108 protein-coding genes (2 of these 108 cut by a window edge) are annotated in these 113,985 nt (G+C 61.4%); 75 read left to right on the top strand and 33 right to left on the bottom strand.

Going from position 1 to position 113,985, the window contains the following annotated elements:
- Positions 1–133, bottom strand: the start of a protein-coding gene (locus JF539_RS15705; protein WP_207141650.1) for a hypothetical protein. 305 nt of this gene lie to the left of the window's left edge; 133 of the gene's 438 nt are visible here — the first part of the coding sequence; the start codon lies at positions 131–133; its stop codon lies off the left edge, out of view.
- Between the two features lie 124 nt (positions 134–257).
- Positions 258–1,760, bottom strand: coding sequence for an alkaline phosphatase (locus tag JF539_RS15710; RefSeq protein WP_207141651.1), 1,503 nt, complete (start codon positions 1,758–1,760; stop codon positions 258–260).
- Between the two features lie 473 nt (positions 1,761–2,233).
- Here JF539_RS15710 and JF539_RS15715 point away from each other — a divergent pair, with 473 nt between their 5' ends.
- The 8 genes from JF539_RS15715 (at position 2,234) to JF539_RS15750 (ending at position 12,007) form a co-directional block, all read left to right on the top strand.
- Positions 2,234–3,013 (top strand): DeoR/GlpR family DNA-binding transcription regulator, encoded by a 780-nt coding sequence (locus JF539_RS15715; protein WP_207141652.1) that lies wholly within the window; start codon positions 2,234–2,236, stop codon positions 3,011–3,013.
- Entirely contained in the window at positions 3,013–4,083 is a 1,071-nt protein-coding gene (locus tag JF539_RS15720) for an ABC transporter ATP-binding protein (protein ID WP_207141653.1), read from the top strand. The genes JF539_RS15715 and JF539_RS15720 overlap by 1 nt, the downstream gene beginning before the upstream one ends.
- Positions 4,084–4,149: 66 nt before the next feature.
- A complete protein-coding gene (locus JF539_RS15725) occupies positions 4,150–5,433 on the top strand; it encodes an ABC transporter substrate-binding protein (protein WP_207141654.1) in 1,284 nt (427 codons plus the stop codon).
- 97 nt (positions 5,434–5,530) lie between these two features.
- A complete protein-coding gene (locus tag JF539_RS15730) occupies positions 5,531–6,409 on the top strand; it encodes a carbohydrate ABC transporter permease (protein WP_207141655.1) in 879 nt (292 codons plus the stop codon).
- Complete coding sequence (locus JF539_RS15735) at positions 6,406–7,227, top strand: carbohydrate ABC transporter permease (protein WP_207141656.1); 822 nt, start codon at positions 6,406–6,408, stop codon at positions 7,225–7,227. The genes JF539_RS15730 and JF539_RS15735 overlap by 4 nt, the downstream gene beginning before the upstream one ends.
- A gap of 178 nt (positions 7,228–7,405) precedes the next feature.
- A complete protein-coding gene (locus JF539_RS15740) occupies positions 7,406–8,329 on the top strand; it encodes a sugar kinase (RefSeq protein ID WP_207142031.1) in 924 nt (307 codons plus the stop codon).
- Positions 8,330–8,715: 386 nt separating this feature from the next.
- Positions 8,716–11,151: a methyl-accepting chemotaxis protein gene (locus JF539_RS15745; RefSeq protein ID WP_207141657.1), complete on the top strand. Its 2,436-nt coding sequence runs from the start codon at positions 8,716–8,718 to the stop codon at positions 11,149–11,151.
- A gap of 184 nt (positions 11,152–11,335) precedes the next feature.
- On the top strand, positions 11,336–12,007 hold the full coding sequence (locus tag JF539_RS15750) for a DsbA family oxidoreductase (protein ID WP_207141658.1): 672 nt from the start codon (positions 11,336–11,338) through the stop codon (positions 12,005–12,007).
- Between the two features lie 74 nt (positions 12,008–12,081).
- Here JF539_RS15750 and JF539_RS15755 read toward each other — a convergent pair whose 3' ends face one another.
- From JF539_RS15755 to JF539_RS15770, 4 genes are read right to left on the bottom strand one after another with little or no spacing between them, the layout of a single operon-like run.
- On the bottom strand, positions 12,082–12,921 hold the full coding sequence (locus JF539_RS15755; protein ID WP_207141659.1) for an SMP-30/gluconolactonase/LRE family protein: 840 nt from the start codon (positions 12,919–12,921) through the stop codon (positions 12,082–12,084).
- Positions 12,918–13,541 carry a 2-dehydro-3-deoxy-6-phosphogalactonate aldolase gene (locus tag JF539_RS15760; protein ID WP_207141660.1) on the bottom strand — a complete coding sequence of 208 codons (624 nt, stop codon included), beginning with the start codon at positions 13,539–13,541 and terminating at the stop codon, positions 12,918–12,920. Before JF539_RS15760 ends, JF539_RS15755 begins: the two co-directional genes overlap by 4 nt.
- Positions 13,538–14,458: a 2-dehydro-3-deoxygalactonokinase gene (locus JF539_RS15765; protein ID WP_207141661.1), complete on the bottom strand. Its 921-nt coding sequence runs from the start codon at positions 14,456–14,458 to the stop codon at positions 13,538–13,540. Before JF539_RS15765 ends, JF539_RS15760 begins: the two co-directional genes overlap by 4 nt.
- Positions 14,455–15,219: an SDR family NAD(P)-dependent oxidoreductase gene (locus tag JF539_RS15770; protein WP_236042527.1), complete on the bottom strand. Its 765-nt coding sequence runs from the start codon at positions 15,217–15,219 to the stop codon at positions 14,455–14,457. The genes JF539_RS15765 and JF539_RS15770 overlap by 4 nt, the downstream gene beginning before the upstream one ends.
- Before the next feature lie 268 nt (positions 15,220–15,487).
- Here JF539_RS15770 and JF539_RS15775 point away from each other — a divergent pair, with 268 nt between their 5' ends.
- From JF539_RS15775 to JF539_RS15805, 7 genes are all read left to right on the top strand, one after another.
- Positions 15,488–16,651 (top strand): substrate-binding domain-containing protein, encoded by a 1,164-nt coding sequence (locus JF539_RS15775; protein ID WP_207142032.1) that lies wholly within the window; start codon positions 15,488–15,490, stop codon positions 16,649–16,651.
- Between the two features lie 131 nt (positions 16,652–16,782).
- The gene (locus JF539_RS15780; protein ID WP_207141663.1) at positions 16,783–17,556 is read left to right on the top strand and encodes an ABC transporter ATP-binding protein; all 774 of its coding nucleotides are present in this window, start codon (positions 16,783–16,785) and stop codon (positions 17,554–17,556) included.
- A 2-nt stretch (positions 17,557–17,558) separates the two neighbouring features.
- Positions 17,559–18,281, top strand: a complete 723-nt coding sequence (locus JF539_RS15785; protein ID WP_419247684.1) for an ABC transporter ATP-binding protein — start codon at positions 17,559–17,561, stop codon at positions 18,279–18,281.
- Positions 18,278–19,306: a branched-chain amino acid ABC transporter permease gene (locus JF539_RS15790; protein WP_207141665.1), complete on the top strand. Its 1,029-nt coding sequence runs from the start codon at positions 18,278–18,280 to the stop codon at positions 19,304–19,306. The genes JF539_RS15785 and JF539_RS15790 overlap by 4 nt, the downstream gene beginning before the upstream one ends.
- Before the next feature lie 12 nt (positions 19,307–19,318).
- Entirely contained in the window at positions 19,319–20,386 is a 1,068-nt protein-coding gene (locus tag JF539_RS15795; RefSeq protein ID WP_207141666.1) for a branched-chain amino acid ABC transporter permease, read from the top strand.
- Positions 20,376–21,191, top strand: coding sequence for an alpha/beta fold hydrolase (locus JF539_RS15800; protein ID WP_207141667.1), 816 nt, complete (start codon positions 20,376–20,378; stop codon positions 21,189–21,191). Before JF539_RS15795 ends, JF539_RS15800 begins: the two co-directional genes overlap by 11 nt.
- 142 nt (positions 21,192–21,333) lie before the next feature.
- Positions 21,334–22,479 (top strand): acyltransferase family protein, encoded by a 1,146-nt coding sequence (locus JF539_RS15805; RefSeq protein ID WP_207141668.1) that lies wholly within the window; start codon positions 21,334–21,336, stop codon positions 22,477–22,479.
- Positions 22,480–22,502: 23 nt separating this feature from the next.
- Here JF539_RS15805 and JF539_RS15810 read toward each other — a convergent pair whose 3' ends face one another.
- Complete coding sequence (locus tag JF539_RS15810; RefSeq protein ID WP_207141669.1) at positions 22,503–23,288, bottom strand: DUF1194 domain-containing protein; 786 nt, start codon at positions 23,286–23,288, stop codon at positions 22,503–22,505.
- Between the two features lie 136 nt (positions 23,289–23,424).
- Positions 23,425–24,642, bottom strand: a complete 1,218-nt coding sequence (hemA, locus tag JF539_RS15815) for a 5-aminolevulinate synthase (protein WP_207141670.1) — start codon at positions 24,640–24,642, stop codon at positions 23,425–23,427.
- Positions 24,643–25,080: 438 nt separating this feature from the next.
- On the opposite strand from hemA, the gene JF539_RS15820 reads away from it, so the two are divergent.
- Genes JF539_RS15820 through JF539_RS15840 form a run of 5 tightly spaced genes read left to right on the top strand, consistent with a single transcriptional unit; the run spans position 25,081 to position 28,836 of the window.
- The gene (locus tag JF539_RS15820) at positions 25,081–25,707 is read left to right on the top strand and encodes a TetR/AcrR family transcriptional regulator (RefSeq protein ID WP_207141671.1); all 627 of its coding nucleotides are present in this window, start codon (positions 25,081–25,083) and stop codon (positions 25,705–25,707) included.
- A 10-nt stretch (positions 25,708–25,717) separates the two neighbouring features.
- A complete protein-coding gene (locus tag JF539_RS15825; RefSeq protein ID WP_207141672.1) occupies positions 25,718–26,491 on the top strand; it encodes an enoyl-CoA hydratase/isomerase family protein in 774 nt (257 codons plus the stop codon).
- A gap of 43 nt (positions 26,492–26,534) precedes the next feature.
- The gene (locus tag JF539_RS15830) at positions 26,535–28,082 is read left to right on the top strand and encodes an acyl-CoA synthetase (RefSeq protein WP_207141673.1); all 1,548 of its coding nucleotides are present in this window, start codon (positions 26,535–26,537) and stop codon (positions 28,080–28,082) included.
- Positions 28,079–28,468 (top strand): MaoC/PaaZ C-terminal domain-containing protein, encoded by a 390-nt coding sequence (locus JF539_RS15835; protein WP_207141674.1) that lies wholly within the window; start codon positions 28,079–28,081, stop codon positions 28,466–28,468. Before JF539_RS15830 ends, JF539_RS15835 begins: the two co-directional genes overlap by 4 nt.
- Positions 28,465–28,836 carry a phosphate acetyltransferase gene (locus tag JF539_RS15840; protein WP_207141675.1) on the top strand — a complete coding sequence of 124 codons (372 nt, stop codon included), beginning with the start codon at positions 28,465–28,467 and terminating at the stop codon, positions 28,834–28,836. Before JF539_RS15835 ends, JF539_RS15840 begins: the two co-directional genes overlap by 4 nt.
- A 61-nt stretch (positions 28,837–28,897) precedes the next feature.
- On the opposite strand, the gene JF539_RS15845 is transcribed toward JF539_RS15840, so the two are convergent.
- Positions 28,898–29,287 (bottom strand): DUF427 domain-containing protein, encoded by a 390-nt coding sequence (locus tag JF539_RS15845; protein ID WP_236042529.1) that lies wholly within the window; start codon positions 29,285–29,287, stop codon positions 28,898–28,900.
- Between the two features lie 190 nt (positions 29,288–29,477).
- Here JF539_RS15845 and JF539_RS15850 point away from each other — a divergent pair, with 190 nt between their 5' ends.
- The 8 genes from JF539_RS15850 (at position 29,478) to JF539_RS15885 (ending at position 39,829) form a co-directional block, all read left to right on the top strand.
- Positions 29,478–30,743: a glycerate kinase type-2 family protein gene (locus JF539_RS15850; protein WP_207141677.1), complete on the top strand. Its 1,266-nt coding sequence runs from the start codon at positions 29,478–29,480 to the stop codon at positions 30,741–30,743.
- A 42-nt stretch (positions 30,744–30,785) separates the two neighbouring features.
- Positions 30,786–32,027 carry a GAK system CofD-like protein gene (locus tag JF539_RS15855; RefSeq protein ID WP_209017349.1) on the top strand — a complete coding sequence of 414 codons (1,242 nt, stop codon included), beginning with the start codon at positions 30,786–30,788 and terminating at the stop codon, positions 32,025–32,027.
- A gap of 213 nt (positions 32,028–32,240) precedes the next feature.
- Positions 32,241–33,347 carry a LacI family DNA-binding transcriptional regulator gene (locus tag JF539_RS15860; RefSeq protein ID WP_207141678.1) on the top strand — a complete coding sequence of 369 codons (1,107 nt, stop codon included), beginning with the start codon at positions 32,241–32,243 and terminating at the stop codon, positions 33,345–33,347.
- Between the two features lies 1 nt (position 33,348).
- Positions 33,349–34,698, top strand: coding sequence for an ABC transporter substrate-binding protein (locus tag JF539_RS15865; protein WP_207141679.1), 1,350 nt, complete (start codon positions 33,349–33,351; stop codon positions 34,696–34,698).
- A gap of 186 nt (positions 34,699–34,884) precedes the next feature.
- The gene (locus JF539_RS15870) at positions 34,885–36,189 is read left to right on the top strand and encodes a carbohydrate ABC transporter permease (RefSeq protein ID WP_209017350.1); all 1,305 of its coding nucleotides are present in this window, start codon (positions 34,885–34,887) and stop codon (positions 36,187–36,189) included.
- The gene (locus JF539_RS15875) at positions 36,186–37,421 is read left to right on the top strand and encodes a carbohydrate ABC transporter permease (protein ID WP_207141680.1); all 1,236 of its coding nucleotides are present in this window, start codon (positions 36,186–36,188) and stop codon (positions 37,419–37,421) included. Before JF539_RS15870 ends, JF539_RS15875 begins: the two co-directional genes overlap by 4 nt.
- Before the next feature lie 41 nt (positions 37,422–37,462).
- A complete protein-coding gene (locus JF539_RS15880) occupies positions 37,463–38,752 on the top strand; it encodes an MGH1-like glycoside hydrolase domain-containing protein (protein WP_207141681.1) in 1,290 nt (429 codons plus the stop codon).
- Positions 38,753–38,770: 18 nt separating this feature from the next.
- Complete coding sequence (locus JF539_RS15885; protein ID WP_207141682.1) at positions 38,771–39,829, top strand: ABC transporter ATP-binding protein; 1,059 nt, start codon at positions 38,771–38,773, stop codon at positions 39,827–39,829.
- A gap of 214 nt (positions 39,830–40,043) precedes the next feature.
- Here the strand turns inward: JF539_RS15885 and JF539_RS15890 are convergent, their stop codons facing one another.
- The 4 genes from JF539_RS15890 to JF539_RS15905 all read right to left on the bottom strand — a co-directional run bounded on the left by JF539_RS15890 (position 40,044) and on the right by JF539_RS15905 (position 47,927).
- The gene (locus JF539_RS15890; RefSeq protein WP_207141683.1) at positions 40,044–40,919 is read right to left on the bottom strand and encodes a transglutaminase family protein; all 876 of its coding nucleotides are present in this window, start codon (positions 40,917–40,919) and stop codon (positions 40,044–40,046) included.
- Between the two features lie 46 nt (positions 40,920–40,965).
- Positions 40,966–43,371, bottom strand: a complete 2,406-nt coding sequence (locus JF539_RS15895) for a circularly permuted type 2 ATP-grasp protein (protein WP_207141684.1) — start codon at positions 43,369–43,371, stop codon at positions 40,966–40,968.
- Between the two features lie 180 nt (positions 43,372–43,551).
- Entirely contained in the window at positions 43,552–46,884 is a 3,333-nt protein-coding gene (locus JF539_RS15900) for a DUF2126 domain-containing protein (protein WP_207141685.1), read from the bottom strand.
- 113 nt (positions 46,885–46,997) lie between these two features.
- Entirely contained in the window at positions 46,998–47,927 is a 930-nt protein-coding gene (locus JF539_RS15905; protein WP_207141686.1) for a hypothetical protein, read from the bottom strand.
- A gap of 300 nt (positions 47,928–48,227) precedes the next feature.
- Here JF539_RS15905 and JF539_RS15910 point away from each other — a divergent pair, with 300 nt between their 5' ends.
- The 6 genes from JF539_RS15910 to JF539_RS15935 all read left to right on the top strand — a co-directional run bounded on the left by JF539_RS15910 (position 48,228) and on the right by JF539_RS15935 (position 53,983).
- Positions 48,228–49,316 carry an ABC transporter substrate-binding protein gene (locus JF539_RS15910; RefSeq protein WP_207141687.1) on the top strand — a complete coding sequence of 363 codons (1,089 nt, stop codon included), beginning with the start codon at positions 48,228–48,230 and terminating at the stop codon, positions 49,314–49,316.
- A gap of 143 nt (positions 49,317–49,459) precedes the next feature.
- Positions 49,460–50,596, top strand: coding sequence for an ABC transporter substrate-binding protein (locus JF539_RS15915; RefSeq protein ID WP_207141688.1), 1,137 nt, complete (start codon positions 49,460–49,462; stop codon positions 50,594–50,596).
- Positions 50,597–50,654: 58 nt separating this feature from the next.
- Entirely contained in the window at positions 50,655–51,575 is a 921-nt protein-coding gene (locus tag JF539_RS15920) for a branched-chain amino acid ABC transporter permease (protein ID WP_207141689.1), read from the top strand.
- Positions 51,572–52,555, top strand: coding sequence for a branched-chain amino acid ABC transporter permease (locus JF539_RS15925; protein ID WP_207141690.1), 984 nt, complete (start codon positions 51,572–51,574; stop codon positions 52,553–52,555). Before JF539_RS15920 ends, JF539_RS15925 begins: the two co-directional genes overlap by 4 nt.
- Positions 52,548–53,297, top strand: a complete 750-nt coding sequence (locus JF539_RS15930) for an ABC transporter ATP-binding protein (RefSeq protein ID WP_207141691.1) — start codon at positions 52,548–52,550, stop codon at positions 53,295–53,297. Before JF539_RS15925 ends, JF539_RS15930 begins: the two co-directional genes overlap by 8 nt.
- Entirely contained in the window at positions 53,294–53,983 is a 690-nt protein-coding gene (locus JF539_RS15935) for an ABC transporter ATP-binding protein (RefSeq protein ID WP_207141692.1), read from the top strand. Before JF539_RS15930 ends, JF539_RS15935 begins: the two co-directional genes overlap by 4 nt.
- A 340-nt stretch (positions 53,984–54,323) precedes the next feature.
- On the opposite strand, the gene JF539_RS15940 is transcribed toward JF539_RS15935, so the two are convergent.
- Complete coding sequence (locus JF539_RS15940) at positions 54,324–54,962, bottom strand: TetR/AcrR family transcriptional regulator (protein WP_207141693.1); 639 nt, start codon at positions 54,960–54,962, stop codon at positions 54,324–54,326.
- A gap of 107 nt (positions 54,963–55,069) precedes the next feature.
- On the opposite strand from JF539_RS15940, the gene JF539_RS15945 reads away from it, so the two are divergent.
- The 10 genes from JF539_RS15945 to JF539_RS15990 all read left to right on the top strand — a co-directional run bounded on the left by JF539_RS15945 (position 55,070) and on the right by JF539_RS15990 (position 64,651).
- Positions 55,070–55,525: a hypothetical protein gene (locus JF539_RS15945; RefSeq protein WP_207141694.1), complete on the top strand. Its 456-nt coding sequence runs from the start codon at positions 55,070–55,072 to the stop codon at positions 55,523–55,525.
- Positions 55,526–56,066: 541 nt separating this feature from the next.
- Positions 56,067–57,806 carry an ABC transporter substrate-binding protein gene (locus JF539_RS15950; RefSeq protein ID WP_207141695.1) on the top strand — a complete coding sequence of 580 codons (1,740 nt, stop codon included), beginning with the start codon at positions 56,067–56,069 and terminating at the stop codon, positions 57,804–57,806.
- 124 nt (positions 57,807–57,930) lie between these two features.
- The gene (locus tag JF539_RS15955; protein WP_207141696.1) at positions 57,931–58,995 is read left to right on the top strand and encodes an ABC transporter ATP-binding protein; all 1,065 of its coding nucleotides are present in this window, start codon (positions 57,931–57,933) and stop codon (positions 58,993–58,995) included.
- A 12-nt stretch (positions 58,996–59,007) separates the two neighbouring features.
- Positions 59,008–60,093 (top strand): ABC transporter ATP-binding protein, encoded by a 1,086-nt coding sequence (locus JF539_RS15960; protein ID WP_207141697.1) that lies wholly within the window; start codon positions 59,008–59,010, stop codon positions 60,091–60,093.
- Entirely contained in the window at positions 60,090–60,956 is an 867-nt protein-coding gene (locus tag JF539_RS15965) for a carbohydrate ABC transporter permease (protein ID WP_207141698.1), read from the top strand. Before JF539_RS15960 ends, JF539_RS15965 begins: the two co-directional genes overlap by 4 nt.
- A gap of 11 nt (positions 60,957–60,967) precedes the next feature.
- Entirely contained in the window at positions 60,968–61,765 is a 798-nt protein-coding gene (locus JF539_RS15970) for a carbohydrate ABC transporter permease (protein ID WP_207141699.1), read from the top strand.
- Complete coding sequence (locus tag JF539_RS15975; RefSeq protein WP_207141700.1) at positions 61,765–62,043, top strand: DUF2160 domain-containing protein; 279 nt, start codon at positions 61,765–61,767, stop codon at positions 62,041–62,043. The genes JF539_RS15970 and JF539_RS15975 overlap by 1 nt, the downstream gene beginning before the upstream one ends.
- Before the next feature lie 343 nt (positions 62,044–62,386).
- The gene (locus tag JF539_RS15980) at positions 62,387–62,887 is read left to right on the top strand and encodes a type II toxin-antitoxin system death-on-curing family toxin (RefSeq protein ID WP_207141701.1); all 501 of its coding nucleotides are present in this window, start codon (positions 62,387–62,389) and stop codon (positions 62,885–62,887) included.
- A 224-nt stretch (positions 62,888–63,111) separates the two neighbouring features.
- Positions 63,112–63,507, top strand: a complete 396-nt coding sequence (locus JF539_RS15985) for a BlaI/MecI/CopY family transcriptional regulator (RefSeq protein ID WP_207141702.1) — start codon at positions 63,112–63,114, stop codon at positions 63,505–63,507.
- A complete protein-coding gene (locus tag JF539_RS15990) occupies positions 63,494–64,651 on the top strand; it encodes a M56 family metallopeptidase (protein WP_207141703.1) in 1,158 nt (385 codons plus the stop codon). The genes JF539_RS15985 and JF539_RS15990 overlap by 14 nt, the downstream gene beginning before the upstream one ends.
- A 32-nt stretch (positions 64,652–64,683) precedes the next feature.
- Here JF539_RS15990 and JF539_RS15995 read toward each other — a convergent pair whose 3' ends face one another.
- Positions 64,684–65,763 carry a trypsin-like serine peptidase gene (locus JF539_RS15995; protein WP_207141704.1) on the bottom strand — a complete coding sequence of 360 codons (1,080 nt, stop codon included), beginning with the start codon at positions 65,761–65,763 and terminating at the stop codon, positions 64,684–64,686.
- A gap of 143 nt (positions 65,764–65,906) precedes the next feature.
- On the opposite strand from JF539_RS15995, the gene JF539_RS16000 reads away from it, so the two are divergent.
- The 18 genes from JF539_RS16000 (at position 65,907) to hypE (ending at position 84,149) form a co-directional block, all read left to right on the top strand.
- Positions 65,907–66,995, top strand: a complete 1,089-nt coding sequence (locus tag JF539_RS16000; protein WP_207141705.1) for a hypothetical protein — start codon at positions 65,907–65,909, stop codon at positions 66,993–66,995.
- Positions 66,996–67,226: 231 nt separating this feature from the next.
- Positions 67,227–67,697 (top strand): hypothetical protein, encoded by a 471-nt coding sequence (locus JF539_RS16005; protein ID WP_207141706.1) that lies wholly within the window; start codon positions 67,227–67,229, stop codon positions 67,695–67,697.
- Between the two features lie 29 nt (positions 67,698–67,726).
- Complete coding sequence (locus JF539_RS16010; RefSeq protein WP_207141707.1) at positions 67,727–69,169, top strand: hypothetical protein; 1,443 nt, start codon at positions 67,727–67,729, stop codon at positions 69,167–69,169.
- 247 nt (positions 69,170–69,416) lie between these two features.
- Positions 69,417–70,775, top strand: a complete 1,359-nt coding sequence (locus JF539_RS16015) for a sugar ABC transporter substrate-binding protein (RefSeq protein WP_207141708.1) — start codon at positions 69,417–69,419, stop codon at positions 70,773–70,775.
- A gap of 73 nt (positions 70,776–70,848) precedes the next feature.
- Entirely contained in the window at positions 70,849–71,796 is a 948-nt protein-coding gene (locus JF539_RS16020; protein ID WP_207141709.1) for a carbohydrate ABC transporter permease, read from the top strand.
- On the top strand, positions 71,796–72,875 hold the full coding sequence (locus tag JF539_RS16025; RefSeq protein WP_207141710.1) for a carbohydrate ABC transporter permease: 1,080 nt from the start codon (positions 71,796–71,798) through the stop codon (positions 72,873–72,875). Before JF539_RS16020 ends, JF539_RS16025 begins: the two co-directional genes overlap by 1 nt.
- A complete protein-coding gene (locus JF539_RS16030; protein WP_207141711.1) occupies positions 72,875–73,939 on the top strand; it encodes an ABC transporter ATP-binding protein in 1,065 nt (354 codons plus the stop codon). Before JF539_RS16025 ends, JF539_RS16030 begins: the two co-directional genes overlap by 1 nt.
- Entirely contained in the window at positions 73,932–74,969 is a 1,038-nt protein-coding gene (locus tag JF539_RS16035; RefSeq protein WP_207141712.1) for an endonuclease/exonuclease/phosphatase family protein, read from the top strand. Before JF539_RS16030 ends, JF539_RS16035 begins: the two co-directional genes overlap by 8 nt.
- A 358-nt stretch (positions 74,970–75,327) precedes the next feature.
- A complete protein-coding gene (locus tag JF539_RS16040) occupies positions 75,328–77,208 on the top strand; it encodes an NAD(P)H-dependent oxidoreductase subunit E (RefSeq protein WP_207141713.1) in 1,881 nt (626 codons plus the stop codon).
- Entirely contained in the window at positions 77,205–77,933 is a 729-nt protein-coding gene (locus tag JF539_RS16045; RefSeq protein ID WP_207141714.1) for a 2Fe-2S iron-sulfur cluster-binding protein, read from the top strand. The genes JF539_RS16040 and JF539_RS16045 overlap by 4 nt, the downstream gene beginning before the upstream one ends.
- The gene (locus JF539_RS16050; protein WP_207141715.1) at positions 77,930–78,499 is read left to right on the top strand and encodes an NADP oxidoreductase; all 570 of its coding nucleotides are present in this window, start codon (positions 77,930–77,932) and stop codon (positions 78,497–78,499) included. Before JF539_RS16045 ends, JF539_RS16050 begins: the two co-directional genes overlap by 4 nt.
- Positions 78,500–78,514: 15 nt before the next feature.
- Positions 78,515–79,957, top strand: coding sequence for a Ni/Fe hydrogenase subunit alpha (locus JF539_RS16055; RefSeq protein ID WP_207141716.1), 1,443 nt, complete (start codon positions 78,515–78,517; stop codon positions 79,955–79,957).
- Positions 79,958–80,092: 135 nt separating this feature from the next.
- Positions 80,093–80,551: a hydrogenase maturation protease gene (locus tag JF539_RS16060; protein ID WP_207141717.1), complete on the top strand. Its 459-nt coding sequence runs from the start codon at positions 80,093–80,095 to the stop codon at positions 80,549–80,551.
- Complete coding sequence (hypA, locus tag JF539_RS16065) at positions 80,544–80,885, top strand: hydrogenase maturation nickel metallochaperone HypA (protein WP_207141718.1); 342 nt, start codon at positions 80,544–80,546, stop codon at positions 80,883–80,885. Before JF539_RS16060 ends, hypA begins: the two co-directional genes overlap by 8 nt.
- Positions 80,885–81,691, top strand: coding sequence for a hydrogenase nickel incorporation protein HypB (gene hypB, locus JF539_RS16070; protein ID WP_207141719.1), 807 nt, complete (start codon positions 80,885–80,887; stop codon positions 81,689–81,691). Before hypA ends, hypB begins: the two co-directional genes overlap by 1 nt.
- A 12-nt stretch (positions 81,692–81,703) precedes the next feature.
- On the top strand, positions 81,704–81,973 hold the full coding sequence (locus JF539_RS16075; RefSeq protein WP_207141720.1) for a HypC/HybG/HupF family hydrogenase formation chaperone: 270 nt from the start codon (positions 81,704–81,706) through the stop codon (positions 81,971–81,973).
- Positions 81,970–83,115 (top strand): hydrogenase formation protein HypD, encoded by a 1,146-nt coding sequence (hypD, locus tag JF539_RS16080; RefSeq protein ID WP_207141721.1) that lies wholly within the window; start codon positions 81,970–81,972, stop codon positions 83,113–83,115. Before JF539_RS16075 ends, hypD begins: the two co-directional genes overlap by 4 nt.
- A gap of 44 nt (positions 83,116–83,159) precedes the next feature.
- Positions 83,160–84,149 (top strand): hydrogenase expression/formation protein HypE, encoded by a 990-nt coding sequence (gene hypE / locus JF539_RS16085; RefSeq protein ID WP_207142035.1) that lies wholly within the window; start codon positions 83,160–83,162, stop codon positions 84,147–84,149.
- Positions 84,150–84,177: 28 nt separating this feature from the next.
- Here hypE and JF539_RS16090 read toward each other — a convergent pair whose 3' ends face one another.
- The 8 genes from JF539_RS16090 to JF539_RS16125 form a co-directional block, all read right to left on the bottom strand.
- Entirely contained in the window at positions 84,178–84,453 is a 276-nt protein-coding gene (locus JF539_RS16090) for an amphi-Trp domain-containing protein (protein ID WP_207141722.1), read from the bottom strand.
- Positions 84,450–85,802, bottom strand: coding sequence for a metallophosphoesterase family protein (locus JF539_RS16095; protein WP_207141723.1), 1,353 nt, complete (start codon positions 85,800–85,802; stop codon positions 84,450–84,452). The genes JF539_RS16090 and JF539_RS16095 overlap by 4 nt, the downstream gene beginning before the upstream one ends.
- A 16-nt stretch (positions 85,803–85,818) precedes the next feature.
- A complete protein-coding gene (locus tag JF539_RS16100; RefSeq protein ID WP_207141724.1) occupies positions 85,819–86,520 on the bottom strand; it encodes a histidine phosphatase family protein in 702 nt (233 codons plus the stop codon).
- A gap of 4 nt (positions 86,521–86,524) precedes the next feature.
- Positions 86,525–87,616, bottom strand: coding sequence for an HprK-related kinase B (locus JF539_RS16105; protein ID WP_207141725.1), 1,092 nt, complete (start codon positions 87,614–87,616; stop codon positions 86,525–86,527).
- Positions 87,613–88,503 carry a GAK system ATP-grasp enzyme gene (locus JF539_RS16110; protein ID WP_207141726.1) on the bottom strand — a complete coding sequence of 297 codons (891 nt, stop codon included), beginning with the start codon at positions 88,501–88,503 and terminating at the stop codon, positions 87,613–87,615. The genes JF539_RS16105 and JF539_RS16110 overlap by 4 nt, the downstream gene beginning before the upstream one ends.
- Complete coding sequence (locus JF539_RS16115) at positions 88,496–90,130, bottom strand: phosphotransferase (protein ID WP_207141727.1); 1,635 nt, start codon at positions 90,128–90,130, stop codon at positions 88,496–88,498. Before JF539_RS16115 ends, JF539_RS16110 begins: the two co-directional genes overlap by 8 nt.
- Positions 90,123–90,626: an NUDIX domain-containing protein gene (locus JF539_RS16120; protein ID WP_268957568.1), complete on the bottom strand. Its 504-nt coding sequence runs from the start codon at positions 90,624–90,626 to the stop codon at positions 90,123–90,125. The genes JF539_RS16115 and JF539_RS16120 overlap by 8 nt, the downstream gene beginning before the upstream one ends.
- Before the next feature lie 219 nt (positions 90,627–90,845).
- Positions 90,846–91,715 (bottom strand): MurR/RpiR family transcriptional regulator, encoded by an 870-nt coding sequence (locus JF539_RS16125; protein WP_207141728.1) that lies wholly within the window; start codon positions 91,713–91,715, stop codon positions 90,846–90,848.
- Between the two features lie 185 nt (positions 91,716–91,900).
- Between JF539_RS16125 and JF539_RS16130 the strand changes: the two genes are divergently transcribed.
- The 7 genes from JF539_RS16130 (at position 91,901) to JF539_RS16160 (ending at position 100,299) form a co-directional block, all read left to right on the top strand.
- A complete protein-coding gene (locus tag JF539_RS16130) occupies positions 91,901–92,671 on the top strand; it encodes an N-formylglutamate amidohydrolase (RefSeq protein ID WP_207141729.1) in 771 nt (256 codons plus the stop codon).
- Positions 92,664–93,260, top strand: coding sequence for a TRAP transporter small permease subunit (locus JF539_RS16135; RefSeq protein WP_207141730.1), 597 nt, complete (start codon positions 92,664–92,666; stop codon positions 93,258–93,260). The genes JF539_RS16130 and JF539_RS16135 overlap by 8 nt, the downstream gene beginning before the upstream one ends.
- Complete coding sequence (locus JF539_RS16140) at positions 93,260–94,600, top strand: TRAP transporter large permease (RefSeq protein WP_207141731.1); 1,341 nt, start codon at positions 93,260–93,262, stop codon at positions 94,598–94,600. Before JF539_RS16135 ends, JF539_RS16140 begins: the two co-directional genes overlap by 1 nt.
- A 112-nt stretch (positions 94,601–94,712) precedes the next feature.
- A complete protein-coding gene (locus tag JF539_RS16145; protein ID WP_207141732.1) occupies positions 94,713–95,762 on the top strand; it encodes a TRAP transporter substrate-binding protein in 1,050 nt (349 codons plus the stop codon).
- An 80-nt stretch (positions 95,763–95,842) separates the two neighbouring features.
- The gene (locus tag JF539_RS16150; RefSeq protein WP_207141733.1) at positions 95,843–97,210 is read left to right on the top strand and encodes a glutamine synthetase family protein; all 1,368 of its coding nucleotides are present in this window, start codon (positions 95,843–95,845) and stop codon (positions 97,208–97,210) included.
- 229 nt (positions 97,211–97,439) lie between these two features.
- On the top strand, positions 97,440–98,828 hold the full coding sequence (locus tag JF539_RS16155) for an aldehyde dehydrogenase family protein (protein ID WP_207141734.1): 1,389 nt from the start codon (positions 97,440–97,442) through the stop codon (positions 98,826–98,828).
- Positions 98,829–99,135: 307 nt separating this feature from the next.
- Positions 99,136–100,299 carry an iron-containing alcohol dehydrogenase gene (locus JF539_RS16160; RefSeq protein ID WP_207141735.1) on the top strand — a complete coding sequence of 388 codons (1,164 nt, stop codon included), beginning with the start codon at positions 99,136–99,138 and terminating at the stop codon, positions 100,297–100,299.
- Between the two features lie 43 nt (positions 100,300–100,342).
- Here the strand turns inward: JF539_RS16160 and JF539_RS16165 are convergent, their stop codons facing one another.
- The 9 genes from JF539_RS16165 to JF539_RS16205 form a co-directional block, all read right to left on the bottom strand.
- Positions 100,343–100,786, bottom strand: coding sequence for a GNAT family N-acetyltransferase (locus JF539_RS16165; protein WP_209017354.1), 444 nt, complete (start codon positions 100,784–100,786; stop codon positions 100,343–100,345).
- Positions 100,787–100,968: 182 nt separating this feature from the next.
- Positions 100,969–102,549 (bottom strand): serine hydrolase, encoded by a 1,581-nt coding sequence (locus tag JF539_RS16170; RefSeq protein WP_207141737.1) that lies wholly within the window; start codon positions 102,547–102,549, stop codon positions 100,969–100,971.
- Positions 102,550–102,709: 160 nt separating this feature from the next.
- A complete protein-coding gene (locus JF539_RS16175; protein WP_207141738.1) occupies positions 102,710–103,228 on the bottom strand; it encodes a hypothetical protein in 519 nt (172 codons plus the stop codon).
- Positions 103,229–103,378: 150 nt separating this feature from the next.
- A complete protein-coding gene (locus tag JF539_RS16180; protein WP_207141739.1) occupies positions 103,379–104,155 on the bottom strand; it encodes an SDR family oxidoreductase in 777 nt (258 codons plus the stop codon).
- Entirely contained in the window at positions 104,152–105,138 is a 987-nt protein-coding gene (gene denD, locus JF539_RS16185; RefSeq protein ID WP_207141740.1) for a D-erythronate dehydrogenase, read from the bottom strand. The genes JF539_RS16180 and denD overlap by 4 nt, the downstream gene beginning before the upstream one ends.
- A 32-nt stretch (positions 105,139–105,170) precedes the next feature.
- Positions 105,171–105,647, bottom strand: a complete 477-nt coding sequence (locus JF539_RS16190; RefSeq protein ID WP_207141741.1) for a DUF6505 family protein — start codon at positions 105,645–105,647, stop codon at positions 105,171–105,173.
- Positions 105,648–105,651: 4 nt separating this feature from the next.
- Complete coding sequence (locus tag JF539_RS16195) at positions 105,652–106,353, bottom strand: biotin/lipoate--protein ligase family protein (RefSeq protein WP_207141742.1); 702 nt, start codon at positions 106,351–106,353, stop codon at positions 105,652–105,654.
- Entirely contained in the window at positions 106,350–107,453 is a 1,104-nt protein-coding gene (locus JF539_RS16200) for an Mrp/NBP35 family ATP-binding protein (protein WP_207141743.1), read from the bottom strand. Before JF539_RS16200 ends, JF539_RS16195 begins: the two co-directional genes overlap by 4 nt.
- A gap of 7 nt (positions 107,454–107,460) precedes the next feature.
- Entirely contained in the window at positions 107,461–107,649 is a 189-nt protein-coding gene (locus JF539_RS16205) for a DUF6494 family protein (RefSeq protein WP_207141744.1), read from the bottom strand.
- A gap of 93 nt (positions 107,650–107,742) precedes the next feature.
- Here JF539_RS16205 and JF539_RS16210 point away from each other — a divergent pair, with 93 nt between their 5' ends.
- Positions 107,743–108,507, top strand: coding sequence for a hypothetical protein (locus JF539_RS16210; protein ID WP_209017355.1), 765 nt, complete (start codon positions 107,743–107,745; stop codon positions 108,505–108,507).
- Positions 108,508–108,523: 16 nt separating this feature from the next.
- Here the strand turns inward: JF539_RS16210 and JF539_RS16215 are convergent, their stop codons facing one another.
- Positions 108,524–110,485 carry a 4Fe-4S binding protein gene (locus JF539_RS16215; protein WP_207141745.1) on the bottom strand — a complete coding sequence of 654 codons (1,962 nt, stop codon included), beginning with the start codon at positions 110,483–110,485 and terminating at the stop codon, positions 108,524–108,526.
- 203 nt (positions 110,486–110,688) lie between these two features.
- Between JF539_RS16215 and JF539_RS16220 the strand changes: the two genes are divergently transcribed.
- The 5 genes from JF539_RS16220 to JF539_RS16240 form a co-directional block, all read left to right on the top strand.
- On the top strand, positions 110,689–111,258 hold the full coding sequence (locus JF539_RS16220; RefSeq protein WP_209017356.1) for a DUF3305 domain-containing protein: 570 nt from the start codon (positions 110,689–110,691) through the stop codon (positions 111,256–111,258).
- 13 nt (positions 111,259–111,271) lie between these two features.
- Positions 111,272–111,952, top strand: coding sequence for a DUF3306 domain-containing protein (locus JF539_RS16225; protein ID WP_207141746.1), 681 nt, complete (start codon positions 111,272–111,274; stop codon positions 111,950–111,952).
- Positions 111,953–112,015: 63 nt separating this feature from the next.
- Entirely contained in the window at positions 112,016–112,624 is a 609-nt protein-coding gene (locus tag JF539_RS16230; RefSeq protein WP_207141747.1) for a TorD/DmsD family molecular chaperone, read from the top strand.
- Positions 112,625–112,681: 57 nt separating this feature from the next.
- Complete coding sequence (locus JF539_RS16235) at positions 112,682–112,882, top strand: twin-arginine translocation pathway signal protein (RefSeq protein ID WP_207141748.1); 201 nt, start codon at positions 112,682–112,684, stop codon at positions 112,880–112,882.
- 102 nt (positions 112,883–112,984) lie between these two features.
- On the top strand, positions 112,985–113,985 hold the 5' end (the start) of the coding sequence (locus JF539_RS16240; RefSeq protein WP_207141749.1) for a formate dehydrogenase subunit alpha. It continues 1,891 nt past the right edge of the window; 1,001 of the gene's 2,892 nt are visible here — the first part of the coding sequence; the start codon lies at positions 112,985–112,987; the stop codon falls past the right edge of the window.

The raw sequence follows: 113,985 nt of genomic DNA on the forward strand, positions 1-113,985 counted from the left end.
CGGAAAAGCTGCGGTCCTTGTTGTACAGCGTCCGCAGCTTCAGGGGTTTGTCCGACGCGTTGGCGGAGCCTGGCAGAGCGAGTCCCGCAAGCGGGGCAAGGCCCAGTCCGAAAACAAGCTGTCTGCGGTCCATGGAATCCTCATTATGTTCGCATGTATTCAACTACTATGTATCCGGCAGATATGACATAAAAGAGAAAGGCCCGCACTTGTGCAGGCCTTCCCCGTTCACCTGTCAGTGAGTTCGCTGTAGACGCTTACTTCGCGTTTACGGCGTGGTTCATGACGTGGAAGATCACGTTCTGCTCGATGGTGCCATCAACCAGGTGTGCCCACGGGCCTTTGGCATAGATCGCGACGTCCTCACCGGAATGGGTTTCGGAGGATTTCGGGATCAGGGCCTGCTGGACGTAGTCCAGGTCGGTCGCGGTTTCCTGGTCCACGTCGGGACGGGAACCGGTGTAGTCGTTGGCGCCTTCTTCCTTCTTCAGAACCGAACCGGTGCCGTTCAGGTAGCCGATGATGGTGTAAGGCTTGCCGTCGTCGGCGGTCACCAGTTCGTCGGAGTGCTTGATGCCCTTCTTGGCAACGTCATAGCACAGGCCGAGAATGTTGGAGCCGCGGCCGCAGTAGCCGTTGAAGGCGATTGCGTGTTCGTGGTCGGCGGTGACGATGATGAGCGTGTCTTCGTCGTTGGTCAGCTCGTCGGCCATTTTAACGGCTTCGGCGAAAGCGACACCGTCCGTCAGGGTGCGGGCAGCGTTGCCGTCGTGGTTGGCGTGGTCGACGCGGCCGGCTTCGATTTCAAGGTAGTAGCCGTCTTCGTTCTTGGAGAGGAACTCGATGGCGGCCTTGGTCATGTCGGCCAGCGACGGCTCGTCGTCATCGGCGCGGTCGGCTTCGTATTCCATGTGGCTGTTGTTGAACAGCGCCAGAACCGGAGCGGAGCCGTCGAACTTGACTTCGTTGAAGCCCGCGGTGTCGGTTGCGAACTGGAAGCCCAGGCCGGTGGCGCGGTCAACCAGGTTGACATTGTCCTCGCGACGGCCCTTCAGGCCGCCCATTTCCATGTCCTTCGGCAGGAAGTAACGTCCGCCGCCACCCATGGCGAGGTCGATCGTGCCGGCTTCCATGGCGTCGATGAGCTGGGTCGCGATATCCTTCTGCGCCGTGCAGCCTTCCGGCACGGCGTCTTCCCAGTTGCGGTTGGCGGTCTTGGCATAGACAGCCGCCGGGGTCGCGTGGGTAATGCGGGCGGTGGAGACGACGCCGACGGACTTGCCGGCTTCGGTCATCAGTTCGGAGAACAGGGCCAGCTCGTTGCCTTCGACGGTGGAGCAGTCGCCATGGATTGCGTCTTCGCCAAGGTTGATCAGGTTGAAGCGCTGCTTCACACCGGTGTTCATGGAACCCGCCGTCGGAGCGGAATCCGGGGTCTGGGCGTTGATGTTATAAGTCTTGACCAGTGCGCTGTAGAAGTCCGGGGTCTCGTAAGGCAGAACGTTTTCCTCGCCCATCATGCCTTTCTGCTGACCGTCGAAAAGGCGCGTGGCATAGTTCGTGCCGACACCGTTGCCATCGGCGACGAGCAGGATCACGTTCTTGGCGCGGTTGGTGTTCGGCTGGCGGTCGAGAATTGCCTGAATGGCAGCTTCGCCATCCTTGAACCACTGGCTCGAGGCTTGCGGCAGTGTGTCCTGAGCGAAGGCGGCAGAGCCGGTGAGGGCCAGCGCCAGCGTAGAGCTAACGATCGTTTTCATAACATCTCCGAGTGGTAACGGGGAAAACCCGCCCGTTTCTTAGAAACGCCATGTGACAGTTGGTTGACAGTTTCCGAAATAACTTCAATATGTAATGTAATAACATGACAAAATGGAGAAGATTTTAGTATTCCCAAATAAAAGCCAAATAAAATATTTGCCTGTTATTTCTGGCTGCTTTGTATGTGGGAATTTCATTAGCTGGCATAATGATCCGTTCGTATTGTGAGTTTTGCATATGTAATCGTCGTCTCAATACTAAAGGCGGTTGCTCGCTCACAGGGCGGGCTCAAATTTTCAGCCGATGGTTCGGACTGTCATACGCCTTTCATATGAACGTCTGATAATTTTCATATGAAAATGATTGTGTGGCTTTCAAGTCAGGCTCGTCTGGTTGGCCTCTGACTTGAGCACGTTCTATTGGGAGGCCGGCGGAGGCCGGAACTGACCGCAAAATGTCAGGTCTTTTGCATATGTTTGGTCAGCTGGACATTTCGAAACGGCAGGCCGAAATCACGGATCTCGTGCAAAAAGCGGGCTTCGCCTCGGTCGAGGAACTCGCCGAGCGTTTCGACGTCACGACCCAGACCATTCGCCGCGACGTCAATGGCTTGTGCGAGCTGGGCATCCTCAGACGAACTCATGGCGGCGTGGAGCCCCCGGCGCCGGCGTCGAATATCCATTATTCCACGCGCCAGATCCTCAATCTGCCCGAAAAACAGGTGATTGCGAAGCTGGTCGCCGGCAAGGTCGCCAACAATCAGTCGCTGGCGTTTTCCATCGGCACCACACCGGAAATCGTCATGCAGGCCCTGACGGGCCACGAGAAGCTGGCTGTCTTCACCAACAACCTGAATGTTGCTTTCAGCGCCTCCGCGAACCCGACTTTTCAAGTCACAATCGCAGGCGGTCGCCTGCGTCACGGAGACCGGGATGTTCTGGGCTCGGCGGCACAGTCCTTTTTCTCCAACTACAAGGTCGATATCGGTATTTTTGGTGTTGCCGGCGTCGACGAAGACGGCACCTTGCTCGATTTTCACGAAGACGAGGTCGCGGCGCGCCAGTCGATCCTCGCCAATTGCCGCCAATCCTATCTTGTACTCGATCACAGCAAGTTCGGCCGCGGCGCGCATGTGCGCGGTGGCATGCTGAGAGATGTCGACGCCATTTTCACCGACCGTCCCGTGCCTGATGCCATTCTGGCCAATCTCGAAAACACCCGCACACGGGTCTATGTCGGGGGTGGGGGGTGATGGCGGATGCTTTGTTGGCAAGCGCAGGCAAGCCGATCGAACTGGACGGTGTTTCCCGGGTCTGGGGAGACACGATTGCCGTCGATGCCATGTCCGTCGGGATTGAGGCGGGATCCTTCACCGCCCTTCTGGGACCTTCGGGCTGCGGAAAGTCCACCACGCTGCGCATGATCGCCGGTCTGGAAAGCGTCAGTCAGGGCCGTATCCTGATCGGCGGAGAGGACATTACCGAAAGGACACCGTCCAAGCGGGACCTTTCGATGGTGTTTCAGTCCTATGCGCTGTTTCCTCATTTGAGTGTTGCCGAAAATATCGTCTTCGGTCTCAAGGTGCGCCGCGTCGCCCGCGCGGAGCGGGAGGAGAGGCTGAAAAGAGTGGCGGATCTTCTCGGTCTGTCCGGCATGCTGGAGCGCAAACCCGCGCAGCTGTCCGGTGGCCAGCAGCAGCGGGTCGCGCTTGGCCGGGCGATCATCGCGGAAAAACCGATCTGCCTGATGGACGAGCCGCTGTCCAACCTGGACGCGAAGCTGCGCCACGAAATGCGGGTTGAAATCCGGGCTCTGCAGCGGCAGCTCGGCTTCACCATGGTCTATGTGACGCACGATCAGGTGGAGGCCATCACCATGGCGGACAAGGTGGTGCTCCTGAACAACGGCCGTCTGGAACAGGCGGCGAGCCCGCGCGAACTCTACGAAAGACCGGCAAGCCCTTTCGCCGCGCGTTTTATCGGAACGCCGCCGATGAACCTCTTTCCCGTCAATGCCTTTCGCAAGGTCTGTTCGGCGCCGGACTTTCAGCTCGGCATCCGGCCGGAAGCCCTGCGTCTGGAGAGGGGTGGGCCCGTGTCCGCCTCGATCCGGTCCGTCGAGTATCTCGGCGCCGACATCCTGGCGGACTGCGAAGTCGCGGACACGCCGTTCCAGGTCCGGTTGCCGACAAGCGAGCGGATCATTCCCGGACAGTCGATCGAACTCGGTTTCGAGCTCGACGCGCTTCATGTCTTCGACGCCGATACCGGCCGGCGCCGGGACGATCTTGTCACCGAATTCGGAGCGCGACTGCGCTCCTGACGAACTGCGCGCGCCGCGCAGACCAACCGCAGTAATGCGGACGTTCAAACCTTAGGAAGTAAGCTCATGTTGAAGTCCACTTTCCTGAAAGCCGTTGCTGCGACGGCTCTTTCTTTCAGCACCTGGGCCTCCGCTCAGGCTGTCGATCTGCAATTCTATTTTCCGGTCGCTGTCGGCGGCAAGGCCGCTGAAACGATCCAGGCCCTGACCGACGAATATGTCGCCAACCATCCGGACGTCAAAATCGACGCCGTTTACGCCGGTTCCTATCAGGACACGGTCGCCAAGGCGATCACCGCGTCCCGCGGCGGCAACCCGCCGCAGCTGTCCGTGATCCTGTCGACCGACATGTTCACCCTGATCGATGAAGACCTGATCGAGCCTTTCGACAGCTACCTCTCCACCGAGGAAGACAAGAAATGGCTCGCCGGCTTCTACCCGGCCTTCATGGAAAACAGCCAGACCGGCGGCAAGACCTACGGCATTCCGTTCCAGCGTTCCACACCGGTTCTCTACTGGAACAAGGAAGCCTTCGAAAAAGCCGGCCTCGACCCGGATACCGCTCCGGCGACCTGGGACGAGATGGTTGAATTCGGCAAGAAACTGACCGTCAAGGATGACAGCGGCAACGTCACCCAGTGGGGCGTGCGCATCCCGTCTTCCGGCTTCCCCTACTGGCTGTTCCAGGGCCTGGCCATCGAAAACGGCGCCATCCTGGCCAATGCCGAGGGCAACAAGACCAACTTTGACGATCCGAAAGTTGTCGAAGCTCTGCAGTACCTCGTCGACCTGAGCGTCAAGGACAAGGTCATGGCTCCGGGCATCATCGAATGGGGCTCCACGCCGAAAGCCTTCTTCGAAGGTCAGACGGCCATGATGTGGACCTCCACCGGCAACCTGACCAACGTGCGCGACAACGCTCCGTTCAAGTTCGGCGTCGCCATGCTGCCGGAAAAAGCGCAGCGCGGCGCTCCGACCGGCGGCGGCAACTTCTACCTGTTCAAGGGCGCTTCCGCGGAACAGAACAAGGCGGCCGTCGAATTCGTCCAGTGGATCACCGCTCCGGAACAGTCCGCGAAATGGACCATGGCAACCGGTTACGTCGCACCGCGTCCGGAAACCTGGGACACTGAAACCATGAAGGCTTATGCCGCGGACTTCCCGGCGGTCCTTGTGGCCCGCGACCAGCTCGAATTCGCCAAGGCCGAGCTGTCCACCTATCAGAACCAGCGCGTCACCGGCATCTTCAACGATGCCCTGGCCGCCGCCATCACCGGCTCCAAGGATCCGGCAACGGCGCTGAAGGAAGCTCAGGCACAGGCCGACGGGATCCTGGCCGAGTACCGCTAAGGCACATCTTTTCCGGGGCGCGGGGTTTCTGCCCGCGCCCCGGTCTGTTTTGAAACGTCGAGACTCAGGACTTAAAATCGTGTCCGCAAAGCCGAGCATGACTTCAAGACGTGAATGGATCTATGGCTGGCTGCTTCTGCTGCCCGCGATGGTGCTTCTTTTTGCCTTCACGCATGTGCCCGCGATCACGACCTTACTGAACAGTTTCTTCTCGACACCGCGCGGGCGCCGGGCCGCGAAATTCGTCGGCGTCGAAAACTACGACCGCATGCTGAGCGACCCGGTATTCTGGAAGGTGTTCTGGAACAATGTCTGGTACGCGGTCGGAACGATTCCCGTTTCCATCGCGCTGGCGATCGCAATGGCGCTCTGGGTCAACGACAGGCTCGCCGGCCGGTCCTTCGTGCGCATGGCCTATTTCACGCCGACCGTTCTGCCGCTGATCGCGGTCGCCAACATCTGGCTGTTTTTCTACACGCCCGGCTTCGGCCTGTTCGACCAGATCACCGGGTATCTGTTCGGCTGGCCTTCGAGCAATTACCTCGGAAACACCGACACCGCCCTGGTCGCGGTGATGGTGGTGACAGTCTGGAAGGAGGCCGGGTTTTTCATGATCTTCTATCTGGCGGCCTTGCAGTCCATTCCGCTTTCGCTCAAGGAAGCTGCGCAGATCGAGGGAGCCGGCCGCTGGACCGTCTTCTGGCGGATCACGTTCCCGCTGCTGATGCCCACGACGCTTTTCGTCAGCGTCAACGCGGTGATCAATTCCTTCCGCCTCGTGGACCACATCTTCATCCTGACGGACGGTGGGCCGGACAACGCATCGAAGCTGCTCTTGTTCCTGATTTACGAGGTCGCTTTCCGGCACTGGGAGACCGCCTATGCGGCAAGCCTGACCGTCGCTCTTCTCGTCATATTGTCGTTGCTGGCGATCGGGCAGTTCTACTTCGTGGACCGCAAGGTGCATTACAAATGAACGCGACCTCCTTTTCCTACGACCGGCTCCTGAACACGCTCGGCGCCTGGGTTCTGGCCCTGATGTGGGCGCTGCCGCTGGTCTACGCCGTCTGGACCGCCTTTCATCCGGCTGCCTATGAAGCCAATTTCGATCTGTTCGCGCCCCTGACGCTGGAGAATTTCGCTAAGGCCTGGCAAGCGGCGCCCTTCGCCCGCTACTTTCTGAACACGGTCATCCTGGTGACGATGGTGCTTGCCGGCCAGTTCTTCCTGTGCACGCTGGCGGCCTATTCTTTCGCACGGTTCACGTTTCCCGGCCGCAACATCCTGTTCGCGCTGGTTCTGCTGCAGCTTCTGGTGATGCCGGACATCCTGATCGTGGAGAACTACAAGACGATGCGTCTCCTGGACCTCGTCGACACGATCCCGGCGATCGCGCTGCCCTATGTGGCTTCCGGGTTCGGCATCTTTCTGCTGCGCCAGACCTTCATGACCATCCCGCGCGAGCTGGACGAGGCTGCAAGGATAGAAGGGGCTTCGCCCCTCGGGGTTCTCTGGAAGGTCTATATTCCGCTCGCCAAGCCGACCTATCTCGCCTATGGCCTGATTTCCGTCAGCCACCATTGGAACAACTTCCTCTGGCCGCTGATCGTGACGAATTCGGTGGAAACCCGTCCGGTCACTGTCGGGCTGAACATCTTTTCGGCCATTGACAGCGGCGTCGAGTGGTCGGTGATCAACGCGGCGACCCTGATGACCTCAGGTCCGCTGCTGATCGCCTTTCTCCTGTTTCAGCGACAGTTCGTTCAAAGCTTCATGCGGGCGGGCATCAAGTGAAACCTGGCGTTCTCCACATCGACGCCCGGTATGAGTTTCTACCATCTTAACAGCATTGCCCTACCGATATTATAGACCGTATCCCAAGCCGGTTGGATACGGACGGTGGCCGTGTTAAACCGATTTAAAATTCCCTTGTCGGCGCTGGAGAGCTTACGAGGGTCGAGTGAACCGGAGGATGTTCGTGCCGAAAACGTTTCTTGCCGTTGGCGAATGTATGGTCGAGATGGCGCCGACCGGCGAGGGCACCTATAAAATGGGTTTTGCCGGCGATACGCTCAACACCGCGTGGTATGCCCGCAAATGCCTTCCGGACTCGTGGAGCGTCGGTTACCTGTCGGCGGTCGGACAGGATCAGGTGTCCGGCCGGATGATCGATTTCCTGAAGAGTTCGGGGATCGATACCGGCGAGATGCGCACCCTTGGAGACCGGACGGTCGGGCTTTACCTGATCCAGCTTGAGGGCGGCGAGCGCAGTTTCGCCTATTGGCGCTCCCAGTCGGCGGCCCGTCTTCTGGCGGCGGACCGGGCGCATCTTGAGCAGGCGATGCGCAAGGCCGCTCTGGTCTATTTCAGCGGTATCTCGCTGGCCATCCTGCCGGAAAGCGACCGCAAGGTCTTCCTGGAGTGCCTGAAGATAGCCCGCAGCGGCGGGACGCAGATCGCCTTCGATCCGAACCTGCGCCCGCGCCTTTGGGAAGACGCGGCCACGATGCGGGAGTGCGTTACCGCGGCTGCCGGCCTGTGCGATTTCGTGATGCCCTCCTTCGAAGACGAATTCACGCATTTCAAGGATGCGACACCGCAGGAAAGCGCGGAACGTTATCTTCAGGCCGGCGCGGGCATGGTGGTCGTCAAGAACGGATCCGAGGAGGTCGTCTGGGCATCGGACCGGGACTTCAGGTCGTTTCAGCCCGGCCCGGTGCCGAACGTGGTCGACACCACGGCCGCAGGCGACAGTTTCAATGCGGCGTTTCTGGCGACGTTTCTGGCAGGCGGCGATGTCGTCGCGAGCGTGGAGGCCGGTGCGGCGCTTGCGGGCCGGGTCATACAGCACCGCGGAGCGCTGGTTCCCTGCCTTGAGCCGATCGGCCAGGATTGAACACAATCCGGGAAAACCGGAAACACCGAGAAGTTCAGCTTCCGAGCCGATCGGGAAAAGCCAGGTTCAAGGCATGGCTTCCTGGGCAGCCCGGGCATCTTCCCAAGACGCGAATCGCCGTCCGAATCGCCTGTAACGCCTGCCTTTGGCTCGGCTCGCGGCGCGGAGCCACTGCCCCCGAGCGTTAAGAGGGGTCTCCGTTGAAAGTCCTGAGCGATTTTCTTGTTATGTTATTGTTATTTTTACGTAGCTCTTCCTCTGAATTGATAATACTGAATTATAAAATCAACCTCCGAACCTTGCGAAATTAACCATTCCTTCGCTCGCGAACCGTACGTTAAGGCCGATTTGAAATCGCCTGGGGCAGTTGTTCGTTTGGAGGGAAAATGTTCGCGGGAATGCGTTTGTCGAAGAAAATTCCGGCGCTTGTGGTCGGGACCGCCGCAGTCGTCGGTATCGGTGTCGCTCTGGAGAGCTATTACACTTCTGCTTCCAGCCTCGATGAACTGACAAGGCAACGCCTGATTGCTGCGGCGCACACAGGGGAAGAGCAGTTTCGAACCTATTTCGAGACGATCGAAAGCGAACTTATTCTCGTGGCGGAAAACCCGGGAACCGCATCCGCGGTCAAGGACTTTTCGGCGGCCTGGGACAGCATGGAAGCCTCGGGTCCTGGCGCCATGGAGACCCTGCAGGCTGCGTACATCACGAAAAACCCTCATCCGGTCGGCGAAAAGGATCAGCTCTACAATGCTGACACCGGAACGGACTACGACACAGCCCACTCCGTTTATCACAAATGGTTCCACACGCTCCAGAAGGACCACGGTTATTACGACGTGTTCCTGTTCGATACCAAGGGTAACCTGGTTTATTCGGTGTTCAAGGAAGCGGACTACGCCACGAATTTCCTGACAGGTGGCGGTGAATGGGCGGACAGTGATCTCGGAACGGTTTATCGTGAAGCGCTGGAGATCAAGGAACACAAGGAGGTCGCCTTCAGCGACTTCGCGCCTTACGGACCGAGCGCGGGAGCGGCGGCGAGCTTCATGGCTCACCCGGTTCTCGACAAGGAAGGCGAAACTGTCGGTGTGCTGGCGTTCCAGATGCCTGTGGGAACGATCAACGCGTTCATGCGCCGCAATTTCGGTCTGGGGGAAACCGGTGAGATCCTGTTGGTCGGCGAAGACAGGCTTATGCGCAACGATTCGGAATTTACCAAAGGCGTGGACGATATTCTGGTCACAAAGATCTCAAGCCCGGTTGTCGACAAGGCGTTCCAGGACGGCACCGCCTTCGGCATAGACACCTTGCACCGGAGCGAGAAGCTGGAATTCGATGCCGTGAAATTCGATTATCGCGGCGTACCGTATGTGCTTGTTGCGGCCCAGTCCTACGACGCGGCCGTTGCCCCGATCGTCAAGGCACGCAACAACATGTTCGTCGTTGCACTCGGGCTGCTTGTCATTGCCTCTGTCGCGGCCATTTTCGCTGCGCGCTCGATTACCAGACCGATTGCCAGGCTCGTGGACGCGATGGAGCGTCTTGCCGGTGGCGATACGAAGGTTGAAATCGATGGTGTGGGGCGATCCGACGAAATCGGCGACATGAGCAAAGCAGTCCAGGTCTTCAAGGACAATGCGATCGAGCGCCTGAAGCTTGAACAGCAGGCTCAAAACGAGCGGGACCGCGAACGTCAGCGGCAGATCTTCCTCGAGGACCTAATCAATAGCTTCAAGTCCACGATTTCGACGCGCCTGGCCACTGTCGCGGATCAGATGTCCAGCATGCGCAACTCGGCGGAAACCTTGAACACTCTGGCAAGCGATGCCCAGTCGGAAGCGAATTCGGCCGGAAACGCTTCACGGAGCGCTTCGGAAAACGTGTCGGCGGTTGCCGCCGCGACCGAGGAAATGACGGCCACTGTTCAGGAAATCGCCAATCAGACCGAGGCCACGACGAAAATCGTCAACGAGACCGTCGAGGCGGCGGAGGCGACCAACCGCAACGTGGCCACGCTTTCGGAGGCTGCCGATCATATCGGCAGCGTCGTCAATCTGATCCGGGAAATCGCGGCCCAGACCAACCTCCTGGCCCTGAACGCGACCATCGAGGCCGCCCGGGCGGGCGAGGCCGGGCGCGGCTTCGCGGTCGTCGCGGCGGAGGTCAAGGACCTCGCCGAGCAGACGTCCAAGGCTACCGACGAAATCTCAGGGCGTATCGGCGGTATTCAGACGTCGGTGCGCGATGCAGCTGGCGCGATCGGGCACATTTTCGAAAAAGTCTCCGACATCAAGGCTCTGACGAGTTCCGTGGCCGGGGCCATCGAAGAACAGCGTGCCGCCAACGAGGAAATCGCCCGCTCGGCAAAAATGGCCAGCGACAGCACGGGAGCCGCCGCCGACAACATGAGTTCGGTTTCCGGAGCGGTGCTGCAAACCTCCGACGAAGCCGGATCGGTGAACGCGTCCTCGGATCTTGTTTCCGAAGCCAGCGATCGTCTTGCCGAGGAGGTCGAGCGGTTCCTTCAGGATGTGACCAAGGACGTGGAGGACCGCCGCCACGCCGCGCGCAAGGCCTTTTCGCAGGAAGTGACCGTCAGACTTGAAGACGGCGGGAAGCGGACCGTCGAGTTTATCGACGTGAGCGCCAAAGGCGCGCAGGTCAAGGACATGAAAGACGTTGCCGTCGGCCATAGCCTGGTCTTCGAGCTCATGGATGGAACGCATCTTTCCGGGAAGGTCGTGCGCATGACGGAAGCCGGCTGCGGCGTTGAATTCACGCAGGTCCTGCAAGAGGACCACGCCCTGATCGCCGCCTGACGGCGAGACGTCACCATTCTGGAAAAGGACACCTTCGGGTGTCCTTTTTGTTGCGGCACATGCGGAAACGGGATCCGCTCGCCGGTGCCGGACACCTTGCAGGAACACCACAATGTGATCCCGTTCCGGATCTTTTCGCGGCAGGATGAGCGTTCCTGGAAGAACCAGCCGAAAGCGAAGTCTCATGACCGATACAGCCGACCTGACCATGGACGATGTTCTGCAGATCGACATTGTCTCCGATGTTGTCTGCCCCTGGTGCATCGTCGGCTTCAAGCAGCTTGAACAGGCGATCCGGAAAACGGGGGTTTCTGTCGCGGTCAAATGGCATCCCTTCGAGCTCAATCCCGACATGCCGGAGGAAGGTGAAAACCTGCGTGAGCACATCATGCGCAAATACGGCTCAACCGTCGAGCAGTCCCAGGACGCCCGCAACCGGCTGACGGAACTCGGGGCGGGTCTCGGCTTCGAGTTCCGCTTCACCGATGACATGCGTATGGTGAATACCTTCAAGGCGCACCAGCTCCTGCACTGGGCCGGTCCGCAGGGAAAAGAGCATCTTTTGAAGATGGCTCTGTTCCAGGCTTATTTTCAGGAGCACAGGGATCTCAACGACGTCACGATACTGGCGGATGTCGCCGAAAGTGCCGGGCTTGACCGGGACGGCGCCACGGCGGCGTTGGAAGATGGCCGGTTTGGCGACGCGGTCCGCCGGGAAGAGGCGTTCTGGACCGGCAACGGAATTCACGGCGTGCCCGCGATCGTTTTCGAGCGCGAGCATCTCGTGAGCGGCGCGCAAGGGGTCGAGAACTTCACGAAAATCATCGAACACCTGACGGGCGGCGAGGCGGGCTGACGGTCCGTTTCCGTGCCTTGGGTGGGCGCTTATACCAACCTCAACAAATAAGACCCTATTTGTTGAGGTTGGTATTAGAGGCGTACACGGTGTTCCGCGCGTCCGGGAACCGGTGCTTCGGTCATGTAGGTCTTGCCGTCGGCCTCGCCGTTCAGTCCTTCGGCCGCTGTCGTCATGAAAAGTGTCCTGAAGTCGCTTCCGCCGAATGACGGACAGGTGACCTGGACCGCAGGCACGGAAATCCTCTGGAGGAAAGTCCCGTCGGGCGCGTAGCGGGCCAGCCGCCCGGCGCCCCATTGGGCATTCCAAAGGCATCCTTCGCCGTCGACAACAGATCCGTCCGGATTGAGATCGTCGGCTCCCAGGTCGACGAAAAGAGCAGGCTCTGACGCAGGCCAGCCTTCCTCGTCCAGGGCGACGCGCCGGATGGATTGTCTCTCCGTGTCCGCGAAATAGGCGGTGCGGGCGTCCGGCGAGAAACAGATCGAGTTTGAAATCGTGATGCCGCCGAAGAGCTTGCGCAATTCGCCCTTGTGGTAGCGGTAGATCGCACCGGCACTCGTTTCGGCATGGATCCCCATGGTGCCGATCCAGAAGCCGCCCATCGGATCCGCGCGTCCGTCATTGGAGCGCGTTACCGGATTATCGGCCTCCAGATCGCAGAGGTTTACGGACGCGCCGCTTTCGAGATCGAACCGGAACAGCTTGCTGGCGCTGGCGATCAGCAGTTCGTTGCGGCTGACCCATCCGGCTGCCGAGACGTATTCGTCGAACTGCCAGGACTTCGGCGTGCCATCTTCCCGTGTCAGAAGCTGCTTGCTCAGAATGTCGAACCAGAAGAGCTGCTGCCGCTCCGGATGCCAGAGCGGCCCTTCGCCCAGGACACACTGGCGCTCGTCGAATACCTGGCTCATGAAACCTCCCCTGTTTCCGCGGCTGCCGTGTCATATGCGGCAACGATTGCGTCCGCCCGTGACCTGATCCCGGCGACGGTCAGGCCGGGCTTGTAAAGCGCGGTTCCGATGCCGAAACCGGTGACGCCCGCCTCGAGCCACGCCTTGAAATTATCCGGTCCGGCGCCGCCGACCGCATAGGTTTGCGTTCCCGCCGGCAACACGGCGCGCATGGCCTTCAGGCCATCCGGGCCGATCAGCGAGGCGGGGAAGAACTTGAGACCGTCGGCCCCGTTGCGGAGCGCGGTGAAGCACTCCGTTGGGGTCATCACCCCGGGAAAGGACGCCATGCCTTCCGCCCTGGTCCTTGCGATCACCTCCGGATTGCAGTCCGGCGAAACGATCAGCGTGCCGCCCGCCGACTTGACGTCGAGCACTTGTTGCGGGGCGAGCACGGTTCCGGCGCCGATTTCTGCCGCGCCGGAAAAGTGCTGCGCCATGGCTTCAATGCTTTTCAGGGGTTCCGGCGAATTGAGCGGCACTTCGATCCGGGTGATACCGGAAGCGATCAGTTCTTCTGTGATGGGCAGCGCCTCACCCGGGGTCAGGCCTCTCAGGATGGCGATCAGGTTCCGGCTCATGACGGCTCTTTCGAAAAGGAGGAAAAGGCGAGGGAGAGACCTTTCAAGGTGATGCTGTCTCCGTCCAGAAGACTGGTGTCAAAGCCGACACACTCCAGGGCGCTCTCATAGGTTTTCGCGATGCGGTCAGTCCCGACAATGGCAACCGGCCGGTTGGCGATGTCATTTTGAACGGCGGCCAGCTCCGCGCCGATCAAGAGACCGGACAGGCGGCCCCGGGCGGCTTCGGGCGTGAGACCGGCGATCAGACCGGCCGCGCGGATCCCGAAAAGGCCGGCGGTCAATTGCGCGGGGGTTTCGAAGGCTTCCCGAACGGCCTGAGCGAACGCCTCGGCCTCCAGCGCGTCTTGCGACAACCCGTGCCGGAGAACGGAGTGTCCGCTGAGAAGCGCGAAAACCTCGCCGGTCATCATGGTGCGGAAGGAGATGATCTCGCCGTTGCCGACAATCGCCCACTTCGTGTGGGTTCCCGGCAGGCACAGGACGCCGTGAAAGTCCGGGTCTTCGGCAAGCACGCCCGCGGTCTGGGTTTCTTCTCCGCGCATGACATCGGCCGGGGCGTGCTGCAGGACACCGGGCAGGATGAGAACGTCAAGGCGCGTGTCCTGCGTGTCTACCCGGGTGGCTTCTTCAAGAGAGGGCGGGGCGCAGGGGGCCGCTTTATAGGGTGCCTCCACCCAGCCCTGCCGAGCCCCCGCCATGCCGCAGACGATCACCGGCGTTCTGCTGCCCTCGTCCAGAATATCCCCGATCAGCTCCAGCAGCGCCGGCTCGAATTCGTTCCGGGCGAGCTTCCCCATGCCTTTGCCAGAGCTCCGCCGGGCAAAAGGGTTTCCCGCGCCGTCCATGGCCCAGATGCGCAGATTGCTGGTGCCCCAGTCCGCCGCGATCCAGGATGCCTTGCCCTGCGTGCTCATCCGGTAACCACCACACCGCCGTCGGCGACGAGAACCTGGCCGGTCATGGCCCTGCTGGCCTCCGAGGCCAGGAACAGGACCGGTTCGACCATTTCCTCCGGCTGAAGCTCCTTCTTCAGGCACTGCCGGTCGATATGGGCCGCAAGGGTTTCGGCGGTCACCCACATGTCCTTTTGCTTCTGTGTCAGGACCCAGCCGGGAGCGATGGCGTTGACCCTGATGTTATCGGGCCCGAACTCCCGCGCGAGACTGCGGGTCAGGCCGGTAATGCCGGAATTCGCGGTCGTATAGGCCGGGTAGCCGGCGTTTCCCATCATGTAGGAGATCGAGGTGAAGTTGACGATGACACCTCCTCCCGTAGCCCGCATCGCCGGAATAACGTGCTGGCAGGCGAAGAAATAGGCTTTCAAATTCACCGCCATTGCCTCGTCCCAATAGTTCTCGTCGACTTCTCCGGTCGCGTGACGCTGATCGTTGGCGGCGTTGTTGACCAGAATTTCAACCGGCCCATGCGCTTCCGCCGCCTTGTCCAGGGCGGCTTTCAAGGCTGAGGTATGTGTGGTGTCACACGAAATGTAGAGCGGCCGGTGACCGGTCCTTTTTTCCATGTCATCGCAAAACCCGGAGGCGTCCGAGCGCTGGACAAAGGCGACCCTGGCGTTCTGGCGGAGAAACCCCTCCGTTACGGCTGCACCGATACCGGAGCCGCCGCCGGTGATGAAGACAGACCTGCCCGCCAGGTCAGAAAAATTCACGTTCATGGCGTTCTCCCGCATTTTTTAGTTGACCTTCCACCCTTGTGACCTTTGTCAATGATGGGGTCGGGAGGGAACGTTACTTCCGGATCGAGCACCAAACAATGTATCGCGTGAGCGGATCGCGGCTTGACATGAATGCTCGTTCAGGTTTGATAAGTCCGGTCCGGCAATCTGGCGTTGGCTTTGCGGGAGTTGCTTGAACTCGACCGGGTCCGGATCCACAGGGAGGAAGAGAATGACCAGCAGAATTTTACGCCTGGCCTTGCCGTTTATGGCCGGGCTGGGGCTTGCATCGGTGGGCACTGTAGGCGCCTGGGCCGAAGACATCAAGATCGCGCATGTTTACGGTAAAACCGGCCCGTTCGAGGCCTATGCCAAGCAGTCGCATACGGGCCTGATGATGGGCCTGGAATACGCGACGGACGGCACGATGGAAATCGACGGCCGCAAGATCTTGGTTCTTGAAAAGGACACGCAGCTCAAGCCCGATATCGGCAAGGCCGCTCTGGCGGAGGCGTATGGAGACGATGAGGTCGACATTGCCGTGGGGCCTGTCTCCTCCGGCGTTGCGCTGGCCATGCTGCCGGTGGCGGAAGAATATGAAAAGCTGCTCATCGTTGAGCCCGCCGTCGCCGATTCCATCACCGGCGAGAACTGGAACCGTTATGTGTTCCGCACGTCCCGCAATTCCTCCCAGGATGCAGTCGCCAACGCGGTGGCGCTCGGTCAGGAAGGCGTCTCCATCGCGACCCTTGCCCAGGATTATGCTTTCGGGCGCGACGGCGTCGCAGCCTTCAAGGAAGCGCTGGAAGGCACCGGCGCAAAGCTCGTGTTCGAGGAATACACGCCGACCGACACGCAGGATTTCACAGCCAACGCGCAGCGTATTTTCGACGCCTTGAAAGACGAGCCGGGCCGCAAGTTCCTGTTTGTCATCTGGGCTGGCGGCGGCAACCCGATCGGCAAGATCAAGGCTATGGAGCCGGAGCGTTTCGGTGTCGAGATCGCGACCGGCGGCAACATCCTGGCGGCCATGAAGGCCTATAAGGAACTGCCCGGCATGGAGGGCGCGACCTATTACTACTATGAGATCCCGAAGAACCCGGTGAACGACTGGCTGGTTGCCGAACACCAGAAGCGCTTCGACGCGCCGCCGGACTTCTTTACCGCAGGAGGCATGTCCGCCGGTATCGCGATCGTCGAGGCGATCCGCAAGGCTGGGTCCACGGACACCGAGGACCTGATCGCCGCCATGGAAGGCATGGAATTCGAAACGCCTAAGGGCAAGATGATGTTCCGTGCGGAAGATCATCAGGCGCTGCAGCCGATGTATCACTTCAAGATCAAGGTCGATCCTGATGTCGAATGGGGCATTCCGGAACTGGTGCGGGAACTGAAGATCGAGGACATGAACATCCCGGTTCGCAATCAGTAGGCTTTTCAACTCCCCGCTGATCGTTATGCTCGGCGGGTAAAGCGCAAAAGCTGCGAAACCCCCGGCCGGATAGACCCTTATCCGGCCGGGATCGCCTTCACTTTCCTTTTCCCGCCACAGGACCGCCTGCCATGGTCAAAGAGCATCCCATTCTGGAAACACGGGACCTGACCGTCCGCTTCGGCGGCCATGTCGCGGTCGATCATGTTTCCTGCCGTTTCGACCGGGGGACGCTGACGGCCATCGTCGGTCCGAACGGCGCCGGAAAGACCACGTATTTCAACCTGATTTCCGGACAGCTTCCGGCGACGGGGGGCTCTGTCTTCCTGAATGGCGAGGACATCACCGGCATGTCCGTCCCCAACCGCACGGAACGCGGGATCGGGCGGGCGTTTCAGCTCACCAATCTGTTTCCGACGCTGAGTGTGCGCGAGAACGTAAGGCTCGTCGCGCAGGCCAAGGCCCGCATGGGGTTCGATCTTTTCTCCATTGCCGAAAGCCATGTCGAACTTCTGGAGCGCGCCGAGCATGTGCTGGCCGAGGTCAGGCTGATCGATCAGGCCGATCAGATCGTCTCCGCCCTGCCGCACGGCGATCAGCGGAAGCTGGAAGTGGCCATCCTGATCGCGCTCGGTCCCCAGGTTCTGATGTTCGACGAACCGACCGCAGGCATGAGCGTCGACGAGGTGCCGGTGGTGCTTGAACTGATCCAGAAACTGAAAAGCGATTTGGACCGGACGATCCTGCTCGTGGAACACAAGATGGACGTGATCCGCAGCCTTGCAGACCGCATCATCGTTTTGCACAACGGCGCCCTGGTGGCCGATGGCGAGCCGGCGGAGGTCATCGCCCTGCCGGTGGTGCAGGAAGCCTATCTCGGCAAGGCGCCGGAGGCGGCGGCATGACAGTGAACCCGCTTCTGTCTCTTCAAGGAGTTCACACCCATATCGGGCCCTATCACATTCTCCAGGGCGTCGACCTGACGGTGCCGGAAGGCGGCGTGACCGTGCTTCTCGGCCGCAACGGCGCGGGCAAGACCACGACGCTGCGCACGATCATGGGGCTCTGGCAGGCCAGCAAGGGCGAAATCCACTTCCATGACCACATGATCACCGGACTGGCGACCCCGGAGATTTCCCGGCGCGGGATCGCCTTCGTTCCCGAAGACATGGGGATCTTCACCGATCTGACGGTGGAGGAGAACATGATCCTGGCGGCCGTCAACGGTCCGATGGACGCAAAGCGCCTTGCCTGGATCAAGGATCTGTTCCCGCCGATAGGAACCTTCTGGGCCTCGCCCGCGGGGACGCTGTCCGGGGGGCAGAAACAGATGCTTTCGGTGGCCCGCGCGATCATCGAGCCCCGCCGCCTGATCCTGATCGACGAGCCGACCAAGGGGCTGGCGCCGGCGATCGTCAAGGCGATGATCGATGCCCTGGCGGAACTGAAGGCGACCGATACGACCATCCTGCTGGTGGAACAGAATTTCGCCATGGCCTCGAGCATCGGCGACACGGTCGCCGTCATGGACGACGGGCGGATCATCCACAGCGGCTCCATGCAGGAGCTTGCCGGAGACAGTGCCTTGCAGGAAAAACTGATGGGGCTGAGCCTGGAGGCGCATCAATGAGCGAACAAGCCATCAAGCCGCGCATCGAGAAAATACCGCTGAGCGAACAGGTCTTTCGCAAGCTTCCCATATTCCTGGTGCCGCTTCTGGCGCTGGCGGGACTGATCGCCATCGGCAACCCCGCAAGCTGGCTGACGCTGACCGTCGCGGGGCTTGCGATGGGCATGATGGTCTTCATCATGGCGTCCGGTCTGACCGTCGTGTTCGGGTTGATGGACGTGATCAATTTCGGCCATGGCGCGTTCGTGACCGTCGGGGCGTTTGTCGGCTTTACCGTTCTGGCCTGGGTGGCGGGCTGGACCGCGTCGCCGAGCGTCCTGCTCAATCTGGCCGCCGTTCTCGTCGCGATCCTGGCCGCGATGCTCGTCACCGGTCTCCTGGGCTACGCGTTCGAGCGGGTGATCGTGATGCCGGTTTACGGAGATCACCTGAAACAGATCCTGGTGACCATGGGCGGGCTGATCGTCGCCCAGCAGATGATCCACGTGGTCTGGGGACCGGACGAGATGCATCTGTCCCGCCCGGAGGCCCTGCAGGGCTCGGTGGTTCTCGGCGAGGCAGCCATCGAGAAATACCGGCTGGTGGCTGTCGGCATAGGTCTTGCCCTGTTCCTCGCCATGCGCCACGTCCTGAAGAAGACGAAGATCGGCCTTCTTGTGCGTGCCGGTGTCGAGAACGGGGAAATGGTCGAGGCGCTCGGCTACCGCATCCGCCGCCTGTTCCTGCTGGTGTTCATGACCGGATCGGCGCTCGCGGGTCTTGGCGGTGTCATGTGGGGGCTCTATCAGGAGACGATCACCGCGCACATGGGGTCCGACATCATGGTGCTGGTGTTCATCGTCGTGATCATCGGCGGTCTGGGATCGGTGGAAGGCTGCTTCATCGGGGCGCTTCTGGTCGGGCTGCTCGCCAACTACACGGCGTTTCTCGCCCCGAAAGTGGCGCTGATCTCCACCATCGCGCTGATGGTGGCGATCCTCATGTGGCGGCCGCAGGGGCTTTATCCCGTGGTCAAGGCGAAATAGGGGGGCGTGGAGATGCTGACGAGACTCCTATCCGGTGACACGCCGCGAAGCAGCCTTCTGACGGTCCTGCTTCTGATCGTTCTGGTGTCGCTTGCCTTCGCGCCGTTTCTCTTTCCGGGCACCAAGTCGCTGGAAACGGCGGCGCGGATCTGCATCTTCATCGTGCTGGTTGCCAGCTACGACCTACTGCTCGGCTATGCCGGGATCGTGTCCTTCGCCCATACGATGTTCTTCGGCATCGGAGCCTACGGAACGTCGCTTGCCCTTTCGGCCACGGGAGCAAGCTACTGGTCGCTGCTGTGGGGAACCGCGGCGGGCGCTGTCGTCGCCGCCGTTTTCGCTCTCGCCATCGGGCTTTTCTCGCTACGGGTCAAGGCGATCTTCTTCGCCATGGTGACGCTCGCGGTGGCCAGTGCCTTTGCGGTGCTGGTGTCGCAGATGTCCTGGCTGACGGGCGGCGAGGACGGCCTCAACTACAAGATCCCCCGCGAACTGACCCCGGCCTTCAAGCTAGTGAAGGACAAGGTGTTCGATGTCCGGATCAACGGCAAACTGCTGGCCTACTACCTGGTGTTCTTCGCATCCGCGATCCTGTTTCTGGTCATGCTCAGGATCGTGAACTCGCCGTTCGGGCGTACGCTCAAGGCGGTGCGCGACAACGCCTTCCGGGCGGAGGCCATCGGCTACCGCGTCGTCTGGTACCGGACGGCGGCCACTGTGCTCTCCGCCGTCATGGCAGCCCTTGCCGGATCCCTGCTTGCCATCTGGCTGCGTTACACCGGACCGGCAACGACGCTTTCCATGGAAATCATGATCGACATATTGCTGATGGTGGTTATCGGGGGAATGGGTACTCTTTACGGTGCCGTTCTGGGGGCAACCCTGTTCATTCTGGCGCAGACCTATCTGCAGAATCTGATGGGGGTCGCCGCCGAGGCGACGGAGGCGGTGCCATTGCTGTCCAGTCTGGTGGCGCCGGAGCGCTGGCTGCTCTGGCTCGGGGTCCTGTTTGTCCTGTCGGTCTATTTCTTCCCGGCGGGAATCGTCGGGCGGCTTCGGGAAGGTGCGCGTGGACGGTAAACAGCTTCATGTTCGCGACGAAGGTGAGGGGCGGCCGCTTGTCCTGCTCCATGGCTGGTCCTGTCCGGGGCCATTTTTCAAGGGGCAGGTGAATGCGCTCAAGAAGCATGTCCGCTGCATCGTTCCCGATCTTCCAGGCCACGGCGAAACCGGCGGCCGACTGCCCCTGACCATCGAAGCCGCGGCAGATGCAATTGCGGCGTTTCTGGAAAACGAGGATCTCACGGATGCCGTGCTGTGCGGATGGTCCATGGGGGCTCATGTCGCCTACGCCATGATCGAGCGTCACGGCCCCGAGCGGATCGCCACCGTCGTCGGCATCGACATGTCGCCGAAAATCGTCAACGACGAGGAGTGGTCCAACGGCACGCTGAACGGATTGACCGCGGCCACCAACGAACATGTTCTGAATGCACTCGTGCCCGAATGGCCGAAACTGCCCGGCGGAATTGCCCGGCGGTTGTTCGCAAGCGACCGGCCAATGGATCGCGCCCTGCTCGACTTCGCCACCGCGGAGATCGCCAAATGCGATCCGGTGCTGCTCAAACCCATGTGGGCATCCCTGGCGCGGCAGGATTTCCGGGCTTTGCTGAAGGCCTTCCCGCTGCCGCTTCATCTGGTCTATGGGGCCCACAGCCAGCTTTACGGGCCGGGTGTGGCTCAGTGGCACAAGGACAATGTGCCGGATTTTCAGCTTCATGAATTCGAGAGTTCAGGCCACTCGCCGCACATGGAAGAGCCGGAGCGTTTCAACGCGTTGCTGCGATCGATTGTCCGCGGGGCAGACCGGGGCGGAGCGGGCTGAATTTGCGGTTGCCGCTCCCGCTTTTACAAGGTTCACGATGTTTTAAAGCAGGGTGTGCAACGCTTAAGGCAACAGGCGCTTGAGGATCAACTGCTTTTCCAGAGCATCGTTTGCAAGACTTGGTGCCGGCGGGACCTGCGGCGTGTTTTACTCAAAGCTAAATGCACTAAGAGGCGTAGCCGCGATCCTGGTGGCGGGTTTTCACTTTTTTCTGCCTTATGAAAACACCGTTCCTCTTATTCGGAACGCCGCGCTTTTCGTCGATTTCTTCTTCATCCTGTCTGGTTTCGTGATCTGGAAGAGTTACCACCGGTCGATCCGGACCGGTGCGGTCCGTTTCAGGCAATTCGCCTTTTTGCGGCTGATGCGGCTTTACCCGGCCCACTTTTTCATCATGATGGCCTGGCTCGCCGCCATCGGCGGCAGATATGCAGCCGCCCGCTTCCTGGGTATCGGCAGCACCGATCTCGGATACAACACGCCCGGGCTTTTTTTCGAGAACCTGCTTCTGATCAATTGCTACGGCCTTTCCAGGGACCTTGGCTGGAATTTTCCGAGCTGGAGCATATCGGCGGAACTTTTCGCCTATCTGGTCTTCTTCATCGCTTATGTGCCGCGCGGGGCTTTCTCATCGAGCCGAAAGCCTCATCCCTGGCGACCGTTCCTGTTTTCCGCGCTCTGTTATCTGGCTCTCTGGATCATCGGTCTTTCCCTGTCCCAGCCGGACCTGTCCTTCCGCCATTCCGACTTCGGCTTTCTCCGTGCCATGGCCGGCTTTTTCATTGGTGTCGGCATTGCCCAGCTGGATTTCGGGCGCATCCTCAAGAGGCGGGGAGCTGCGGCCGATACGTTTCTGGAGCTGCTCCTGGTTGCCGCCGCCACCGGGCTTGTCAGTGTGTCGGGCTCAGACTACGGCCTTCAGATGGCGGTGATGCTGGGGTTCGCGGTGGTGGTCGCGTATTTTTCCGGACAATCGCAAGGGCTGGTGTCGCGGCTTCTGGATACGCGGGTCATGCAATATTGCGGTCAGATCTCGTATTCGTTTTATCTCTGGCACATGTTCGCCTTTCTGTCCTGCACGGAACTGGCGAAGATCGTGTTTCATACCGAGATGACCGCGACGGACCACGTGGCGGGAAACGCCAAATGGCTGGTCATAATCGCGGCCTTCTCTCTGACGACCGTTCTCTCGGTCCTCACCTATCATCTGGTGGAGCAACCATTCCGGTGCTGGTCGAAAGACTATGCGGCGCGTACTTGGCGGCGGGAGCCGTCGGCGGCCCGATGACGCGTCAGAAGTAACGGTGCCGCCTAGTTGGACCTTGTTCGTTGCGGCCGGTAGTCGTGCCGGCTTTCCCGGCGTTCCCTCAAACCGGCGAGCTGCCGGAGAAGCCTGAAGGCGTCTTGCGGGTTTTCCGCGATTTCCAGGATCAGCTTCTTGCGGACCGCATCGGCGAAGGTCTGCGCGCTGTCCGCGGTGACGACAAAGGCCGCGGGGCCGCCGATGATCTCCCGGTAGAAGCGGTCTTCCAGATCGTAGGTGACCGGCCGGCCGGAGCAGTGCCGGCACAGAACCGCGAGCCCGTTGATCACGATGCCGGAAGAGACGACGGTCTCCCGGGCCTCTGAGATGGTCGGGCCGTTCCAGTTGTTGGCGCTGTCGGCGGAAAGATCGATAACCCGGCGCAAACCCTGGTAAGCGTTGGTGTCAATCAGTTCCTTGCCCTTGAGCAGCGCCGCGCCGATCGCGTTGCGCCCATAGGCCTGCCGCGGGGCCTCCATCAGTCTGGCGGCGAACGCTTCTGCCGAAGCCCTGCCGTCGATTACGGTCCAGTCGACGACCACATCCTGCGAGAACATGTCTGCCCATTCCACGTAGGTGACGGCGATCTTGCCGTAGATATTGTCCGTTATGGCGTTGAGAACCGCCGGATCCGTGATTGCTTGCGCATATCCGGCGCGTTGAAACCGGATTTCCGCATCGTCGATCGAGCCGGTCGCATCGGCGAGGAGAACGAGTTCAAGGTCGAGTTCTTCGGAAAGGGAGGGGGAGGTCAAAAACAGGAAGGAGAAAACCAGGCATGAGAAAAACCGCATCGCAGATCGCTCCCGGCAAGTGGTGCTTCACTTAACGTAGGGCAGCGGGTCCCAAAAGGAAAAGGGGGGCGGGGCGAAGAAAAACCCGCCCTCAATGAGGGCGGGTGCAATGTCGCTGTGTTTGGCTCAAATCCGCTCAGGCAACCGCGCGGGCCAGAGCGCATTGAGACCAGAGATCGTTGATCGCATTGGCGAGATACTCGATATCCTCGGCGCTGTGCAGCGGTGTCGGCGTGAAGCGCAACCGCTCGGTGCCGACCGGGACGGTCGGATAGTTGATCGGCTGAACGTAGATGCCGTAAGTGTCGAGCAGGATGTCGGAGATCCATTTGCACTTCTTGGCGTCGCCAACCATCACCGGAACGATGTGGCTTGGGTTTTCCATGTGCGGAATGCCGCGCTTGTCGAGGGCCGCACGCAGCTGGGCGACCCGGTCCTTGTGGGCCTTGCGCTCGAACGGGCTGTCCTTCAGGTGACGGATGGATGCGGTTGCGCCGGCTGCCAGTGCCGGCGGCAGGGCGGTGGTGAAGATGAAGCCGGAGGCAAAGGAGCGGACAAAGTCGATGACTGTCTTCGAACCGGTGATATAGCCACCCATGACGCCGAAGGCCTTGCCGAGCGTGCCTTCGATGATGGTCAGGCGGTCCATCAGGCCTTCGCGCTCGGCGACACCGCCGCCGCGCGGACCGTACATTCCGACGGCATGGACTTCATCGAGATAGGTCATGGCGCCGAACTCGTCGGCCACGTCGCAAATTTCCGCGATCGGCGCGATGTCGCCGTCCATCGAATAGACGCTTTCGAAGGCGACCAGCTTCGGCGCATCCGGATCGTCTGCGGCCATAAGTCGCTCCAGATCGGCCACGTCATTGTGCTTGAAAACGCGTTTTTCACAGCGGGCGTGACGGATGCCTTCGATCATGGAGGCGTGATTGAGGGAATCGGAATAGATGATCAGCCCCGGGATTTGCGCCCCGAGCGTGCCGAGAGCGGCCCAGTTGGACACATATCCGGAGGTAAAGATCAGGGCGGCGTCCTTGCCGTGAAGGTCGGCCAGCTCGCGTTCCAGGAGGACGTGATAGTGGTTGGTTCCGGAAATATTGCGCGTTCCGCCGGCGCCGGCGCCGCATTTGGCGATGACGTCCTGCATCGCGCCAACGACTTTCGTATGTTGTCCCATTCCCAGATAATCGTTGGAACACCAGACAGTTACGTCCTGAACCGAGCCGTCTTCCCGGTAGCGCGTCGCCCGTGGGAAGCTTCCTGCCTGACGTTCCAGATCTGCAAAAACGCGATAGTTTCCGTTGTCGTGAAGTGCGTCCAGGCGTTCCTGCAGATACGCGTTCATGTCCATCGTGCCGGTCCTCTTCATCACTGACCCGATGGCCAGCGCCTCTCTCTCCCGATGGCGCGGTGTCTCCGCGCCGAATTTTTATTAAGGCGTCCGTGCGTGACGGATCGAACCTAACGGGAAATCTATAACAATTAAAAACTGGAATACAAATTTTTGGGCCTTGATCAAGGTCAATCCCGCCGACAAATTTTGTCCAGGCCAGGGGAAAAGGTGAGCGGTACTCCAAAACCTTTTTTTGTTTCAATGAGATGTTTGCGGAACGGTCCTGGCTAAGGGATGTTTTCCGTTTGTTCCCGGCGTTGAAGGGCAAAAATAATTTTATCGACCTTCATAAATTCGCTTAAAATATAACTATTGCGTGTTATTAATAAGTCTCTTGCTTTCTGATTGCAGACGTGAATAGTGATTCATGTTTTGCGAAAGGCGGGAGGGCGGAATGTGATTGGGACGGCAGGAAACCATGAAGCGCCGCACAAGGTGCTTGGCAATCAGCCTAAAACAGCCCGCGGCGAAGCGACACGCAAAGCTCTCATTTCAGCTGCGGAGCGCGTGATCGGCGCAAGGGGATACAACGACGCTTCGATCGGGCAGATCACCAGCGAAGCCGGCGTCGCCCAAGGCACTTTCTATATTTATTTTACGACCAAGGAGGAGGTTTTCTCCGAGCTGGTTCTGGAAATGGGCCGTCTGGTCCGGCACGAAATCACCGAAGCGACACAGGGCATTCAGGACCGCCTGCAGATCGAGCGGGCCGGGCTTCAGGCGTTTCTGGAATTCGTTCAGGCGCACCCGGATCTTTACCGGATCGTTCAGGAAGCGCTGTTCGTCGATCCGGCGGCTTACCGGGAATATTACACGAGCTTTGCGGAAGGCTACAAGGCAGGGCTTCTGGCCGCGCAACAGGCCGGACAAATCGTTGATATCGATGTCGAGGTTCTCGCCTGGGCGCTCATGGGCATCGCCCGTTCCCTTGGTGAACAATACGTGGTGTTCGGCAAGGACACGCCGATTGAGCACCTGGTCGCTCAGGCCCACAGGCTGATCGCCAGCGGACTCAAGCCTTGAGGCAACGGACATGACTTTAGTCGAGACCGAGCAAAGGGGCGGGGCCGTCTGGTTGTGGCTCAACCGGCCGGACCGGCACAATTCGCTGATCCCGGAACTGGTCTCTGACTTACGCGCCGCGATCGCGGCGGCGGCGAAGAGGAATCCGGCCGCGCTTGTTCTGTCCGGTCGCGGAGCCAGTTTTTCCACCGGAGGGGATGTGGCCGGGTTTCTGGCTCATGCCGGTTCTTGCGCCGAACTTTCCGACTACGCCGGGCGGTTGGTGAGCGCCTTGCATGAAGCCATACTCGATCTTCTGGCGTTTCCGGTTCCGGTTCTCGCCGCCGTAAACGGGCCGGTCACCGGCGGAGCGCTGGGGCTGGTGCTTGCGGCCGACCTTGTGGCCGTGGCCGAGCACTCCTTCCTGCAACCCTATTATTCAGAGATCGGCTTCGGGCCGGACGGCGGCTGGACGGCTCTCCTGCCGGATCGGATCGGTGTCTCGAAAGCCCTCGAAATTCAATATCTGAACAGGCGCCTGGATGCCCAGGAGGCAGCCGCGCTCGGGCTGGTGGCGCGCGTCTGTCCGGCATCCGGACTGGGATCGGTGGTCGACGGATGGGTGGCGGAAATCGGCGGGGGGAGCGCGCAAACCCATCGGGTGACCAGGCAAAATGTCTGGGACGAGCGGCGGTGCGCGGGCGTTCGCGACCGTCTGGAGCGGGAAAGGAAGCGGTTCCTGGATCTGGTCACCTGTCCGGCCACGATCACCGGCATGAGAGAATTCACGCGCGAACGCGCGTGACCGCGGAAATGGGGACGCGCTGGCCTATGATCCCGGGGGGACCATGGAATTTGTAACGGATATGGCGGCGAAACGGGCTGAAATGACACCCGAAGCCGTCGCGTTTTCCGATTTCGACACCGGCCGGAATTTCACGTTTGCGGAGATCGACCGCCGTGCCTGTCAGCTCGGCGGAGTGTTTCGCGCGCGCGGCCTGGAGGATGGAGACCGGGTGGCTGTGCTCTGCCTGAACCATCCGGACTTCTTTGTCCTGCTGTTCGCGGCGCAGAAAACCGGCATTGTTCTGGTGCCGCTCAACTGGCGCCAGCCGGCCGCCGAATTGAACCTGGTTCTGTCCGCCTCGCGGGCGAAGCTCCTGTTCCACGATGAAGCGTTCGCCGAAACCGCAGGGGAGCTTGCCGCGGGAAGCGGGATCGGCCTGCTGCCGCTGGGTGCGATGGCGAACGGCGAAAGTGCTCTGGACGGTGTTTTGGAAGAGGGCGGCTCCACACCGGTGCGCGGCGGACTGGTGAAGGCCGGCACCCCCTGGTACCTCCTTTACACCTCGGGCACCACCGGCCTGCCCAAGGCGGTGATCCAGACCGCGGGCATGGCCTATGCCAACACGGTCTGTTACGCCCAGAGCGCAGGCATTGTGACGGGTGAAACCGGAGTGAATTACCTGCCGCTGTTTCATACCGCCGGCATCAACCTGCCGACCCTGCCGCTCTTTCTGTTTGGAGGGACCTCCACCGTTTTGCGGAAATTCGAGGCGGACACGGTTCTGGATCTCGTCGACGCGGGACGTGTGAGCTGCTTTTTTGCCGTCCCCGCCGTCTATCAGGCCATGGCGCTTTCCGGCAAAATCGAAACCACGGATTTCTCCCGGGTCAGGTCGCTTTATTGCGGAGGGGCTCCGGTGCCGAAGCATTTGTTACAGGATTTCCAGAAACGTGGGGTCACCATCTGCAATGGGATGGGGATGACGGAGACGGGGCCGACGATATTCTTGATGGACAAGGCGCATGCCGCGGAAAAGATCGGCTCCGTCGGCAAGCCGCAGCTGCTGACGGATGTCAGGCTTGTGGATGGCCGCGGACAGGTCGTTCAAGGGGCCGGTGAAGGCGAGGTTGAGGTCCGGGGGCCGAATGTCACCCCCGGCTATATGGACAATCCCGAAGCAACCGCGGCCGCGTTCACAACAGACGGCTGGCTGAAATCCGGCGATATCGCGCGGCGGGACGAGGACGGCTACTACTCTATCGTCGACCGGATCAAGGACATGTACATCTCCGGAGGTGAAAACGTCTATCCGGCCGAGGTCGAAAGGGTTCTTCTGACCCACCCGGCTGTTCTGGAGGCCGTGGTCGTCGGGGTGCCGGACGAAAAATGGGGAGAGGCCGGTGCCGCCTATCTGATCGCCCGCCCGGGAGAGATGCTCGATGCGGCAGGCCTGACCGGCTGGTGCCGTTCCCGGCTCGCCGCCTACAAGGTCCCCAAAAGCTTTCTTGTCGTCGAAGAGCTGCCGCGCACCGCGGCGGGCAAGGTGCGCAAGACCATTTTGAAAGACACGTTCTTGCAGGAAAACGACCGGAGGTTTCTCAAGTCATGAGTGATGCGGACGAAGCGTGTTCCGGCGCGACTGCCTTCTGGACCCCCGGTCAAGCGGAGTTCGATGCCTTCGCCAGGCTCTCCGGCGATGACAACCCCATCCATGTCGACCCCGCCTTTTCCGCCCGGACCCGGTTCGGACGCACCGTTTCCCACGGGATGCTGCTCTACACGAAGGTGTTCGCGCATCTGGAAAGGCTCTATCCGGGCCGGTCCCACGTCCTGCAGACGCTGATGTTTCCGAACCCGGCCTACGCGGACGAGGAACTGACCCTGACGTTTGAAGAAAACCCGGAGCGGAAAGATCAGATCCTGATCGAGGTCAAGCGCAGCGCCGACGGCGCCGTGACCCTGTCCGGCACCTGCGATCTTGGAGGTGGAGCATGACGTTTGAGATCGGGCAGCGCGCGGAAATCACCCGCACCTACACGGGTCAGGACATGCGGGATTTTGCAGCGCTGGCGGGACAGGGAACCGAGGTTCCGCAGGCGGTTCCAGGCCCGCTGATCGGCGGTCTGTTTTCCTATCTCCTGGGTGTGAAGCTGCCGGGAAGGGGAACCAATTATCTGAAGCAGAGCCTGGAGTTTCTGACGCCCGCTCCTGTTGGCGAAGTGCTGACGGCGTCGGTGTCCATTACCCGGCTGCGCCCTGAAAAGCACCTGGTCGATCTTGAAACCGTCTGCGTCGCGGCGGACGGAACCCGTATCTGTCAGGGACGCGCCCTGGTCTATGTCGAGGACGTCGGCAAGGATTGAACCTTGTTTCTGCCGAAGGCTGGCCGGGTGCGGCGATCCGGCTGTCGAGGACGAGTGTCTGCTATTCGCCTTCGACGATCCGGACCTTGTCCGGCCAGAAGGCATAGTGATCCGCGAGCCTGCGCGCGAAGTCGATCGGGTCCTTGTAGATCCAGCCGATTTCATCCCCGCCGAGCGATATATAACCGGCGTCCCCCTTGATCGGGCAATGGGTCGATCTGTCAACTGCCTCGACGGCGACTGACAGATCGGCGGCCGGCACGTAGATCACCGGGTCGTACACGGATTTGCCGATTTCGATCACGCGCAGCGCGGACGTCGTGTCGGCAATCAGGACGTCGCCGCGATAGATGCGGATCCGGCGGGAAACGTTCTTGATCACCATGAGATGGGCGTCATCGGAGGGGTTGCGGATTGCATCGTCAAAAGCGGGGCTTGCCAGGGCTGTCATCGGTTGCTCCATGTCAATTCACGAGGACTGTGCTTCCGTCCGATGACGAAGGCAAAGACACGATTTTAACATTGCCGTGAACGCGCGCTGAACGAGGCCTTCTTCAAATCAGACAGATAAGGCTTGCAACAGCCTCGGGATGTGCGCTCAAACTCCGGTTCGATTCACTTTCAGCAAAAAGGCGCCAGGGATGGTCGGGGCGGAAGAGACATTTTTGAGACGCTTGTTCGAACGTGCCGTCGAGGTCGCGGACCCGATGAAAAGCCTTGCCGCCCATCTTCCGGAAAAGCCGACGGGCAGGGTGGTTGTGGTCGGTGCGGGCAAGGCGTCGGCGCGCATGGCGGAAGCGGTCGAAGCCGAGTGGGGGCCGTGCGAGGGGCTGGTCATCACCCGTTACGGTTACGCCCGGCCGACGCACCAGATCGAAATCGTCGAGGCGGCCCACCCGGTGCCGGACGAGGCCGGCGCGCGGGCAACGGGCCGCATGCTTGAACTGCTGGAGGGGCTCGGCGAGGAGGATTTCGTGCTGTCCCTGATTTCAGGGGGCGCGTCCGCGCTATTGACCGCACCCGCTGGAGAGCTGTCTCTGGAAGAAAAGAAGGAGATCAACCGGATGCTGCTCGCCTCCGGGGCTCCGATCGGACAGATGAACGTCGTGCGCAAGCATTTGAGCCGCGTCAAGGGGGGACAGCTTGCCGCGGCTGCCCATCCGGCGCGGATGCTGGCGTTGCTCCTGTCCGACGTGCCGGGTGACGATCCGGCGGAAATCGGCTCCGGGCCCACCGTCGGCGACCGCAGCACGCAGGCCGATGCGCGGAGCATCTTGCGGAACTGGCGGATCGAAATTCCGGCAGCCGCGAAAGAGGTGCTCGCCGGTCCCGGCGGCGTTCTCAAGCCGGAGGACGAGAGACTTTCCCGGGTGACGAATATCGTGTTCGCGGCGCCGTCACAGTCCCTGCAGGCTGCCCGCAACCTTGCCGAGGACACCGGCTGCGACGTGGAACTGCTTGGCGACGCGCTGGAAGGCGAGGCGCGGGAGGTGGCGAAGGCTCATGCCGGGCTGGCAATTCAGCGCCAGAAGGAACGGGCCGGCCGGGAGAAGCCCCTGATCCTTCTGTCCGGCGGAGAACTGACGGTCACGCGAACCGGCGACGGCGTCGGCGGACCGAACGCGGAGTACGCACTGGCGCTCGCTCTTGCGCTCAACGGCGCAAAGGGAATCCATGCCATTGCCTGCGACACGGACGGGGTCGACGGGGCCGCCGAGGTCGCGGGTGCCGTCATCGGTCCGGACACGCTTCAAAGGGCCGAAGCGGCCGGAGCGTCGCTTGAAACGGCTCTGGAGGAAAACGACGCGCACCGCTTCTTCGAAGCGCTGGACAGCCAGGTGATCACGGGACCGACCCTGACCAACGTGAACGACTTCCGTGCCATCTGGATTGGACCGGAGGCATAGCGTCGGCAAAGGCCTTGTCCAAACTGTAACCAGTTTTCTGCTATGTCCATCGAACGAACCGCCCTGGAACCGGGCGGCGCATCTGTCAGTCAGGGGCCGGACGTGTCTGAGATCACCATCACCCGCGCCGTGCGCATGCCCGATCCGTTCCGGATCGAACGCTCCTTGTCCAACCCGGAACTGGGCCCGAGGCTCCTGTTTTTCAGCGGCGGGTCGGCGCTGAACGGCGTGTCGCAATATCTCAAGCGCTACACCCACAATTCCATCCACCTGGTGACCCCATTCGATTCCGGCGGCAGCTCCCAGGGGCTCAGGGTCGCTTTCAACATGCCTGCCATCGGCGACCTCAGAAGCCGCCTGATGGCGCTCGCCGACGAAACGGTGCTCGGCCATCCGGATGTCTTCCGCCTGTTCACCCACCGTTTCGCCAGATCGGCGGCGCAGACCGATCTCACCGGCCAGCTCGACGCCATGATCGCCGGAACGCATCCGCTGGTGGATGCCATTGAACAGCCCATGCGCACGCTCATCCAGAATCAGCTTGGCATGTTCCGGGCTGCATGTCCGCAGGGGTTCGACCTGTGCGGTGCCAGCATCGGCAACCTGATCCTGGCCGGCGGTTATCTCAACCAGAACCAGCAGCTGGAACCGATCATCTTTCTGGTGTCCAAGCTGGTTGGCGTGCAGGGCACCGTACGCGCGGTGAGCGACGACAATCTCCACCTCGGTGCGGAACTCGCCAATGGCGAGACCGTCATCGGGCAGCATCTCCTGACCGGGAAGGAGCATCCGCCGCTGACTTCGCCGATCAAGGATTTCTTTTTGAACGCCAGCCTGCAGGGGCGCGAGACGGTGACGGCCACTTTTCCGGAGCGCAACCGGAACCTGATCCATACTGCGGACCAGATCTGCTACGCGCCGGGCAGCTTCTACACCAGCCTGATCGCGAATCTTCTGCCCAAGGGGGTCGGGTCTGCGATTGCCGAACGCACGGTTCCCAAGGTCTATGTCCCGAGTCTTGGGCACGACCCTGAAACCGCGGACATGACGCACGCCGACAGGGTGCACACGCTCCTGACCTATCTGCACCGGGATACCGGGCCGGATTGTCCGGTGGACCGCCTGATCAATTTCGTCATCGTCGACAAAAGCGTGCCGGAGACCGAAACTGCGGCGGTCGAGGCGCGCGGCATCACCGTTTTGAAGCGCGATCTGGTGAGCGAAAGGTCCGCGCCCTTTTACGATCCGGCGTCCTTGTGCGAGGCGCTTGTTTCGCTCTGCTAGAACAGGTTTCCCGAAACCATTCCTGAAAAGTTTTGCTTTTGCGGCAACGGGTTCCCGCGTTGCGTAATAACTAAATCAGTTTTCCGAAACCGATTTTGTTGACTTACAAAATCGGTTTTGTAAGTTTTTTTAAAAGAATATGACTGTTTCGGCTCTGCTCGAAACGGGTCTTGCGAAGAATACGTGTGCCTTGCCGGCACCAGCGGAGGAAAGATGTCGCGGACACGCGGTTCCGTCACGATCGACGATGTGGCTCGCCATGTTGGCGTTGCCAAGGGAACCGTCTCGCGTGTCCTGAACAACTACAACGATATCTCCGAAACGACGAAAAAGCGTATCCTTCAGGCGGTCAAGGACCTCGGCTATCAGCCGTCGGCGACCGCGCGCAATCTGAAGCGGGGACGTCAGGACACGCTCGGCATCGTCATACCCGTCGGTCATGGCAGCGGGGCGGATCCGTTTTTGGCGGAATTCATCGACGGGATCGCCCGGGCGCTTGACGAACTCGGCCTGGACCTTCTGGTGACCACCGCGCATTCGCGCGATCACACGATTGAAAGCCTGAAGCGGCTGATCGCGCGCCGCAAGGTCGACGGCTTCATCGTGACCCGCACCGAAGTTGACGACGCGCGAATCGCCTATCTGAAAGAGCACAATTTTCCCTTCGTGGCCCATGGCCGCACCTCGGACCCGTCCGGATACGCCTGGTTCGACATCGACAACGAAGCGACCTTCGCAGATGGCGTTCGCCATCTTTACAGCCTCGGGCACCAGCGTATCGGCTTCATCGGCGGGACGCTCGAACTGAATTTCGCGCTTCAGCGGCTTCAGGGCTATCGCCAGGGACTGGAAGCCCTGGGACTGCCCCGGGACGAAGAGCTTGAGAGCGTTCAGGACCTGAGCGAGCGCGGCGGCATTGCCGGGGCGGAGGCGCTGCTTGCGCTTCCAAGCCCGCCGACCGCCCTGTTGTGCGCCACCGACGCTCTTGCGATCGGCGCCATTCAGTTCTGCCGAAAATTCGGCTTGAAGCCGGGCTCCGACGTGACCGTTCTCGGATACGACGGGCTTCCTGTCGGCGAATACCTCGATCCGCCACTGACAACCTTTTCGCAAAGCGCGCAGGATGCGGGCGCCCGGGTGGCGCGCATGCTGGTCGACGTTCTGGACGGGGCGGACCCGCAAGCCTTGCAGTCGCTTGCAAGAGCGGACCTGATCCGGCGCGCCTCGGACGGCGCGCCTTCGATGACACCGGAGGCGCTCGCGGGCGTGCTTCGGGACAGGCTGAACAAACAGCCACACTCTGGTAACAAGGGAGAATGACATGATCGGGAGGAATATATTCCTGGCCTCGACCATCGCGGGTGCGCTCGCGCTCGGCCTGAGCGCGGCTCAGGCCGAAACGCTGCGTTTCTGGACCACGGAAGAACAGCCGGAGCGTCTGGCCAAGCAGGAAGAGATGGCCGCCGCGTTCAAGGACAAGACCGGTATCGAGGTTGAGGTTATTCCGGTGACCGAGTCCGATCTCGGCACCCGGGCGACCGCGGCTTTCGCCGCCGGGGACCTGCCGGACGTGATCTACCACACCCTTCAATATGCGCTGCCCTGGGCAGAGGCTGGTATTCTGGATACGGAAGCCGCCACGGAGGTTGTCGAAAGCCTCGGGACGGATACTTTCGCACCCGGCGCCATGGCGATGGCGGCCACCGAGGACGGCGTTGCCTCCGTTCCGGCGGATGGCTGGACGCAGATGGTTGTCTACCGGAAGGATCTGTTTGAGGAAAACGGCCTTGCGGCGCCTGACAGCTACGAGGACATTCTGGCTGCTGTCGAAAAGCTTCATAATCCGCCGGAAATGTTCGCCTTCGTGGCCGCGACCAAGATCGACGAGAACTTCATGAGCCAGGTTCTGGAGCATGTGCTCCTGGCCAATGGGGTGAGCCCGGTCGGTGACGCCGGTTTCAAGCCGCTCGACGAGAAAAAGACCGTCGAGGCGCTGGAGTTCTACAAGGCCATCGCGGAAGCTTCTCCTCCCGGCGACCTCTTCTGGAAGCAGTCCAGGGAACTCTATTTTGCCGGCAAGGCGGCGATGATCATCTGGTCTCCGTTCATTCTGGACGAGCTTGCGGGCCTGCGCGACAGCGCGCCGCCGACGATCAACGACGATCCGACATCCAGGGATCTGGCGGCCAAGACCGGTATCGTGACCACCCTGAGCGGTCCGTCGAACCCGGACGGAGCGGCCTGGGCCGACATCCGCTATTTCGGCATCACCAACGATGCGGATACGGACAACGCCATGGATTTCGTCAAGTTCTCCATGGATGACGGCTACATGTCGACCCTTTCGATCGCTCCGGAAGGCAAGTTTCCGGTCCGCAGAGGCAACAAGGACAATGCGACCGCTTTCGTCGATGGCTGGGCCAAACTGCCGGTTGGCGTCGACCGCAAGGCGCCCCTGTCCGACCTCTACGACGCGGCGACGATCGAGACCATCGTTTCCGGTCTCGATACCGCAAGCCGCTGGGGCGTCAAGGAAGGCCAGCTTTCGCTCGCTTCCAAGATGATCAACAGCCAGGTCATGAACCGGCTGGTACGCGAATACATCGATGGCGAGCGTGATGCCGCCGCGACGGTCGCGAAGCTGAACGACGAACTGGCGAAGATCCAGTAACACAGAGATTCCGCCGGATCCCGGCGGGATAATCCCACCTCCCAAGAACGGGTCTGGCGTTCATGTATGAGCATTGCATGCCCGGCCCACCAGCCCGAACGTCTCCCGCGGCATGTGCCGTGGGAGGCGAGGGCGGAGGCTTGGCCGAATTTCCGCCCGAACGAGCGGCGCACGAGAGCTGAAACGATGAGTGTCCAAGATCAAGTTCCGGTTTCGTCCGGCCCGCCAAAAGGTATCGGCCCGATGCAGCGCCGCGAGATGTGGCTGGCCTATCTGATGCTGGCACCGACCTTCGCGATCATTCTGCTCATCGTGGCCGGGCCGCTTCTTGCGAATTTCTGGATCAGCGTGAAGCCTGTTCAGCTTGCCGACCTGCGGCCGCCGACCGTGCTGGTCAATGAGCGCCTTCGAGGGAAGCCGGAAACCGCCGGCGACAGCGCAACGCTCGAGTACCGGCTGCGCAATTCGTCCCGGGACGAAGAAATCCGCGACGTCGTGCTGAAAGACGAAATTCCCGACGGGTTTTCGGCCGTCAGCATGCCCGAATACTGTTCCATCGATGGCCGGGCGCTGACATGCGCAATCGGAACGGTCGAAGCCGGCTGGCGGGATCGGCTCCGTCTTGAAGGCACCGTCTCAGAGAGTTTCCTGACGGCCGACCGGCCGGAGCGGGAAAGCGAGCCCGTGGTGTCGGGTGACGCGAACAACGTGCTGACCAGTCTGGAGTTCACGTTCGAGAACTTTCAGCGGCTCTTCAGCGCCGATGAATTCTGGTCCGTTTTGCGGGTGACTTTCTACTACACGATTTTCGGCACGGGTGGAGCGCTGGTGCTTGGGCTGTTCGCGGCCCAGCTGATGAACACGGCTTTCACCGGCCGAGGATTTGTGCGCGGCCTTTTCCTGTTTCCCTATGTCTCGCCGGTGATTGCGGTCGCCTTTACCTGGGTGGTTCTGTTCGATCCGTTTTCCGGCAGTTTCAATACGCTGCTGACCAGGATGGGCGTCGTCTCGGACCCGATCAACTTCTTCGGACAAAGGGCGATCGAATTCTCGGTCTTCGGTCTTCCCCTGGAATTCCCGCTGGCCCTGTCGACGGTCATCGCTTTCGAGGCCTGGCGGTATTTCCCCCTGTCCTTCCTGTTCATCCTGGCGCGCATGCAGTCGATCAACACCGACATGTACGAGGCGGCCGAAATGGACGGAGCAACGCCATTGCAGCAGTTCTGGTATCTGTCACTGCCGCAGCTGATGGGTATCCTGTCTGTGTTGTTTCTCCTGCGCTTCATCTGGACCTTCAACAAGTTCGACGACATTTTCCTGCTCACCGGCGGGAACGCGGGCACCCGCACCCTGACCGTGGACGTCTATGAGCAGGGCTTTGCCCTGTCGAACCTCGGCGCCGGGGCGGCGGTCGCGGTCGTGGTCTTTGTCGTGCTGGTGACCTTCGCCACCCTGTTCATCCGCTTCTCGCCGAAGGAGGAAGGTCTATGAGACCCGCGAGCGTCCTTCTTGCTGCCTTGACGGGCCTGATCTGGGGCGTCGTCGCCATGGTGGTGACCGGCGTAACCCTGACCCTGATCACCGGGGAGATCGCCCTGCCTCAGGCGAGCGCCGCCGGCCTCGCGGGTGTCGTCTCAGCGCTTGTTCTGGTCTGGAGACAATCCGGCGAAGGCCAGGAGACTGGGCTTCGCTCCTTTGCGCTTTCGGCGGGCATCGTTTTTCTGGTGACGATGGCGGCGACCTTTGCCGCTCCTTTCGGCTTGCCGCTTTCCACGGTGCCGGTCTGGCAGGGCGCGGCGTTGATCGTCTTCGTGTTCGCGGTTACGGCGGCGAACAGGCAATGTCTTGCCGGAGCACGCTTCGGCGCCATGAGCCGGTACGAGCGGGAGGTGATCTACATCCGCATCGCCAAGGGGATCGGCTTCGTCTTCTTCATCACGATTGTCGCTCTGCCCTTCTACGTGATGGTGATGACGTCGCTGAAGAGCCAGCAGGCCCTGCTTGCCAATCCGCTCGACCTTTCAATCGATCTCTCTCAGGGCGTTGCGGGCCTCTTCCGCTCCTATGTGGAACTCTTCACGCAGTTCAATTTCGGCCGCTATCTCATGGTCTCGGCCTTCGTTTCGGTTGCGACCGTCGTCCTCACCCTGCTGCTGTCCGTGCCGGGCGCCTATGCGGTCTCCCGCCTCCGTTTTCCGGGGCAGGCGGCACTGGCGCGCTCGGTCCTGCTGATCTACATGGTTCCGGCCATCGTGCTGGTGATCCCGCTTTACGCGGTTTTTTCGCAGCTCGGATTGCGCAATACCCTGACCGGGCTCCTGATCGTCTATCCGGCGACCACGATCCCTGTCGCTCTCTACATGCTGCAGGGCTATTTCCGCGGCTTGCCTTCGGAACTCGAGGAGGCCGGTCTGATGGACGGGCTGTCACGGATCGGGGTGATCCTGAAGATCACCCTGCCGCTGTCCCTGCCGGCACTCGCATCGGTGTCGCTCTACGTGTTCATGATCGCCTGGAACGAGTTTCTGTTCGCCTTCATGTTCCTGGACGATCCGGACATTTTCACTCTTTCCCGTGGCGTGGTTTCCCTGAATTCCTCCGAGGTTCCACGTCAACACCTGATGGCGGGCGCGGTGATCGCGACCGTTCCCGTGCTCGTCATCTTTCTTTGGTTCGAACGCTTCCTTGTCCAGGGCCTCACGGCGGGCAGCGTCAAAGGATAGCGAAGCTCAAAGAGGCCTTGAAAGGCCCGCAGGAGAAACATTTGTCAGATCTAGACCTGGATACGACCGCAAGAACGATCCTGACCGAGAACGATCAGGGCGGTTACACGATCCCGACGAAAGGGCTTTATCCCTATCAGTGGAACTGGGACTCCGTTTTTGTCGCGCTCGGCTTCGCCACGTTCGATCCCGATCGCGCCTGGCGGGAAATCGAAATGCTGTTCGAAGGACAGTGGCGCGACGGAATGGTCCCGCACATTCTGTTTCGCAAGGACGATCCGAGCTATTTTCCGGGGCCATCCGTGTGGGGAACGGATGGCGGTCCGATCCCGAGTTCCGGCCATTCCCAGCCGCCTGTGGCGGCGTCGGTGGTTCGGGATCTCGTCGAGGCCGATCCGAGCAAGACAACCCTTCAAAGGGCGGCCGCGCTGCTGCCCAAGCTGATGGCCTGGCACCGCTGGTACCTTGCCTATCGCGATCCGGACAATCTGGGTGTGCTCGCCGTGATCCACCCCTGGGAGTCCGGCCGGGACAATCTGCCGGACTGGGACGCGGCACTTGCCGCCGTCGACGTCAAGGATATCGGTCCTTACGAGCGCAAGGATACCTCACACGTCGATCCGTCCATGCGGCCGCACAAGGAAGACTACGACCGCTATCTGAGTATCGTTGCCGCCTGCCGGAAAGTCGGCTGGGATCCGGCTGAAGTCGCCAGAAGCTGCCCGTTCTTCGTCGCCGACCCCGGTGTCACCTTTATCTTCCTGAAGGCCAACCGCGATCTTCTCAATCTCGCCGAACGCCTCGGCCAGGAAAGTGAAGCCGCCGAGATCCGAGGTTGGATCGCCCGCATGGAAGAAGGCGCCAAGAGGCTCTGGAACGAGGACCTGAAGGCCCATGTCGCGCTGGACCTGCGAACGGGCAAGCAGACGAACGGCATTTCGAGCGCATCGTTCCTGGCGTCTTACGCAGGCCTGACGGACGATCTGACGCTCAGTGCCCTTCAGGCGCATTTCGACCGGATCGCGGCGAAAGTCCGCTACATGACACCGTCCTACGATCCGGACCACGCCTGCTACGAACCGCTGCGCTATTGGCGCGGGCCGGTCTGGGCGATGATCAACTACATGATCGCCCGCGGGTTCGCGGAAGCCGGAGATTTCGCGCGGTCGGAAAGAGTGCGGCGCGATACGGCAGCCCTCATCGAAACCGGCGGTTTCGCCGAATATTTCAGCCCGGTGGACGGAACCGGAGCCGGTGGCGGATCCTTTTCCTGGACCGCCGCGATCTGGCTCGCCTGGGCCTCGCCGTCGCGCGCGAACAAAGCTGCTTAAGCTCTGGAGAGGAACGATATGGGAGCGATCCGGCTCAACAAGGTTGAAAAGTGGTTCGGCACTCTTCAGGTGATCAAGGGCGTCGATCTGGAGATCGGAGACGGCGAGTTCGTCATCTTCGTCGGTCCGTCCGGCTGCGGAAAGTCGACGCTGCTCAGGCTGATTTCAGGCCTGGAGGAAACCAGCCGCGGCGCCATCGAGATCGACGGCAAGGATGTCACCGCGCTGCCGCCGTCGGGCCGGGGGCTTTCCATGGTGTTCCAGTCCTACGCGCTTTATCCGCACATGTCGGTGCGTGAAAACGTCGGCTTCGGTCTGAAGACGGCCGGGGTCCCCAGGGACGAAATCGAGCGGAAGGTGTCCGCGGCGGCGGATGTGCTGAAGCTCGGCGATTACCTCGACCGGCGGCCGAAAGCTCTGTCCGGCGGTCAGCGCCAGCGGGTCGCCATCGGACGGGCGATCGTGCGCGAACCGAGCGCTTTCCTGTTCGACGAGCCGCTCTCCAACCTGGACGCGGCGCTGCGCGTGGAAATGCGGTTCGAGATCGCCCGCCTGCACAAGAGCCTCGGCACGACCATGATCTATGTGACCCACGATCAGGTCGAGGCGATGACGCTTGCCGACAAGATCGTGGTGCTGCAATCCGGCCGGATCGAACAGGTGGGGTCGCCGCGTGAGCTTTACGAGCGTCCGGACAATCTGTTCGTGGCCCAGTTCATCGGCTCGCCGAAGATGAACGTGCTGCCCTGTTCGGTGGAGGGCGACCGGTTTTCCCTGCAAGGGCACGGCGGTGGCCATTATCCGCATGCGGGGGCGGCGCAAACGCCGGTCAAGCTCGGCATCCGGCCGGAGCACATGGCGGTTGTCGGCGAAGGCGAGGGGCATTGCTCCGGCACGGTCGAAGTCGCGGAGTATCTCGGCGCGGACACATTCCTTTATGTCGCGCTCGACGGCCTCGATACGGTTCTGGTTCGGATCAGCGGCAGCGACACGGTGGACGAGGGGAGCCGTATCGGTCTCAGGTTCGATGAAACCAGGATGCATTTTTTCGATGCCGAGGATCGGGCGGTCCGGTAGGACATTCACCGCTCGCGGCCGTGGGTCCTAGATCCCGATCATCGACGGACCCGCGACACTGGGCTGCGGAAAAAGAGACAGCACGAGAGGGAGCGTGATGGATGGACAGGCCTCGTGGGATGACGTTCTCCAGTCCCCGTCCAAGCGTTTCCCGCCCAGCTGATCCGGGCCGGATCCCTCGAGCGCATCGGACCGGGACGGCCCGTCTGACAATCTACCGCGGAATGACATCGACCTTATGGTCGGTGGTCTGCGGGCCGGCGGTGCGCAGGACTCCCTTCACCGGCGCGGCGTCGCCGTAGTCGCGGCCCCTGGCGACCACGATGTGATCCTGGCCGACCCGTACCGCATTGGTCGGATCGTATTCGATCCAGCCGGTCTCGATGCCGCACCAGGCCCTGACCCAGGCATGCATGGCGTCCGCGCCCTCAAGCCTTTCCTGGCCTTCCGGCGGGATGGTGCGCAAGAAGCCACTGACATACCCGGCGGGGATGCCGACGCTGCGCAGGCAGGCGATCATGATATGGGAGAAATCCTGGCAAACGCCGTGGCGGCGTTCGAACGCCTCGAGCGCCGGTGTGTCCACCGTCGTCGCCTCCGCGTCGAAACGCATGTCCTCGTGAAGCGCCTTTCCTATGGCCTCGACAGCTGCAATCGCGCTGACACCCGTTCCGATGCGCTCCTGCGCATAGACCGCGAAGGCGGGATCCAGCGGCAGGCGCGGCGAGGGCGCGAGAAAATGAACCGGTTCCTCAGGCTTCAGGGAATGGAGGCCGGCCAGTTCCTTCGGAAGGCCGGCGAGCGGTGGCGAGATGTCGAGTTCCTCGGGCATCGCGGTGCGGTCGATCCGCGCGGTGAGTTTCAAACAAAGATCGCTGTGGGCTTTGCGGTAGGCGACATCGGTCACCGCGTTGCCGAAAAAATCGGTCCGGTCGCGCCGTTCCGTGGGTCTTGGGCCGAGTTGGACCTGTCCATAGATCAGCCTCTGCTCTCCGGGGATGGTGGCGGGCATCAGCCGCAGGGCGTGGCGTCCGGAGTTGGCCGGGCTGGCATAGTCGTAAGTGATTTCGAGAGCGACGTCGTAAAGCACGAGGGAATCTCACTCCGGACGGTTCAGGCCGAGACACCGGCCGTTCTCAGCGAATGTAGGCATCGTGCAATTCCACGGACAGATAGGCGATCTGATCCCGCAGGTCCTCCAGGGCGTCCGGCGTCAGCGTCTCGGGGGTCGCGATGGCAAGATTGGTATGGGTCTGCAGGACCGAGCGGGCAAGGTCCGACAGGTGGCCGTGTTCGGAGGCTCCCGGCAACACGGCGATGTGTTCCTTCATCTCCGTCAGCTGGTGGAGAACGGAGCGCGGATTCTTGGTGTCCATGGCAAGCAGGTCGAGGACCGTGGCATGGCTGAGCGAAACCGCGTAGCGCCGGCTCATCGACATGGCGCTGTCGCCGACTTCGAGAAGCAATTCCAGCGATCCTGAAGGCGCATCGGGAACCGTGTAGACCGACAGAAGGTCCGACATCCGCTGCGCCCGCTCCATGGCGCGGCCGATGCTCAGGAAGCGCCAGCCGGTAAAGCGGTACATGTTCTCGTGGACCAATCCCGAGAACCCGGTGATCTTGCGCAGCAGCAGTCCCATCGCGCGGGGCACGTCGGTCTTGCCGCGCATCGCCCTTTGCGCGCCGCTGGCCGTCTGAACGAGGTCGTTCAAGGCCAGCCAGCCGTCGACCGAAAACCGGTCGCGCACCTTGCTGGCGCTCGTGACCGCCGATTGCAGCATGGAAATGAGGCCGTCGGGAATCGCGGTGTCCGGCGCGACGCCGATCTTGTCCAGGTACTCCGCCGTCATGGCAACCAGCGGCGCCTCCGGATCGGCGGTTTCCATCAGCCGGGCGTGATAGGCCCGCAAAAGGCGGACCGCGCCTTCAGCGCGTTCGACATAGCGCCCCAGCCAGAACAGGTTGTCGGCGGCGCGCGACGGCAGGGCGCCGGCCTGGGACTTGAAGAAGGGCGAGTCCGCCTGGTGCAGGAGGGTCTCCCTGACCTGTTTGCGACCGCCGACAACCCAGACGTCGGCCGCGGAGCCGCCGGCCTGCATGGCGATGGCGCTGGCGTCTTCCGTTCTGCCGATCCGCGCGAAGCCGCCCGACATGACCTCCCAGCCCTCTTCGGTTCTTGCCAGGAAGACACGCAGGCTCATCGGACGCGGCACAAGGCGGCCATCGTCATAAGCCGGCGTTGTCGACAGGGTGACAGCCTCCTGGCCGACAAGCTTGTCGCGCTTGCTGTCGATCCATGTTTCCAGAATACCCTTGTGGAACTTCCGGAAGTCCTTGCCGATGAAATCCGTCTGCGCCGACGAAAACGGAAGCGCGGTGGACAGCGCCGGGCTGAACATCATGGTTTCGGCGTGTTCCTTCACGAAGGAGCGCGTGGTTTCCTCGCCGCACCACCATGTGGCCACGTTGGGAAGTTTCAGGCTTTCGCCCAGAAGCCTCTCGCTGATGCGCGGCAGAAAGGCGAGCAGGGCACGGGTTTCCAGAATGCCGCTGCCGAGCGCGTTGACCATCGTGACGGATCCTTCCCGAACCGCCTGAACCAGGCCCGGGGTTCCGATCTGCGACGTCTCGTTCAATTCGACCGGATCGGTCCAGGCCGAATCCAGCCGACGCCACAAGACGGTGACCGGCTTGACACCGTCAACGGTCCGGACCATCAGGTCTCCGTTTTGGACCGTCAGATCCTCGCCTTCCAGAAGCATGAAGCCCAGATAGCGGGCGATGTAGGCATGCTCGAAATAAGTGTCGTTGAGCGGTCCGGGCGTCAGGATGGACACCCGGCTTTCCGTTTCACCGCGCAGCTCGACCAGGTGGTCCCTGAAGCGTCTGAAAAAGCCTGCGAGGCGTTGGACGTTGGCTTTGGCGAAGAATTCGTTGAACACCCGTCCAGTCGCCACCCGGTTCTCAAGAGCGAAGCCGGCCCCCGACGGGGCTTGCGCCCGGTCGGTCAGCACCCACCAGGTGCCGTCCGGCCCGCGTCCGATCTCGAAGGCCAGGAAATGCAGGAAGTGACCGGATTTCGGGGTCACGCCAACCAGGGGGCGTTGCCATTCGGGACTTTGGGCAATCAGACAGGCCGGCAGATAGCCTTCCGCGACCAGGCGGTTTTCCCCGTAGAGGTCACCGGCGACGAGTTCAAGAAGCTCGGCGCGCTGGATCAACCCCTCTTCAATTACCTTCCAGTCGTCCTCGCTGATCAGGACCGGAATGTGGCTGAGGGGCCATTCCCGTTCGTTGGCGCCGTCCTGGCCGTACTGACGGAAATAGACGCCGGCATCGTTGAGATACTGGTTGCCGCGGGCAAACCGGTCGGAGATTTCCTCCGCCGTGAAGGTGGAAAGATGATCGAGAAACGGCCGCCAGACTGGGCGCACCTGCCCGTCCGGCGCCAGAAGTTCATCCGAAACGCCGGGAAAGGGCCGGTAGGATTTCAGCAATCCAACGCGCTGATCTTCAGGTTCTGCGGTTTCGTCCAAACTCATTCAAAGGGTTCCAGATGGAGATCCCTTAGAACATACCTCATGATTGTTAAGCCACTTCGTATGTTCTAATGCCAAGGGTTATAATCAATTCCCCTTGGTATAACTCCTTGTTTTCATACGGTTCCAGCCGGGTCGGAGCGATTCTGAACACCTTTTCGAATATCCCCCCGACGCGGAGCTTTACATATTTTGCGGCCGACGCAAATCCAGGGTCAGTGGAAACTCCGGATGCGGTCGCTCGACCGTCGGCATGTAAAGACCCGGGTTGTGGCCATGGGGTTCGAAGCGGGAGAGCCTGCGCGCATCCGCCTCGTTGCCGTTAACGGGGAATGTGTCGTAGCTCCTGCCGCCCGGATGGGCGACATGGTAGACGCAGCCGCCGATCGCCCGTCCGCTCCAGCGGTCGAAAATATCGAAGGTCAAGGGGGCGTCGACGGGATGCACGGGATGCAGCGCCATGGCCGGCTGCCAGGCCTTGTAGCGGACCCCGGCGACCGAGACGCCGTTGGTTTCGGTCTTTTGCAAGGGCAGCATGCGCTGGTTGCAGGTGACTGTGTAGCGCTCCGGATCGCTCGTCGTGAGCTTGACCTGCAGGCGTTCCGTCGAGCTGTCGGTGTAGCGGACCGTACCGCCGATCGCGCCGGTCTCGCCGAGCACGTGCCAGGGTTCAAGGGCCTGCCGGACTTCCAGGTGAATACCGTCCACCTCGATTTCACCGCAGAAGGGGAAGCGGAATTCGGCCTGGGCCTCGAACCATTCCGGGCGCAGGGTGAACCCATGATAGTCAAGATCCCGCAACACGTCGAGGAAATCGGTCCAGACATAATGGGGCAACATGAACCGGTCGTGGAGCGCGGTTCCCCAGCGGGTCAGATTGCCGGAGAGCGGTTGCTGCCAAAGGCGTGCGATCAGCGCCCGGATCAGGAGCTGCTGGGCCAGGCTCATGCGCGGGTCGGGCGGCATTTCGAAACCGCGGAACTCGACAAGGCCGAGGCGGCCCGTCGGGCCATCGGGCGAATAAAGCTTGTCGATGCAGATTTCCGCCCTGTGGGTGTTGCCCGTCACGTCGACAAGCAGATTGCGCAACAGACGGTCGACCAGCCACGGGAACGGGGCCGGACCCTCATCCGGCCGGTGGATCTGCGAGAGCGCGACCTCCAGTTCATAAAGGCCGTCATGCCGGGCTTCATCGACGCGCGGGGCTTGCGAGGTCGGCCCGATGAAGAGACCTGAAAAGAGATAGGAAAGGCTCGGGTGGCGCTGCCAGTGCAGGATCAGGCTGCGCAACAGGTCCGGCCGCCGAAGGAACGGGCTGTCGAGCGGGGTTGCGCCGCCGACGACCACGTGGTTGCCGCCGCCGGTCCCGGTGTGCTTGCCGTCGATCATGAATTTGTCCGCGCCCAGGCGCGACTGCCGGGCTTCCTCGTAGACACCTTCGGTGATGGCGACGCAATCGTTCCAGCTTTCGGCCGGGTGAATATTGACTTCGATGACGCCGGGGTCCGGAGCGACCCGGATGACGTTCATGCGGGGATCGGGTGGCGGCGGATAGCCCTCGATATGGACCGGCAGGTCGAGATCGGCTGCTGCGGCTTCGGCAACGGAGAGGAGCTCCAGATAATCTTCGATCCGCTCGAGCGGAGGCATGAATACGCAGAGACGGCCATCACGCGGTTCGATGGACATGGCGGTCCGGACGGTGGCGCCGCCGAACTCATCGTCGGGCAGGGGCTGTTCGTGGCGGTCCTGCCGGCCCTGGCTGGCAGTGAAACTCGCGACCCCCTGTGTCCGGTCCGCGCGGGGGCCTACGGGGAAATCCGGCAGCGGATCCCGTGGTACGGTCGGGTCGGCGATATTCGTGTAAGGGTACTGCGCCGGAGTGACGTAAGGCAGGGACTCCAGCGGCAGCCGGTAGCCCACGGGGCTGTCGCCGGGAATGAGAAACAGGGCCTCACGGCGCAGTTTCCAGGATTCCGAGCGCCACCGTTTGCCGGCGGCTTTTGACTGCCAGCTCTGGATCGGAAGCACGTAGCCGGCCGGTGTGGTCAGGCCGCGGTCGAATACGCGCGCGATCCTGTGACGGGCCTCGGCGTCTTCCAGCTTGGAGTTTTTCGGGGTGACGTTTTCCGGGAGGCCAGCCTCCTTGACCAGCCAGACGGCCGGGTCTTCAAAGGCCGGTACGACATAATCCGGTTTTATGTCCAGCTTGCCGGCGATCTGTTCCAGAAGCGCCTGTGCGTTTTCCGGCGTGGCGGAGTTGGCTTGCGCCTCCTCCGCGATCAGGCCGGCATCGTGCCAGATCGGCTTTTCGTCCTTGCGCCAATACAGCGAGAATGTCCAGCGCGGCAGGGTTTCGCCCGGATACCATTTGCCTTGGCCGTAGTGCAGGAACCCTCCGGGCGCGAAGCGCTCGCGCAGGCGCCGGATCAGGATGTCGGCCTTTTCGCGCTTGGTCGGGCCGACCGCGTCGGTGTTCCATTCGGCGGATTCGAAGTCGTCGATGGAGACAAAGGTCGGCTCGCCGCCCATGGTCAGCCGGACGTCCTCCTTCTTGAGGACAAGGTCGACCTTTTCGCCAAGCTGATTGAGCGCCGACCAGGCTTCGTCGGAAAAGGGTTTGGTGATGCGCGGGTGCTCGGCAACGCGCGCGACCTTCATGTCGAAGGAGAAATCCACCTCCGCCTTGCTGGCCATGCCGACGATGGGCGCCGCGTTGGTGTAATGCGGCGTCGCCGCCAGCGGGATGTGACTTTCGCCCGCCAGAAGGCCCGAGGTGGGATCGAGGCCGATCCAGCCCGCGCCCGGGAGATAGACCTCGGCCCAGGCATGGAGGTCGGTAAAGTCGTGATCCGTGCCGGATGGGCCGTCGAGCGCTTCCAGGTCCGGTTTCAATTGAATGAGGTAGCCGGAAACGAACCTCGAGGCGAACCCCAGATGACGCAGCGCCTGAACCAGGAGCCAGCTTGTGTCGCGGCAGGAGCCGGTGCCTTTTTCAAAGGTTTCTTCCGGCGTCTGCACGCCCGGCTCCATTCGGATGACGTAACCGATCTCATTCGCCACCCTGGCGTTCAGGTCGACGATGAAATCGATCGTGCGTTTCTTGTCCCTGGGCACGGTTTCCAGGAACGCCTTCATGCGCGGGCCCGTCGGGTCCAGACGCTTGTAGATCTGAAGATCGTCTTTCAGTTCCTGCGGATAGTCGAACGGCCAGTCCTCGGCACGTTCTTCGACGAAGAAATCGAAAGGGTTGTAAACGGTCATGTCGGCGACCAGGTCCACCTCGATCTTGAACTCCCGGACGGGCTCGGGAAAGACGAAGCGGGCGAGCCAGTTGCCGTAAGGATCCTGCTGGTGGTTTACAAAATGTCCGCCGGGCGAAACCTTCAGGGAATGCGACAGGACGCGGGTGCGGCTGTGCGGGGCCGGCCTGAGGCGGATGATCTGCGGGCTCAGCGTGACAAGCCTGTCGTAGCGGTAATGGGTGAGGTGATAGATGCTGGCGCAGATGGACATTCAAAGACCTTGTCGGCTATGGCTCAAAACAAGTATCTAGGTTTCCATAAAATAACGCGCCGCACCATGCCTTTCTCGACGCGGCCTTCCAACGTTGGCGGTGCGCGGTGCCGTCAACTGCGGTTTTCTGTCCTGTCCTTCTCGAAGGCTTTCGGATCGTACCAGTAGGATGGATCGCCAAGTTCGTAGGCGTCTCCCAGATCGGTATTGGGAACCTTGAAAACCTTTCGCTCACTGAGCTGCGCGCGCTCGATATCGTCGCCGTGGAACAACAGGAAATGGGCGTCGAAAGAGCCATCCTCTATCATGCGCTCAAGGCCGGTTTCTATTTTTTCGGCAAGCTCCGGGTGTTTCGGGCTTACGAAAAAATAGGTCGGTAGCGGGATGAACAGACACAGGGATTGCTCGACAACAAGGTTCGGATTGCGCTTGGAGAAATTCTCCTGCTCGCGGAAGGCTTCGTTGATGCCACGCCCGAAGGTGATGAAGCGCCTGTATTCAAGCATATCGAACAGGGTTTCGTAGTCCTCGGTTGTCACAAGGTTGAAACCTGCGTCCTTCAAGGTCCGGGTGATTGACCACTGCGCGCCGGAACCGGTCGGTATTTTCTTGAGTTCTTCGAGCGTGTCGACCTGGGCCAGATCAGCCTGATCCTGCTTGTTGATCAGGAACAACCTGTACCCCTGTATGCCTTTACGCAGCGGAATTCGCACGGTCAGCAGATTTTCTTCCCAGCCGGGCTTGGGGGAGTCGGCGGTGACGTGGATGTTTTCACCCGCGATGAGTTCCTGAAGCAGGCGGTCTCTTGTAAAGGGGGTTTTCGCCTGCAAGATGCTGGCATTCACCTCTGCCTTTTCCAAGGCCTGGGACAGAAGCGATTCCACGTACAGGTTCCGCGTGTCCGCCGCGCCTTCCGGCTTTCGGGTGATGACTTCGAGGGGGGCCGCGACCGGTTGGGCCGGCGAGAGGCACGCAAGCAGTCCGCACAGCGCGAACGCTGCATTCCTGATTTGTCCAAGCCCTCTGTTTTCTCTACGTCTCATGTGACGCCGTTAATTTTCGATTAGGGTATTCTCTATTATGTTTCAACAGTTTGAAAGTTCTTTTGCGAACTAGTCAGGAATGCGGATGCTGATGTCTTCCATATGACGCTGCGGCATGGGTTTTGATGGGATTGTTATTCCATTAATCCATTTGCGGCAACTTTTTGTTGTGGCGTCGTGGCGGGGCAATTGAAACGGGTCACGGAATGCAGGCGCGTGGCGCTTGGAGAAAAGTCGATCTACAGGGGCGGTTCGGGTGGATCCGGTGTTGGTCGCAGGAGTGCTTCGCGAAGGAACGAGATGGTCATTCGGTTTGTCTGCTTGTGTTGCTTTTGGGTGTCCGCCGCCTTCGCCCAGGCTGCCGACTTCCGGGTCACGTTCATCAATCCCGGCAGCAACGCGGGCTTTTGGGGCGACGTCTCCGAAACCATGTCGGCCGCGGCGCGGGACCTCGATATCGATCTGGAAATCCTTCACGCGGACCGCAAGCCCTATGGCATGGAAGAGCTGCTGCAGAAACGTCTGCTTGCAGGTGATCTTCCCGACTATTTTGTTTTCGTGAACGAACAGCAGGCCGGTGCGAGGCTGATGCAGCTTCTGGCGGGGTACCCCTCCAAGGTTCTCTTCCTGCTCAACAAACTGTCTCCAAAACAAAAGCTGATTTTGGAGAAGCGCCACATCGATTTAAGGAATATCGTCGCCTCCATCGTTCCAGACAACGAGACCGCAGGCTATGAAACGGCGGAGTTCCTTTTCGGGGAAACCAGAAAGATAGACCCGTCCGGCAAGGATATCCGCCTTCTTGCGCTGACCGGCGATACGGTCACACCGGCAGGCATCGATATCGAAATCGGCCTGATGCGCGCAGTGGCGGACAATCCCGACGTCAGGCTCTTGCACGCAATTCCCGTTCAGTGGAATGAGGAAGTCGCCTACGCCCGGGCAGGGCGGATGCTGGCGAAGGGGCCGGTCGACGCGATTTGGGGCGCGAACGACGAGATTGCGCTCGGGGCGATCAGGGCGGTGGAGGAGGCAGGTCTCCAGCCGGGGAAGGATGTTCTGTTTACAGGAATAAACTGGTCTTCCCGCGCCATGAAAGCTGTCAGAGAGCGGAAAATGCTGATGAGCCATGGCGGCCACATTTTCGCTGGCGCCTGGTCCATGGTCATGCTCCACGACTACCACAACAAGACTGTCGATGGCGCGATGTTCATCGATGTCTATTTCAACATGTCGCCGATCACGCTGCAAAATGTGGATCTGTTTCTGAGCCGTCTCGGCGACAGGAACTGGGACAAGATCGATTTCCGTCAGTTCAGCAAGACGGCTACGGCGCGCCGAAGGTACGATTTTTCCACCCGGTCCATCCTTGAGGCGGCGGGCAGTTAGAAACCCGCGTTGCCACTCTTTCGAGAGAACCATCCATCTTTCAACGAATTGCAGGTTTCCCATCGGCGAATGTGCCGATAAAGTGGCGGCAAAACGGCTTCGTCAGCAAGCCAATGCACGTTTTGCAAAGAGGGGAACTCCATATGTTGAAAAGTCTTGCAGTTGGGGCAAGCATGCTCGCGCTTTTGTCGGGCGCCGCTTTGGCGGAGCCGGTCAAGGTCGGCATGATCACCACCTTGTCCGGCGGCGGCGCGTCGCTCGGCATCGACACGCGCGACGGTTTCCTGCTGGCCGTGAAACAGGCCGGCAACAAAGACCTTGAAGTCGTCGTCGAAGACGATCAGCGCAAGCCGGACATCGCGGTGCAGCTCGCCGACAAGATGGTGCAGTCGGAAAAGGTCGACGTTCTGACCGGGATCGTCTGGTCTAACCTCGCCATGGCGGTGGTGCCGTCGACGACCGCACAGGGCAAGTTCTACCTGTCGACAAACGCGGCACCGTCAATGCTCGCCGGCAAGGGGTGCCACCCGAACTATTTCAGCGTTTCCTACCAGAACGACAATCTGCACGAAGCCGCCGGCGCCTACGCCAAGGAAGCGGGCTTCAAGAAGAGTTTCATTCTTGCTCCGAACTATCCGGCAGGCAAGGATTCCCTGACCGGTTTCAAGCGTCTTTACGGCGGCGAACTGGCGGGTGAGATCTATACCAAGCTGGGGCAGACGGATTACGCGGCCGAACTGGCCCAGATCCGCGCCTCCGGTGCGGACAGCATCTTCTTCTTCCTGCCGGGCGGCATGGGCATTTCCTTCCTGAAACAATATGCCGACAGCGGCATCGAGCTTCCGGTCGTCGGTCCTGCCTTTTCCTTCGATCAGGGCATCCTGCAGGCTGTGGGCGACGCCGCACTGGGCGTCAAGAACACCAGCCAGTGGAACAAGGACATCGACAACGAGGCCAACAAGGCCTTCGTCGAAGGCTTCCAGGCCGAGTACGGCCGCCTGCCGTCGCTTTATGCCGCGCAGGGTTATGATACCGCCAATCTGCTGCTTTCCGCCATGGCCAAGGCCGATGTGAAGGACGCGGATGCGTTCCGGGCGGCGCTGGAAGAAGCCGACTTCAAGTCGGTTCGCGGCAAGTTCTCCTTCGGGCCGAACCATCACCCGATCCAGGACATTTACGTCCGCGAGGTGATCAAGGAAGGCGGCGTCTACACCAACAAGATCGTCGGCACCGCGCTGACAGATCATGCCGACGTCTACGCGGCAGAGTGCAAGATGTAACACCTTCGACGGGCCGGCGCGCGCAATCGCCGTGCCGGCCGGTCAGTCTGGATAATTCATGTCACTGGTGTTGATCGCCGAGCAGGTTCTGAACGGCCTGCAGTTTGGCATCATGCTGTTCTTGATGGCGGCCGGCCTGACGCTGATTTTCGGCGTCATGGGTCTGATCAATCTGGCTCACGGATCGCTGTATATGGTCGGCGCTTTCTGCGCCGCGGCCGTGGCGGGCGCGACCGGCTCCTTTCTGCTGGGGCTCGTTGCCGCGCTTGCGGGAGCCGCGCTTGCGGGCGCCCTCGTGGAAATCGTCGTTATTCGCCGTCTCTACGCAAAGGATCATCTCGATCAGGTGCTGGCGACCTTCGCCTTGATCCTGATCTTTTCCGAAGGCACCCGCTGGCTGTTCGGGTCGTTCCCGCTTTATCTGAACGTGCCGGAGTACCTGTCCGGGCCGGTCACGCTGCCGGGCGGGATCGAATATCCGGTCTATCGTCTCACGCTGATCGTCATCGGTCTGGTCGTGGCGCTGGGCCTGTTTCTGCTGATCGGCAAGACCCGTATCGGTGTCCAGATACGGGCGGGCGAGAACGACCGTGAGATGATCGCCGCGCTCGGGATTGATATCGGCCGGCTCTATACGATCGTGTTCGCGCTGGGCGCGGCTCTTGCAGGGCTCGCCGGGGCGCTGGTCGGAGCGATCCAGTCCGTGCAGGTCGGCATGGGTGAGCCGGTTCTGATTCTCGCCTTTGTCGTCATCGTGATCGGCGGCATCGGCTCCATCAAGGGAACGCTGATCGGCGCCCTGCTCGTCGGCCTGACGCAAACGCTTGGCGGGATATTCCTGCCTGAACTGATGAAAATCTTCATGGCCCCCTCGGCCGCCACGTCCGTCGGCGCGTCGCTCGCCTCCATGGCGATCTACGTTCTCATGGCGGCCGTGTTGATCGTTCGTCCAACCGGGCTTTTCGGGGCGCGCGCATGACACGTGAAGGCATCGTAAATGCGCTCGTGCTTGTGTGCCTGGTTCTGGTCCCCGGTTGGGCCTTTTACGCGGGCGAGACGTTCACGATCACGCTGGCGACCCGGGTGGTGATCCTGGCCCTGGCCGCTGTCGGGCTGAACATCGCGCTTGGTCTGGGCGGTCTCGTCAGTCTCGGCCACGCGGTGTTCTTCGGCCTGGGCGGCTACACGATGGGTATTCTGGCCTACCACGTTCAGGCCTATGAACCGCTGTTCGAATGGCCCTTCCTGTTCGAAGGCACCAAATCCATGCCGGCGATCTGGCTGGCGGCCGTGGTTCTTTCGGCGCTTACGGCGTTTGTCATCGGACTGCTCTGCCTGCGCACGTCCGGGGCCTATTTCATCATGATCACGCTCGCCTTCGGCCAGATGTTTTATTTCTTCTCGATCAGCTGGAGCGCGTATGGCGGCGAGGACGGCTTGTCGATCTATGTGCGCAACGGTTTTCCCGGCCTGAATACCCTCGATCCGATCCAGTTCTACGGGCTCTGTTTCTGCGTGCTGGTGGTAGTGCTGTGGTTCGCTTCCAGGCTTAACCGGTCGAGGTTCGGGCTGGCGCTGAACGCGGCACGTCAGTCGCCCGAGCGCGTGGAAGCCGTCGGCCTGCGGCCCTTCCATCTGCGGCTGACCGCTTTCGTGATCTCGGGCGCGGTCACCGGATTGGCGGGGGCGCTGTTCGCCGACCTCAACCGGTTTGTCAGCCCGGCCATGTTTTCCTGGCAGATGTCGGGGGAAATCATGATCCTGGTCATTCTGGGAGGTGTCGGGCGGCTCTACGGACCGGTGGTCGGGGCCATCGTCTTCGTTGCCCTGGAGCATGTGCTCGGGGACCTGTCCGACTACTGGCATATATATCTCGGTCTCTTGTTGCTTACGGTGGTGCTCTTCGTCAGAGGGGGGCTGATCGGCGCGGTCACGGGGCGGAGGGCGGCACATGACTGAGGCGGTGCTGGAAACCAGGGATCTGTGCAAACGCTTCGGTGCGCTGGAGGTCAGCAAGGATGTTTCCATCAGTCTCCGGCCGGGCGAAATTCACGCGGTGATCGGCCCGAACGGGGCGGGGAAATCGACCCTGATCAAGCAGATCTGCGGGGCCGAAAAACCGGATGACGGGCGCATTTACCTGCTTGGAGAGGATGTGACCCACCTTTCGGTCGACGCGCGGGCGCGGGCGGGGCTTGCCCGGACGTTTCAGGTCTCGGCGCTGGCCATGGAAGACACGGTTCTGGAAAACGCCGCGCTCGGCGTTGTCGGTGCATCCGGCAAGGCATTCCGGTTCTTCCGCCCCGTCCTCAAGGACACGGAGGTGCTTTCCAGGGTGGAAGCGGCTCTGGAAAGGGTCGGACTGGCAGACGCCGCAGGCAAGCAAACCTCGGAGCTCAGCCACGGTCAGCGGCGGCAGCTGGAGGTGGCGATCGCCCTGACGCTGGCGCCGAAGGTTTTCGTCATGGACGAACCGATGGCCGGGCTCGGCGCGGAAGGTTCCAAGACCATGACGGGCTTTCTGGATGGCCTGCGTCACGAAGCGCCGATCCTGTTGGTCGAACATGACATGGACGCCGTCTTCGCTCTGGCAGACCGGATCAGCGTACTTGTCTACGGCAGTATCATCGCCAGCGGCACGGTCGAGGAGATCAGGGCGGATCCGGCCGTCCGTGAAGCCTATCTGGGGGATCTGTCGTGACCGCTCTGCTCTCGCTCCGGCAGGTCGAGGCCTCTTACGGTCCGGTCCAGGCCCTGTTCGGCGTTTCCTTCGATGTGGGAGAAGGCGAGGTCGTCGCGCTGATGGGCCGCAACGGCATGGGCAAGACGACCACCGTGAAATCGATCTGCGGCATGCTCTCTCCCAAAGGCGGGATTTCCTTCGCTGGAAGCCGGATAGACGGTCTGACCAGTCACAGGATCGCCAAATGCGGTATCGGTCTGGTGCCGGAAGGACGACGCTGCTTCGCGAGCCTGACAGTTGAGGAGAACCTCCTGTCGGCGGCGCGGAAGGGGGAATGGGACTTCGACAAGGTGAGTGTCCTGTTTCCGCGTCTCAAGGAGCGGCGCCAGCAGCCGGCAGCCTCGCTCTCCGGCGGCGAACAGCAGATGCTTGCCATCGGACGCGCACTGATGACCAATCCGAGGCTGCTCGTGCTCGACGAGGCGACCGAAGGTCTTGCTCCCGTCGTGCGGCAGGAGATCTGGGCGGCGATCGAGACGCTCAAACGGGAGACCGGCGTCGCGATCCTGATCATCGACAAGTCGCTTAAGGAACTCGGCCAGATCGCCGAGCGGGCCGTCATCCTGGAGCGTGGCCGGGATGTCTGGACGGGTCCGTTCAAGGACCTGACACCGGAGATCGCGGACAAGTTTCTCGGCGTCTGATTTCACGACCTCATATGTATTCAACCCGTGCGGATTGGAAAACGTCTACGCCACTCTTCCTTGTTTCAAGCTTCATACTGAGGTTGCGCAGTGGACGGTCCTGGAAGACACCCCGCTTGTTCATGAGTATCTGTCCTGCTCCTGGCTGTTTGAAATCGGTTTGGGTTTGCGTTGGGGGCAATCATGACCGTTCGAAACCGCTTCGGAGACCGTGCCGATCCGGGCGTGCCGGATATGAAGCGGATGCGCGTGGCGTTCCTGCGATGCACGGGCCGGCGTTGACAATGACAGCATTGGTGCAAGTGTGATCTTGGCGTTTCGGAATTGACATCTGCCATTATCAGCCGGTGCGCGACAGGCTGGTAATGAACCCGTTCAAGGACCTCAGCACAACGGTTTCTGCCTCGCCGGTAATCTGCCATTCGCGGAAATGGTCGTCCACCACCATCCGGGCCAGGCCGTATACGTAGGCCCGGCAGGCAAGCACCAGTTCCTGGATATCTCGTTCCGAAGGCAGGTTGCCGTTGGCCTTGGCAAGAGTGAGGAGTTCGACCATGGAGTGCCGGATGGCATCGTTTTGTGCCTGCAAGGTTAGCGAGGAGGCGAAATCGATCAGCTTGCGCGAGCTGATCACTTCGAAATGGGTCGGATTGGCGAGGGCCCAGCGCAGATAGCCCTGACCGATTGCTTCCAGGCGGCGCAGGGGCGCTTCGGTGGCCACTTCGTCCTGAGCTTCGGAAACGGCGTCGACGAGACGTTGCATGGCTTGTTCCGCGACGGCGGTAAGCAACGCACTCTTGGAAGCAAAATGTTGGAAGGGAGCCCCGGGCGATACCCCGGCACGCCGGGCCACTTCTCTCATCGAGAGCTGATCAACTCCCTTTTCCTCTATGATTTCAACGGTGACCCTGAGAAGCTCGTCGACCAGATTGCCGTGGTGATAGGGTTTTGGTCTTTCCGTCGCTGGTTCGTCGGTCATTGGTGCCTCATCACAACATTGCTATCTAAGCACTGATTATTTTGCTTGAAAGGTGGCTGAAAGTCCATATCAATGCCGAATCTAAGCATTGATTAGATGGAGCGCTCATGTTGCGTAAACTGCTTTTTATATCCGCCTTGTGCCTGATGTCCGCCGAGGTCCAGGCCGAGGAATTTCCTTCGTTGGAAGTTGTCTGGCCGCAGGACGGCACAGTGATCGAACTGGGGGACGACCCCGAAATGGTTATCGGTGTTGTGGTCAAGAGCAATTTTGCCCTGCTTCCCGCAGGGCAATGCGGTGACAATCCAAGGTGCGGGCATGTTCACATGAAGATCGATCCCGAGGGCAATGACTGTGATATCCCCGATCGCAACTACAACAGCATGAACAGCGATTTCGGGGGTGACCTGCTTAAGGCGCGTTTCGGCCATTGCGCCAATCCCGAGGGCCCCCATGTAATCGGTGTGCTCCTGGCTGACGACCGTCACCAACCAGTTCTTGTCGATGGGAAGCCGGTAACCGCGTTGGTGACTGTGGAGACAAAAGTCGCGACAACCCGTTAGCGCGTCTGGCTCGATAACCTGAAGCTCGCGGGATCAGATCCTGCTCCTGCGCGCAAATTAAACCCCCGCGGGTGTGTCCTGCGGGGGCTTGTTGCCTGGGCGCGACCGGTTTCAGAGGTCCAATCCCGGGAGTGTCAAATGAGTTGTGTCATCTGAGCCTGTGCAAAGAATGAACTGAAGACAATTTCTCCGGTCGTTTTGCAACGCGGGATCCGATTGGCTTTTTCGTTTGCAGTGCAAAACGAATATCAGTTGAAGGCAATTGACGCATTAAATGAAAAAATCGAAACTGGGTTCTAGGTACCTATGACTTCGAAATTGTGCCACACTTGTGTCCGCCGGCGGGATGTGAAAAGCGATAATTTCAGAGGTCTGATCCGGTGGAGGTGCTAAAAAAGTATATATTTTTCAGATATATATGTATTTTGTTCGCGGGCTGAATCGTCTACTAAAATTTTAGTTTGACAACGTGGCGGCACTGTGTCCAAGTATGCCGAGCCGGATGAATACGGCTCTTCATATCTCACGGGAGGAGATTAAGATGCGAAAGTATCTACTCTGCGCGGTCGCAGCGGGCGCTGTGATTGCGGGAGCTGGGTCCGCTTTTGCCGACGAAGCAGCGGCGAAGAAGTGGATCGACCAGGAATTCCAGCCATCGGTTCTGACCAAGGACGAGCAGCTTGCGGAAATGCAGTGGTTCATCGAGGCGGCTGAACCGTTCGCGGGCATGGAAATCAACGTCCTGTCGGAAGGCATTCCGACCCATTCCTATGAATCGGAAGTTCTGACCAAAGCCTTCGAGGAAATCACCGGCATCAAGGTCAATCACCAGATCCTCGGAGAGGGGGAGGTTGTCCAGGCGGTTCAGACCCAGATGCAGACGGGCCGGAACCTCTACGACGCCTATGTCAACGACAGTGACCTGATTGGCACCCATTCCCGCCTGCAACTGGCCTATAACCTGTCCGACTGGATGGGTGGAACGGCCAAGGACGTCACCAATCCGGGCCTCGACCTGGATGACTTCATGGGCACCCAGTTCACCACAGGACCGGACGGCGATCTCTACCAGCTTCCCGACCAGCAGTTCGCGAACCTCTACTGGTTCCGCAAGGACTGGTTCGACCGGGAAGACCTGAAGAAGGCCTTCAAGGACAAATACGGTTACGATCTCGGCGTGCCGGTCAACTGGTCGGCGTATGAGGATATCGCCGAGTTCTTCACCAAGGACGTGAAGGAAGTCGACGGGGTCACGATCTACGGCCACATGGATTACGGCAAGCGCGCACCGGACCTCGGCTGGCGCATGACCGATGCATGGCTCTCCATGGCGGGTGCCGGCGACAAGGGCGAGCCGAACGGCGTGCCGGTCGACGAATGGGGCATCCGCATGGAAGCGGGCACCTGCAACCCGGTCGGGGCCTCCGTCTCCCGAGGTGGAGCGGCGAACGGCCCGGCGGCCGTCTACGCGATCCGCAAGTGGGACGAATGGCTGCGCAATTACGCGCCTCCGGGCGCGGCGAGCTTCGACTTCTACCAGTCGCTGCCGGCGCTCAGCCAGGGCAATGTCGCCCAGCAGATCTTCTGGTACACGGCCTTTACAGCCGACATGGTCAAGCCGAAGTCGGAAGGCAACAACACGGTCGACGACAGCGGCACTCCGCTGTGGCGGATGGCGCCGAGCCCGCACGGTCCCTACTGGGAAGAAGGTCAGAAGGTCGGCTATCAGGACGTTGGCTCCTGGACCATCCTGAAGTCCACTCCGGAAGACCGCGCCAAGGCGGCCTGGCTCTATGCCCAGTTCGTGGTCTCCAAGACCGTCGACACGAAGAAGAGCCATGTCGGGCTCACCTTCATCCGCGACAGCACGGTGCGGCACGAATCCTTCACGGAACGGGCGCCGAAGCTCGGCGGACTGGTCGAGTTCTACCGCTCGCCGGACCGTGTTGCCTGGTCGCCGACTGGCATCAACGTGCCGGACTATCCGAAGCTCGCCCAGATCTGGTGGCAGCAGATCGGTGACGTGAACTCCGGCGCCTTCACGCCGCAGGAGGCCATGGACCGTCTCGCCGAGGAAATGGACATCGTCATGGCCCGCATGCAGCAGGCCGACGAACGCGCCAATGTCTACGGCGGCTGCGGACCGCGTCTCAACGAGCCCAAGGACCCGGAAGTCTGGTTGTCCCAGCCGGGCGCGCCGAAGGCCAAACTCGACAACGAGAAGCCGCAGGGCCAGACCGTCAACTACGACGAGCTCGTGGCTCGTTGGGCGGAAAACTGAGCCTGAGCGGTTATTAGCCAACACTCGGACCGGGGTTCGCCCCGGTCCATCACCGATCCGAAAGCGGCAGACCGGGATCTTCGCGGTTCACGAGAGAAGTCTGCCCGGAGGCGGGCGCATATAGATGTCCCTAGAATTAAGAAACGTCAGCAAGCGTGTGCACGGCATAACGCATGTCAAGGAAACGAGCCTGACGCTCAGGACCGGCCACTTCAACGTCCTTCTCGGCGAAACCGGGGCCGGCAAGACATCCCTGATCAAGCTCATGGCCGGACTGGACAGTCTGGCGGGCGGCCAGATCCTATTGAACGGCAAGGATGTTTCCAGGCTTTCGGCGCAAAAGCGCAATATCAGCCTGGTGCACCAGTTCTTCGTCAATTATCCGCATATGTCTGTCTTCGACAACATCGCCTCGCCGTTGAAGATCGCGGGCGTGGCGAAATCGGAGATCGCGGACCGGGTGGCGGAAGCCGCCGGGCTGATGAAGCTGAAGCCTTACCTGGACCGCAAGCCGCACGAACTGTCCGGTGGCCAGCAGCAGCGCACCGCGCTGGCGCGGGCCATTGTCAAGGAAAGCGACGCCGTCTTTCTCGACGAACCGCTCGCCAATCTCGACTACAAGCTGCGCGAGGAATTGCGGGACCAGTTGCCGGAGCTTTTTGCCGGACGCGGGGCGGTCGTTGTCTATGCGACGTCGGAGCCGGAGGAAGCTCTTTTGCTCGGCGGACATACGGCCCTGATGTCGGATGGCCAGGTGGTTCAGTTCGGACCGACGGCCGAAATCTACCGGAAACCGAAGGACCTGGAGGCCGTCAAGGTGTTTTCCAATCCGCCGATCAACACCGCGCCGGTCACGAAACAGGGCGATACGGTCATCTTGAACGACGATATCCGCTGGACGGCGACCGGTCCGGCCGCGGGTCTTTCCGACGGTCCCTATACGCTGGCGATCCGGCCGCATCATGTGATGCCGGTCGAAAGCGCAAAGCACACGGTGCGGCTCGAGGGCCATGTCCAGGTCACCGAATTGAGCGGGTCGGAAAGCAGCGCCCATTTCGACATGCACGGTCAGTCCTGGGTGTCGCTCTCTCCGGGCGTCCATCCCTATTTCGTCGGCGAGGTCCACACCTTCTATCTGGACCCCGGCCACTGTTTCTTCTTCGCGCCGGACGGCGACCTGGCGGCTTGAGGACAGACCAGAATGGCACAAATCAAATTGTCCGGCCTGCGCCACAGCTACCGTCCGGACCCGCAGGGTGAAGCCGACTACGCGCTGAAAAAGATCGATCTGACCTGGGAGGACGGCGGGGCCTATGCGCTTCTGGGGCCGTCCGGTTGCGGGAAATCCACCCTGCTCAACATCATCTCAGGTCTTCTCGTCCCCTCCGAGGGCAAGATCCTGTTCAACGACCAGGATGTGACCAGCCTTGCGCCGGCCAAGCGCAACATCGCCCAGGTTTTCCAGTTTCCGGTCATCTACGACACCATGACCGTCTACGACAACCTGGCCTTCCCCTTGCGCAACCGGGGGCGGGACGAGGATGTCGTCGAGCGCCGCGTGACTGCCATTGCCGAGATGCTGGAAGTCACCGAGATGCTGAAGACTCGGGCCTCAAATCTTTCGCCCGACAACAAGCAGAAGATTTCCATGGGCCGCGGTCTGGTGCGTGAGGACGTCAATGTCGTCATGTTCGACGAACCGCTGACCGTGATCGACCCGCACCTGAAGTGGAAACTGCGCTCGAAGCTGAAGGAACTGCATCAGCGTGTCAGGGCAACCATGATCTACGTTACCCACGACCAGACCGAGGCGCTGACGTTCGCCGATCAGGTGGTGGTCATGCAGGACGGCGAGGTCGTTCAGATCGGGACGCCGGTGGAACTGTTCGAACGCCCCGCGCACACTTTCGTCGGCCACTTCATCGGCTCGCCGGGCATGAATGTCCTGCCCTGCGAGATGAAGGACGGCGCCGCTTTCTTCGGCGGAGAGCGGGTTGTTCTGGAAGGTCCGGCCGAGGTCGGCGGCGCGGCGGAGATCGGCATTCGTCCGGAGTTCGTCAGCCTGTCGTCGAACGGGACGGGCATCGCGGCGCGGGTGCGCAAGGTCGCCGATATCGGCCGCCACAAGGTGGTCGAGGCGATTGTCCACGACACCCGCGTTCACGCCATCCTTGAGGGCGAGGCTCCGAACGCCGGCGACGCGGTGAGACTGGACTTCAAGCCATCCCAGACCCGGCTCTACAAGGACGGCTGGCTGACAAGCAGACCGGGGGAGGGGACCCGATGAAAACCCAGTATCAACGTGCCTGGCTGTTCGTGACGCCGGTTCTGCTCCTGGTGGCGTTCAACGCGCTGATCCCGATGATGACCGTGGTGAACTATTCGGTTCAGGAGACCTTCGGCGACAACCTGTTTTTCTGGCAGGGGCTCGACTGGTTCGAGCAGGTGCTCCGATCGGAACGCTTTCACAACGCGCTCGGACGCCAGTTCCTGTTCACCTTCCTGATCCTGATCATCGAGGTTCCGCTCGGCGTGGCGATCGCGCTCGCCATGCCCCGGAAGGGCTTCTGGGTGCCGGTCTGCCTGGTCACAATGGCCCTGCCGATGCTCATCCCGTGGAACGTGGTCGGCGCCATGTGGAACATCTTCACGCTGCCGGATATCGGACTGCTCGGCTATCTGATGAACCACACCCTGGGCATTCCCTATGACATGACCCAGGACCCGGTGGCCGCCTGGGTGACCATCATCGTCATGGATGTCTGGCACTGGACGTCCCTGGTGGTGCTGCTTGCCTACGCCGGCCTCGTCTCGATCCCGTACGCTTACTATCAGGCGGCGGAAATCGACGCGGCGTCCAACTGGGCCGTTTTCCGCTACATCCAGCTTCCGAAGATGAAGACGGTGCTGACGATCGCCATCCTCCTGCGCTTCATGGACAGCTTCAACATCTACACCGAGCCGTTCGTCCTGACCGGCGGCGGCCCCGGTAATTCGACGACGCTGCTCTCCATAGATCTGGTGAAGATCGCGCTCGGCCAGTTCGATCTCGGACCGGCGGCGGCCATGTCCCTCATCTATTTCGCCATCACGCTCCTGGCCTCCTGGCTGTTCTACACGCTGATGACGAAGAACGACAACAAATCCTGAGGAGTGAAATCATGCGCCTCAAAAGCCTGCTGCCGGCAGCTTACATCCTCTTCCTGATGCTGCCGATCTACTGGCTGGTCGCGATGAGCTTCAAGACCACCAACGAGATCCTCGCCGGTTTCTCCCTGTTTCCGCAGACCTGGACGCTGGCGAACTATATCGAGATCTTCACCGACCCGACCTGGTACTGGGGCTACATAAATTCCATTATCTACGTGACCCTGAATACGGTCATTTCGGTGACGGTCTCCCTGCCGGCGGCCTACGCCTTCTCGCGCTATACCTTTGTCGGCGACAAGCATCTGTTCTTCTGGCTTCTGACCAACCGGATGGCTCCGGCGGCGGTATTCGCGCTGCCCTTCTTCCAGCTCTATTCGGCGGTCGGTCTCTTTGATACGCATGTCGCGGTGGCGCTCGCCCATTGCCTCTTCAATGTTCCGCTTGCCGTCTGGATCCTGGAAGGCTTCATGAGTGGGGTGCCGAAAGAGCTGGACGAGACCGCCTATGTGGATGGCTATTCGTTCCCGCGTTTCTTCGTCACCATCTTCCTGCCTGCCATCAAATCGGGCGTCGGTGTTGCCGCGTTCTTCTGTTTCATGTTCTCCTGGGTGGAGCTTCTCCTCGCCAAGACCCTGACGGCCGTCGAGGCCAAACCCATTGCCGCCGTGATGACCCGGACCGCTTCCTCCGCCGGTTACGAACTCGGGCTTCTGGCGGCAGCCGGGACCCTGACCATCATTCCCGGCGCCATCGTCATCTATTTTGTCCGTAACTACATTGCCAAGGGCTTCGCCCTGGGGAGGGTGTGATGCTTGGCTGGATGGCATGGACCTGGCCGACGGCCCTGTTCTTCGTCGGCGTTTTCGCGGCGATCGGCGTCCTGACCGTTTTGGAAATCCGTTATCCGGGCGGCCATGCCCGGCGCGGAGTGCTGGGGCTGACCACGACGCGCGGCGACCGTCTCTTCATCACCCTCCTGGGTGCGGCCTATATCTTCCTGGCCTGGCTCGGGCTGGTCGGTTACCCGCTCTGGTGGCCCCTGGCGCTGAGCCTCGGTTGGGGGACGTTCTGCTTCTGGAAGGTGTGAGACAGATGACCGCTGGCGCCGTTCGTTAAAATTTTTATCAAGTTGTTCCGCAAGCGGTATCGACTTCTTGCCTGATAAAAACCGGTTTTCTTGTTGCGGCGCAGCAAAGGCTGGTGGAGGTGCCTGGGATGACGCTATTCTCACGTGGCGTCAATGTGTTCATTACGCAGCGTTCAAGGAATATATCGCAGTGCAAGGCCAAGCCAGGATGTCCAAGAAGAGTGAACCAAAAGTCCGATTTCCAGTCCATTCTCAACGGGAGCGAGTCAATACGGTCTTATTGACCAAGAATACACTCCGCGCTTTCCCGACCACCATGACCGCGCTCGCAAAAGGCAAACCCATGCAGGTTGATCTTCTCAACTGGCTAGAGCCGAAAGACCTCGTGCTGATCAACCGGATCCATGTCGAAGCGACACGCGAGACCTTCGGCGTCAGCGACCGGGCCCGGCTGGAGGCTGCGGTCATGCGCCCGCAGCTCGCTTACTACAACGACAATCAAAAGGACGTTCTGTCTCTTGCCGTCCAGTTTGTATCGAGCATCTGCGAGGCACGGGCCTTCCTGGAAAGCAACAAGCGCACGGCGTTTACCGCCGCCCGCGCGTTCCTGATGTCAAACGGCTACGACATCGACCCCAAGGTCGACCGGATCATGGACAGCAACGGCCAGCCGATGATCATCTCCTTTCTCGAAACAATCGCCAAGGACCCATTTGTCGCCGCGGAGTTCGAACGCTGGCTTGCTCCCTTCGTCTTTCCTTTGAAAAACCGCGGACTGGAGTCTTCCGGTGAGGGTGGCGAATTGACCCTTGCCACGTCGAACGGAGTTAAGAAGACGGCGTGAAACCCCGGGAACGCACCGGGTCCCGCGTTGTCTCCCCGATTGGATCGGGAGCGGAAACCCGGGATCCGTGTCGCGGCCGGAAGGACGGTGCCGGATCGGAGGCCGGCATCGGAGAGAACGCAAAAGGTGGCGGCGAGATCGACTAAAAAATAGAAATCTGCATAAGGAATGTGCAAGGATGGGCAGCTGAGCCCCATCGTTTCCGCAATCGACGCAGGACCGTGATGAGAAAGCGTAAAAGCAGTGAGTTTCTGACCGAAGTCGAGCTGGAGTTCATGACCGAACTCTGGAAGCTCGGCGAAGGCTCCGTGCGGGACATCCTGGCATGTCTGCCGGAGGACAGAAAACTCGCTTACACGTCCTGCGCCACCATTATGCGGATTCTCGATGAAAAAGGGTTCGTGGACAGCCGCAAAGAAGGCAAGACATTCATCTATTCCCCGCGGCTGACCAAAGACGCCTACCAGTCCCGTTCTCTCAGAAACCTGTCGGAAAAACTCTTCGACGGCACGCCGGCCTCCCTGGTCGCGCGGCTCGTCGACGAATACGACCTGTCTGAGGGAGATCTGGAGGAAATCAGAGCGTTGCTGGACAGGAGGAGGACAGATGACGCTACTTAATCAGATGTTCGATGTTTACATCGATCTCAATATCACCCTGGCCTTCGCCGCCACGGCCTGGATGGCTGTCAATCTGCTTCTGGCGAGACTGGGGAGAAAGCTTGTCTTCACCGTGCAACTCGGTTTCCTGAACCTGTTGTTCGCCGTGATCTTTCTGTCGCCGGCCATCGTCGCCGTCTATCAGCAGCTTCTGGCAAGCGACGTCGTGCCCGCGGATTATTCGCTCAGCCTGGCCGACTACGCGGTCGCGCAGTATCTGCGCGGCGGTATCGCAATCCCGGCGGAGGATTTTCAGACGTTGCTCGGGGTCCGCGATCGCTTCACCGAGAGCGTTCTGACCCTCGGGCCTGGCATCGGACTGGCGGTGGCCCTGTTTCTCATCGGCGGGTTCACCTGGTTCGGCGGGAGGCTGGCCGTCAATTTCCTGCGCCTCGGCCGTGTCCTTTCGGCCTGCCACGGGTGGCGTAAGGCGGGCCGCGTCCGGCTTCTGTTGTCGGACACGGCGCCGGTGCCGTTTTCCGCGCGCGGACTGCTTTACCGCTACGTTGTGATCCCATCGGATCTCCTGGTGACGCCTGGCGACCTGAACCTCGTCCTGAAGCACGAGTTTCAGCACTTGCGCCAGGGGGACGTGGAATGGGAGATCGGCCTGGAGCTGTTGCGGCCGCTCTTTTTCTGGAACCCGTTTTTCTACCTCTGGAAATCGGAGGTTGAACGGCTCCGCGAACTTGCCTGCGACCAGAAAGTGACGGAAGACGCGAAGGTCGACTTGAAGGCCTATTGCCAGTGCCTGGTGCGGGCCGCGCAAGCCGGCTTCAGAAAACGCCGGGAGCAACTGGCCCCGAGCCGGACGGAGAGTGTCGCCGGAGTCGCGCTGCTCGAGGTGCACGAGAAGTTGCTGCGCAGGTCGCCGGGGCTCAAACTCCGCCGAAGAATTGAAGCGCTTCTGGAAACGGACCGCTTGCGGCCGCATCGGGGGATCGCGACGCTTGCGGTGCTGCCCATCGCCGTCGCGGTTGTGCTGACGGCGCTGTCCCTGCAGAAGCCCGCCGACTGGAGCCAGGATCGCCTCATGCTGTCGGCCATCGTCAATCTGGACCGGCTTCAGACGATCAACAGCTTCGGTCAGCGGCCGCTGAGGTGATCGGCGGACGCGCAACAGTCGGTTCTCGGTCCTCACTGGGGGTGGGGAATGTGGCGGAGCAGCGAGCGCGCTTGGTCGGAGGACCAAAGCGCAATCAGCTCGTCGCGTCTGAGCGTTTGCGCCGTCGTTTCGAGAGCCGCCGATTCGATGCTGCCGAGAAGCCGTGAGGCGCGGATGCCTTCGTTGGCGATATATTCCGCCTTCTCGGGATATTTTTGAAACTCCGCCTCGCTCATATCCCCCGCGTCTTTGCCCCGCATCTTGATCCTGCCGTTTTCGAGGAACTGTGGAATGGCTTTATGGTGCAGGGCGACGACTTCCCAGTCGCTAGAAAATACCGGTGAACCGGAGCTGCCTTTCCTTGTGTCGCCTGTGTACCAGCAAAAGTCATCCGCGTCCGATCCATCGTCCACGAGAAGGAAATGGCTGTTGTGCAGGGCAATGGACTTCCAGTCTCCATCGGGATGCTGGACGATATTTACCGGCATGCCTTGTAGAATTTTGCCCGCCTTTTTCAGGGGATGCCAGCCAAAACTATCGATATGGGTTCCTGCATCGTCGAATTCGCTGAGCGCCACCAGCGTGTAGTCGAGGTCTTCGTTCGTCAACCAGAACTCTTCAGGCTTGAAGAAAAACTCCGAGGCCGGCAGGTGTTTGCCGAACTTATTGTCTTCATAGTTGAAGCGGACAGCAGAGGCCGCTGCCGTGTCCGGCGTCCTGAGCACGTGGTGGTTGGTTAAAAACAGGCCCTTGCCGACCAGAAAGCCGGATCCGAGCCAGAGGTCGTTGAAGACGGAAACCCTGCCGACAGGCCGCGCCGCCAGCAAACCGGCTTCCAGAAACTCGATTGAGATGATGTCGTCGGAAACTCCGATTTGGGCTTCCAGCAGCAGGGCGGCGGTGTCCGGCAACAGTTCGTCCGATATGTTGAGCTTGCGCTGAACGTAAGTCTTAAGCCGCTTTTCCGGCTCCAGGGTTGCGATTTGGGATTGGCAGGCATCGAGCTTGATCTCCTCGATCTTCTCATATCTTTCAGCAAGCCTTTTGTGAGCCGCATCAAGAATTTTTTTGTCGAGTTGCCTCAGGCTCTCAGTAAGAATTTCGTTGCTCATGATGAGAAAGATCCAATTGTTGCATTGAAATGACTTGTTAATCAGCGTCGGTTGTATTATACAAAATTACTCTACGTAAGATAGCCTTTTAAAGCTGATAGTTGAAATTATTTGATGTTAAAATTTAGGAGGTGAGAGCCGCTATGTCCAAGATATCATACGATAAATACGTGGCTCTGTTGACGCGCGAGCCTGCGGTTGACCCTGAAGAGTTCGACAAACAGTCTGAGGAAATCTTGAGTTTTTCCGTCATCGAGAAAGGCGGGAACGGCTTTTCGTTCGAACTGCGGCCGGACCCGCAAAAGGTCGAGGTCGATCCGGAGTTGCAGGAGCTGGAAAGTTTCATGAACATAACCAGCGGGCTTTCCAGGTGGCGGCGCAACCGGCAGTTTTTCAGGCGCTTGCAGGCTGGCGAGAGACGCCCTGTACTTGTTTCGGAAGGCGACAGCTGGTTTCAGTTTCCGCTTCTTCTCAAAGAAGTAATCGATCATCTCAACAGGGATTACCTGATTTATTCGGTGGGCGCGGCCGGCGACACGGCAGCCAACATGGTGTTCGGGCAAAACAGGCACGGCCAGCGTGAATACATGTCGGCCCTTGGCAAGGTCCGAAAACACGGTGTCGCCGCTTTCCTGTTTTCGGCGGCCGGCAACGACATTGTCGGGGAAGATCCTGAGACCGGAGAGGCGGCGCTTTTCGACCTGCTCCGGCAGTTTAACGGAAACCCGGCGGATGTTGCCGGTCACATCGACCACACGGTTCTCAAGAACAAGATCGGAAGCCTGAGAATAGCTTATCGGAAGGTGATCGACGATATTCGTGCCGACGAGGATTTCCGGACCCTGCCCATCGTCATTCACGGTTATGACTACGTTTTCCCGTTTCCCTACAGCGAGGGAGGGCGGCACGACGAGCGCAACCCGGTCTACGCCAGGAAGAACGGGTGGCTCGGCGATCCGCTCGACCGGCGCGGCATCTACGATCAGGAACTGCGCCGCAACTTGATAAAGTACCTGCTCGACGAGCTTTACGCGATGCTGCAAGGGCTTAGTGGCGATCCCCGGGAAACCGGCGTCTGGCTGGTGGACTGCCGGAATACGCTACCCGATGTCGACGATTGGAATGACGAAATACACCCTAAATCCGAAGGGTTCGGCAAAGTGGCAGATAAATTCAAAGCCGCACTCGGCGGAGCCCTGGGCCAAGACGGTTTGAACCGCGACGTCGCTTAGCCGGGCAGTCCGCGCTGTTCCGGTTTGCCGTGGGCAGCCGGCCCGAACCGGTCCGGGCAAGGCTCCGGTGCGGGTTATTGTCCTTTTCGAAGAACTTGCCTGCTTTCGCCTTCCCGAACCGGGGCCAAGGCCGAAGGGGTTTCAAACCGGTCACAGGAATACCGCCGCAACGCGCATGTGAAGCCAGAGTGAAGACCCACCTTTTTGCGGCGGTCAAAACGGGAGAAGATCATGACACATCCTCTGACATTGACCTTGAAGATCAAACAGGACCCTGAAACTCTCGCCGCTCTCAACGATTTGAAAGAGAATTTCGCGGAGCACATTCAGCCGAAAATCGAAGAGGCTCTCAGAAAATCCAAGCTGGTGCATTTCGCCCGGGTCGTCGTGATTGGCGACAACGAGTACATTCAGGTGATCACGGAGTATGACGGCGATCATTTCGAATACACGGAGTTCTTCCGAGACGCGCTGACACCGATTTTCGCCAAGATTTTTTCGCTGGCCGACGGCGTGCCGGATGTCGACAACCCTGCCGAATTCTTCGAATTCTCCAAAAACGCCAATGTGCGCACGCTCGGTCTGTCCACCGACGGAGCAACGGATATGCACGGTAACCAGGCTGGCTGGCTATTTTCCGCCTACAACCATGCGGAGGTCAGGGACATTCTGGGCGCGCTTCAACGCGATGCGGCCGAATAAGCCGATACATTGAGTGGGGTGGGGAGAAAATGAAGCCCGATCCGAAAAACGTACAAAGCCTGTTCATCGCGCGGTACCGGCACAAGTTCCGGGTCGTGCTGTTGTTCAGGATCGACGATCCCGCCACCGCTCAAGGCTTTTTGCAACGATGGGCCGCCAATGTGAATGGTGGCCTGTCACCCGCCGGTTCTTATGCCGCCGACGTGGAAGCACAATTGGACCCGGTCTGTCATTTCGCTTTCAATTGGCCTGGCATCTCGCTCCTCCTGAAAGAGCGCGCCGCCACCGCGCAAGGTCTCGACCCCGACGAGGTGGGGACGAACCTGGAACAATTCTTCACCGAAGAAGACCACGCGCCCAATTCGAACTCGGTCGTCGCGAGCCTCGACATGAAAGGCATGAACGCACCGGAAAACTGGTGGACGGCGGGAGCCGACCAGAGCGCATTTCACATTGCGATGCTGTGTTACTTCGCCGATGCGGCACAAAAGTTCCAGGGTCTAGGCAAAATACGCGCGGACGCCGAGGCGTCGGGCCTTGAGGAATGGCAGTTTCCGGACTTTGACGATAAGGCCTTGTCGGGAGAAGTGCCGGCCGGTGGAATTCTGCATTTCGGGTTCCGGGACGGTATTTCAAAGGTCGATATCGACTGGGAAGAGACTGGAACGCCGGGAAAAAGCGATTTCAGGGAATTGCTGCTCGGCTACCCTTCCAGCGATTACAGGATCAGTCCGGTCGACCCCGGTCCCTGGAACGATTTCGTTCGTGACGGCACCTATCTCAATCTGGCTTGGCTTTATCAGGACGTCGCCGCGTTCAACCGGTTTCTGCGCGATCACAGAAACGTAACCGCGCCCCTAAGCGGGCAGGCCGATCCCGAAGAGTGGCTCGCCGCTAAGATGATGGGACGATGGCGCGACGGTTCGGCGCTTGCGTTGCATCCCGAGCGGATGCCCGAGCCCTGGGACCCATCCAACAACTTCGGCTACCGGAGCGATCCGGAGGGGGAGCGGACGCCCCTTCATTCGCATATACGTGTATGCAATCCGCGCGACCAGGGGCTGACCCATGTCAACGACAGACGTTTTCCGAAGGGGCCGCCCCGGCTGATCCGCAGAGGTTTCTCCTATGGACCGCCCCTTGAAGGCACCGAGGACGACGGCAAAGACCGCGGCTTGGTGGGTCTCTTCGCCTGCGCGCGGATAAACGAGCAGTTCTATTCGGTGGTGCGCTGGATTCAGAAAACGGATTTCAGCGACCATTTCGATACGATAAGGCGCGGGCGCAAACGCCAGGACATGATGTTCGGATTTCGCGGAAAACGGCAGGCCGAGGCGACAACCTATATTCCGGCCGGGTCCGCGGGCGCGGCGCCGCTTGAATTGCCCTTGAAGGACTTCATTCGCTACAAGGGGATCGCGGTGTTTTTCGCGCCCAGCGTCAAGTCGCTCAAGTATCTCAGTGGTTCTTGAAGGTTTGAGCGGACGTTCCGGTTCTTGCGCGCAGCCGGTCATGTTTCTTCATCTCTCCGCTGGAACTGCGGGATTGTCCGATGGAAGAGCGCCTGAACCCGCACTGACACCGATCTGACAAGAATCTGAGCTCAAACTGTAACAAAAGTGAGAGCGAAGTGTCATCTCAGTGTGGTCCTTAGGGCGGGGCCGGGAAGAATGTGACAGAAGTGCCTGGCTCTGATTTGTCCAACGGGAGCCGTCACTCATGATCCTTCGTTCCGTACTTGCCGCGGGCGTCGCCCTGGCCACGCTCGGCGGTGCCGCCGCACCTGCCTTCGCCGAAGACGTCACCATCAAATTGTGGTCGCGCGCCGACCGCTCCGGGCCGATGCGTCCGGGCAATATCGTCGATGCCGCCGACACCCTGAACAACATGCTTGCGGCCGCCGGATCGGACAAGGTCGTCAAGGTCGAGCTGATCGAGACCAACGCCAAGGGCTTCGACGCCGACGCGCTCGATCTCCTCAAGGCACATTCCGTTGGCGATACGCCGGACATCATCGTTGCCGCCCACGAGTGGATCGGCGCCTTCGCACAGGCCGGGCTGGCGGCCAATCTCGACGGTCATATCGAAGCCAACCCGAACCTCTACGGCGACGTCATTCCGGCGCTCTGGGAGTCCGTCAAGTTCAAGGGTGGACGCTACGGCATTCCCCAGGACTCCGAAGTGCGCATGTTCTTTCTCAACAACGACATGCTGCGCAAGGCGGGCAAGTCGGACGAGTTCATCGCCGGCCTTTCCGAGGCCGTCAACGCCGGTGAATTCACCATGGACGACCTGTGCGACCTTGCCGCCGAAGTCAAGAATTCCGGCGCTTCCGAACTCGGTATCGTCCACCGCCCGAACGTGGGACCGGACTTCCAGATGGCGATGGCCTCTTTCGGTATCGACATGTACAACGACGAGGAAGCCCGCCTGCAGATCACCAAATCCGGTCTGAAGGACTATTACACTTGGCTGAAGTCCTGCGTTGACAAGGGCGCCCTGCCGGCTGACATGACCACCTATTCCTGGGACAGCGTCCACGCGGCGTTCCGGGGCGAAAAAGCCTTCTCCAAGTTCCACGGGATCTGGAACCTCGGCGCGCAGCTGGAAGCCTTCGGCATCGATCCGCTGGACGGGGACGCCTATTTCAACAAGATCACCTGGATCAACGCGCCGGCCGGCAAGAAGGGCGGCACGCCGAAGAATCTGTCCCACCCGATCGTCTATGTGGTCGCCGACACGCCGAACAAGGATCTGGCCGCGATGCTGGTCGCGCTGGCGACCCAGCACGTTCCGAACACAAAACACGCCGTGGGCACCAACCACACTCCGGTCAATTACGGCCAGGCCGCGATGCCGGACTTCGTGACGAAAGGCTGGGGCCTGGTCGCGGGGGTTCCGTTGCTCGAATATGCCGAGTTCATGCCGAACCATCCGAAGATCGGCCAGTACAATGCCATCACCTTCCAGGGTGTCCAGGCTGTCGAAACCGGCGAAATGACACCGGACGAAGCTGTTGAAATGGTCATCGAGGAGCTCGAAACCGAGCTCGGCGAAGACGTGATCATTCTCGACTAACCATCCTAATGGGGAAAGGCCGCGCCGGGCGCGGCTTTTTTTCCTGCGGGTCCGTTACGGTTCCTGTTTCAAAATGCGCGCATCGTCGACACGCCGCCAGGCTTCAAATTTCGCGATCTTTCTCGGGCCCGCGCTGGCGTTCCTCGTCGCGCTGCTTGTTGTCCCGATTGCGGTCGACCTCGTTGTCGCTTTCACCGACATGGCGCAAACGGTGACCGTCGACGAATTCACGACCAAACAATTCAAGAAGATCGTGCGCGTCAGCGACGACAGTCTTTTGGGTTTCGAATTGCGCGGCTCCTTCTATCGCGCCCTGACCCTGACGGCGATCTTCGTGTTCTTCACGCTCTCCATATTCAACGTCACCTTCGGGCTCGTGCTGGCGCTGACGACAACGGCGTTGCCGGACCGGCTGGGCGCCTTCTTCAGAGCGGTCTGGCTGCTGCCGCGCATGGCGCCTTCGGTCGTCTATGCGCTGTTGTGGATCTGGGTGATCGACCCGACGGAACGGGGCCTGCTCAACCAGGTCCTCGTCAACCTGTTCGGACTGGAGCCGGTCAACATGAAGCTGGATCACCCGATGACGGTGATCGTTCTTTCCAACGGATTCATCGGCGCTTCCATAGGCATGCTGATCCTGACAAGTTCCATCCGCTCGATCCCGCAGCATCTGTTTTATGCCGCGCGGGCCGACGGGGCCGGCTCGTTATCCATCATCCGGCATGTGGTGATGCCCGCGTTGCGCTGGCCGCTCAGCTACATCACCGTGTTTCAGACCCTCGCGCTGCTGGTGAGCTTTGAGTACATCTTCCTGATCATGGGACCGTCGCGGTCCACGATGACCATGGCGATGCTTGCCTACACCAAAACCCTGGCGCCGAGCATCGGGTCGGGTCTTTATGCCTACGGCGCGGCGATCACGCTGATCCTGATCGTGATCGGCATGGTGATCGCGCTTCTGCTTTACCGGCTCACCAACATGAAGTCGCTGCTTGCGCAGCCGCGCATCGAGGTGCACTGATGAGCGGAGAAGAACGGATGGCGCGCCCGGTGGACCAGCCGGACTGGGAGAGCCTCGCACGGCGGGCGCTCACCATGGCCCGGATCAAGCGCGGTGCCCTGATCGTGTTTTTGACGCTGGTCTCCGTCCCCGTGCTCCTGCCGTTCTTCTGGGTCGTCGTGATTTCCTTTTCGGCGCGCACCGGCGGGGTGGAAACCGCGGTTTTGTGGAAAGCCTGTGGCGTGCTGGCGCCCTGCGTGCTCGGCTACGCGGCTACGCATGTGGTCTTTCCGGCGCCCCGTCAAAGGATGACCGCTGCCCTTGTCGCGGCCGGTGTCGCGGTTGCCGGGCTTGCCCTTCTGGTCGGGAGCGATCTCCATTTCGACAACTACCGCTTCCTTGCCAATCCGAACCTGGTCGAGGACCTGCGCGGCGCGGCGACCGCGGGCGGTCAGTTTCCCTGGGTCTGGGACGCGTTTTTCAATTCGCTCGCGGTGGCGGCGGCCTCCACGTTCACCAAGGTCCTCATCGCGACGCTGGCGGGCTACTATCTCTCCCGGTTTGCCTTTCGAGGCCGGTCGTTCTTTCTGCAGAGCCTGCTGATCCTGGAAGTCTTCCATCCCTGGATGCTGACAATCCCGATCTTTCTGGTGATTTTCTGGGTCGGTCTGCTGAACACGCTTTCCGCGCCAATCCTGGTCCTGACCGTGATCGACATGCCGTTTTTCATCTTCATCATGAAGGGCTTCTTTGACGCGGTTCCCTGGGACATCGAAATGAGCGCCATGACCGACGGCGCCACGCGGCGTCAGGCCTTCTGGCACGTGGTATTGCCTCAGGCCAAGGGCGGCATCATCGCCATTTCCGTCCTCGGCTTCATCCGGGGTTGGGAGGAATATGTCTTCGTGACGGCGCTCAGAACCGGCAATTCCTACTGGGTGATGTCCACCTATCTCTACTATGTCGCGGAAGATGTGATGGGGGTCGACTACGGCCTCGTCGCCGCCGTCAGCGTGTTCTACATGCTGCCAAGCCTGCTTCTTTATCTCTTCCTGCAGAAATATCTCACCCAGTTGACCTTTGGAGGCGTTAAGGGCTGATGGCGCGTGTCGATCTGAAAAATGTCACCAAGGACTGGGGCACGGCGAAGGCAATCGACGATATCAGCCTGTCGCTGGAAAACGGCGAGTTTGCCGCCGTGCTCGGGCCTTCCGGCTGCGGCAAGTCGACCACGCTGTTCATGCTGGCCGGCATCTATCTTCCGACCAGCGGCGACATCCTTTTCGACGGCGCCCGGGTCAACGATGTGGAAGCTCGAGACCGCAACGTGGGCATCGTTTTCCAGTCCTACGCGCTTTATCCGAACATGACTGTCCTGCAGAACATAACGTTCCCGCTCAGGTTCAAGGAGATCTCCAGGGCGGACGCGGAAAGATCCGCGCGCGAGATCGCCGAACTGGTGGAAATCGAAGGCCTTCTGGACCGCCGGCCGAACCAGTTGTCCGGCGGGCAGCAGCAGCGGGTGGCGCTGGCTCGCGCGCTTGTCAAGAAACCGAACCTGCTTCTGCTTGACGAACCGCTTTCCAACCTGGATGCGACCCTGCGGCTTTCCATGCGCACGGAAATCCGCCGCCTGCAGCGCGAACTCGGCGTGACCACCGTTCTTGTGACGCACGACCAGATCGAGGCCATGACCATGGCCGACCGGATCGTGTGCATGAACCAGGGGCGCATCGAGCAGGAGGGCACGCCGGAAGCGCTCTACAGCCGGCCGGAAACGGTCTTTGCCGCGTCATTCATCGGTTCGCCGCCCATGAACCTTCTTGCCGGCGAAGCGTCGGACGGCGGGATCAAAGTCGGCGAGGCGGTTCTGGACACGGCGGGAGACGTGCCACCCGGCGCGGTGAAGGTCGGTATCCGCCCCGAACACATCACGGTCAACGGCGAGGGCGTTCAGGCGGAAATCCTGATAGCCGAGCCGCTCGGGCGCGAAACGCTCTACACGGCCAGGTCGGTGCTTGGAACAACCCGTTTTCTCGAACCGACCTCGGTTCCAAGGTTCAAGGTTGGAGATCAGGTCAGGCTCGGGTTCGAGCCGGAGCACACGATCCTGTTCGACGGAAATCATGACCGGCGTCTGGAAGGCGTGCGCGCTCATGTCTGATACATGGCCGTTGGACCTCATCGAGCGTCGGGTTCGGGAGCTGGAGCCGCCCACCGGGGCATGGCGAAAGGCAGCGCTCCAGGGAGAGCCGAGCGGGACCCGCCATTCGCGCCTTCGTGCCGAAGCCGCTTGCCTGAACACGGTCCGGATCGTTGACGGCGATGCGACTGCAGTTTCCGACGGAGAGCCGCGTGTCGTCGCCTGGAACCTTGAACGCTGCAAGCACGTCGAGGAAGCGGCCGAAGTCCTGCGCAGGGAAAAGGCGGATATCTGTCTCTTGACCGAAATGGACCTTGGCATGGCACGGTCCGGCAATCGGGACACGACGGCTGAACTGGCGGCCCGTCTTGGCATGGGGCATGTGTTCGCGACGGAATTCATCGAGCTCGGACATGGCGACGCGCGCGAGCAATCGGACCACAAAGAAGAGGCGAACCGCCTGGGGCTGCATGGCAACGCGGTGCTGAGCCGTTATCCGATCGGCAAGGCTTTCTGCCTGCCGCTCGGCAATGACGGCTTCTGGTATACGAACGGTGGCGATCAGCCCCGGATCGGTGGCCGGATTGCCGTTGCCGTGCGTCTTTGTTTGCCGAAACCGTTGTGGGTCGTCTCCGTACACTATGAAAGCCGCCTGGGGCCCGACGAGCGGGCAGAGGAAACGCGCCTGCTTCTTTCCCATCTGGAGCGGGTCGCCGGAAAGGAACCTGTGCTCGTTGGCGGCGACTTCAATTGCAAGGGGTTGCATGAGGCGGGTCTGGAAGGCGCGGCGATCCTCCAAAGCTCCGAGGCGGCCGAACCCATGTTTGCGGGTTTCAAGGCGGCGGGTTTCGACTGGCTGTCCTGCAACACGCACGAGACGACGACACGCAACCATCCCTGGTCGACCACTGAAGACAGGCCTCTCAAGAAACTCGACTGGCTGTTCGCCCGTGGGCTTGCCTGCAAGGCGCCGGCTGTGATCGCCGCCGTCGATACCAACGGACGGAACGTCTCCGACCACGAGGCGATCGCTGTAACCCTTGTGATGTAGGAAGGACAGGAAAGGATGCTGTGCCAGAACCCGCTGGTCCGGCCTTGAACGGGGATCCGCTTTTGAGTGCCTGTTTCAAGACTGAACAGGGGGCGATAGGTCAGGGCGCTGGCAGAGCGACGGTGCCGGCTCAGCCGTGAAGACATGCAGCCTCTTTACGTTGAAAGGATGAAAACTGCCCGTAATTTTTGCATGTTGATGTGCCTCAAGGACGTTAAGCTGCATCTTTGGGAGTGTTCGGTCACTGCGTATTTTCGGCTCCAGCCGGTGCGTTGAAGGACCCGCGCAGAGGACGCGAGAGCCGTTCAAGCCGGTTTGAAAACGAGGCAGGTCTCCTGCCTGTGAGGAGGGGTGCATCATGGACAACCGTCATGCCGGGATGAACGGCGGGACACCTCCATCCTGTGTGGCCGCGCCGGTGTCAGACACCGAAATCGCTGAAATCTGCGAAAAATACGGTAACGACAAGCACCGGATGCTGGACATCCTGCGCGAGGTGCAGGACCGCTACCGGTGCATCGCGCCGGCGACCATGGACAAGATCGCCGAAAAAACCGATCTGACGCGGATCGAGGTGGAAGGCGTCGCCAGCTTCTATTCTTTTCTGTCGCTCACACCCAAGGGCCGGGTGACGATCCGTCTTTGCGACGACATCGTCGACCGCTTCGCCGGTCTCGACGCGGTGGCGCATGTCTTCGAGGACGTGCTTGGTATCGGGATTGGCCAGACATCACCGGACGGTGCCTTTTCCCTGGAGTACACGCCCTGCATCGGCATGTGCGACCAGGCGCCCGCGGCCATGGTCAACGACATCGTCCTGACCCGGCTGACACCCGAGAGTGCCCGGTCGGCGGCGGAAGCCCTGAAAGCCGGACAGGCGCCGGAAAAGATCGTCGCCGAACGGTTTCAGGAGTTGACGCCCTATGAGCGTGTCACCCGGATGGTCGACAACAACATCCGTCATGCCGGCGAGATTCTGCTCGGCCCGGTGCCCGAGGATGCGGGGCTGCAAAACGCGGTCAAGATGACCCCCGCGGCGATCTTCACCCAGATCGAGGAAAGCGGCCTGCGCGGCTGCGGCGGCGCCGGGTTCACCACGGGCCGGAAGTGGCGTTTCGCGGCCAGCGAGCGGGCGGAAAAGCATTTCATCATCTGCAATGCCGACGAGGGAGAACCCGGCACCTTCAAGGACCGGGTGCTTCTGACCGAACGGCCGCACCTTCTGATCGAAGGCATGACGATTGCCGCAAGAGCCGTCGGCGCCCGCGAAGGCTTCCTCTATCTGCGCGGGGAATATGTCTATCTCCGGGAGCATCTGGAACAGGTGCTGGAAGACCGCCGCCGGCGCGGCCTGCTCGGCCAGCACATCATGGGCGTCAAGGGGTTCAACTTCGACATCCGCCTGCAACTCGGGGCGGGGGCCTATGTCTGCGGCGAGGAAGGCGCGCTGATCAGCTCCTGCGAAGGCCTGCCCGGCGAACCCAAGACCCGGCCGCCGTTTCCGGTCAATCGGGGCTATCTCGGCTATCCGACGGTGGTCAACAACGTCGAGACCTTCTGCCATGCCGCGCGCATCCTGGACCGGGGCGCGGAATGGTTCCATGCCCAGGGCACGGAAGGGTCGCACGGCACCAAGCTCCTTTCGGTTTGCGGCGATTGCCTGAACCCCGGCATTTACGAGCTGCCATACGGGCACACGGTGCGCGAGGTGCTGGCGATGGTCGGCGGGCTGGAAGCGGCGGCCGTTCAGGTCGGAGGCCCGAGCGGGACGATGATCGCCCGCGACAGCTTCCATCGCAAACTCACCTTCGACGATCTGGCGACCGGCGGGGCGTTCATCGTCTTCGGCGCCGAACGGAACATCCTGGAGATCGTCGAATACTACATGTCGTTCTTCGTGCACGAGAGCTGCGGCTATTGCACGCCCTGCCGGGTCGGCAACGTCTTCCTGCAGAAGGCGATCCAGAAATTCCGCAGCGGTCACGCGAACCCGGAGGACATCGAGTATCTGAAGGAGCTGTCCGGCACGATCATCGAGACCAGCCGCTGCGGTCTCGGCATGACGTCGCCCAATCCGGTCCTGACCACCTTGCGGAATTTCCCGCTGGTCTATTCGGCGGTCATCAAGCCGAGCAAGGACGGCATCCGCGACACCTTCGACATTCAGTCGGCCATCGATGGCGCGCGCAAGATCGCCAAGCGCCGGTCCTACATCTTCGACAAGGATTTCACCCAATGAGCGGGACGAAGAGAGAAACCGGCTTCACCTTCACCATCGACGGCGTCGAGGTGAAGGCCTATGCGGGCATGACGATCATGGAAGCCGCCGACGAGGCGGGCGTCTATATTCCGCGCCTGTGCGATCACGAGGGCCTGCGCCATCAGGGCAGTTGCCGGGTCTGCACGGTGAAGGCGGGCGGGCGTAGCGTTTCGGCCTGCACCCAGCCGGCGGCGCCCGGCCAGGCGGTCGAGAACGAGACCGCGCGGCTCAACAAGATGCGCCGGGACCTGGTGGAGATGCTGTTCCACGAAGGCAACCACCTTTGCCCGATCTGCGAGGCGAGCGGCAATTGCGAGCTGCAGGCGATGGCCTACCGGCTGGACATGACCGAGGCCACCAGGTTTCCCTATCTGGAACCCTGCCGGGCACTCGACGCCTCGCACCCGGATATCGCGCTGGACACCAACCGCTGCATCAGCTGCGGTCGTTGCATCCGCGCGTCGCAGGATGTCGATGGCAAGGGCATCTTCGGCTATGTCGGGCGCGGCATTCACCGCCGGGTGGCCGTCAACGGCGAGAACCTCGCTGATACGGACGCGGAGGTGAGCGATCACGCCATTTCGAAAGAAGTCTGTCCGGTCGGCTGCATCATCCGCAAGCGCGTCGGCTTCGTCACGCCGATCGGCGAACGGGAATTCGACAAGGGCCTGATCGGCCACGAGATCGAGGAGAAGCGCAAATGAGCGAGCTTCCCAAGGCGCGGATCGCCACCGCTTCGCTGGCCGGCTGTTTCGGCTGCCACATGGCGATCCTCGATATCGACGAGCGGCTGATCGAACTCATGAAGCTGGTCGACGTCGACCGGTCGCCGCTGACCGACAAGAAGCAATTCACGCAGCGCTGCGACATCGGCATTATCGAGGGCGGCTGCTGCAACGAGGAAAACGTCCATGTGCTCTACGATTTCCGCCGCAATTGCGACGTCCTGGTCGCGCTCGGCCAATGCGCGATCATGGGCGGTCTTCCCGCGATGAGAAACGCGATCATGCACTCCGACGCGCCGCTTCGCGAATGTCTGGACGAGGCTTATATCACCGGCAAATACATCCGCAACACGACGCATCAGGTGCCGAACGACCCGGCGCTGCCGTTGCTCCTCGACGAGGTCTACCCGTGCAGCCAGGTGGTCGAGATCGACTACCAGATCCCCGGCTGCGCCCCGAGCGGCGACATTATTTTCGACACGCTGGCGAAGCTTCTGACCGGACGGTTCCGGGGCTTCGAGCGCGAGATGATCAAGTTCGACTGAGGCGGGACATTCGAGATGAGCGAACCCAGACTGATTGAAATCTCGCCGGTCACCCGCGTGGAGGGGCACGGCAAGGTGACCATCCACCTCGACGCGGACAACAACGTCGACGAGGCCCGGCTCCATATCGTCGAGTTCCGGGGGTTCGAGCGGTTCATCCGCGGACGGCTGATGTGGGAGGTGCCGGTAATCGTGCAAAGGCTGTGCGGCATCTGCCCGGTCAGCCACCACCTCGCCGCCGCCAAGGCGATGGACATGATCGCGGGCGTGGACCAGCTGACGCCGACGGCGGAAAAGATGCGCCGGTTGATGCATTACGGCCAGGTGATGCAGAGCCACGTGCTGCACTTCTTCCACCTCGCCGCGCCGGATCTCCTGTTCGGCTTCGGCGCGCCGGCGGAAAAGCGCAACATCTTCGAGGTGATCAAGGAACAGCCGGAACTCGGCAAGCGCGCCGTCCTGATGCGCAAATACGGCCAGGAGATCATCGAGGCGACCGCGGGAAAGAAGGTTCACGGCACCGGCGCCATTCCCGGCGGCATCAACCGCAACCTGCCCATCGAGCGGCGGGATCATTTCCTGAGTTCGATCGACGAGATGATCGAATGGTCCCAGGACGCGGTGAAGCTTGCCCGCGATTATACGCTGGAACACGAGGACCTTGTGTCGGAGTTCGGTTCCTTCCCGTCCAACTACATGTCGCTGGTGCGCGAGGGCGACGGCGCGCTGGATCTTTATCACGGCAACCTCAGGGCGCTCAGCTCGACCGGCGACACGGTGTTCGACCAGGTGCCTTACACGAAATACCACGAGCTGATCGTCGAGGACGTGCGCTCCTGGTCCTACATGAAGTTCCCGTTCATCAAGGAGCTCGGTCCGGAAGCGGGCTGGTACCGGGTCGGGCCTCTGGCGCGCATGAACACCGCAAGTTTCATCGACACGCCGCTTGCGGCGGAGGCGCACAAGGAACTGAAGTCGGTCACCGGCGGCTGCCCGAACAATTCGACGCTCGCCAACCACTGGGCGCGCATGATCGAGGTGCTGCATTGCGTGGAGAAGATCCGCGAGCTTCTGAACGACCCGGATCTTCAGGGAACGGACCTGATCGCCAAGGGCGCCCGGCGCGAGGAAGGCATCGGCGTGATCGAGGCGCCGCGCGGCAATCTCATTCACCATTACAAGGTCGACGAGCACGACCAGGTCACCTACTGCAACCTGATCGTCTCGACCACCCACAACAACGAAGGCATGAACCGGGCGGTCAAGGACGTCGCGGTCAAGCATCTGTCGGGCAAGGAACGGATCACGGAGGGCATGCTCAACCATGTCGAAGTGGCCATCCGCGCCTACGACCCGTGCCTCTCCTGCGCCACCCACGCGCTTGGCCAGATGCCGCTCCAGGTCGAGCTCTTCAATGCCGAAGGAGGGTTGGTCGACAGCCGGACGCAATGCGTTTGATCAGGCTACGAACTGCTGGCCGTATTTGCGCTGACCCGTGCGAGAGAAAAGAAAGTCACCTCTCCCAAGGGGAGGGGGCGGGTAGTGATTTGTTTTACGTTTGGGGTGTGACCGCAGGCACATGAGGGACTTGCAATGCTTTTGATCGGCTACGGCAATCCTGGGCGCGGGGACGACGGGCTGGGCCCGGCGTTTTCCGAAAGGCTCGCGGGCCGTTCCCTTCCGGGCCTGGAAGTCGACACAGACTACCAGCTTGTCGCCGAGCATGCGCTGGCGGTGGCCGGTCACGACGTGGTGGTGTTCGCAGATGCGGAGATCGGCGGTGCCGGGGCGTACTCGTTCCGGGAGATTTCCACCGGCCGGCCGGAGGTCCTCGGCAGCCACAGTCTGGTGCCGGAAACCGTGCTGTGTCTTGCCGAAACGCTATACGGCGCTCAACCCCGGGCTTTCGTTCTGGGGATTTCCGGTTACGATTACGGCGAGGTCAAGGAAGGGCTTTCGACGCAGGCGGCGGCCAATCTGGACGAGGCTGAAGCGTTCTTCCTCGCGTGGCTGAAGACAGCCCTTGCGGAACGGGAAACGGGTCATGCATGAAATGTCGCTTTGCGAGAGCATTCTGGATATCCTGAAGGAGCAGGCCGCGCGGGACCGGTTCTCCAGGGTCAAGCGGGTTTCGGTCGATATCGGTCCGCTGTCCTGCGTCGAGCCGGAAGCCCTGCAATTCGGTTTCGACGTGGTGATGAAAGGATCGCTGGCGGAAGGGGCCGCGCTGGTCATTTCCCGGCCGCCGGCCGAGGCGCTGTGCCTGTCCTGCTTCAAGACGGTCCCGGTCAAACAGCGTTTCGATTGCTGTCCGGAATGCGGATCCGAGGCCTTGCAGGTGGTCAGCGGCGACGAGTTGAAGATCCGCGAACTGGAGGTGGTGTGATGTGTACGGTATGCGGCTGCGGCACCGGTCATTCTCACGGACATGATCACGATCATGGTCATAACCACGACGAGGACCATGTCCATTTCGGCGCGGGCGAGGCCGGTGTCTCGGTCCCGGGCGTGAGCCAGAGCCGCCTGATCCAGATTGAAGCCGACATTCTCGGCAAGAACAATTCCTATGCGGACCGGAACCGGGCGCTGCTTGCTGAAAAGGCTGTTCTGGCGCTCAATCTCGTGTCGAGCCCAGGCTCCGGCAAGACCACGCTTCTGGTGGAGACGCTGAACCGGCTTTCCGGGAAAACGTTCGCCTCGGTCATCGAGGGCGATCAGCAGACCTCCAACGACGCGGACCGTATCCGCGCGACCGGCGCGCCGGCCGTGCAGATCAACACCGGCAAGGGCTGTCATCTGGATGCGCATATGGTCGGTCATGCGCTGGAAAAACTGCCGCTGGAGGCCGGAGGCATTGTCTTTATCGAGAATGTCGGCAATCTCGTCTGCCCGGCGGCGTTCGACCTGGGCGAAGCCTACAAGGTCGTGATCCTGTCGGTGACGGAAGGCGAGGACAAGCCGGTCAAATATCCCGACATCTTCGCAGGCGCCGACCTGATGATCCTCAACAAGACCGACCTCCTGCCGCATGTCGACTTCAACGTGGACGAGGCGATCGCCAACGCCCGGCGTGTCAACCGCAAGATCCAGGTCCTGCAGCTGTCCGCACGCACGGGCGCGGGCGTTGACGGCTGGCTGTGCTGGCTTGAGGGCGCACGCGCCATGCAGGCTGCCGGTCTGGCCGCGGAATAGGAGAGCTCGGGGATGTGTCTTGCCATACCGGCCAGGGTGATCTCGCTCGAAAGCGGCGACATGGCGATTGTCGCGCTGGAAGGCATCAAGAAGCCGGTTTCCACCGCCCTGCTGGAGGAGGTCACGGTCGGGGACTATGTGCTGGTTCACGTCGGTTACGCTCTGCACAAGCTCAGCGAAGAGGAGGCGGAACGGACCCTGCAACTGATGGCCGAGGCCGGCGTTCTGGCGGAAGAGCTGGAGGAAATGGCTGGAACTTCGCTGGAGGGAGCGGAGCGGTGAAATACATTACGGAGTTCAGGGACGGCAAACTTGCCCGCAAGCTCGCCCGGGCGATCGAACGGGAAGCCGATCCCGGCCGTCGTTATCACCTGATGGAGTTTTGCGGCGGGCACACCCATGCGATATTCCGCTACGGAGTTCAGGACCTGGTGCCGGAGAACGTCCAATTCGTCCATGGTCCGGGCTGTCCTGTCTGCGTTCTGCCGGTGCGGCGCCTGGATGATGCCGTGGAACTGGCGCTCGGCCACGACGTGATCCTGACGACCTATGGCGACATGATGCGCGTTCCGGGGACGAAGCAGAAGAGCCTGATCAGGGCCAAGGCGGAAGGCGCCGATATCCGCATGGTCTATTCCACCCAGGACGCGCTGAAAATCGCCCGGGATAATCCGGATCGCCAGGTCGTGTTCTTCGCCATCGGCTTCGAGACGACCACCCCGCCGACGGCGGTGGCGATCCTGCAGGCGAGGCACGAGGGCCTGACGAATTTTTCCGTCTTCTGCAACCATGTGCTGACGCCGCCGGCGATCGCCCATATCGTCAATGCACCGGCGGAGCCCGGCGAGACGCCCGTGCGCATCGACGGGTTCCTGGGGCCGTCCCATGTCAGCTCCGTCATCGGTTGGGCGCCTTACGAGCCGGCGGCGCGGGACTTTCAGAAACCGGTGGTGATTGCCGGGTTCGAGCCGCTCGACGTGATGCAGTCGGCGCTGATGCTGATCCGCCAGATCAACGAAGGCCGTCACGAAGTGGAAAACCAGTACACCCGCGTCGTCACCCGTGACGGCAACCGAAAGGCCCAGACGCTGGTTGCCGAGGTGATGGAGGTGCGCGATGCCTTCGAATGGCGCGGGCTCGGTACGGTACCCGAGAGCGCCTTGAAGATCCGCGCGGCATACGAGACGTTCGACGCGGAAAGCCGTTTCGCGCTGACGCCGAAACAATCCCGGGAAGTGAAGTCCTGCGAGTGCCCGGCCATTCTGCGCGGGGTGAAGAAGCCGACCGAATGCCGGCTTTTCGGTACGGTCTGCACGCCTGAGAACCCGATGGGTGCCTGCATGGTTTCTTCGGAAGGCGCCTGCGCGGCCTATTGGACCTATGGGCGCAAGCGTGGTGAAGCGGTCCGGGAAACGGCGGCGTGAGCGGTAAGCCGGGAGCGCCGGAGGCCCGTGCCGGGGCCGTGGACATGACCCACGGCGGTGGCGGCCGCGCCATGGCCGAGCTGATCAGGGACCTGTTCCAGCGGCATCTGAAAAACCCGGCGCTCGATCAGGGACACGACGCGGCGGTTCTCGACGTACCGCCGGGGCGCCTGGTTCTCACCACCGATGCCCATGTGATCTCGCCGCTGTTCTTTCCCGGCGGCGACATTGGCTCGCTGTCGGTTCACGGGACCTTGAACGATGTGGCGATGGCCGGTGCCAGGCCCGTGTCGCTCACGGCCAGTTTCATTCTGGAAGAGGGGTTTCCGCTCGGCGATCTGGAGCGGATTGCGATGTCGATGGCGCGGGCCGCCGAAGAAGCCGGGGTTCCCGTGGTGGCGGGCGACACCAAGGTGGTCGAGCGAGGCAAGGGCGACGGTGTGTTCATTTCCACAGCCGGGCTCGGCGTGCTGCCCGAAGGGGTCGCGATTTCGCCCGCTTCGGCGCGGCCGGGGCAGGCGGTGCTCCTTTCCGGTCCCATCGGCGATCACGGCGTCGCCATTCTGTCCAAACGCGAAAACCTGGAATTCGAGACCGAGATCCGCTCTGACAGTGCCGCGTTGCACGGCCTTGTCGCGAACATGACGGACGCCGTTCCGGGCATCGCCGTTCTGCGCGATCCGACAAGAGGGGGGCTCGCGACGGCGCTCAACGAGATCGCCCAGGTTTCCGGGGTTGGCGTGGTGCTGGAGGAAGACGCCATTCCGCTGCGTCCCGGCGTGGCGGCCGCCTGCGAACTGCTCGGTCTCGATCCGCTTTATGCCGCCAACGAAGGAAAGCTGATCTGCATCTGCGAGGCGTCCGACGCGGATACCCTGCTTGCCGTCATGCGCGCGCATCCGCTCGGGTCTGAGTCGGCGCGGATCGGCTTTGTCGTGGAGGATGCCGGCCATCTGGTGGTGATGCGCACCGGTTTCGGTGGCGAGCGGGTGGTCGACTGGTTGTCGGGCGAGCAGTTGCCCAGGATTTGCTGAAGCGGATGATGATCGAGGCTCTTCGGTCTTACCCGCCCTTTACTTTCAGCTTGCCGCTGTCCTTCTTGTCGGACGTGTCGTTGGTCCAGCTGATGCGCACGTCGAGGCGGGACTGGTCGTCTTCCGTCGTGGCCGTTACCCGCAGGTTCATGAGGCCGTGCGGCTCCAGGGTGATTTCGCCCGTGTCGTCGCCGAACTGCAGTTCGCCCTTGGCGATGCCGCGCTTGATCGCGTCGAGAAGCTTCTGGATCGATTTCTTGTCCTGAAGGGAATGGTGCCGGAACCGGCCTTTACGTTCCATCATCGCGACAGTCCGTGCTGTTTGAGAATGTGAGCGGGGTTGAACAGCTTTGCGTGCGGAAAGTCGCGGCTGATCCCCAGGATGTTGCCGTCAGGATAGATGATCGTTGCTCCCGTGCCGATACCCTCCAGACCTTCCGTGCTTCTGGAATGCCGGTCGAGGGTGATGTCCGCTTCCAGATGCAGGAGACCGTGCTTGGATTTCAGCTCCTGGCCGCTGCGGCGGTTGACATGGCCGTGGACGAGAAGCTTGATGCCGGAAGCATGCAGGTCCTCTACGCCCTTTTCTGTCAGCGGGTGATCTACCGGCCGGTATTTGGTGCGCATCAGGTTGGCGATGGTGCCGGAGTAGAAGACGAAGGGATCCGACTGGCTTTCCCTTTTGAAACGCTCGTTGACGTGCGCAACACCGTGGCTCGAAATCAGGCCGGCCATGTGGTCGTCGATGCCCGCGTGGACAAAGAGCAGGGAGCCGGACTGGTGCGCGGCGCGCATCTCCCTGTAGAACCAGGCGTATTCGCCGGAGCCGCCAACGAGAAGCCCCCGGCATTTCAGGGCGGCGGCATAGAGTTTCCGTGCGGACAGGCCGAAGTCTCCGGCCCACTCCATGAAGGTTTGGGTCTTGCGCCGGAGCCGCTTGATTTCCCGGTCGATCGCCGCTTCGTTCATGTATCGGCGCGCCGCCTTCGGAAATTCGTCTTCCCATTGCTTGCCGGGCATGATCTGGGCCACACAGGTGGCCTCGTCGGGCAGGTTCGCCATATCGCGATCCGTATCCACGTGCCGGTCGTGGATTTCCTTGAGCAGAGGCAGAACCTTCTTGCCCATGCGCACGAACATGTGGGCGTTGAGCGACCCGCGCTTCACCGTCAGAGCCTCAAGGCCGAGAAGCAGGCGCAGATCGTGATTGCCCGCCAGAAGCACGAGGTCGGCGCCTGCGCTGCGCAGGGCGCCGAGGCTGGTAAGCAGATCGAGGTTGCTCGGTCCTTTGTCGATGCAGTCGCCGCCGATAATCACCTGACAATTCCGGCCGAAAGGCGTCAGGTTGAATTGCGTCAGGCCCGGCCCGTGCCGGACGATGGCGCGCGCGGCCACCAGGGAACGGAGAAGGCTTTCGGCATCCGCGTGAAGATCGGAAATGAAGACGACCGGCCGGTCCGGCCAGTCCCAGGGCCCCAGCGCGTTCGCCCGGGCAAGACTGGTGACGAGATCGGGGGCGGACTTGCTGACGATCCGCCTGTCCTCCGGCATCTCCAGCGGCCAGGGTATGCAGCTTACCGGAATGCCGAGTTCACCGGTATGGTCCGGTTCGATCGGCGGCAGGAGCGGGGCCAGCGGCAAGTGGATCGTCATGGTTTCGGGCGTCTCTTCAGTCGATCGCGGTTTCAAGGACGCGACGCTCTTTCCAGGCGCCGCTGTGGTGCGTCCAGATGTCGTTCGCGCCGCGTTTCAGGACGACGGGCTTGGCGTAATGCATGCTGAGGTGGCGAATCTCATCGAAATGGAGAACGCCGAGAAAATGCGCCGCGTGGCGCAGGGAGGCGCCGTGTCCGACGAAGATGCGCGTGTCCGGGCCGGGTGCGCCCGACAGGTCGGCGGTCTTTGAACTGAGGAAGGCCGCGACCCGCTGGCCGGCGTCCATAAGGCTCTCGGCGCCCTGGGCCGGCAATTTGTAATGGCTGTTGGATTTCCAGTTTTCCGGCGGCACTTCATAGCGCGGGTCGTCAATCAGGATCTGCTCGATCTCGGGGATGGTGAGGTTGGCGAAGGCGCCGACACTGCGTTCGGCGAGCGCCTCGTCTTCGGTGACATGAAGGTCTTGCGCGGCCTCTTCAGAGAGGGTCCTGGCCAGCAAGGTCGCGGTTTGCCAGGCGCGTTGCTGGCGGGAACAGCAGATTTCGGCAGAGAGTCTGAAGCCATGGGTCCGGGCCAGGGCCGCAAGCTCGCGGCCGACGTCCAGCGCCTGGGTCTTGCCGGTCTTCGTCAGGGCGAAGGGCTGAAGGGCACTCGGGGTTCCCGGTTTCTGTTGATATTCGCCGTGGCGCACCAGTATCGCGTATCGGTCGGTCATCGCGTTATCCCAATAATTGCGTGCCCGCGTCAAAGAGGGCATCGAAGTCGATCAGGCCGGTAACCTCCCAAACCTGGACGCCCGCCAGGGCGGCCAGATAGGCTTGCGTGTCGAGCGGCGAGCTGTCCCTCCAGAACGTGCCGCCGGCATCTTGATAGAAAGGACCGGGGCTTTTCACGATCGCGGAGAGCAGATCGGGCCGTTCCTTCAACTCCACCTTTTTCAGCTCCGTCGGAGCGTCGCTGTCCCGGGACCAGTTGAGGACCCAGAAATCCGTCAGCCGGGCACTGTGGGAAATCCGGCCCGGTCCGTAGATATCGTCGATGAAGAGATCGTATTTCTCTTCCAGGTGCCAGAGCTCGTCCGGCTCCATGTTGCGCAGTTCCTCCTCGCGCTCCTCGTCGAGGATGCCTGCCAGGCGGGCGTTGGTGACGATGGTGCCCGGATTGATGCGCGGCAGTTTCGGAATGCCCAGAGCAGGCGTTTCGCCGTCCTTGCGGCAGACCAGAAGCCTGTCGTTGGTAACGTATTGCGTGCCGGCGATTTCCATGAGGCGCAGCATGGTCGTCGATTTGCCGCCGCCCGAGAGACCGGAAATCGCCAGTCCCTTTTCAGCTGTCTTCACCGCCGCCGCATGGCAGGCGACCCAGCCCTGTCTCTGGAAGCGATTGAGGATCTGCGTGTTGATGAAGTTGACGACCTGATTGGGATGGGCTTCCGTCGGGCCGAAGGCAACCGCCCACGCGGGCGATTGCAGAAACTGCACGCCGGTGCGTACCTTCAGGACCGTGCGGCCGTTTTCCAGGTCGCAGATCGCATCCTTGCGTCCGGTCTTTCCCGGTTCGCGCGCCCAGTCGGCGTAGTTCACCGTGAAGGGCAGTTCCAGGTCGCCCAGCACGAACACGATCTGATCGGGCGTCGCCGGTGCCGAGATCACGTGTTGGAAGTAGCGTAGCAATTCGGCCAGCAGGCTGTCGGAGGTGCAGCGCACTTCGATCACATAGCCGCCGACCGTCAGATAGACCGGGTCGCATGCACGGGTCGCCTCCGCGGGTGCGAGCGCGTCTGCAATGTCCTGAACGCCGATCCCGGTCATGAGCGCACCTTTCCGATCACATGTTTGGCGTAGAGCGTGGCGGCGTCGATGGATGCCCCTTCGAGTGCGCCCTTGAAGCCGCCGAACGCGGAGACCTCGAAGACGATCGGGCCTTCGTCCGTCAGCCCGACATCCACAGTGGTGAAATCGAGGTCGAACGGCGCCTGCGCGCGCCGGGCCAGGCCGATCAGGTCCTCGTCCGGCTCAAAGGGTTCATATTTGCCGCCGTGGAGGATGGTGGTGTTCCAGCTGTCGGTCTGGGCAACGCGGGCGTAAGTGCCAAGATAGTCTCCACCCAGGAACACCATGCCGAGGTCGCGTCCGGAGAGGTTGACCTTCTTCTGGAGATACATGACCGGGTTGTCCGCCTTGAACGCGGCGATCTTTTTCTTCAGCGCCGCGTCGCCCATGTCCGCGTCCATGAGGGTCATGCCGCGGGCCTTGGTGGAAAAGAGCGGCTTGAAGACGGCGCCGCCGAAGCGGCGCACGGAGTCGAAGGCCTCCGCTTCGTTTTCCGTGACGCAGGTCGCAGGCATCGGTATGCCGGCATTCGACAGGGTGACGGTACAGCTCAGACGGTTGACCAGTCCGAGGATCGATCGGGTTTTGGAAAAGATCCTGACCCCGGAGGCCTCGGCGACGCGCAGCATCTCGAGCCGGTCGAGGGTTGCGGGGCTGTATTCCTGGCTGATTTTCTTGATGACAAGTCCATCGAGCGCGCAAAGGTCTTGAGAACCCGCCATCAGTGACCGGTTTTCCAGATCGAGGGCGATGTCGGCCATGTCGACCACGCAGCGAAAGCCGGTCTCCGCTTCGAGCGCGTCCGCAATGACCTCGGTTGACCATTTGCCGGGAATGCCGACTACTCCGATTTTCAGATCAGTCAACGAAGATCTCCCTCATCTGGAGCCGGAACCGGGCTTCCTTGCCGGGTGGGCAGGCGAGCGCCTGTTCGATCAGGTAACGCGCTCTCATCCACATGCGGCGGGCGTGCAACTTGTCGAAGATGAACCGGGTGGACGTCGCGAAGGAACGGGCCAGACCGAGCGCGAGGCGGAATTCGAAAGTCTCGTCGCCATGTTTGCGGGCGAATGCCCGGGCGGCTTTGTAGAATTCCTGAGAGACCAGCATGATCCGTTGCCGGGTCTCGGTCTCGAGCACATGGAGGCGGTAGTTCGACACCATGAAGACCGATACGTCCTGCACATAGTCCATGTAGCGCGACCGGTGCAGGTCGATGAAATGGATGCGGTTCTCGCCGGGGTCGAAGATGATGTTGTCGACGTTGAAGTCGCCATGGATATAGACCGAGAAAGGCGCCGAGATCTGCGCCTCGCGGGCAGTCGCCTTTTCGATCAGCTTGTCGATGGAGGGCATCGCCACGCCGGAAAAGCTGACATGCGCGTTCCTGAACTCCGGATGGACCCGGCGCACCTCTCCCAGGCGCTTGCCGAGCTGCTGCATGCTGCCGAGTTCGGCCGGTTCCCTGGTCTTGGTCTGTTTCCAGACGTCCCGAAGCGTCTTGGCGAGGCATGTCAGCGCCGAGCCGCACAGCGCGTCGGATTCGTTGAGCACGATCTGCTCGAATGTCAGTCCGGGCAGATGCTCGATCAAAAGGGCCGCGGACTGGTTCCGCTTCTGATAGGACAGGATTTTCGGAGCGAGGCCGGGATAGATCGAGTGCCAGCTCTCCACACCCTCGCGTTCCTCCTTCACCTTGCTCTTCTCTCCGTCCTTGAAGACGGCGGCGACAACTTCAGTCTTTTTGTCCCTGATGGCTGAGATGTTGCTTCCCGATCGGGTTTCGGCGATGGATTCGACCTTCATATCGCCGCCATTGCCCTCGAGGTCCGACATGAGGCTCTGCAACGCGAAATAGCGTTCGAAATTGACTGCCTGACCGATGTTGGAGGAGATCACGGCCTCGCTGATGGACTGGATGGAATCGCCCATGCGCTGGAATTCGCTGGCGACCAGCAGACTGTGGGCGAGATCGGCGGGTTTCGCATCCGGGTCACGCATCGCCTTGGTGTAGATCTTGAACAGCTTGCGATAGTCGGCTTCGATCTTGTCTCGGTGCCGGCCGATTTCGATCGCCAGGTCGCTGTCGTTCCTGAAAAACGCGTCCTCGATCCGGGACACGCCCTGGCGGACACGGCCGATCAGGGCAGGATAGCGCCCCGGGACCAGCGTTTCGAAGGCTTCGATTTTTTCCACGTGCCGCAATGACTGGCGGGCCAGGTTGGAAATGCGCTGGAGATCGGTTGCGATGAATTCCAGGCTGCGGAGGGTCAGGTGCCTGCGCTCGTTCTTCTTCGTGCCGGAGAGCTGACTCAGGCAGGCTGTGTGAATACGCGTCTTGAGATTGTGGGCATATCCCGCGCGATCCATGATCCGGCAGGCCCGTGCCGCTGTGGGCTCCTTGAAGAAGGCTTCCAGCTGAATCAGCTGGCCGTCAATCTCCGCGCACAGAAAATGGAGATTTTCCCGGATGGTTTTCGGCAGGTTAGTCATTATAGGGTCCGAGATAGACTTCAGGGTCCCGCGTACAGCCAAGTGAAAACAGTTTTGTGACATAGGCCGGACGCAGCTGTTGAGCATTGTCGATACTTAGCCAGCATGTCGCGACCTGATGCGGATCCGGGTGCGGTCCGAGCACCGGTTCATAGGCGTCCGGAACGCTGCATTCGAAAACAAAATCAAGCTGATGCTGGCGTTCGCCCTCTTCCGTCTTGAGGCGGTAGACTTCCGCTACGTGCAGAAGCCGAAAAACGTCGACGTCGGCGCCGATTTCTTCCAGACATTCGCGCTTGAGCGTATCGGCAAGCGATTCTCCGGGATCCTGCTTGCCTCCGGGTAGGGTGTAATAGAGGCCTTTTTGCGGATGCCGCTTTTCCTGAACCAGCAATTTGCCACCGCGCAGGATGAACGCACGCGGCGTCGAGCGGATACCGGGCCGAAAGGGGGAGCTTCGGGTGGAAAGGTCTGCCGGAATCGGACTGTCCTCCAGTGTTGCCGCCCGCGGGCCAGCGCGCTCTCCCGAGAGGCCTTTTTCGCATTTGCGGGCCTTTGGCGGCAGTTGCGTGAGTCGCGGGTTTGCCGACTGGTAAAGGCCTATCACATGACGACCGGCGAAGCCTCGCTAAAGAACGGTGCCTGGCGATTTATGCAGGGGTTCGTATCGCACCCGGAGTTGCAGCGGACGCGCCGGCAGCTTTTCCGGCGGGCCTCAGATATCCGGCCGCGATCCCCGGCCTTCGGTCGACGGATCGATTTCATTGCGCAGGGCCTCCAGTTCGCGCATGCGTTCCTGGGCGGTCTCCTGATTTTCCCGGGTCACACCGGCAATCAGGACCTCCGCTATGGCCATAAGGGCAAGCGAGGAATCCCAGGGCGAGGGGACGGCGACGCGCGCGGGCAGAACGAAACTGGCGATCCGGCCGACAGGCGACATCCAGCTGTCCGTGATCAGCGCCACGGTCGCCCCCTGTCTTGCGGCGGCCTCGGCGAAATGGACAAGCTCGGTCTGGTAGCGCCTGATATCGAAGACGACGATGACGTCCTTCGGGCCGATGCCGATGAGTTGATCGAGCCAGTTGCCCTGCTGCCCGGCGACATGATTGACGTTGGCGCGCACGATCCGAAGATGCGCCGCCATATAGCGGGCAAGGCCGTCGGTGAAACGGCCACCGATCAGGTGCAGTGTCTTGCGCTCGTCTGCCAGAAGTTTCGTGAGCGCCGTCAGCTCCCCCTTGGGCAGATGGGCGAAGGTTTCCTCGACATTTTCCAGAAGCTGGCTGACAAGCGGATCGCCTCCGGGCTCGGCGGGCAGCCGGTCGCTGCGGGCAAGCGGCGAATTGAGCTGGCTTTCCAGTTCGCCGCGCAGTTTTTTCTGGAATTCGGCAAAGCCCGGAAAGCCGAGCCTGGCGACAAAGCGCAGAATGGTCGGCGCACTGACGCCGGCGGCCTCCGCGAACTGGGCGACGGTTCCGAGACCCTGCATCGGATAGTTCGCCATCAGAGCATGGGCCGCCCGCTTTTCCGTCGCGGTAAACTCCTCCAGACGGTCTCGGATGTCTTCCAATAGCGGTCGTTCCATGTCCCCAGACCTTTCCAGATCCTTATCGCATCCGCCGGACCGGATTTCATTTGACAGATGCCGTTCTCTTCGTATCAAATATTACAGAACTTAATTGGATCGGCAATCCTGTAACAAATATTACAGAAGCGCAGAACAGGTGTTTCAGGGGGTACGGAATGGGAGCAAGTCACCAGACGTGTGACATGACCCGGGCGGTTGAAGTGGAGAACCCGGAGGGCATGGGGCCTTTCGTCTTTGTCTGCGACCACGCCTCCAATTTCTTTCCGCCTCCCTATGACGTGGCCCTTGGCGTGTCCGAAGGCGACAAGTCTGCTCATATCGCCTGGGACCCGGGTGCGCTCGGTGTCGCGAAGGGGTTGGCGGCAAGCCTTGACGCGCCGCTTGTCTACACCACGGTTTCCAGGTTGATCATCGACTGCAACCGCGAGGAAAACCGGACGGATCTGATCCCTTGCTTGAGTGAGACGACCAGAATCGCGGGCAACGAGAACCTGCCGGCGTCCGAGAAGGCGTTCCGGATCGAGCTGGCGCACCGGCCGTTTCACGATGCGATCGACAAGGTCCTCGACCTGCGCGCGGAGAGCGGCGTGCCGACGGCACTCGTTTCGATCCACACCTACACACCCGTCTATAAAGGCGAGGAGCGCCCCTGGGAGATCGGACTGATCTCGGAAACGGACCGGCGGCTCGCGGACAGTGTGATTGCCGACCTTAAGGACCGCGGCGACCTCACCGTTGGCGACAACGAACCTTACGCGCCTTCCGACGGTGTCTATTACACCGTCCGCCGTCACGGCCAGGACCGGCGGTTGCCGTGCCTGATGATTGAGATCCGCAACGACGAAGTGAAGACCGTGGAGGAAGAGGCGCGCTGGAGCCGGATGTTGACGCCGGTTCTTGAAAAGGCGGTGCAGTCCCTGCTCGCGGCCGGTCCGGGAGGTGTGGATGCCTAGGATCGCGCGGGTTTACGTTCACCTGGTCGACGGCTTCAACCGGGGGCTTGGCAAGATCATCATGTGGGGGATCTTCGTCATGGCGGGCATTCTGCTCTGGTCCGCGATCTCTAAGATGGCCTTCAACCCCTCGCTCTGGACCCTGGAAGTCGCGCAGTTCGCGATGGTCGCCTACTACGTGCTCGGCGGTCCCTATTCGATCCAGCTGAGCTCGAACGTCCGAATGGATCTGTTCTACGCGGAGTGGAGCGCGGAAAAGAAAGCCTGGTTCGATGCCTTTACCGTGTTCTTGCTGCTGTTCTATCTCGGCGTGCTGCTCTACGGGGCTCTGAACTCCATGGCCTATTCGCTCGGGTATTTCGGCAAGGAACCCTTCGCTTTCTACTGGGACCTGATCACCGCTTTCGTCACCGGCGGTCCTGAGGCCGCGGGCGAAAAGCTCGGGTTTATCGAGCGCAGTCCGACCGCGTGGCGGCCCTACTTGTGGCCGGTCAAGCTCGTCATGATCATCGGGTTCTTCCTGATGCTCCTGCAGGCCATTTCCGAATTCCTGAAGGACATTGCAACCATCAGGGGGGAAGCGATCTGATGTCTTATGAGATGATCGCTCTCCTCATGTTCTCGTCGATGATGCTGATGCTCCTGACGGGGCAGCGGGTCTTCGGCGCTATCGGCGGCATTGCCGCCATCGCGGCCCTGGCGCTCTGGGGCACCGGCGGTGGCGATATCCCGTTCTCTGCGGCCATGAAGCTGATGAAGTGGTATCCGCTTCTCACCCTGCCGATGTTCATCTTCATGGGCTACATCCTGTCGGAAACCAAGATCGCCGACGATCTCTACAAGATGTTCCATGTCTGGATGGGACCGGTGAACGGCGGTCTCGCCATCGGTACGATCCTGCTCATGGTCCTGATCTCCGCCATGAACGGCCTGTCGGTCGCGGGCATGGCCATCGGCGCGACCATCGCGCTGCCCGAACTCCTGAAACGCAAATACGACAAGCGCATGGTGACCGGGGTCATTCAGGCGGGTTCTTCGCTGGGCATATTGGTGCCGCCCTCCGTGGTGCTTGTGCTTTACGCCATGATCGCCCGCGCGCCCGTGGGGCAGCTCTGGCTGGCCGGCATCGTGCCGGGCCTGATGATGGCGGGCATGTTCGTGATCTACATTGCCGTCCGCTGCAAGTTCCAGCCTCAGCTTGGGCCGGCCTTGAGCGAGGAGGAACGGGCTGCATCGAAAGACGGGAAATACGGGCTGCTTCTGGCCGGTGTCCTGCCGATCCTGATTTTCGCGGCCATGATGGTGCCCTTCGTCACGGGGTTCACCAGCCTGGTGGAAAGCTCCGTGATCGGCGCTCTGGCCGCGACGATCGCCGCGCTGGTCCGGGGCCGGCTGACGTACGATATTCTCGTCATCTGCATGAAAAACACGCTCGGCATCTCGTGCATGTTCATGTGGATCATCCTGGCGGCGCTCGGCTTCGGGGCGGTCTTTGACGGGCTCGGCGCGGTCAAGGCGATCGAGAACCTCTTCACCGAGCAGCTCGGCCTGTCACCCTGGATGATCCTGATCCTGATGCAGCTTTCCTTCCTGGTCATGGGAACATTTCTGGACGATACGGCCATGCTGGTGATCGTCGCGCCGCTCTATGTGCCGCTCGTCGGCACCCTGGATCTCGGAATGCCCAGGGGAGAGGTGCTGATCTGGTACGGCGTGCTTTACACGATCACGACGCAGATCGCCTACATGACACCGCCGTTCGGTTACAATCTCTTCCTGATGCGGGCGATGGCGCCCAAGGAAATCACCATGCGGGATATCTACGGCTCCATAACGCCGTTTGTTCTGGTGATGGTCGCGGCGCTCGCGCTCGTGATGGTCTTCCCGCAGATCGCGCTCTGGCTGCCGGACCTGGTTTACGGCAGATAGCGGGCGAGGCGGGACAACAACAACACGTCCGGTGAACCGGACTTGGACTGCGGCGACGAAGAACCGATAAATGGACGGGCCGCAAAAACGTACAGTAAAAGGGGAATTTGAGATGACGAATAGACGTGATTTTCTGAAAAAAGCAGGTGTAGGAACCGTTGCCGCTGCCGGCGCGACCACGCTGGCAGCCCCCGCCGTGCACGGCCAGGCGCCGATCAAGTGGCGGCTGCAGACCTATGCCGGCCCGGCTCTTGCCGAACATGTGATCAAGCCGCATATCGACGCCTTCAACAAGGCCGCCAATGGCGAGATGGAGATCGAGCTCTACACCGCCGACCAGCTCGTTCCGACCGGCGAGCTGTTCCGCGCCATGCAGCAGGGCACGATCGACGCAGTGCAGTCCGACGACGACTCGATGGCGTCTCCGACGGAAGTCACCGTGTTCGGCGGCTACTTCCCGTTCGCGTCCCGTTATTCCCTGGACGTGCCGGTTCTTTTCAACCAGTACGGCCTGAAGGAGATCTGGGAAGAGGAATACGCCAAGGTCGGCGTGAAGCACATCTCCGCCGGTTCCTGGGATCCGTGCCACTTCGCCACCAAGGATCCGATCCGCTCGCTGAAGGACCTGGAAGGCAAGCGCGTCTTCACCTTCCCGACGGCCGGCCGCTTCATGAGCCAGTTCGGTGTCGTTCCGGTCACCCTGCCGTGGGAAGACATCGAGGTCGCCGTTCAGACCGGTGAACTCGACGGCATCGCCTGGTCCGGCATCACCGAGGACTACACCGTCGGCTGGGCGGATGTGACCAACTACTTCCTGACCAACAACATCTCCGGTGCCTGGGCGGGATCCTTCTTCGCCAACCAGGAACGCTGGAACGAGCTGCCCGATCACCTGAAGACGATGCTGCAGCTCGCCATGGACGCGTCGCACTACTATCGCCAGTGGTGGTACTGGGGCGGCGAAGCCAACCTGCGCGTCAACGGCACCAAGATGGAACTGACCTCCATCCCGGATGCGGAATGGGCCACTGTCGAGGAAGCCGCGATGGCGTTCTGGGACGAGATCGCCGCGGAATCGCCGACCAAGGCGAAGGTCGTCGAGATCTTCAAGAAGTATAACCAGGACATGCAGAAGGCCGGACGGCCTTACCGCTACTCCTGATACATGACAGCGCCGGCCCGGGGTGTCCCCCGGGCCGGAAATTCCGACACACAGAACGACTGCCCAAAACGGACCCGACGATGCCTGGCAACCTGACTTTCGATGCTTTGAAATCACTCGTCTCGAATGGCGAGATCGATACGGTGCTGACCTGTATCGTCGACATGCAGGGGCGGCTTATGGGCAAGCGGTTCCACGCCCGGCACTTCGTCGACAGCGCCTATCACGAAACCCATTGCTGCAATTACCTGCTGGCGACCGACCTTGAAATGTACACGGTCGAGGGCTTTGCGGCGACGAGCTGGTCCGGCGGCTACGGCGACTACGTGATGAAGCCGGATCTTTCGACCCTTCGCCTAGTGCCCTGGCTGGAAGGGACCGCCATGGTGATGTGCGACGTGCTCGACCATCATACCCACAAGGATGTGCCGCATTCGCCGCGCGCCATGCTGAAGTCGCAGGTCGCCCGCATGGCGGAGCTTGGTCTGACCCCGATCATGGCGACCGAGCTGGAATTCTTCCTGTTCGAGAAATCCTTCGACGACATGCGCAAGGGCGGGTTCCGGGACCTTGAGCCGATCTCCGGCTACAACGAGGACTATCACATCCTGCAGACGACCAAGGAAGAGGACGTCCTGCGCCCGGTGCGCAACGGCCTCTACGAGGCTGGCATCCCGGTGGAGAACACCAAGGGCGAGGCGGAGACGGGCCAGGAAGAGCTCAACATCAAATATGCTCCCGCGCTCGATACGGCGGAATATCACACCATTTCCAAGAATGCCGTGAAGGAGATCGCCTGGGCGAAGGGGCGCTCCGTGTCGTTCCTGGCCAAGTGGCGCAGCGACAAGGTCGGCTCTTCCGCGCATATCCATCAGTCGGTCTTCGACAAGGACGGCAACAACGTCTTCTGCGATCCGGACGGCGAGTACGGCATGTCGGACACGATGCGTCACTACATGGCCGGGCTGATCAAATACGCGCCCGACTACACCTATTTCCTGGCGCCCTACATCAACAGCTACAAGCGCTTCCAGAAAGGCACCTTTGCGCCGACCAAGACGGTCTGGTCCGTCGACAACCGCACCGCCGGTTTCCGCCTTTGCGGCGAAGGCACCAAGGCGCTCAGGGTCGAATGCCGCATTGGCGGGTCCGACCTCAATCCGTATCTTGCGCTCGCCGCGCAGATTGCCGCCGGTCTCAGGGGCATCGAGGAAAAACTGCCCCTCGACCCGCCGGCAAAGGGCGATGTCTACGAGGCCAGCGACGCGAAGGAAATCCCGCAGACGCTGCGCGAGGCGCGCGAGACCATGTTGAAGTCGTCGTTCTTGAGAGAGGTCTTTTCCGATGCGGTGATCGATCACTACGGCCGTGCGGCGGAATGGGAAGTTGAGGAATTCGACCGTGCCGTGACGGATTACGAAATCGCCCGCGGGTTTGAGCGGGCCTGAAGAACGACGGAAGAAGGCGGCTTCTTCTCCCGCACACTCATTCCAGGGAGGGGCAATGATCCGTCCCGAAGGATGGGGCGCATGCCGGGGAGTTTGCCGCCCGTCCTTCGAGACAGCCGGTGCGCGCTTCCTCAGGATGAGGGCGCGCGATGCGGCCGGAAAACGAAACAAACGAGCCAACCACTTTCGGAAAGCCGCGCAAAAAGACGCGGTTATGAGAGGTTCAAGAATGTCAGACGTGATCAAACTGATTTCCCCGGTCGACGGATCGGTCTATGCCGAGCGCCCGGCCCTCAACGAGGCGGCGGTCGAAAAACTCGTTTCGGCGGCCCGGACCGCGCAACCCGGTTGGGCGGCGCTCTCCGTGGCTGAACGCGTCGCCTATTGCGAAAAGGCGCTCGAGGCGCTGAAGGCCATGAACGACGAGGTGGTGCCGGAACTCGCCTGGCAGATGGGCCGTCCGGTCCGGTACGGCGGCGAACTCGGCGGCACGGTCGAGCGCACGGAATATTGCGCCAGGACCGCTGAAGCGGCCCTGGCCGATATCGAGCGTACCGACAAGCCGGGCTTCAAACGCTATCTGAAGCGCGTGCCGCTCGGCATCGTCATGGTGATCGCGCCCTGGAACTATCCCTTCATGACGGCCATCAACACGGTCATGCCGGCTCTGATGGCGGGCAACGTGGTGATCCTGAAGCACGCCGCGCAGACGCTGCTGGTCGGCGAGCGGCTGGCCAAGGCGTTCGAGATCGCCGGACTGCCCAAGGGCGTGTTCCAGAACATCGTGCTCACCCATTCGGGCACCGAAAAACTGCTCGGCTCGGGCGTCATCGATCACGTCAACTTCACCGGTTCCGTCGCCGGTGGACGCGCCATCGAAAAAGCGCTGTCCGGCACCTTCGCGACGCTGGGACTGGAGCTTGGCGGCAAGGATCCGGCCTATGTCCGCGCCGATGCGGATCTGGACTATGCGGTCGGCAACCTGGTGGACGGAGCCTTCTACAATTCCGGCCAGTGCTGCTGCGGCATCGAACGCGTCTATGTGCACGAAAGCCTGTTCGACAGGTTTGTCGAGGGCTTTGTCGATCTCACCAGTCAGTATGTGCTCGGCAACCCGCTGGACGAGTCCACTACGCTTGGCCCGATGGCGCAGGCCCGCTTCGCGGCCTGGGTGCGCGAACAGACCGGGGAGGCCCTGCGCAAGGGCGCCAAGGCGCATATCGACACGTCGAAGTTCGCGGCGGACAAGGACGGCACGCCCTATCTGGCGCCGCAGGTGCTGACCGACGTGAACCATCAGATGTCGGTGATGCGCGAGGAAAGCTTCGGTCCGGTGGTCGGTATCATGAAGGTCAAGGACGACGAGGAGGCGCTGCAGTTCATGAACGACAGTCCCTACGGCCTGACCGCCTCGATCTGGACGGAGGATGTCGCGGCTGCGTCCGCGATCGGCGACAGGATCGAGACCGGAACCGTCTTCATGAACCGTTGCGACTATCTGGATCCGGCCCTTGTGTGGACGGGCGTCAAGGAAACCGGCAAGGGGGCAGCCCTCTCCGAGATCGGTTTCCACAACCTGACCCGACCGAAGTCCTACCACTTCCGCGTGGAGCATTGAGGCAGGGCTTAACGAAATCGAGCAAGCCCGGATGTCCTCGGAACCAACCGAAGCCGAGCGTCCGAGCTTGCTCCCCTCTCCCCCCTTGAGGGGGAGATGTCTCCTTCAGGAGACAGAGGGGGGCAACCCCTCGGCAAAGACGGAACAGGAAATTGACGCTCCGCCGTCACCCCCCTCTGTCCGCTAAAGCGGACATCTCCCCCTCAAGGGGGGACAGGGGGGGACGCGGAGACGCTGATGAGAATGCCGGAGCCTGTTGAGCGGGCGAGGCTTTAGACAACCCGAGCGTTAAAACAACGAGACACCCATGAGTTCACTTCCCTCCGTAAACTGGTCCTATCCGACCTCCGTTCGTTTCGGTGCCGGCCGTATCAAGGAACTGCCCGAGGCGGTCAAGGCTGCGGGCATGTCGAGCCCGTTGCTGGTCACCGATCCGGGTCTTGCCGGCCTGCCCATGGTGGCCGATGCCATCGTTGCCCTGAAGGCGGCCGGGCTGAATGCCGCCGTCTTTTCCGATGTGAAGCCGAACCCGGTCGACAGCAACATCGTCGCCGGCGTCGAGGCCTTCAAGGCCGGCGGCCATGACGGCGTGATCGCTTTCGGCGGCGGCTCGGGCCTCGATGCGGGCAAGCTGATCGCCTTCATGTCCGGCCAGACCCGGCCGATCTGGGATTTCGAGGACATCGGCGACTGGTGGACCCGCGCCGACCCGGCGGGCATCGCGCCGATCGTCGCCGTGCCGACCACGGCGGGAACCGGTTCGGAAGTCGGCCGGGCCGGCGTCGTCACCAACGAGGCGACCCATACCAAGAAGGTGATCTTCCACCCGAAGATGCTGCCGGAAATCGTGATCTGCGATCCGGAACTGACCGTCGGCATGCCGCGTTTCATCACGGTCGGCACCGGCATGGACGCGCTGGCTCACTGCCTGGAAGCCTATTCGGCGCCCATGTATCACCCGATGTCGGAAGGCATCGCGCTGGAGGGCATGCGGCTGGTGTTCGAAAACCTGCCGAAGGTTGCCGACGACGGCTCCGATCTGGAAGCGCGCGGCCATCTGATGAGCGCCGCCGCCATGGGGGCGGTCGCCTTCCAGAAGGGCCTTGGCGCGATCCACTCGCTCTCCCATCCGGTCGGCGCGCTTTACGACACCCATCACGGCATGACCAACGCGGTGTTCATGCCCTATGTGCTGCAGTTCAACCGCCCGGCGATCGAGAAGAAGTTCGAGCGCCTTGCCGGTTTCCTCGGCATAGCGGGCGGGTATCAGGGCGTTCTTGAGACCATCCTGAAGCTGCGCGGGGATCTTGAGGTTCCGCACACCCTGGCGGGCCTCAATGTCGACACCGCCAAGCGCGATCTGATCGCCGAAATGGCCATCGTCGATCCGACGGCCGGCGGCAACCCGATTGAACTGACCAAGGATGGCGCCCTGGAGATCTTCGACAAGGCACAGTCGGGCGAGGTTTGACTGGAAAGCGTGCCGCGGCTCCGATCCGCCGCGGCACACCTCCTCATGTCTCGAGCCGGAATTTCAGGAACTTCTCGCCATTGTAGTCCGTCTCGGTGACGAAGGCGGCTCCCAGTTTCCGGAGAGCGCCGAGTTTCTTGCGCGACGGGGGCAGGAGAAACGTAACGTAGGGAATGCGTTCGTCCGCCCGCGCGAATTCGAGCGCCTTTTTCGCGATAGCCGAACCAAGGCCGAAGCAATCGGGCCTCAGCACGAGACCGAAATCCCAGTCGCCATCTTCCAACTGAAACCCGCCCCAGCCGACGTACCGGTCGTCCGCAAGGAATGCCCAGTGGCCAAGCCCGTCGCGGTGCCAGCATTTTTCCTTCGCCTCGATGAATTCGAGCGCGATGTCGCGGTCCCACCTGAAGGTTAGGAGCGGCATGTGCTCGGCGACGCGAGGGTCCGACATATGGGTGACAAGGATGTCCGGGGCGATTTCTGTCAAGCGGACGAATTTGATTTCGGGTCGTGTTCTGGATGTCATGCGGACCATGGCTGATGGCGGAGTGAACTGGATCCGCCATAGGCCCGCTAGCCGTCGTCAGGTCAAATGAACTGCGGCCACGCGCGCATCACTTTCCGGTGCGCTTCTTCCCGCAGGACTTCGAAACAGAACAGGACAAGATCTCAAACCCGTTCGAAACGGCTGGGGCCTTTCTCCATGAACAGTTCGACTTCCAGGCTTTTCGCCGCGCCGTCTTCGGTGCTGCCGAATGTCACGGTCGAGCGGGAGCCGAGAGGTGCGTTTTCGGTCGCGAAGTCGAAGACCATGACGGAACCGTCCCAGGCCTTCAACGGGAACAGCATGGGCTTCGGTCCGGCGACGAGGACGAGGCCGCCGTTATCCTCTTTGACCTCGACCGTGCCGAAGTAGGGATTGGCGTAAGAGCCCGTGCAGCGATCCGACGGTGGCGGGGGCACGGCTGCGGCGGGCGGCGTCTGGCCGACCGTGCGGCCGCGTTTTTCGTAAAAGCCTTCGAAGCGGCTGGAATAGCCCTGGTACCAGTCCCGCGTCTCGTGTCCAAGCTGTGCCAGATCGGTGAAGGACGCGGCGATCGATTCCGCCGCGCCGATCGGTGCCGCGTTGGTCAGAACGGCGATGCCGAGATCGAGCGAGGGAATGAGCGAGAAGCAGGTGCCCGCGCCCATGATGAAGGCGCCGGAATGGCTGAGCTTGACCCGGCCGGACGGCTCCGTGCCGACATTGAAGCCGAAGCCGTAAAAGCCGGGGCGGGAATCCGGTGTTCGCGGCTGATCGGAAAAGGCCTGCGGGCTGAGGGCAGGAAGAAGCGCAGCGGGTGCGATAACCTCCCGGCCTTCGTATGAGCCCATGGCGAGCACCATTTTCATCCAGATCGCCAGATCGTTCACCGTGGAACTGACACCGCCCGCCGGGGACTGGGCATCCGGATCGCGCTGGAAGAGCGGCTCGTAGTCGCCCTTGAGGTTACGGCTGTGCGGAATGGCGCGGTTGCCGGCTGCCAGATAGTCCTTGAACCGGGAACTGGTGTTCTTCATTCCAAGCGGCCGGTAGAGCGCTTCCTCCGAAAGCGTGGCCCAGTCCTGCCCGACTGTCTGTGCGACGGCTTCCGCAGCCGCGGTCAGGCCGAAATTGGTATAGGCGTAGGAGGTGCGAAAGGCCGTGAGCGGCAGAAGGCGCATCCGTTCCAGAACCGTCTGCCTGCCGAAACCGAGGTCTTCCAGATCGTCTCCGGCATGGGGCGGCAGGCCGGAGCGGTGGCTGTAGAGGTCGCCGATCGTCAGCATTTCGCTTCTGTCCGGATCGGACAGGGTAAACCAGGGAAGCAGGTCGCGCATGCGGCTTTGCCAGGAAACCACGCCCTGGCCGACCTGGCTTGCGACGACGGTGGATCCGACGGACTTGGAAAGGGAGGCAAGCTGGAACACCGTGTCGGGCGTGATGGCTTCGTCCATGCCGGCACGGCGTGTGCCGAAGCCCTTGGCGAAGACCGTCTTTCCCTTGTGAACAACGGCGACGGCGATCCCCGGCACGCCGCTTTCGCGCATCACCCGTTCGACGATGCCGTCAAGCTTCTTCACGGATTCGTCGATTTGCCCCGGAGGCACGTCCACACCGGGCGTTTGCGATGGCGAAAGCGTCTGGGCGAGGCCGTTGAATGGGATCAGGGCAAGCGTTGAAACGGTTGTTCCGAGGAAAAGGCGACGGGAAAATGGTGCGTGCGGCATGATGAAAATATCCGGATGAAGGTCTTGAATATGGCAACACAATCGGTTGCTGCCGTTATCCGTAAAGTGGAAATCCGTTTTTCGGGTTAATGGAAGACCGGATTTCCCATTCCCGCGAGGTGGCGCGCCGGAGCCCGGCGCACCAATATGCTCCGACGCCTCAACCGCCGGAGGCCTGTCGAGGTTCGATCAGCTTGAGCACCGCCACCAGGACAATCCCGTAGAGCACGTGGCCCACCAGCGCGACCCAGGCAATGCCGGTGAAATTCAGGAAGAAAGGCAGGCCGGCCACGGAGGTGATGCCGCCGATGGCGAAAAGCCAGAGGCCGAAACCGTAGATCGCCGAGGGCAGAAACCAATGCGTGCCGCCGACGATCCGCTGCCAGAGCGGCGCGAAGATGAACATCCAGCCGATGGGGTAGCCGATCAGGCCGACCACGTAGAAATGAACGAAATAACCGGCGAAGTCGTTGGCCGGCAGGCCGAGGCTTCCAAGCAGGCTGCGGGCCAGGCCGTGGGGAGACAGGTTGGCGAAGCCCAGGGCCGGGCTGAGGATCTGCCCCCAGAAATCGAAAGCAATGGTGGCGAAGAAGCCCGAGATGAACATCAGCCCAAGGGTGTTGACGCTGAGCGACGGCAAGGCGAAGGCGGGCCGGGTTTCTGAAACGGATGTCGTCATGAGGAACTCTCTTTCCTGAAAATGAATTTCGTTACGGCCGTTACTTGGGAACTGCACCGATCACATGGAAATAAATTCAGAGCCCGGTTTTGCTGACGCGTTTGTGAAGGTCGGTTTACTTGTCTCCGGTGGCGCCTTTTCGTCCTTACCCTAACCTCGGCCGACGAAAGGCATTTTCGTTGCCATGACGGTCATGGTCAGGACATTGGCGTCGAGCGGCAGTCCGGCCATGTAGACGACGGCTTGCGCGACATGGGCCGGGTCTATCGTCGGTTCGCTGGCGATTTCGCCGTTGGCCTGCGGAACGCCGCCGCTCATCTTCGCGGTCATGTCGCTTGCCGCATTGCCGATGTCGATCTGGCCGCAGGCGATGTCGAAGGGGCGCCCGTCCAGCGCGGAGGATTTTGTCAGGCCGGTAATGGCGTGTTTCGTTGCCGTGTAGGGGGCGGAATTCGGCCGGGGCGTCGTCGCGGAAATGGATCCGTTGTTGACGATGCGGCCACCCCGGGGCGTTTGCGACTTCATCAGCCGGAAGGCCTGCTGGGTGCACAGAAACGCTCCGGTCAGGTTCGCGGCGACCACATTGCTCCATTCCTCGTAGCCGATCTCTTCGAGTGGCACCGGGGAATTGGAAATGCCGGCGTTGTTGACCAGAAGATCGAGACGCCCGAAGCTGGCCTCGAGTTCGTCGAACAGCGCGCGGACCTGTTTGGGGTCGCCGATGTCGGTGGCAATCCAGCCGACCTCGTTGCCGGTTTCACCGGAGAGTTCGGAGGCGGCTTGTTCCAGGACATCCTTGCGCCGGCCGGCGATGACGACGCGCCATCCTTCGGCGCTCAAGCCCCGGGAGATGGCCTTGCCAACCCCCGTGCCGCCGCCTGTCACAAGGGCGACCCGGCCCTTGACGTCAAATCCGTTGTTGGTCATGGATGCGCGCCTTCCAGTTCGTCCTCGAGATGAATGCGGATGATGTCGTCGAAACTTGTTTCGGCCGTGAAGCCGAGCTCTTCGGCCCGGCGGGCATCAAAATCGGTGGGCCAGCCGGCGACAATTGTCTGAATGTCCGGATCCGGTTCGCGCCTTATGAGACGGACCGCTCTCTCCCCGGCGACCCGGCGCAACGCCTCGATTTCCTCTCCGACGAGCGCGGAAAGGCCCGGCATGGTGAGATTGCGGCGGGAACCTACAAGGCTGGTGTCGATGCGGGCGGCATGGACGAAGAAGCCGACAGCAGCGCGTGGGCTGGCAAACCAGTGACGCACGTTTTCGTCGACCGGCAGGACGGCTTCCAGGCCGGCGAGCGGTTCGCGCAGAATGTTGGAAAAGAAACCGGACGCCGCCTTGTTGGGTTTGCCGGGCCGGATGCAGATTGTCGGCAGCCGGATACCGATGCCGTCGAAGATGCCTCTGCGGCTGTAGTCGGCAAGAAGAAGCTCCGTCATCGCCTTTTGCGTGCCGTAGCTGGTCAGCGGCGCGGCAAGGAACTCGTCGCCGATCCTGTCGGGAAACGGCCGGCCGAAAACGGCAATCGACGACGCAAAGATAACGCGTGGACAATAGGGCTCGCGAAGGGACTGCCGGCGGATCGCTTCAAACAGCATCCTGCTGCCGTCCAGATTGACGGCGTAGCCCTTGTCGAAATCCGCTTCCGCTTCTCCCGAAACGACGGCCGCAAGATGCAGGATCAGGTCTGGTCGGCCGCCGATCAGCTTTTCGGCCTCTCCCGGCCTGGAAAGGTCCGTGGTCTGCGCGGTGGCAATGTCCTCGAGCCCGGCCGGAATCTCCGGTTCAACGGCGTCGGCAAGTGTCAGCGTGGTTGTCTCGCGACCGAACGCGGTCCGGTCCGCCGCCAGCTTTCCGGTCAGTTTCCGGCCCACCATCCCGGCGGCACCAATTACGAGCATATGCATTCGCGGTCATCCCTCCCGTGAAGACGCTCTTTCTACGCTCCATCTCCATGCACCGCCACCATGTCGATCTTCGCTTCTGGAACCGCGATGGTGCGGAAGCTTTCCCTCACGCCGTCGTCCGTGAGTTCCCTCTGCACGGCGATCAACGTGTTTTCTGGGTGTGCCTCGCAAAGCTCTGCCATGAAGCGGAGTTCGTCCTCCGCGACGCCGCGGGCGGCCTCGACCGAAGGAGCACCGTAGTAGTCGACGAAATGCCGGGCAAGCCGGTCCACCAGCGCGTCGAATTCGGCTTCGGCGAGCGGCGTGACGGCGACGAAGGTGACCCGGCCGAAGGTTTCCAGACCGAACCAGCCGTTCGAAAAGGCCTGGCGGGCCTTGCCGGTGAGGTCGGCTTCCGTCCAGTCGGAAAATTCGAAGCCGCCGGACAGGCACCATTCGCCGGTGCGGGCGGGAGAGAAGAAGACGTTGCGGTCGCTGTCGTCCAGGTGAATGGCGCGGGCGAGTTTCATGGGGTCATCTTTCCAAAAGGCTCGTGAGCGGGATCAGCTCGGTGTCCTCGCCGCTCCGCAGCAGCATACCGAAATTTTCGTCGACACCGACAAAGGTTCCGGACCGTTGTCCGATTTCGACCGTCTCGCCAAGCCTGTTCGCCAGTCCGCGCCAGTCGGCGTGAACCGGACGCGGTCCCTCGTCGAGCCAGCGGTTGATCCAGTAGAGGCTATGGCGCACCCAGGCCTCGACCAACTGCTCCGCGGTGATGTCGACGCAGCCTTCTTCGGAAAGATAGGTCGTGTCGGGATCCTTGCCCGGGTCTTTTTGTGGGGCACTCATGTTGAGATCCATGGCCAGAACCAGCCAGTCGGGCACGGCGGACGGATCGGCGGTCGAGGCCCGGACGCGCATTCGGCCGCAGATCGCACCGTTGACGCGGATCGTGCCGTCCCACTCCAGATGGACCGCCACCTCGGGCGGCGCCAGGGCACCCAGGGCGGCCTGGAAGCCGAGGCCGCACACGGGCAGTATCGTCATGGCTTCGTCCAGCGGAACTTCCGGCGCAAAGATCAGACTGGCGCGCAGGACGTCGCCCTTCAGATTGTAGACGACCGTTCCCGGGTCCGTTCCGGCAATGGCGAGCGCCGTTGCCCGCTCGAACGGATCGGCGGCGCCGGTTAGCGCCTCGCCCTGAAACAGAGGGGGAAACCTGATCTCGCTCACGCGTTGCCTCCTTCAACCAGAGACCTTGCCAGATCCCGAAAAACGCGCGCTTCCGGTGCTTCGGGAGTGGCCGTGGCGATGGGGTTGCCACCATCGCCGGCAAGCCGGATGTTGAGGTGGAGAGGGATCTCGGAAAGCAGGGGCACGCCCAGTTTTTGCGCTTCCTCGGCGACGCCGCCATGGCCGAAGACGTGTTCCTCGTGCCCGCACTTCGAACAGATATGGGTCGACATGTTCTCGACCATGCCGATGATCGGCACCTGCATCTGGTTGAACATGTCGATGCCTTTGCGCGCGTCGATGAGGGCGACGTCCTGGGGGGTCGAGACGATGATCGCGCCATCGACGAGAAACTTCTGGCTGAGCGTCATCTGGACGTCGCCGGTCCCGGGCGGCAGATCCACGATCAGGACATCGAGTGCGCCCCACTGCACCTGGGTCATCATCTGCTGCAAGGCCCCCATGAGCATCGGACCGCGCCAGACGACGGCTTCGTCGCCTTTCGTCATGAGCCCGATGGACATCACCGTCACGCCGTGATTGCGCAAGGGCAGGATCATCTGTCCGTCCGGAGACGTCGGGCGTCCCGAGATGCCGAGCATTGTCGGCTGCGAGGGGCCGTAGACATCCGCGTCCAGCAAACCGACCCGTCGCCCTTCGGCTGCGAGCGCGCAGGCAAGGTTGGCGGCAACCGTCGACTTGCCGACACCGCCTTTTCCGGAGGCGATCGCGATCACACGGTCGATGCCCGGAACCTTCTGCGGTCCGGACGTGCCCGGCGGAGCCGGGCGGGCCCTGATCGGTTGCGGCTCTTTCGATGCTGCCGGCGGTGCTTCCTGTGACGGCTGTCCGGCGGAATGCGCCGTCATCACGATCTGAACGCTGCCGCAGCCCTCCAGAGCGTTGAGTTTTTCCTCCGCCTCCCGTTTCAGGGACTCCATATCCGCCATGCGGGTGGCGTCGATTTCCAGAACAAAGCGGACGGAGGCTCCAGCCACCTGCAGCGCGCGCATCATGCCGGAGGCGACCAGGTCTTCGCCGGTCTTCGGATCGACGACCGTCTTCAGCGTGTTCAGTGCAGTCTCGCGCGTTAACGGCACGTCGTCGTCACCCCTCGATCTCGCCGATCACCACATGTTCCATGCCGAGTTCCTCGATCGTCACGACCGCCTTGACCTTGAAGGTCTTGCCTTCCGACGGTCCCGCGTCCCGCACGGCCTTTTCGATGGCCTGCTGGGAGGTGACACCGACCTGTTTCAGGAACTTGCGCATCGACATGTTGAAATCGTCGCTCATATTAGCATCCTCTTGCTTGTTCTTGTGGATTGACGGCACCCCGACGGGGGACCTACCCTTGCGTTACAAGCCAGCAACGTGAGGGAGGAGCGCGTGTGCGGCCGAAAACGAGTTTTTTGTCTGTTCATTCTGGTTCTGATCGTCTGGTGCGAAGGGCCGGGACTGGCCGAAACGCGGTCCTTCCGGCTGAGTGCGCCGGACGTGCTGGTCGAGACCGGCTTCCTGAAACATCTGCTGCCGCGCTTTTCGCTGAAGCACGGTGTCAGGGTCGAGATCGTCGCCGAAGGTGCGCAGTCCGATGTTTTGCTGACGACCGAGCCGCAGGGCACGCCAGTCTTCCGGCGAGAGGCGGAAATATGGTATTTGCGCCAGGCTGGACCGGAGAACGAACATGTGACCGGCTTTGAGGACTGGCTGACGGACGACGTCGGCCGGAACACCATCGAGGCTTTCAAGCCGGACGGCCGGCAGCTCTTCACGGCGGCGCTGAAACGCGCCGACGCGGCAGACGCCGTGCTTTTGTCCGGCAATGTTGTCGAAGGCGAGGAACTGGCGGTTCTCCATTGCGGCCGTTGCCACATGGTCAACGAGGCGACCCGGATGACCAACATCGGTTCGACGCCTTCCTTTGCCGTGATGCGGGCCTTTTCCGACTGGCAGATCCGGTTCGAGGCGTTTTTCGCGCTCAATCCACATCCGTCCTTCACGGTCATTGAAGGGGTCACGGAACCGTTCGACATCACCCGTCCGTCTCCGATGGTGCCGGTGACAATGTCGCTTGAGGACCTGGAGGCGATATTGGCATTCGTCTCGCGGATCGAGCCCGCGGATCTCGGCGCGCCCATCCAGTACCAATGATCTGAAGACCTTGCCGTCAATGGTCGCGCCGTTTGCTGATATAGTCCTCGGTGGTGCGCACGCGCGGACGCTCCCCCATCGCGAAGGGGTTGTCCTGCGAATGATAAAGCGCATTGACCCGGCAGTCATCGCACATCTGGATAAGCTTCGCCCGATCGTCCGCGAACATTGCGTGTTTGCCGGCCAGCTTTTCGGTCAGCCGTTCGACGGTTGAGCGCACGCCGAAGGCCTTGCCGCACTCGATACAGTGGAAGGGGTCTTCTTCCTTCAGCACGGTCGGTACGAGGGCCTCGTCGCCCAGGTTCAGGCGTGCCTCCAGGGTGAGGGCGCTTTCCGGGCAGATCGTGGAACAGATGCCGCATTGCAGGCAGGCGTCTTCCTGGAATCTGAGTTCCGGCCGGTCCGGATTTTCCTTCAACGCGCCGGAAGGGCACAGGGAGACACAGGACAGGCACAGGGTGCAACGTTCCGGGTCGAGCTCAACCCTGCCGTAGGGCGCAGTGCCGGGAAGCGGTACGACCGGATTTTCACCATGCAGCGCCTTGGCGGCCAGCCGGGTGACCTGCCGGCGGGACCCGAGCGGCAGGATCGGCGTGACGGCGGGCGTCTGCGGCCATTCCCGGTAGAGCGCCGCCTCCAGTTGATCCGGATCGTCCGGTTCGGTCGAAAAGACCCGTGTTCCGCCTGCGATGGCGTTGGCGAGGTCAATCTGAAAGGGGAGACCTTCGCGCTCCGTTTCCGGGGAAAGCAGAAGGGTGACGGTTCCGAACCCGCAGGCAAGGGCTGCGAGGGCTTCCGCATGACCGAAGCCGGAAAGGACGCTTACTTCCAGCGGCAGGACATCCGCGGGCAGGCCCTTGCCGTAGCGGGCGCTCAGGCGGATCATCTCGGCGGCGTGACCGGGGCCGTGGACCAGAAGATGCGGAGTGTCCGCGCTGAGCTTGCGCCAGGTGGTGGCGAGGGTCTGGATGCGCTTGAAGGTGTGGTCGACCGGCGGAGCGTCATAGGAAATCGCACCTGACGGGCAGGCGGCGGCGCAGCTGCCGCAGCCGGCGCAGATCATGGTGTCCACCTGAACATGGTCGCCGTCAGGAGCGATCGCCCCGGTCGGGCACAGATCGAGACAACGCGTGCATCCGGTCTTGCGCGCTCTGGAATGAGCGCAGAGCCCTTCGTCCAGTTTCAGGTAGATCGGCTTTTCGAAGGTCCCGGTAAGCTGGGAAGCTTCCAGAAGCGCCCTGGTCACCGCCTGCGGGCTGCCCGGATCGGCACGCAGATAGCCTTCGCGTTTTTCAGGAGCGGGAAAGAGCGGCCGGTTCCGGCTCAGATCGAGGAGAATATCGCATTCCGTGCGTCCTCCGGGGCGGGGCGCTGTAAAGGAAAGGTCTCCGCGACCGCCGGGAATGCGTTCCTGGAGCCGGTCGAAAGTGAGCTTGAACTGGCCCAGTGAACCGGAAGCCGACTTCAACTTGCCGCGCACCATGTCGAAACGGCGGTCGTCGGCCGGTGGAATTTCTGCATCGGGATCGAGCAGGACGGTTACGCTGAGAAGGCCGCAAAGGTGTTCGGCCGCCGAGAGCGCGGCTTCCGTCTCGCCAAAGACGAGGCATGTGCCCTCGGAGGTGACGTCGACCACCTTGGTTGCGGTGGCGGGCAGGGCGGCCTCGGCGATCAGGGCAGCCATCTTCGGGGTTGGCGGCCGGGCGTCGCCGGTCCAGCCGGCCCGGTCGCGAATGTCGACAAAACCGGGAGGCGATGCCTGAAGCCCGGCGGCGAGATCTTCAAAAAAGCCGCTTTCTTGCCGGCAGGCTATAGCCAAATCGTTCGAACGCAGGGCGTCTTCGACGATGTCGGCCTCCCGGCGGCAAAGTTCCGTGTAGACCCTTGAGCACGGAATACCGGTTGCGTCTTCAATCTGCGCCGCGTCGATCGCCTGCGTGTGAAGGCAATCGCAAAGCAGCAGCTTTGGCTCTCTCATTACTTGCGCGTCCTCTCCCCCGGACCGGCTCCGCCTGATTCTTCTACCGGCATGAAGGTCGGTCCGGCCTCCATAACAAGGGCGGCAGGCACGCCTCGTCAAGTTGAACTTCGAATAGGGCTTGAAAAATATCCGCGTTGGTACAGCATTTAGGAAAACGTATTAAACCGGGATCTGACCCGGTAGGGAGAGGACGCTCGCCATTGAATACGGAACGCATACGATCGATGCCGGTCGGCATCGTCGTCAGGAGACTTCCCGGTGTAACGCGCTGGCAGAAATGGACCTGGCGCCCGGTTTCGCTTTTGCCGGGAGCCGGTCCCGCCGACTGGAGCGTTCTCAGGCAAGAGGGCGAGGCGGTCGAATACCATGCCGTCACGTTGCCGCTCGAGTTGCACCGGGCGGACACGGAAGCCTACCTTACAACTCTTTCCGACAAGGTTCCGTCGATCTATGTCGTCATGCGGCCCCTGGAGGAAATCGAACAGGACGTGCCGCTCGAGGTCAGCCTGATCACGGCATCGGCCTTCGAAGGCCAGGACTATGCCGACACCGGTGACGTCCTGGTGGAGAAGATCCCGATGCCGCCCGGGTTGATCGCCTGGATTCGCGATTTTGTCGCCATGCATCACGAGGAGGAGATCTTCGTCAAACGCAAAAGGGATCGGGCGCGGATCGATCTTGAGGAAGATGGCATCGGCGACCCGAGAATCCGGCAGTTGAGCGATGTGTACCGCGCTCCCGGCCGCAAACCCAAGGACAGCCTGCAATGACGAGGGCGCTGCAATGAGCGGGGCAGACGGTTCGGGATCCGATTTCTGGTCCCGTCGCAGGGCGTCCGTGAAAGCGGCTGAAGAGGCGGAGCGGGCGCAAGAGGCTGCCGAGGCGCGGGCCGAAGACCTGGCCAGGCTGGAAGAGAAAAGCGACCAGGAGATTTTGGAGGAACTCGGATTGCCGGACCCGGACGGTCTGACGGAGAAGGACGACTTCACATCCTTTTTGTCCGCTGCCGTACCGGAGCGTCTGCGGCGGCGGGCGCTGCGCCGGCTCTGGACGGTCAATCCGGTTCTGGCCAATCTCGACGGGCTTGTCGACTATGCGGAAGACTATACGGACGCGGCGACGGTTGTCTCCGGCATGCAGACGGTCTATCAGGTCGGCAAGGGCATGTTCGACCGGTTCGCGGCGCTTGCTGAGGATGAGAAAGGATCAGAAACGCCGGATGCGCCTGAAAGCGGCGAACCGGCGAACGAGAGTAGCGTTCCGGCGCAATGCGAAGAAAATACTGCGCTGCACAACGGTTTTTCTCGGGATGGAAAAACATCTTTTCAGTTGACGAAAGATGTTCCGGTCGTTCATTCTGACGCGGAACGGCCGGACTCGCTTGACTTGCAAGAAGAAAACAATGAAGGCAATGAATACGAACCTCAGTTTACGAGGCGCCGCCTGCGTTTCGACTACTCCTGATATAAAAGTGGAGATTTGCAGTCAAGTAAAAACTGTACGGTGCACGAGGGAGGTGCATTGCGGATGACCGCGGTGGTCAAGGAATATGTGATCGATCCGGAAGACCAGGCCCGGGCAGAGCTTTATGATTTTCTCGGCCTTCTGCTGGCAAGGCCGGCGGATGACGACCTGCTGCGTCAGGTTGCCGGACTTCAGGGGAACGACACGCCGCTCGGCGACGCGCTGGGCGTTCTTGCCCGTATCGCCGCCGTCACGAGTCCGGAAGCGGCCGAGCGCGAATTCAATGCCCTGTTTATCGGTCTGGGCCGGGGCGAGCTTCTGCCCTATGCCAGCCACTATCTCACCGGTTTTCTGAATGAGAAGCCTCTGGCCAACCTGCGCAGCGACATGGCGCGGCGGGGTATCAAAAGGGCCGAAGGCAAGCATGAGCCGGAAGACAATATCGCCTCGCTGATGGAAATGATGGCCGGCATGATCACCGGCCGCTTCGGCGCCGTGACCTCCGTTGCCGGGCAGAAGGAATTCTTCACCGCCCACATCGAGCCTTGGGCGATCCACTTTTTCACCGATCTGGAAGCGACGGGCAGCTCCGTGTTCTACGGAGCCGTCGGGGCGCTGGGCCGCCGGTTCATGGAGATAGAAGCGGAAGCTTTCGGCATGTTGGCCAACTAAGCTTTCGCGGTCAGGGCGGCGGCTACCGGCCGCCATTAAAAGAGGAGTGGTTTGACAATGAAACGACCCGAAGAGGCGGTGTCCGGTGACGGGACCGGCCGCCGGGACTTCCTGAAGCTCGCTGCATTGTCGGCGCCCGTGGCGGCAGCCACAGTGGCCGCCGGCGGGACCGCGGAGGCGGCGGAAGCCGATCTGACGTCCGACCGGATGCAGGATACCGCGCACACCCGCGCCTACTACGACAGCGCCCGGTTCTAACCGGACCTTGTGAACACCCCGGCCGATGGTTGCGTGACGCCCGAAGGCCGGTTCACCGAAAACCCAGCCGTATCGATTCCGATACCAGCAAGGTAAGGCACAATGCTTAGGAAAAAGACCAATGGGGTTGCGCGACGCCCCCAGGGTGCAAGTATCCTTAGAGACGCTGCACATAAATCGGTAGATCGCCGGACGTTCCTGAAAGGATCCGGTGTTGCCGCCGGCGGCCTGGCCGCCATTACCGCCACGGGCGGTTCCGTCACCAGGGCGGAAGCTCAAACCTCCGATAATGCCGTTCAACTTGTGAAGTCGGTCTGCACCCACTGTTCCGTGGGCTGCACCGTGATCGCCGAAGTTTCCAACGGGGTCTGGGTCGGGCAGGAGCCGGGCTGGGACAGCCCGTTCAACCTCGGTTCCCACTGCGCCAAGGGTGCCGCGGTCCGCGAGCACGCACATGGCGAACGCCGCCTGAAGTATCCCATGAAAAAGGAAGGCGGCGAGTGGAAGCGGATCAGCTGGGACGAGGCCATCAACGAGATCGGCGACAAGATGCTGGAGATCCGCGCGGAAAGCGGACCGGATAGCGTCTACTGGCTCGGCTCGGCCAAGCACAACAACGAGCAGGCCTACCTGTTCCGCAAGTTCGCGGCCTACTGGGGCACCAACAATGTCGACCACCAGGCCCGTATCTGTCACTCCACGACGGTTGCCGGCGTAGCCAACACATGGGGCTACGGCGCCATGACCAACAGCTACAACGACATCCACAAATCCAAGGCGATCTTCATCATCGGCGGCAATCCGGCGGAAGCGCATCCGGTTTCCCTGCTGCATGTGCTGCGCGCCAAGGAACAGAACAACGCACCGCTGATCGTCTGCGATCCGAGGTTCACGCGCACGGCGGCCCACGCCGACGAGTATGTCCGCTTCCGCCCGGGAACGGACGTGGCCCTGATCTGGGGCATCCTCTGGCACATTTTCGAAAATGGCTGGGAAGACAAGGAGTTCATCCGCACCCGCGTTTGGGGCATGGACCAGATTCGCGAGGAAGTCGCGAAATGGTCTCCGGACGAGGTCGAACGGGTGACCGGTACACCGGAAAG

Origin of the sequence: Roseibium aggregatum, from assembly GCF_017309185.1 — a bacterium.
GTDB classification, from domain to species: Bacteria; Pseudomonadota; Alphaproteobacteria; order Rhizobiales; family Stappiaceae; genus Roseibium; species Roseibium aggregatum_B.

What these genes read in the sequence shown, in the direction of transcription:
- JF539_RS15985 (WP_207141702.1), top strand. Translation starts at nt 63,112, where the DNA reads ATGAGAAAGCGTAAAAGCAGTGAGTTTCTGACCGAAGTCGAGCTGGAG.
- JF539_RS15810 (WP_207141669.1), bottom strand. Translation starts at nt 23,288, where the DNA reads ATGCGGTTTTTCTCATGCCTGGTTTTCTCCTTCCTGTTTTTGACCTCC.
- JF539_RS15750 (WP_207141658.1), top strand. Translation starts at nt 11,336, where the DNA reads ATGACCGATACAGCCGACCTGACCATGGACGATGTTCTGCAGATCGAC.
- JF539_RS15735 (WP_207141656.1), top strand. Translation starts at nt 6,406, where the DNA reads ATGAACGCGACCTCCTTTTCCTACGACCGGCTCCTGAACACGCTCGGC.
- JF539_RS15840 (WP_207141675.1), top strand. Translation starts at nt 28,465, where the DNA reads ATGACGTTTGAGATCGGGCAGCGCGCGGAAATCACCCGCACCTACACG.
- JF539_RS16045 (WP_207141714.1), top strand. Translation starts at nt 77,205, where the DNA reads ATGAGCGGGACGAAGAGAGAAACCGGCTTCACCTTCACCATCGACGGC.
- JF539_RS16010 (WP_207141707.1), top strand. Translation starts at nt 67,727, where the DNA reads ATGAAGCCCGATCCGAAAAACGTACAAAGCCTGTTCATCGCGCGGTAC.
- hypE (WP_207142035.1), top strand. Translation starts at nt 83,160, where the DNA reads ATGACCCACGGCGGTGGCGGCCGCGCCATGGCCGAGCTGATCAGGGAC.
- JF539_RS15865 (WP_207141679.1), top strand. Translation starts at nt 33,349, where the DNA reads ATGATCGGGAGGAATATATTCCTGGCCTCGACCATCGCGGGTGCGCTC.
- JF539_RS16205 (WP_207141744.1), bottom strand. Translation starts at nt 107,649, where the DNA reads ATGAGCGACGATTTCAACATGTCGATGCGCAAGTTCCTGAAACAGGTC.
- JF539_RS16025 (WP_207141710.1), top strand. Translation starts at nt 71,796, where the DNA reads ATGAGCGGAGAAGAACGGATGGCGCGCCCGGTGGACCAGCCGGACTGG.
- JF539_RS15960 (WP_207141697.1), top strand. Translation starts at nt 59,008, where the DNA reads ATGGCACAAATCAAATTGTCCGGCCTGCGCCACAGCTACCGTCCGGAC.
- JF539_RS16145 (WP_207141732.1), top strand. Translation starts at nt 94,713, where the DNA reads ATGACGAATAGACGTGATTTTCTGAAAAAAGCAGGTGTAGGAACCGTT.
- JF539_RS16135 (WP_207141730.1), top strand. Translation starts at nt 92,664, where the DNA reads ATGCCTAGGATCGCGCGGGTTTACGTTCACCTGGTCGACGGCTTCAAC.
- JF539_RS15895 (WP_207141684.1), bottom strand. Translation starts at nt 43,371, where the DNA reads ATGAGTTTGGACGAAACCGCAGAACCTGAAGATCAGCGCGTTGGATTG.
- JF539_RS15775 (WP_207142032.1), top strand. Translation starts at nt 15,488, where the DNA reads ATGGCCGGGCTGGGGCTTGCATCGGTGGGCACTGTAGGCGCCTGGGCC.
- JF539_RS15740 (WP_207142031.1), top strand. Translation starts at nt 7,406, where the DNA reads ATGTTCGTGCCGAAAACGTTTCTTGCCGTTGGCGAATGTATGGTCGAG.
- JF539_RS16215 (WP_207141745.1), bottom strand. Translation starts at nt 110,485, where the DNA reads ATGAGAGAGCCAAAGCTGCTGCTTTGCGATTGCCTTCACACGCAGGCG.
- JF539_RS16090 (WP_207141722.1), bottom strand. Translation starts at nt 84,453, where the DNA reads ATGATGGAACGTAAAGGCCGGTTCCGGCACCATTCCCTTCAGGACAAG.
- JF539_RS15950 (WP_207141695.1), top strand. Translation starts at nt 56,067, where the DNA reads ATGCGAAAGTATCTACTCTGCGCGGTCGCAGCGGGCGCTGTGATTGCG.
- JF539_RS16190 (WP_207141741.1), bottom strand. Translation starts at nt 105,647, where the DNA reads ATGAAACTCGCCCGCGCCATTCACCTGGACGACAGCGACCGCAACGTC.
- JF539_RS15710 (WP_207141651.1), bottom strand. Translation starts at nt 1,760, where the DNA reads ATGAAAACGATCGTTAGCTCTACGCTGGCGCTGGCCCTCACCGGCTCT.
- JF539_RS16105 (WP_207141725.1), bottom strand. Translation starts at nt 87,616, where the DNA reads ATGACCGGGATCGGCGTTCAGGACATTGCAGACGCGCTCGCACCCGCG.
- JF539_RS15870 (WP_209017350.1), top strand. Translation starts at nt 34,885, where the DNA reads ATGAGTGTCCAAGATCAAGTTCCGGTTTCGTCCGGCCCGCCAAAAGGT.
- JF539_RS15920 (WP_207141689.1), top strand. Translation starts at nt 50,655, where the DNA reads ATGTCACTGGTGTTGATCGCCGAGCAGGTTCTGAACGGCCTGCAGTTT.
- JF539_RS15725 (WP_207141654.1), top strand. Translation starts at nt 4,150, where the DNA reads ATGTTGAAGTCCACTTTCCTGAAAGCCGTTGCTGCGACGGCTCTTTCT.
- JF539_RS15945 (WP_207141694.1), top strand. Translation starts at nt 55,070, where the DNA reads ATGTTGCGTAAACTGCTTTTTATATCCGCCTTGTGCCTGATGTCCGCC.
- hypB (WP_207141719.1), top strand. Translation starts at nt 80,885, where the DNA reads ATGTGTACGGTATGCGGCTGCGGCACCGGTCATTCTCACGGACATGAT.
- JF539_RS15855 (WP_209017349.1), top strand. Translation starts at nt 30,786, where the DNA reads ATGTCCATCGAACGAACCGCCCTGGAACCGGGCGGCGCATCTGTCAGT.
- JF539_RS16180 (WP_207141739.1), bottom strand. Translation starts at nt 104,155, where the DNA reads ATGACCAACAACGGATTTGACGTCAAGGGCCGGGTCGCCCTTGTGACA.
- denD (WP_207141740.1), bottom strand. Translation starts at nt 105,138, where the DNA reads ATGCATATGCTCGTAATTGGTGCCGCCGGGATGGTGGGCCGGAAACTG.
- JF539_RS15780 (WP_207141663.1), top strand. Translation starts at nt 16,783, where the DNA reads ATGGTCAAAGAGCATCCCATTCTGGAAACACGGGACCTGACCGTCCGC.
- JF539_RS16130 (WP_207141729.1), top strand. Translation starts at nt 91,901, where the DNA reads ATGACCCGGGCGGTTGAAGTGGAGAACCCGGAGGGCATGGGGCCTTTC.
- JF539_RS16005 (WP_207141706.1), top strand. Translation starts at nt 67,227, where the DNA reads ATGACACATCCTCTGACATTGACCTTGAAGATCAAACAGGACCCTGAA.
- JF539_RS15925 (WP_207141690.1), top strand. Translation starts at nt 51,572, where the DNA reads ATGACACGTGAAGGCATCGTAAATGCGCTCGTGCTTGTGTGCCTGGTT.
- JF539_RS16225 (WP_207141746.1), top strand. Translation starts at nt 111,272, where the DNA reads ATGAGCGGGGCAGACGGTTCGGGATCCGATTTCTGGTCCCGTCGCAGG.
- JF539_RS16035 (WP_207141712.1), top strand. Translation starts at nt 73,932, where the DNA reads ATGTCTGATACATGGCCGTTGGACCTCATCGAGCGTCGGGTTCGGGAG.
- JF539_RS15860 (WP_207141678.1), top strand. Translation starts at nt 32,241, where the DNA reads ATGTCGCGGACACGCGGTTCCGTCACGATCGACGATGTGGCTCGCCAT.
- JF539_RS16115 (WP_207141727.1), bottom strand. Translation starts at nt 90,130, where the DNA reads ATGACTAACCTGCCGAAAACCATCCGGGAAAATCTCCATTTTCTGTGC.
- JF539_RS15995 (WP_207141704.1), bottom strand. Translation starts at nt 65,763, where the DNA reads ATGAGCAACGAAATTCTTACTGAGAGCCTGAGGCAACTCGACAAAAAA.
- JF539_RS15850 (WP_207141677.1), top strand. Translation starts at nt 29,478, where the DNA reads ATGGTCGGGGCGGAAGAGACATTTTTGAGACGCTTGTTCGAACGTGCC.
- JF539_RS15745 (WP_207141657.1), top strand. Translation starts at nt 8,716, where the DNA reads ATGTTCGCGGGAATGCGTTTGTCGAAGAAAATTCCGGCGCTTGTGGTC.
- JF539_RS15825 (WP_207141672.1), top strand. Translation starts at nt 25,718, where the DNA reads ATGACTTTAGTCGAGACCGAGCAAAGGGGCGGGGCCGTCTGGTTGTGG.
- JF539_RS15770 (WP_236042527.1), bottom strand. Translation starts at nt 15,219, where the DNA reads ATGAACGTGAATTTTTCTGACCTGGCGGGCAGGTCTGTCTTCATCACC.
- JF539_RS15765 (WP_207141661.1), bottom strand. Translation starts at nt 14,458, where the DNA reads ATGAGCACGCAGGGCAAGGCATCCTGGATCGCGGCGGACTGGGGCACC.
- JF539_RS15730 (WP_207141655.1), top strand. Translation starts at nt 5,531, where the DNA reads ATGACTTCAAGACGTGAATGGATCTATGGCTGGCTGCTTCTGCTGCCC.
- JF539_RS15975 (WP_207141700.1), top strand. Translation starts at nt 61,765, where the DNA reads ATGCTTGGCTGGATGGCATGGACCTGGCCGACGGCCCTGTTCTTCGTC.
- JF539_RS16155 (WP_207141734.1), top strand. Translation starts at nt 97,440, where the DNA reads ATGTCAGACGTGATCAAACTGATTTCCCCGGTCGACGGATCGGTCTAT.
- hemA (WP_207141670.1), bottom strand. Translation starts at nt 24,642, where the DNA reads ATGGACATGAACGCGTATCTGCAGGAACGCCTGGACGCACTTCACGAC.
- JF539_RS15795 (WP_207141666.1), top strand. Translation starts at nt 19,319, where the DNA reads ATGCTGACGAGACTCCTATCCGGTGACACGCCGCGAAGCAGCCTTCTG.
- JF539_RS15915 (WP_207141688.1), top strand. Translation starts at nt 49,460, where the DNA reads ATGTTGAAAAGTCTTGCAGTTGGGGCAAGCATGCTCGCGCTTTTGTCG.
- JF539_RS16015 (WP_207141708.1), top strand. Translation starts at nt 69,417, where the DNA reads ATGATCCTTCGTTCCGTACTTGCCGCGGGCGTCGCCCTGGCCACGCTC.
- JF539_RS15905 (WP_207141686.1), bottom strand. Translation starts at nt 47,927, where the DNA reads ATGAGACGTAGAGAAAACAGAGGGCTTGGACAAATCAGGAATGCAGCG.
- JF539_RS15845 (WP_236042529.1), bottom strand. Translation starts at nt 29,287, where the DNA reads ATGACAGCCCTGGCAAGCCCCGCTTTTGACGATGCAATCCGCAACCCC.
- JF539_RS16030 (WP_207141711.1), top strand. Translation starts at nt 72,875, where the DNA reads ATGGCGCGTGTCGATCTGAAAAATGTCACCAAGGACTGGGGCACGGCG.
- JF539_RS16170 (WP_207141737.1), bottom strand. Translation starts at nt 102,549, where the DNA reads ATGCCGCACGCACCATTTTCCCGTCGCCTTTTCCTCGGAACAACCGTT.
- JF539_RS15715 (WP_207141652.1), top strand. Translation starts at nt 2,234, where the DNA reads ATGTTTGGTCAGCTGGACATTTCGAAACGGCAGGCCGAAATCACGGAT.
- JF539_RS16055 (WP_207141716.1), top strand. Translation starts at nt 78,515, where the DNA reads ATGAGCGAACCCAGACTGATTGAAATCTCGCCGGTCACCCGCGTGGAG.
- JF539_RS16060 (WP_207141717.1), top strand. Translation starts at nt 80,093, where the DNA reads ATGCTTTTGATCGGCTACGGCAATCCTGGGCGCGGGGACGACGGGCTG.
- hypA (WP_207141718.1), top strand. Translation starts at nt 80,544, where the DNA reads ATGCATGAAATGTCGCTTTGCGAGAGCATTCTGGATATCCTGAAGGAG.
- JF539_RS15885 (WP_207141682.1), top strand. Translation starts at nt 38,771, where the DNA reads ATGGGAGCGATCCGGCTCAACAAGGTTGAAAAGTGGTTCGGCACTCTT.
- JF539_RS16100 (WP_207141724.1), bottom strand. Translation starts at nt 86,520, where the DNA reads ATGACCGACCGATACGCGATACTGGTGCGCCACGGCGAATATCAACAG.
- JF539_RS16125 (WP_207141728.1), bottom strand. Translation starts at nt 91,715, where the DNA reads ATGGAACGACCGCTATTGGAAGACATCCGAGACCGTCTGGAGGAGTTT.
- JF539_RS15875 (WP_207141680.1), top strand. Translation starts at nt 36,186, where the DNA reads ATGAGACCCGCGAGCGTCCTTCTTGCTGCCTTGACGGGCCTGATCTGG.
- JF539_RS16150 (WP_207141733.1), top strand. Translation starts at nt 95,843, where the DNA reads ATGCCTGGCAACCTGACTTTCGATGCTTTGAAATCACTCGTCTCGAAT.
- JF539_RS15720 (WP_207141653.1), top strand. Translation starts at nt 3,013, where the DNA reads ATGGCGGATGCTTTGTTGGCAAGCGCAGGCAAGCCGATCGAACTGGAC.
- JF539_RS16040 (WP_207141713.1), top strand. Translation starts at nt 75,328, where the DNA reads ATGGACAACCGTCATGCCGGGATGAACGGCGGGACACCTCCATCCTGT.
- JF539_RS15835 (WP_207141674.1), top strand. Translation starts at nt 28,079, where the DNA reads ATGAGTGATGCGGACGAAGCGTGTTCCGGCGCGACTGCCTTCTGGACC.
- JF539_RS15930 (WP_207141691.1), top strand. Translation starts at nt 52,548, where the DNA reads ATGACTGAGGCGGTGCTGGAAACCAGGGATCTGTGCAAACGCTTCGGT.
- JF539_RS15940 (WP_207141693.1), bottom strand. Translation starts at nt 54,962, where the DNA reads ATGACCGACGAACCAGCGACGGAAAGACCAAAACCCTATCACCACGGC.
- JF539_RS16095 (WP_207141723.1), bottom strand. Translation starts at nt 85,802, where the DNA reads ATGACGATCCACTTGCCGCTGGCCCCGCTCCTGCCGCCGATCGAACCG.
- JF539_RS16160 (WP_207141735.1), top strand. Translation starts at nt 99,136, where the DNA reads ATGAGTTCACTTCCCTCCGTAAACTGGTCCTATCCGACCTCCGTTCGT.
- JF539_RS15980 (WP_207141701.1), top strand. Translation starts at nt 62,387, where the DNA reads ATGCAGGTTGATCTTCTCAACTGGCTAGAGCCGAAAGACCTCGTGCTG.
- JF539_RS16050 (WP_207141715.1), top strand. Translation starts at nt 77,930, where the DNA reads ATGAGCGAGCTTCCCAAGGCGCGGATCGCCACCGCTTCGCTGGCCGGC.
- JF539_RS16000 (WP_207141705.1), top strand. Translation starts at nt 65,907, where the DNA reads ATGTCCAAGATATCATACGATAAATACGTGGCTCTGTTGACGCGCGAG.
- JF539_RS15990 (WP_207141703.1), top strand. Translation starts at nt 63,494, where the DNA reads ATGACGCTACTTAATCAGATGTTCGATGTTTACATCGATCTCAATATC.
- JF539_RS16235 (WP_207141748.1), top strand. Translation starts at nt 112,682, where the DNA reads ATGAAACGACCCGAAGAGGCGGTGTCCGGTGACGGGACCGGCCGCCGG.
- JF539_RS16020 (WP_207141709.1), top strand. Translation starts at nt 70,849, where the DNA reads ATGCGCGCATCGTCGACACGCCGCCAGGCTTCAAATTTCGCGATCTTT.
- JF539_RS15755 (WP_207141659.1), bottom strand. Translation starts at nt 12,921, where the DNA reads ATGAGCCAGGTATTCGACGAGCGCCAGTGTGTCCTGGGCGAAGGGCCG.
- JF539_RS15910 (WP_207141687.1), top strand. Translation starts at nt 48,228, where the DNA reads ATGGTCATTCGGTTTGTCTGCTTGTGTTGCTTTTGGGTGTCCGCCGCC.
- JF539_RS16075 (WP_207141720.1), top strand. Translation starts at nt 81,704, where the DNA reads ATGTGTCTTGCCATACCGGCCAGGGTGATCTCGCTCGAAAGCGGCGAC.
- JF539_RS15970 (WP_207141699.1), top strand. Translation starts at nt 60,968, where the DNA reads ATGCGCCTCAAAAGCCTGCTGCCGGCAGCTTACATCCTCTTCCTGATG.
- JF539_RS16230 (WP_207141747.1), top strand. Translation starts at nt 112,016, where the DNA reads ATGACCGCGGTGGTCAAGGAATATGTGATCGATCCGGAAGACCAGGCC.
- JF539_RS15965 (WP_207141698.1), top strand. Translation starts at nt 60,090, where the DNA reads ATGAAAACCCAGTATCAACGTGCCTGGCTGTTCGTGACGCCGGTTCTG.
- JF539_RS15760 (WP_207141660.1), bottom strand. Translation starts at nt 13,541, where the DNA reads ATGAGCCGGAACCTGATCGCCATCCTGAGAGGCCTGACCCCGGGTGAG.
- JF539_RS15790 (WP_207141665.1), top strand. Translation starts at nt 18,278, where the DNA reads ATGAGCGAACAAGCCATCAAGCCGCGCATCGAGAAAATACCGCTGAGC.
- JF539_RS16175 (WP_207141738.1), bottom strand. Translation starts at nt 103,228, where the DNA reads ATGACGACATCCGTTTCAGAAACCCGGCCCGCCTTCGCCTTGCCGTCG.
- JF539_RS15955 (WP_207141696.1), top strand. Translation starts at nt 57,931, where the DNA reads ATGTCCCTAGAATTAAGAAACGTCAGCAAGCGTGTGCACGGCATAACG.
- JF539_RS15830 (WP_207141673.1), top strand. Translation starts at nt 26,535, where the DNA reads ATGGAATTTGTAACGGATATGGCGGCGAAACGGGCTGAAATGACACCC.
- JF539_RS15900 (WP_207141685.1), bottom strand. Translation starts at nt 46,884, where the DNA reads ATGTCCATCTGCGCCAGCATCTATCACCTCACCCATTACCGCTACGAC.
- JF539_RS16140 (WP_207141731.1), top strand. Translation starts at nt 93,260, where the DNA reads ATGTCTTATGAGATGATCGCTCTCCTCATGTTCTCGTCGATGATGCTG.